Genomic DNA, 95,943 nt, shown 5'->3' on the forward strand with positions numbered 1-95,943 from the left:
AGCGGAGCCTTCCGCCGCGCGGCATGCGCATGCCCTTGGGCATGGGGCCCTTCGGCAGCGGCATGTTGCTCATCAGGTCGCCCATGGCCCGCAGCCGGTCGTTCGCCGCCGTGACCTGCGCCGCGGTCAGCACGCGCGGCAGCTTCAGCATCGTCGTGCGGACCTTCTTCAGCGGCACCTGGCCCTCGCCGTCGCCGACGATGATGTCGTGCACCGGCACGTCCACCACGATGCGGGCCATCCGCTTCTTCTCGGCCGCGAGCAGGCTCTTGAGCCGGTTCGGGTTGCCCTCGGCGACCAGGACGATGCCGGGACGACCGACCGCGCGGTGGATCACGTCCTGGCTGCGGTTCATCGCCACCGCCGGTGTGGTCGTCCAGCCGCGGCCCACGTTCTGCAGGACGGCCGCTGCCGCGCCCGGCTGGCCCTCCATCTGCCCGAAGGCCGCCCGCTCGGCCCGTCGCCCGAAGACGATCGCCATCGCGAGGAAGGCCAGCAGGAAGCCCAGGATGCCCAGGTAGACCGGGTGCCCGATCAGGAAGCCGATCGCGAGGAGGGCGCCGAAGACGACGATCCCCACGCCCGCGATGACAAGCCCGACCTTCGGGTCGGTCCGCCGGGTCATCTTGTACGTCAGAGCGATCTGCTTCAGTCGCCCGGGGTTCGCAGCGGCGTCACCGCTGTCTGCATTCGACTTCCTCGCCATGCTCTGAAGTTTACGTGTCCGACGGCGCCCGGCTCGCCGCGGCCTCCAGTACGTGCTGCGCCTCCGCCCGGGCGAGGGCCCTGCGGCGGTCCTCCAGCACGGACGACCAGGCGTTGCGGCGGGCGGTCCGCTGGCCGCCGCGCAGCAACAGCGCTTCGACGGCGCGCAGGGCGCCGGTGACGGACGGGAGGGCGTGGACGCGTACCTGCTGACTCGGGGCCTGCATGTCGGTGTCCCCCTGGAGCGGGTGAGCGGGTGTGGGTGACGCGGGGAGCCGGCGCGCCGGCGGGGGCGCCGCGGGCGGCCCGGCCCGCGTGCCCGCCGGGCGGGCGCCCGCACGGTGCGTACGACCAGTGTTACCCAACGGTGTTACCAGCGCGTGTCCGACCGGTCAAACCACGGCGACGGCCCGGCGCCGTCCGTACACCGCCGCGCAGGCGTCCACCTGCGCGGGAGCGTACGGGCCGTGCGCCGGGCCGTGCCGGACGTCACACCGCGGGCGCGGTCTCCACCGCCGCGCCGCGGGCCTCCATCGCCTGCTGGAACAGCCGTCCCGCACGGTACGAGGAGCGGACCAGCGGGCCCGACATGACACCGGAGAAGCCGATCTCGTCGGCCTCCTCCTTCAGCTCCACGAACTCCTGCGGCTTCACCCAGCGCTCCACCGGGTGGTGGCGCACGGAGGGCCGCAGGTACTGCGTGATGGTGATCAGCTCGCAGCCGGCCTCGTGCAGGTCGTGCAGCGCCTCGCTGACCTCCTCGCGGGTCTCGCCCATGCCGAGGATCAGGTTCGACTTGGTCACCAGGCCGGCCTCGCGGGCCCGCGTGATGACCTCCAGCGACCGCTCGTACCGGAAGGCGGGGCGGATCCGCTTGAAGATCCGGGGCACCGTCTCGACGTTGTGCGCCAGCACCTCGGGGCGGGACGAGAAGACCTCGGCCAGCTGCTCGGGGACCGCGTTGAAGTCGGGGATCAGCAGCTCGACCTTGGTGTGGCCGCCCTCGCGGCCGGCGGTCATCGCGTGGATCTGCCGGACCGTTTCCGCGTACAGCCAGGCGCCGCCGTCCTCCAGGTCGTCGCGGGCGACGCCGGTGATCGTGGCGTAGTTCAGGTCCATCGCCACGACGGACTCGCCGACGCGGCGCGGCTCGTCGAGGTCGAGGGCCTGCGGCTTGCCCGTGTCGATCTGGCAGAAGTCGCAGCGCCGCGTGCACTGGTCGCCGCCGATGAGGAACGTCGCCTCGCGGTCCTCCCAGCACTCGAAGATGTTCGGACAGCCCGCCTCCTGGCAGACCGTGTGCAGCCCTTCGCTCTTGACGAGCTTCTGCAACTGGTTGTACTCGGGGCCCATCTTCGCCCGGGTCTTGATCCACTCGGGCTTGCGCTCGATGGGGGTCTGGCTGTTCCGGACCTCCAGGCGCAGCATCTTGCGTCCGTCGGGTGCGACTGCGGACACGGCTGGCTCCTACGGCTTCGATTCTTCGGCGAACACCAGGGTACGCCCGTCAAAAGTGCGGCCTTACGTCTGGCCAACCTCGGGCCAGAGGGTCGCATTCCCCCAGGTCTGAGGAGGGTCAGGCGGTCGCCGCCCCCTCCGGGGCCCCCACGGGCTCCGGCGTCCTGTCGATCACGCGCGGCCGGGGCTCGGCGCTCTCCAGCACGTCCCGCAGGTGGCGCTCCACCACCGGCAGGACCTCGGCGATCGTCACCTCGCGGCCCAGCTCGTTCGCCAGCGACGTCACCCCCGCGTCGCGGATGCCGCACGGGACGATGCGGTCGAACCAGGTGTTGTCCGGGTTCACGTTCAGCGAGAAACCGTGCATCGTGACGCCCTTGGCGACGCGGATGCCGATCGCCGCGAGCTTGCGGTCCTCGCGGCGCTGGCCCGCGTTGGACGGGGCGTACTCGGGGCCGCTCAGGCGCGGGTCGAACTCCTCGTCGTTCAGCCGCGGGTCGAAGTCCAGTGACAGCCCGCCGAACGCGGGCCGCTCCTCGACCGGGTCGCCCAGCACCCACACGCCGCTGCGGCCCTCGACGCGGGTCGTCTCCAGCCCGAGCTCCGCCGTCGCGCGGATCAGCGCCTCCTCCAGGCGCCGCACGTGCGCCACGACGTCCACCGGGCGGGGCAGCTTCAGGATCGGGTAGCCGACCAGCTGGCCGGGGCCGTGCCAGGTGATCTTGCCGCCGCGGTCCACGTCCACGACCGGGGTGCCGTCCAACGGGCGCTCGCTGTCCTCGGTGCGCCGCCCCGCCGTGTACACGGGCGGGTGCTCCAGCAGCAGACAGGTGTCCGGCACCTCGTCCGCGAAGCGGGCGGCATGGACCTCGCGCTGCTTCTCCCATGCCTCCAGGTAGTCCACGGCGTCCTCACCGAACCCCAGATGGACGAATCGCAGCTCGCTCACGGCACCGTCTCCCTAGAAATGCGCGTCACGCCCCTGCCACTGTACGGCGGCCGCCGCGGAGCGGACCGCGCGGGTTTCGATGCGGGCCGGCGGACGCGGTCCGGAGGGGCGCGGGGCGGGGTGGGGACGGGGCGCCGGGCCCCGCCTGACGCGCCGGGGGAACGGGGGGCCGGAGGGACGCCGGGGCGGCGTGGGGCACCGGAGGCGGCCCGCGGGCGTCAGTACCGAATCTGACCCTCACACGATCGGATGAATATGGGGCGAAGGTGGCGGTATCGGTGCCGGCGACAGTTAAATTCGCGCCGTTCCAAGGGGGCTGACCCCGGCCCGGAAGGCAGGAGACCGCACAGCTGATGACGGATCGACCCCCGCAGCGCAACCCCAACCGCCAGCTCGCCGCACTGATCGCGGAAGCCGGATTCTCCAACGCAGGCCTTGCCAGACGGGTGGATCAGCTCGGCCTCGAGCACGGACTCGACCTCCGCTACGACAAGACCTCCGTCACCCGCTGGCTGCGCGGCCAGCAGCCGCGCGGCACCACCCCCGCGCTGATCGCCGAGGTGTTCACCCGGCGCCTCGGCCGGCGGCTGTCCGCCCAGGACCTCGGCCTCGACGCCTGCGCGCCCGTGTACGCGGGCCTGGAGTTCGCCGCCACGCCCGAGGAGGCCGTCGACATCGTCAGCGGGCTGTGGCGCAAGGACTCCGGCAGCCACACCGAGCTGCGGAAGATCGCCTTCACCCCGGCGGGCCTGGTCGTCCCCAGCCGCGACTGGCTGATCGGCCGCGCCGACGAGCACGTCGGCCGCGGCGAGCCCCCGCGCGGCGCGGGCGGCCCGGCCGGGGCGCCCCCGGTGAACGGGCGCGTCCCGGCGCAGGGGCGCCCGCCCGGCCGCGGCGTCCCCGGTACGGCGCCGGGGCCGGACGCCGGCGGCACGGCACCGTTCGGCGCGGCCGGGAGCCGGACCGGGCCGGGCGGCCCGCTCCGCGGCACCCCGGCCCGCCCGGCCGGCAGGCCGGTCCTCACCGGCCGGACCGGCCCGGCGAACGCCGCCGGGGCGCCCGCCCCGGCCGACGCCGCCCTTCCCCTGCCCCGCCAGCGGGGCACCGAGAGCGGGGCGGGGCAGCGCGTGACCGCCGGGGACATCGCGGCGCTCCGTTCGATCGGCGAGCTGTTCCGCACGCTGGACCACGCCTACGGCGGCGGCCACGCCCGGCAGGCCCTCGTCCGGTACCTGGAGCACGAGGCCGAACCGATGCTGCGCGGCAGCTACGGCGAGGCCACCGGGCGGCGGCTGTTCGGCGCGGCCGCCGACCTGACCCGGCTGGCCGGCTGGACGTCGTACGACATCGCCGCGCACGGGCTGGCGCAGCGGTACTTCGTGCAGGCCCTGCGGCTGTCCCAGGCGGCGGGGGACCGGGCGTACGGCTCGTACGTCCTGATCACGATGAGCCGCCAGGCCGTGTACCTGGGCCACGGGCGGGAGGCCGTGCAGCTCGCGCGCGTCGCCCAGCAGGGCGTCGGCTCGTCGGCGCCGCCCGTCGTCCAGTCGATGCTGCACGCGGTGGAGGCGCGGGGGCACGCCGTGCTGGGGGAGGTGCGGGCCTGCACGTCGTCGCTGGTCCGCGCCGAGCGGGCGCTGGAGGGCGCCCGCCCCGGCGAGGAGGTGCCGCACTGGGCGCGCTCCTTCGACGAGGCGCAGCTGGCGGACGAGTCCGCCCACTGCCACCTGGACCTCCGGCACTACCGGGCCGCCGCGCAGCACGCGGAGCGCGCGCTCCAGCTGTACGCGCCCGGGTACGCGCGCAGCCGCACGTTCTGCCGTGTGGTCCTGGCCGCGGCCCGGCTCGCCCTCGGTGAACTGGAGCAGGCGTGCGCCCTGGGCGCGGAGGCGGCGCGGCAGGCCGCCGACATGCGTTCGGCCCGCGCGGTGGAGTACGTCCGCGACTTCGAGTGCCGCCTGGACCCCCACCGTGACGCCCTGCCGGTCCGCGCCTACCGGGAGCGGGCGGCGGCGCTGGACTGAACGCGGCGGCGAGGCCCGGGCCCGGCCCCGGGCCCCGCCGCCCCCTGGCGCCCGGGGCAGGCCCCGGGGAGCGCCTCCGGGCGGGGCGGCCCCGGCCTACGCCGCCGCCTCCGTGCGCGCGGACGGGTTCGCCGGGGGGAGGCCCAGGTCCCGGAGGATCGCCTGGGCCGCGCGGCGGCCGGAGCGGAGCGCGCCCTGCGGGGAGCTCACGTCCCGGTGGTCGCCGCACACGTACAGGCCCGCCAGGAGCCGTACCGGGCGCCGCAGGTCGTGCGGGGCCGGCATCGCCGGTACGGCCTCCGGGTCGTGCCGTACTCCCAGGAGCTCCCAGTCCGCCGTCCCCGTGCCGTACAGCGCCGCCAGGTGCTGCCGCACCCGGGTGTCCAGGTCGTCCGGGGGCGTGCCGAGGACCGTGGAGGTGATCAGCGCCCGGCCGTGCGGCGCCCGCGTCGGGTCCACCTCGCTCATCACCGCCGTGTGCGACACCGGACCCGTCCGGTCCGCGTCCAGCACCAGCGCGGGGGCCGCCAGCGGCGCCTCGGGCGCGGTGTGGTGGAGGACCGTCACCGGGTGGAACCCCGGCACCCGCAGCCCCGGCAGCAGCTCCGCGGCGGCTCGCGCCCCCGTCGCCACGACCAGCGACCGACACGTGAACTCCCCGTGCTCCGCCGTGACCACCCGGCTGATCGACGCGTCCTTGACCCGTACCCCGGTGCGGACCGTCCCGGCGGGCAGCGCCGCCGCCATCCGCTCCGGCAGCCGCGCCGCGCCGCCCTCCGGTACGCACAGCCGCCCCCGCGCGAACCCGCGCAGCGCCAGGTCGGCGCACCGGCTGGAGGTGGTCAGGTCCGGGTCGCTGAGCAGGGCGCTCAGCAGCGGCCGCAGGAACGTGGTGACCGTCCGCGGCGGCAGGCCGCGGGACGCCAGGGCCTCCGTCGCGGCGCGCTCCCGGCGGGCCAGCAGCCGTTCGGTGGGGGTGCCGGCGAGCCGGGCCAGTGACGCGCCGAGACGGGCCTGGTCCAGTGGGCGCGGGCCGCTCGCCAGCGCCCTCGCCCTGGTCAGCGCGGACCGCGGGCCGCCGCGCACCTCGCCGGTGCGGTGCAGCCGGCCCCCGCTGTGCACCAGCACTCCGGGCTGGAACCGCCGCAGGGTCCCGACGTCCACGCCGGCGACGCGGTGCAGCTCCGGGTACGACGTGTTGAGCAGTTGCCCGGTCCGGTCGAGGCGGAACCCGTCGACGTGGTCGGTGGCCATCCGCCCGCCGACCCGCGGGGCGGCCTCCAGGACCCGTACGGCCAGCCCGGCACTGGACAGGTGGTGGGCCGCGGCCAGCCCCGCGAGCCCGGCTCCGACGACGACGACGTCCGCGTGATCTGCGGTACTGAGCACGTGATCCTCCCCGGGTGACGGTTCGGTGCGTGGGTGGCTCATGCCCTGGACGGGCCCCCGGAATGCCCGAATTCGGGGCTGGGACGCCCCGAGCGGGACCAGAGCGTAGGCCGACCCGCCGGTACGGGGGAGTCGCGCGCGTGGGGGGTCACCGAAGCACGGAGGTAGCACGCGCGTGCTGCCACGGCCCTCGGCACCGCATGTTCCGGTACGGCGCGCGGCGCCCGTGCTTCCTCCCCCCGGCCCCGGCTCCGCCCGGCGGGGAGACCCCGCACCGGGCGCCCCCGGCGGACACCGGGAGGGGAGGAGCGCCCCCGACGGGCTCCAGGGGGCTGGGGGCGCTCCCCGGGCCGGCCCGCGGGGTGGAGGCGGGTGCCGGGAAGGGGGAGGGCACGTCCGTGGGCCACGCAGGGGCGAGGGAGGAGGGCGTCCCCGTGGGCTGTGCGGGGAGTGGGAGGGGCGTACGACTCGTAGGGCCGAGTGGCCCTGTGGGCCGGGGAGGGGACGGGTGCGCCTATGGGCCGCTCGTGGAGCCGGAGGGGCGCATGACTTGTGGGCCGGGTGAGGGAGGAGGGTGTCCCCGTGGGCTGTGCGGGGAGTGGGTGGGGCGTACGACTCGTAGGGCCGAGTGGCCCTGTGGGCCGGGAGGGGGCGGGTGTCCCCGTGGGCCGCTCGTGGAGCCGAAGGGGCGCGCGGGTGTCGAGGCGGTGATCGCGCGGAGGCGCGAAGCGCTGAGCACGTTCGCCGTCTCGACACCCGCTGAAAGCGCCCCGGAGGCGGAACGAGCCTAAAAAGGGGCAGCCCGGATCGCCGATTCCACCGTCGGGAACGCGAAGCGGAACCCCGAGTCGAGGAGGCGGCGTGGCAGGACCCGCTGGCTGCCCAGGACGTCGTGGGCGAAGTCGCCCAGGGCCAGGCGGAGGGCCGGGGCCGGGACGTGGAGGACCGCCGGGCGGTGCAGGACGCGGCTCATCGCGGCCGTCACCTCCCGGTTGGTGACCGGTTCCGGGGCCGTCAGGTTCACCGGCCCCGACAGGTCCGGGGTGTCGATCAGGTGTCGTAGCGCCGCCACTTCGTCGTGCAGGGCGATGAAGCTCCAGTACTGCCGCCCGTCGCCCAGCCGCCCGCCCAGTCCCGCGCGGAACAGGGGGAACAGCCGTCCCCACGCTCCGCCCCGCGCGGCCACGACCAGGCCCGTGCGGGCGTACGCGACGCGGATGCCGGCCTCCTCGGCCGCCGCGGCCGCCTCCTCCCACGCCACACACACCGACGGCAGGAACCCGTCGCCCGCCGGGGCCGACTCGTCCACCGCGCGCGTGCCGGTGTCGCCGTAGTACCCGAGGGCCGTTCCGCACACCAGCACCCTCGGCGGCACGTCCAGGGCCGCCACTGCCTCCGCGATCGCGGCCGTGCCCAGCACGCGGCTGTCGCGGATCTCCCTCTTGTACGCCTCCGTCCAGCGCCGGTCACCGACTCCGGCGCCCGCCAGGTGCACCACCGCGTCGCAGCCGGCGAGCCCCGCCACGTCCACGTACTGCCGTTTCGGGTCCCACTGCACCTCGTCCGCGCCGCGCGCCGGCCGCCGCACCAGCCGTACCACGTCGTGCCCGTCCGCCCGCAGCGAGCGCACCAGGGCGGAGCCGATCAGCCCGCCGGCACCGGTCACGGCGACCCGTCCGCGGGGGGACGGGGAGGGGGACGCGGGGGACGAGGAGGAGCCCGGGGAAAGAGACATGACCCCATCCTGCCCCGTGGCACAGTGACGGTCATGACCCCCTCTCCCATACGCGCCGCGCGCTCCGGTGACGCCGAGGCCCTCAGCCTGCTCGACCACGCCACCTGGTCGACGCTCCACGCCGTGATGCCGCGCCCGCAGCCGCCGTTCGTCCCGTTCTTCGACGTCGACCACCGTCCGGAGGACTACCTCGTCGCGGACCTCGGCGACGGCCCCGTGGGCTACGTCCGTCTCGGTCTCGCCACCCGCCTCGCCTGCAACCGCCACGTGCGCCAGATCCAGGGGCTCGTCGTCGCCGAGTCCGCCCGCGGCCGGGGCCTCGCCCGGGCCTTGCTGCGCGCCGCCTGCGAGGAGGCCCGCCGCCGGGGCGCCACCCGGATCACCCTCCGCGTCCTCGGCCACAACGTGCCCGCGCGCGCCCTGTACGCGTCGGAGGGCTTCGCCGTCGAGGGCGTCCTGCCAGGGGAGTTCCTGCTGGACGGGGTGTACGTCGACGACGTGTTCATGGGCCGGTCCCTCACCGGCTGACCGGCCCCGGGTGCGGGCCCGCTAGCCGCCGAAGCGGTCCCACAGCCGCGGCAGCCGCTCCGCCAGCGCCGTGTCGTCGTCCACGTCGAGCGGGGTGCCCGCCGGCTCGGGCGGCTGCGGGGCGATCCCCGGGTCCGGCGCCTCCACGCCGGTGAGCTGCTCGTACGCCTCGTCCGCCGCGTACCCCAGCTCCTCGCCGTCCCCGTCGACCGCCGGGTCGAAGTCCTCCAGCAGTTCCGCGAGCGTCTCCGGGTCGTGCACCGCGCCCTCGAACACCTCCCGCCCCTGGCCGATCAGCCAGCACCGGAAGGAGTCGAACGCGTCGTCCCCGGCCCCGCCCAGCAGCACCGCGGCGGCGGCCCGCAGGTCCCACGTGTACGCGCGGGCGTACCGCGCCTCGAAGTGGCGGGCGAAGTCGAGGACGGAGTCGGGGTCCAGCCGCACCAGCCGCTCCACGAGCAGGTCGGCGTGGTCCTCGGGGTCGCCCTCGGCGGCCTCGCGGGTCGAGTCGACGATCTCCCAGAACTCCGTCTCGTCCATCACGGGACCAGCATCCGGCGCGGGGGGCGGCACCGCACGGGGAACGGCGCACGCGGGGTGTCACGCCGGGTGTCCGGAGCGGTTCTGCCGGAAAACCCGACAGGAGGTGTCGTCTTTGCGTGGGACGGTCGTACCATGACGATCCACAGCACCGAGCACCAGCAGCCCCTCGCCGGCAGGGTCGCCCTCGTCGCCGGCGCCACCCGGGGCGCGGGCCGCGCCGTCGCCGTCCAGCTCGGCGCCGCCGGCGCCACCGTCTACGCCACCGGGCGCACCACCCGCGACGAGGTCAGCGAGGTGGGCCGGGCCACCGAGACGATCGAGGAGACCGCCGAGCTCGTCACCGCGGCCGGCGGCCGGGGCGTCGCCGTCCCCACCGACCACCTCGTGCCCGACCAGGTCCGCGCCCTCGTCGCCCGGATCGACGCGGAGCAGGGCCGCCTCGACGTCCTCGTCAACAGTTGCTGGGGCGGCGACCACCTGCTCCTGCCGACCTGGGACGCCAAGATGTGGGACATCGACCTCGACCAGGGCCTGCGCATGCTCGACCTCGGTGTCCGCACCCACGCCATCACCAGCAGCATCGCCCTGCCGCTGCTGGTGCGCCGCCCCGGCGGCCTGGTCGTCGAGATGACCGACGGCAACGCCGAGTACAACAAGCGCTTCCGCGAGCAGTTCTACTTCGACCTCGCCAAGACCGCCCCGCTCCGCATGGCCTTCGCCCTCGCCCACGACCTGAAGGACGCGGGCGGCACCGCCGTCGCCCTCACTCCGGGGTTCCTGCGCTCCGAGGCGATGCTCGACCACTTCGGCGTGCGGGAGGAGAACTGGCGCGACGCCTGCGCCCGCGAACCGCACTTCGCGATCGCCGAGTCGCCCGTGTACGTCGGCCGGGCCGTCGCCGCCCTCGCCGCCGACCCGGACCGCGGCCGCTGGAACGGCCGGTCCCTCGACAGCGGGCAGCTCGCCAAGGAGTACGGCTTCACCGACGCCGACGGATCGCAGCCGGACGCCTGGGGGTACTTCCGGGACGTCGTCGACGGCGGCAAGGACGCGTCCGCGGACGACTACCGCTGATCCCGCCCGTACAGTTCCGCCATCCGCGCCGCCGCCTCCGCCAGCCGTTCCCGGAGCGCGGGCGGCTCCAGCACCTCGGCCTCCGGGCCCAGCGCCAGCAACTGCCCGAACGCCACCTCCTCGGACTCCGCCGGCAGGGTGACCGTCACCCGGCCGGCGGGGTCCGGGGGCCCGGCCGCTTCCAGTGCCTCCCGCGCCGCGGCCCGGTCCGTCACGTACGGCAGGCCGCGCGCCCCGGCCTCCGACAGGCGCACCACGACCGCCGTGCGCAGCAGGGACCGTGCGAACTGGGCGGCCCGCTCCTCCCAGAACCCCGGCAGGTCGAACGACTCGTCCCGGTCGAACCGCTCCTCGCGCGGGGCGACCCGGCTGAACCGGTCCACGCGGTACACCCGCACCGCGTCGCCGGCCCGCGCGCACAGGTACCAGACCCCCGCCTTCAGCACGAGCCCGTACGGCGCGAGCTCCCGCTCCACCTCGCCGTCGCCCCGCCGGTAGCGGGCGTCGACGAACCGGTCGTCCCACACCGCCTCCGCGATCACCGGCAGCAGCTCGGGCGTCTCCGGCTCCTGGTACCAGCCCGGCGCGTCCAGGTGGAACCGCTGGGCCGCCGTCCGGGAGGCGTCCCGCAGCGACGGCAGCAGCGCCGCCGACACCTTCAGCCGGGCCGCCGACGCCGCGTCGTCCAGCCCCATCTCGCGCAGCGCGCCCGGCACGCCCGACAGGAACAGCGCCTCCGCCTCGCTGCGGGCGAGGCCGGTCAGCCGGGTCCGGTAGCCGCCCACGAGCCGGTAGCCGCCGCCGCGCCCCCGGTCCGCGTAGACCGGGACGCCCGCCTCGGAGAGGGACAGGGCGTCACGGGCCACCGTCCGTTCGGACACCTCCAGTTCCCGGGCCAGCTCGGCGGCGGTCATGGACGGCCGGGACTGGAGCAACAACACCATCTTGATCAGGCGGGCGGCACGCATCCGGCCATCCTGCCCCGGCGGGGCCCCGGCACGCCCGTGCCCCCGGCCGCCGTCACGGCGGCCGGGGGCACGGGCGGGGGAGGGCCGGGCCTTACAGGCCGTACCGCTCCCGGGCGTCCTTCACCGCGGCGGCCGGGACCTCGCCGCGGCGGGCGAGCTGGGCCAGCGCGGCGACGACGATCGACGGGGCGTCCACGCCGAAGTGGCGGCGGGCCGCCTCGCGGGTGTCCGACAGGCCGAAGCCGTCGGCGCCCAGCGACGTGTAGTCCTGCTCGACCCACTGCGCGATCTGGTCCGGGACCTGGCGCATGTAGTCGCTGACGGCCAGGACGGGGCCCGGCGCGTCGGCCAGCGCCTGGCGCACGTACGGTACGCGCTCCTCGCCGCGCAGCAGCGCCGCGTCGGCCTCCAGCGCGTCGCGCCGCAGCTCGGTCCAGGAGGTCGCGGACCACACGTCGGCGGTCACGCCCCACTCCTCGGCCAGCGTCCGCTGGGCCTCCAGCGCCCAGTGGATCGCCGTGCCCGAGGCGAGCAGCTGGATGCGCGGCGCGCCCGCGGCGCCCGAGCCCTCCTTGAACCGGTACAGGCCCTTGACGATGCCCTCGTCGATGTTGTCGACGGCCGGCTTGGCGGGCTGCGGCATCGGCTCGTTGTAGACGGTCAGGTAGTAGAAGACGTTCGGGTCCTCGCCCGGGGCGCCCTCGCCGTACATCCGGCGCAGACCGTCCTTGACGATCACCGCGACCTCGTACGCGAACGCCGGGTCGTACGTCAGCGCCGCCGGGTTGGTCGCCGCGATGACGGGGGAGTGGCCGTCGGCGTGCTGGAGGCCCTCACCGGTCAGCGTCGTGCGGCCGGCGGTGGCGCCGACGAGGAAGCCGCGGCCGAGCTGGTCGCCGAGCTGCCACATCTGGTCGGCGGTCCGCTGCCAGCCGAACATCGAGTAGAAGATGTAGAACGGGATCATCGGCTCGCCGTGCGTGGCGTACGCGGTGGACGCGGCGATGAAGTCGGCCATCGAGCCGGCCTCGGTGATGCCCTCGTTCAGGATCTGGCCGTCGACGGCCTCCTTGTAGTACATGAGCTGGTCGCGGTCGACCGGCTCGTACGTCTGGCCCTTCGGCGAGTAGATGCCGAGCGACGGGAACAGCGACTCCATGCCGAACGTACGGGCCTCGTCCGGGACGATCGGCACCCAGCGCTTGCCGGTCTCCTTGTCGCGGACCAGGTCCTTGATGAGGCGGACGAACGCCATGGTCGTCGCGACGGCCTGCGAGCCGGAGCCCTTGTCGAACGCGGCGAACGCCTTCTCCGCCGGGGCCGGCAGGGGCGCGACCGGGTGGACGCGGCGGGCCGGGGCGGGGCCGCCGAGCGCCGCGCGGCGCTCCTGGAGGTAGCGGACCTCGGGGGAGTCGGCGCCCGGGTGGCCGTACGGCACCAGGCCGTCGGCGAAGGCGCTGTCCGGGATGGGCAGGCCGAGGCGGTCGCGCATGTCCTTGAACTCGTCCACCGACAGCTTCTTCATCTGGTGGTTGGCGTTCTTGGACGCGAAGCCCTTGCCGAGGGTGTGGCCCTTCACGGTCTGGGCGAGGATCACCGTCGGCGCGCCCTTGTGGCTCAGCGCGGCCTTGTACGCGGTGAAGACCTTGCGGGCCTCGTGGCCGCCGCGCGAGTAGTGGAAACACTCGATGATCTTGTCGTCGGACAGCAGCTTCGCCATCTCGGCGAGGACCGGGTCCTTGCCGAAGAAGTCCTCGCGGATGTAGGCGGCGTCGCGCGTCTGGTACGTCTGGACCTGCGCGTCCGGGACCTCGCGGAGGCGGCGGACGAGGGCCCCGGTGGTGTCGAGCTGGAACAGCTCGTCCCAGGCCGTGCCCCACAGGGTCTTCACCACGTTCCAGCCGGCGCCGCGGAACTGGGCCTCCAGCTCCTGCACGATCTTGAAGTTGGCGCGGACCGGGCCGTCGAGGCGCTGCAGGTTGCAGTTGATGACGAAGGTCAGGTTGTCGAGGCCCTCGCGCGCGGCGAGCGCGAGCGCGGCGGTCGACTCGGGCTCGTCCATCTCACCGTCGCCGAGGAACGCCCACACGTGCGAGGCGGAGACGTCCTTGATGCCGCGGTTGGTGAGGTAGCGGTTGAACCGCGCCTGGTAGATGGCGGAGAGCGGGCCCAGACCCATGGAGACGGTCGGGAACTCCCACAGCCACGGCAGCCGGCGCGGGTGCGGGTAGGAGGGCAGGCCGTGGCCGCCGGCCTCCTGGCGGAAGTTGTCGAGGTGCGCCTCGGTGAGGCGGCCGTCGAGGAAGGCGCGGGCGTAGATGCCGGGGGAGGCGTGGCCCTGGATGAAGAGCTGGTCGCCCGAGCCGTCCCGCTCCTTGCCGTGGAAGAAGTGGTTGAAGCCGGTCTCGTAGAGCCAGGCGGCGGAGGCGAAGGTGGCGATGTGGCCGCCGACGCCGTACTTGGAGCCGCGGGTCACCATGGCGGCGGCGTTCCACCGGTTCCAGGCGGTGATGCGGGCTTCCAGCTCCTCGTCGCCGTCGAAGCCGTAGCCGGCCTCGGCGGCGGTCGGGATCGTGTTGACGTAGTCCGTCTCCAGCAGCTTCGGCAGCGCCAGACCGGCGTCCTGGGCCCGCTCCAGGGTGCGGCGCATCAGGTACGCGGCACGGTGCGGCCCCGCCGCGGCGGCCACGGCGTCCAGGGACGCCTGCCACTCGGCGGTCTCCTCGGGGTCGCGGTCCGGGAGCTGGTCGAGCTCGCTCGGCTGGATGCGGGTGGGGTCGGTCATAATCGCCGCCTTCCGGAGTCGAAGGGGTGGGGAGCCCTTGGTCTTGGCAGGACAGGGCGAGGGGACCTCTGTTGAAGTCCGTCGATGACTGTACGACCGTGATCGATGATCGATCAAAGGGCGAGCGGCAAAATCTTATGTCAACGGGCAAAGTCGGCATTGGGTGCCATGATTTTGGGCACCCGGTGCCGTGTTTTCTTAGGGAAGGGTGATCGTTTGAGCGCACCCGCCGCAGAATGAGCGCATCGCGCGCGGGGGTGCCGGTCCGGCTCGGGCGGACGCGGGCGGCGAGGGAAGGCGGGTTCGAGGTTGGCGCGCGGCGCGGGAGGGCCACCGGGGCTGCGCGCGCGGCGCGGGAGGGCGGTCCGGGGGCACGCGGGTCGGGCGGGAGGGTCGCCGGGGGTGAGGAGGGTCGCCCGGGGCTACGCGCGCGGGGCGGGAGGGCGGTCCGGGGGCACGCGGGTCGGGCGGGAGGGCCGCCGGGGGTGAGGAGGGTCGCCCGGGGCTGCGTGGGCGGGAAGCGCGGGCGCTTGCATCCCTTGTTTACGACGCAGGGTTGCCCGGGGCGGAGGGCGGTCCGAGGCCGCGCGCGTCGGTCGGGAGGGCGGGTCCGGGCTCCGCGCGCGGCGCGGGGACCGGCGGGGCTACGCGCGGGGGGCGCAGCCCAGGACGTGGGCCTTGACGAGCGTGCCGATCTCCGGGTCCCGGCGGCGGAACGCCGCCACCAGGTCCTGGTGCTCCTGGGCGTACTCCTTCTGGACCGTGCCGAGCCAGCGGATCGACAGGGCCGTGAAGACCTCGATGCCCAGGCCCTCCCAGGTGTGCAGGAGCACCGCGTTGCGCGCGGCGCGGACCAGCTCGCGGTGGAAGGCGACCGTGTGCCGCACCTGCGCCGTCCCGTCGCCGTGCGCGTCCGCCTCGTACAGCGCCGCCACGTGCGGCTCCAGCGCCGAGCAGTCCTCCGCCAGGCGCTCCGCCGCCAGCTCCGCGGCGATCTGCTCCAGGCCCGCCCGGACCGGGTACGACTCCTCCAGGTCCGCCGCGGACAGGTTCCGCACCCGGACGCCCTTGTTCGGCGCCGACTCGATCAGCCGCAGGCTCTCCAGCTCCCGCAGCGCCTCCCGCACGGGGGTCTGGCTGACCTGGAGCTCCGTCGCGATGCGGCGCTCCACGATCCGCTCGCCCGGCTTCCAGCGGCCGCTGACGATCCCCTCCACGATGTGCTCGCGGATCTGTTCCCGCAGCGAGTGCACGACGGGGGGCGGGGTGGTCATGGAGGGGGCTCCTTCGCTGCCGCGGCGGTCGACGCCATCGCCGCCATTATTCCGCCCGGAACGGGCCGGACGACGACGGCGCCCCCGCGCCGGGCAACTGCCGGGCGGGGGCGCCGCGTTGGACGTACTGGCCGCCGATGGGGCCTACAGGCCGAGGTCGACCTCGAACTCGCCGGCCTCCAGGATCGCCTTGACGGCGCCCAGGTAGCGGGCGGCGTCCGCGCCGTCGACCAGGCGGTGGTCGTACGACAGCGTCAGGTACGTCATGTGGCGCACGGCGATCGTCTCGCCGAGCTCCGGGTGGTCGACGACGACCGGGCGCTTCACCGTGGCGCCGATGCCCAGGATGGCGACCTGGTTCGGCGGGACGATGATCGTGTCGAACAGCGCGCCGCGCGAGCCGGTGTTGCTGATGGTGAACGTCGCGCCGGCCAGCTCGTCCGGAGTGATCTTGCTGGCCCGGACCTTGGCGGCCAGGTCGGCCGTCGCCTTGGCGATGCCGGCGAGGTTCAGGTCGCCCGCGCCCTTGATGACCGGCGTCATCAGACCCTTCTCGGAGTCCACGGCGATGCCGATGTTCTCCGAGTCGAAGTACGTGATGGTGCCCTCGTCGTCGTTGATCCGGGCGTTGATGACCGGGTGGGCCTTCAGCGCCTGGGCCGCCGCCTTGACGAAGAACGGCATCGGGGAGAGCTTGACGCCCTCGCGGGCGGCGAAGGCGTCCTTCGCCCGGGCGCGCAGCCGCATCAGCTTGGTGATGTCGACCTCGACGACCGAGGAGAGCTGGGCCTGGCCGTGCAGCGCCTTCATCATGTTGTCGCCGATGACCTTGCGCATGCGGGTCATCTTGACCGTCTGGCCGCGCAGCGGGGACGCCTCCGGCGCCGGCGCCTTGGCGGCCGGAGCCGCGGCGGGGGCCGGAGCGGCCGGGGCCTTGGCGGCCTCGGCGGCGGCGAGGACGTCCTGCTTGCGGATGCGGCCGCCGACGCCGGTGCCCTTGACGGACGCCAGGTCGACGCCGTGCTCGGCGGCGAGCTTGCGCACCAGCGGGGTCACGTACGCGCCCTCGTCCGTCGCCTGGGCGGCGGCGGGAGCGGCCGGGGCGGGCTGCGCCGGAGCGGGGGCCGGAGCCGGGGCCTCAGCGGGAGCCGGAGCCGGGGCCTCGGCGGGGGCCGGGGCGGGAGCCGCCTCAGCGGGAGCCGGAGCCGGGGCCTGGGCGGGAGCCGCCGGAGCGGGGGCCGGAGCCGGGGCCTCAGCGGGAGCCGGAGCCGGGGCCTCGGCGGGGGCCGGGGCGGCCTGGGCCGGGGCGGGAGCCGGAGCGGCACCGGCGGCGCCGATGACTCCCAGCTTGGCGCCGACCTCGGCGGTCTCGTCCTCACCGACGGTGATCTCCAGCAGCGTGCCGGAGGCCGGGGCGGGGATCTCGGTGTCGACCTTGTCGGTGGAGACCTCGAGCAGCGGCTCGTCGGCCTCGACCGACTCGCCGACCTGCTTCAGCCAGCGCGTGACGGTGCCCTCGGTCACCGACTCGCCCAGCGCGGGCAGGACGACCTCGGTGCCCTCGGCCGAACCACCGCCGGCGGCGGCCTCGGCGGTCGGGGCGGGAGCCGGGGCCTCCGCCTCGGGCGACGGGACGGCCTGCGGGGCCTGCGGGGCTTCCTGGGCCGGGGCCTGCGGAGCCTGCGGGGCCTCCTGGGCAGGAGCCTCGGCGGCGGCCGGGGCCGGGGCGGCGGCGGGGGCGCCCGTACCGTCGTCGATGACGGCCAGCTCGGCGCCGACCTCGACGGTCTCGTCCTCGGCGACCTTGATGGAGGACAGGACGCCGGAGGCGGGAGCGGGGATCTCGGTGTCGACCTTGTCGGTGGAGACCTCGAGCAGCGGCTCGTCGGCCTCGACGCGCTCGCCCTCGGCCTTCAGCCAGCGGGTGACGGTGCCCTCGGTGACGCTCTCGCCGAGCGCCGGCAGGGTTACGGAAACCGGCATGGTTTCACTTGCTCCTAACGAACTTGTGCGGTAAGTGGTCGCGCCCGGTGACTGGTACGTCAGTCGTGGGAGTGGAGGGGCTTGCCCGCGAGGGCCAGGTGAGCCTCGCCGAGCGCCTCGTTCTGCGTCGGGTGGGCGTGGATGAGCTGGGCCACCTCGGCCGGCAGGGCCTCCCAGTTGTAGATCAGCTGGGCTTCGCCGACCTGCTCGCCCATGCGGTCACCGACCATGTGGACGCCGACCACGGCACCGTCCTTGACCTGGACGAGCTTGATCTCGCCCGCGGTCTTGAGGATCTTGCTCTTGCCGTTGCCCGCGAGGTTGTACTTCAGCGCGACGACCTTGTCCGCGCCGTAGACCTCCTTGGCCTTGGCCTCGGTGATGCCCACGGAGGCGACCTCGGGGTGGCAGTACGTCACCCGCGGCACGCCGTCGTAGTCGATCGGGACCGGCTTCAGGCCGGCCAGCCGCTCCGCGACCAGGATGCCCTCGGCGAAGCCGACGTGCGCGAGCTGGAGGGTGGGGACGAGGTCGCCCACGGCCGAGATCGTCGGCACGTTGGTCCGCATGTACTCGTCGACCAGGACGTAGCCGCGGTCCATGGCGACGCCCTGCTCCTCGTAGCCCAGGCCCTGGGAGACCGGGCCGCGGCCGATCGCGACCAGCAGCACCTCGGCCTCGAAGGTCTTGCCGTCCGCCAGGGTGACCTTGACGCCGTTCTCGGTGTACTCGGCGCTCTGGAAGAACGTGCCGAGGTTGAACTTGATGCCGCGCTTGCGGAAGGCGCGCTCCAGGAGCTTCGAGCTGTTCTCGTCCTCGACCGGGACCAGGTGCTTCAGGCCCTCGATGATCGTGACGTCCGTGCCGAAGGACTTCCACGCGGAGGCGAACTCGACGCCGATGACACCGCCGCCGAGGATGATCGCGGACTCCGGGACGCGGTCCAGGGTCAGCGCGTGGTCCGAGGACAGGATGCGGTTGCCGTCGATCTCCAGGCCGGGCAGCGACTTCGGCACGGAACCCGTGGCGAGCAGGACGTGGCGGCCCTCGACGCGCTGGCCGTTCACGTCGACGGAGGTCGGGGAGGAGAGGCGGCCCTCGCCCTCGATGTACGTCACCTTGCGGGAGGCGACCAGACCCTGCAGGCCCTTGTACAGGCCCGCGATCACGTCGTCCTTGTACTTGTGGACACCCTTGATGTCGATGCCCTCGAAGGAGGTCTTGACACCGAACTGGTCCGCCTCGCGGGCCTGGTCGGCGATCTCACCGGCGTGGAGCAGGGCCTTGGTGGGGATGCAGCCGTTGTGCAGGCAGGTGCCGCCGAGCTTGTTCTTCTCGATGAGTGCGACGTCCAGGCCCAGCTGCGCACCTCGCAGGGCCGCGGCGTAACCGCCACTACCACCGCCGAGGATCACTAGGTCGAAAACGGTGCTGGCGTCGTTCGCCACGTCACGTCCTCCATGCATGTGCGCCGGTCGCCGGTCCTCGGGGACTGGCGGCGGCTGGTGTTCGGCCGCTGTCTCTTCGGCCCTGTGGTGGGGGCCCTGTCCTGCCGGGAACCCATCTTCGCACTTGTCGCGGGAGTGCGGGACGCGGGGCCGGTTCCTGAGACGCGCCGACGGGACGCGAACGGCCCCGGACGGGTGACGTCCGGGGCCGTTCGCCGGAGGCCGCCCGGGGCGGCCGCGACGCGGGGTCCCTTCGCTGCCGGCCCACCCCTGGGCCGGCAGCCCTCCCCGGGACCGGCCGGCGTCAGCCCAGGTCGCCCTCCGCGGCGCGCTCCGCCAGCCGCACCAGGGTGCGCACCGCCGAACCGGTGCCGCCCTTCGGGGTGTAGCCGTACGGGGCGGCCTCGTTGAAGGCCGGACCGGCGATGTCCAGGTGCGCCCAGATGATGCCCTCGCCGACGAACTCCTTCAGGAACAGGCCGGCCACCAGGCCGCCGCCCATGCGCTCGCCCATGTTGGCGATGTCGGCGGTGGGGGAGTCCATGCCCTTGCGCAGCTCCGCCGGGAGCGGCATCGGCCAGGACTGCTCGCCGACCTCCTCGGCGATCTCGTGGATCGCGGTGCGGAACGCGTCGTCGTTCGCCATGATGCCGAACGTGCGGTTGCCGAGCGCGAGGACCATCGCGCCGGTCAGGGTCGCCACGTCGACGATCGCGTCCGGGTTCTCCTCCGAGGCGCGGGTGAGCGCGTCGGCCAGCACCAGGCGGCCCTCGGCGTCGGTGTTCAGCACCTCGACGGTCTTGCCGCTGTACATGCGCAGCACGTCACCCGGGCGGACGGCCGAGCCGGACGGCATGTTCTCGGCGAGCGCCAGCCAGCCGGTGACGTTGACCGGCAGGCCGAGCCGGGCCACGGCCACGACCGCGGCGAACACGGCGGCGGCGCCGCTCATGTCGCACTTCATGGTCTCGTTGTGGCCGGCCGGCTTCAGGGAGATGCCGCCCGAGTCGTACGTGATGCCCTTGCCGACCAGGGCGAGGGTCTTCTCCGCGTCCGGGTGGGTGTAGGCGAGCCGCACCAGGCGCGGCGGGTTCTGCGAACCGGCGCCGACGCCGAGGATGCCGCCGTAACCGCCCTTGGCGAGCGCCTTCTCGTCGAGCACCTGGACCTTGACGCGGTTCTCCTTGCCCGCCGCGGCGACGACGGCGGCGAACGCCTCGGGGGTCAGGTCGTTCGGCGGGGTGTTGATCAGGTCGCGGGCGCGGTTGACCTCCTCGGCCACCGCGAGCGCGCGCTCCGCGGCGGCCTTGGCCGCCTTGTCGCGCGGCTTGGCACCGAGCAGGACGACCTCGGCGAGCGGGCCCTTGGCGTCCTTGCCCCGCTCCTGGTAGGCGGTGAAGGCGTACGCGCCGAGCAGCGCGCCCTCCGCGACGGCCGACACGTCCTCCGTCGCCTCGACGGGCAGGGCGAAGCCGGCCTTCTTGACACCGGTCAGGGCGCGGGCGGCCGAACCGGCGGCGCGGCGCAGCGCCTCGGCGTCGTACGCCTCGTCCTTCTCGGGCGCCCGGCCGAGGCCGACGGCGAGGACGAGCGGCGCCTTCAGGCCGCCGGCGGACGGCACCTTGGTCACCTCGCCCTCGGCACCCGACGCGCCGAGGGTCTCCAGGACGGCGGCGAGCTTCCCGTCGAACGCCGAGTCCACGGCCTCGGCGCCCGGGGCGACGACGAGCCCCTTGCCGCCGTCCGCCGCCTTGGCGACACCGACCACGAGGGCGTCGGCGCGCAGCGTCGCGGCACCGGCGGTGCTGAGAGTGAGAGCAGTCACGGTGGTGAAATCTCGCTTCCGTTGAGTTCTTTGGCGGTCGAGGGGTGGGCCGACCGTGCCCGCCGCATGGTAGATCGGCCCGCGGGCGCGGCGGGCACGAGCCTACGCGCGCGTAGGGGCTTCGCTCACGAGGGCGGCCGTTCACCCGTGCGGGGGCCTCCCTGCCATGGTGCGCGGAGCGGCCCGCGGGAGCCGCGTCGGGCTCCCGCGTTCGGGCGAGCCGCCCGCGCACCCGCGCGCGCCGTCCCCGAGGGCCCTTGCGGCGCGGGCCCGCCGCGCGGGAGCACCCGCGGGGGGAGGGGCGGGGGAGCAACGCCCGCGCGCCGCCGCGCAGTCGGGGCGCGGCGCACCCGTGACCCCCGCGCACGGGAGCACCCCGCGGCAGCCGTTCACCGCGCTCGACAAGGTCTGCCGTGACCCCCGCGCGCGGGAGCATCCCGCGATGCCGGCCAGGACGTGCCGGACACGGCCCTGCCCCTCGCCCGGGGCACCCCGCCGGGGTGAACCGGTCCGGGTGCGCGAGCGGCCCGGCCCCCGCGCCGACCCCGCCCACCCGACGGCCCGACCCCGCCCACCCGACGGCCCGATCCCGTCCGACCGACGGCCCGATCCCGTCTGACCGACGGCCCGGCCCCCGGGCGCACGGGAACGCGCGAACCTCCGGCCTCACCCTCCAGCAACTACGGGGCCGACCCCCGCGCGCACGGGAACGCGCGACAGAGGGCCTTCGCCCTGTTGAGCGTCCGTCAGCCCAGGGTCAGGGCCACCAGGGCGGCGGTCGCCGCCGCCTCCGCGACCGCACCGAACACGTCCCCCGTCACCCCGCCGAACCTGCGCACGCACCGGCGCAGCAGCAACTCCGCCACGCCCAGCGCGACCAGCGCGCCCAGCGCGTGGCGCAGCGCTCCGTACGCCCCGGCGGGCGCCCCGGACAGCGCCCCGGCGCCCGCGCACGCGCCCACCACCAGCACGCCCGCCACCAGCGCGGCGCGCGCCGGCACGGTGCCCGCGACCACCGCGCCCAGCCCCTCGGGGCGGGCCGCCGGTACGCCGGTGCGGGAGGCGAGGGTGAGCGCGAGCCGGGCGACGGTACCGGCGAGGACCGCCGCGACGGCACCGCGCGCCCATCCCCCGTCGTACAGCCGGTGGAGCGCCGCCACCTGGGCGAGCAGCACGAGGAGCAGCGTGACGACGCCGAACGGCCCGATGTCCGACCGCTTCATGATCCGCAGTGCGTCCTCGGCCGGCTTGCCGCTGCCGAGTCCGTCGGCCGTGTCGGCGAGCCCGTCCAGGTGGAGCCCCCGGGTGAGCACGGCGGGCACGGCCGCCGAGGCGACGGCGGCGAGCAGCGGGCCCGCGCCGAGCAGCAGGAGCACCACGCCGGCCGTTGCCGCGCAGAGGCCGACGACCAGCCCGGCGACGGGCGCGCACAGCATGCCGGAGCGGGCGGCGTCCCGGTCCCAGCGCGCGACCCGGGCGGGCAGGACGGTGAGCGTGCCGAAGGCGAAGCGCAGGCCGTGGAGGCGCGGGAGGGCGTCGGTGGTCGTCACCGCGCGCACACTAGTCGCCGCCGGACGCGCCCCCGCCCGGTAGATTACGCATAACGCCTGATTACGGACGAGGTGGCATGGGTCACTGGTTCACCCGCGACATCGTCGAGCCGGGCAAGCTGCCGTTGCTCCTGGCGCTGTCCTCCTTCGTGCTGACGTTCCTGGTCACCCGGACCGTCACCCGGCTCATCCGCGCCGGCCGGGGCCCCTTCCGGAACGTCACCACCGGCGGCGTCCACGTCCACCACGTGGTCCCCGGCGTCGTCCTCACCCTGATCGGCGGCTTCGGCTCGGTCGGCGCGCGGGGGGACGTGGCCGCCGCCGTCTGCGCGCTGGTCTTCGGGGTGGGCGCCGGGCTGGTCCTCGACGAGTTCGCCCTGATCCTCCACCTCGCCGACGTGTACTGGACCGAGCAGGGCCGCAAGAGCGTGGAGGCGGTCGTCCTCACCGCCGCGCTCGTCGCCCTCGTCCTGGGCGGCTCCTCGCCGTTCGGCGTGGACTCCCTGACGCCGGAGGAGCGGCGGGACCGGGCGCAGGTCTTCGTCACGGCCGGGACGAACCTGCTCTTCGTGGTCGTCGCCCTGCTGAAGGGCAAGTTCCGCATGGCCGTCATCGGGGCGCTCGTGCCGTTCGTCGCCGTCGTCGGCGCCCTGCGGCTGGCCCGCCCCGACTCGCCCTGGGCGCGGCGCGCCTACCGCAACCGGCCGCGCGCCCGGGCCAGGGCCGGACTGCGGGCCCACCGCTACGACCGGCGCTGGGCGCGGTTCACCCGCTGCTTCCACGAACTGGTCGGCGGCTTCCCCGCCCGCGTGCCGCCCCCGCCCGGCGGGGACGGCGACCCGCCCGCGGGCCCCGGCCCCTGACGCGAGCGCCGACGCCACGCCGACACCCCGTACGCGGCCACGGCCGCCGCGAGGGCCGCCAGGTGCTCCTTGCCGGCCAGGTTCGGCTTGACGACCACCTCGACGACCATGGCGACGATCACCAGCCACCCCGTCAGCCACGCCCGGTACCGCCAGCACACGAACACCGCCAGCCCCACCACGGCCGCCGACGGGCCCGTGTCCACCACCCCCGCGTCCGAGGCGGGCAGCCCCAGCAGCGGCGTCCCCGGGCCCAGCGCGACGCCGAGCCGCGCGTACGCCGTCCCGGCCAGCGTCGCCGCGTACGCGACGGTCAGCGTCCGCGCCCGGCCCAGGCAGGTCTCCGCGATCCCGAACACGACCAGGACCTGCGCCAGCGCCCCCCACACCGGCAGGTCGAGCGCCGGTACGAACAGCGACAGCGGCGTCCGCAGCAGCGCCGCCCACACCGGGTCCTCGGCCCGCACCGCCCCGATCGCCCGCACCGGCCCATACCCCCACGGCTGGTTCTGCACCAGGTGGAACAGCGCCGTCAGGCACACCGCGCCCAGCGTCAGCGGGACGGCCCGCCACCCGCGTCCGGCCGGTGCCGCCCGGACGGCCCCGGCCAGCGGCCCCCACTCGCGGCGCGCGAACCGCCGTACGGCCGGACCCGCCCGGCGGCCCCCGGCCGCGGCGTCGGCGCGGGGCGCGCGGCGGCGCCGCGGCAGGGCTGTTCGTTCGGCGGTCAACCGGATCTCCCCAGGAAACGTGGTCGAAGGGGGCGCCGCGTGCCACGCCGGACGCCGGTGCGGCCCCGCCCGCGGGGGAGGGGCCGCACCGGAGGCGTCAGTCCGAGCCGCCCTCCCCGCGCGCGTCCTCCGGTCCCGGCTGGTCGGGCCGTTCCGGCAGCTCCGCCGCGAGCGCCGCGGCGGCCTGGACGAGGGGCAGGGCGAGCAGCGCCCCGGTTCCTTCACCCACGGTGACGCCGTGGTCGAGCAGCGGGTTGAGCGCCATCCGGTCCAGTGCCTTCGCCTGCGCCGGCTCCCCGCTCGCCTGCCCCGCCAGCCACCAGTCGGGCGCCCGGAACGCGGCCCGCTGCCCGACCAGCGCGCACGCCGCCGACACGACGCCGTCCAGGATCACCGGCATCCGCCGCACGGCCGCCTGGAGCAGGAACCCGGTCGTCGCCGCGACGTCCGCGCCGCCCACCGTCGCCAGCAGCTCCAACTGGTCGCCCAGCACCGGCCGCGCCCGGCGCAGCGCGTCGCGGACCGCCGCGCACTTGCGCATCCACGCCAGGTCGTCGATGCCCGCGCCGCCGCGCCCGGTCACGACGGACGCGTCCGTCCCGCAGAGCGCGGCGATCAACGTGGCCGCCACCGTGGTCCCGCCGACGCTCAGGTCGCCCAGCACCACCAGGTCGGTGCCCGAGTCGGCCTCCTCGTCGGCGATCGCCATGCCGAGCCGCACCGCCCGCTCGGCCTCCTCCGCCGTGAGGGCGTCCTCGACGTCGATGCGCCCGCTGCCGCGCCGCACCCGGTGCCGTACGACCTCCTCCGGCAGCAGCCCCGGGTCGCAGTCCAGACCCGCGTCGACGATCCGCACCGGGACCCCGGCGCGCCGCGCCAGCACGGCCACCGGGCCGGACCCGTCCAGCACCGCCCGTACCAGCGCGTACGCCGTCCCCGCGGCGCGCCCCGACACGTCGAGCGCGGCCACGCCGTGGTCCCCGGCGAACAGCACGGCCTTCGGCCGCTCCACCGGCCGCACGGGCACGGCGCCCTGCGCGGCGGCCAGCCACTCGCCGAGCTCGTCCAGACGGCCGAGCGCGCCGGGCGGGACGGCCAGCCGCTCCCGGCGTTCCTCGGCGTCCCTGCGGATTCCGCTGTCCGGGCGCTCGATCAGTTCGGAGAAGTCGTCGAGATTCAGCCTGCTCATTCGCGGAACAGTACCGGGCCCGGGAGACGGTCAGCCGCGCAGTACGAGAACCTGCCCCGACACCGCGAGCAACACCTGCTCGCACTCGTCCGCGACGGCCGCGTTCAGCCGCCCCAGCTCGTCCCGGAAGCGCCGCCCGGCCGCCGTCGCCGGCACGACGCCGGAGCCCACCTCGTTGGTGACGGCGACGACCGTGCGGGACGTGGCGCGGACGGCGGCGACCAGTTCGTCGACCCGCTCCCGCAGCGCCTTCTCGCCCGTACGGGCCCACGTCTCGTCGTCCCAGGCGCCGACCCGGTCCATGGCGTCGGTCAGCCACAGCGACAGGCAGTCGACCAGCAGGGGAGGCCCGTCCGCCGCCAGCAGTCCGGCCACCTCGCAGGTCTCCTCGGTGCGCCAGGAACCGGGCCGCCGCTCCCGGTGCGCGCCCACCCTGGCCGCCCACTCCGCGTCGCCGTCCCGGCCGCCGCCCGTCGCCACGTACACCACGTCCGGGTACGCCTCCAGGCGCCGCTCCGCCTCCAGGGACTTCCCCGACCGGGCGCCCCCGGTGACCAGCGTGCGGCGGGGCGGCGACGGGACCTCCCGGTACGCGCCGACCGTGAGCGTCGTCCCGTCCGGTACGGCCCGGGCGCCGGCCGCGGCGAGCCGCCGGTCCAGCTCCGGGCCGGGCGGCACGTCGTGGTCCAGGTGCACGGCCAGCACGTCGGTGTCCCGGCCCACCGCGCCGGCCGCCCGCAGCCGGGCCAGCGCGTCCGGCCGCCCGGTCACGTCGGCGGCGAGCAGGTCGTACGGGCGCCGCGGCGCGGCCGGCCCGGCGGGGGCGCAGCCCGGCGGCAGGTACAGCAGCCGCGCCCCCTCCGGGGACGTCACCTCGTACCCGGTGCCGGGCGCGTCCATCGGCACGGCCCGGACGCGGTGCCCGCTGATCAGCGCCAGCTCCCGCCCGTCCGGGACGCGGCCCGCGGACGGCAGCCCGGCGGGGAGCTCCACGGGCGGGCCGTCGTGCGGGTGCGTCAGCAGCACCTGCCGCACGCCCGTGAGCGTGTGCCCCGCGCGGGCGGCGGCCAGGGCGGCGCCCGGGGTGAGGTCGAGCAGCAGCACGCCGTCCACGAGCAGCGAGGTCGCGGAGCGCGCGTACGGGCCGCGGGCGGTGGCGCACGCGGCGCAGGGGCAGCCGGGGCGGGGGAGGCCGGTCGGGGCCCCGGTGCCGAGCAGAGTCAGTTCCACGTACCCGATCCTCCCGCGGGCCCCGCGCGGCTGCGCGCCCGGCTACGCTGCGGGCAGGAACCAGCACAGGTGCAGGACGCGGGAGGCGCGCATGGCGTGGACGTGGCGGTTCGAGAAGTCCGACGGCACGGAGGTGGAGCCGGCGGTGACGCCGGAGGAGTTCACCACGCAGGGGGACGCGGAGTCCTGGATCGGCGAGACGTGGCGCGACCTGCTGGAGGGCGGCGCGGACCAGGTGACGCTCTTCGAGGACGGCACCAGGATCTACGGCCCCATGCCGTTGAACGCCGAGTCCTGACCCTGCCGGCGGGCCCGCGGCGTCCCGCGGCGGGCCCGCCGCGTCACATCTCGCCCAGGGTCACCCGCGCCGTCCGCGCGCGCCCCTCGCGCACGTACCGCACGGCCACCTTCTGCCCCGGCTTCAGCGAGGCCAGCGCCTCCAGCAGCGACGTGATCGTCGTGATCTCCGTATCCTCCACCCGGGTGATGGTGTCCCCCACCCGCAGCCCCGCCCCCTGCGCCGCCCCGCCCTCCAGGACGCGCTCCACCGCGACCCCCGCCGGGCGGTACTCGTCGTCGAGGACCGTGCGCCCGGAGATCCCCAGCGCCGCCCGCCCGGAGTCCCGCACGCTCCCGAACTTCACGATCTGGTCCGCGACCGTCCGCACCATCGACACGGGGATGGCGAAGCCGATCCCGGGCGCCGAGCCCCCGCCGCCCTCGGGGTCGACCGCCGCGAGGGTCGGGATGCCGACGACCTCGCTGTTCAGGTTGACCAGCGCGCCCCCGCTGTTGCCGGGGTTGATCGGCGCGGAGGTCTGCACCATGTTGCCGATCGTCGCGCCCGTCCCCCCGCCGGACTGGCCCTCGCTGACCGTGCGGCCGATCGCGGAGACGATGCCCTGGGTGACGCTGCCGGACAGCCCCAGCGGCGACCCCATGGCGAGGACGATCTGCCCGACCTCCACCTTCGCCGAGTCGCCGAACCGGGCCGGGCGCACCCCCGCGGGCGGGGGGCCGTCCAGTTTGACGACGGCGAGGTCCTGGTCCGGGTAGCTGGAGATGAGCCGCGCCGCCAGGGGCTGCTCCTGCGTGGCGACCGTGACGCGGAAGCTGCGGGCGGACCCGACGACGTGGGCGTTGGTCACGATGTGGCCCTCGTCGTCGTAGACGACCCCCGAGCCCAGGCTCTCGCCCGCCTCGATGGTGACGACCGACGGCAGCACGTTCTTGATCACGGCCTGGTACTCGCTCTGCAGGTCGCCCGCCTGCCGCTGCGCCGGCGCCTGCGTCCGCGCCTGCGCCGTGCCCGTCACGCGCGGGCCGGCCGCCGCGGGCCCGGCGGGCGGCAGGCCGGTGGTGCAGCCGCCCAGCAGGGCGACCGCGCTCACTCCGGCGACGAGGGGCAACGACAGCGCGCGCACACGCGGCAGCAGGAGGTCCATGTCCGGAGTATCCCTTTCATCCCTCCGTCCCTGCCCGTGCAGCGCACCCGATCAGGGGGCGGAACGGTGCCCCCGCTGCCCCCGGCCCCGTTTCGTTCCCCGCTACCCCCGCGTGGCCAGGAACTGCGTCGCCGCCAGCTCCGCGTACAGCGGATCGCCGGCCACCAGCTCCGCGTGCGTGCCCACCGCCCGGACCCGTCCCGCGTCCATCACCACGATCCGGTCCGCCAGCGTCACCGTCGACAGCCGGTGCGCCACCACCAGGACGGTCACCTCCCGCGCCACCTCCGCGACGACGTCCCGCAGCGCCATCTCGTTGACCGCGTCCAGCTGCGACGTCGCCTCGTCGAGCAGCAGCAGCCGGGGCCTGCGCAGCAGCGCCCGGGCGACGGCGACGCGCTGGCGCTCCCCGCCGGACAGCTTCGAGCCGCGGTGCCCGACGACGGTGTCCAGCCCGTCCGGCAGCCGCTCCACGAGCGCGTCCAGCCGCGTCCGCACGAGCACCTCCCGGACCTCCTCCTCCGTCGCGCCGGGCGCGGCGAACACGAGGTTCTCGCGGAGCGTCCCCGCCAGGACCGGCGCGTCCTGCTCGACGTACCCGATGGCGCCCCGCAGCGCGGCGACCGGCCAGTCCCGCACGTCCCGGCCGTCGACGAGGACCCGTCCGCCAGTCGCCTCGTAGAACCGCTCGACGAGCCCAAACACGGTCGTCTTGCCCGCGCCGGACGGCCCGACGAACGCGGTCATGCCGGGCCCGGGCACCTCGAACGACACCCCGTGGTGCACGTACGGCAGGTCGTCCCGGTACCGGAAGGCGACGTCCTCGAAGACGACCGACGCCGGCCCGCCCCCGCCCGCCGCGACGGTCCCGGCCCCCTGCTCCGGGTCCTCGGCGGCCAGCCGCTCCGCCTCCTCGATCCGGGCGATCGCCGCCGACCCCACCTGGTACTGCGTCACCGCCTCGACCAACTGCGACACCGGCTCGATCAGGTAGAAGAGGTACAGCAGGAACGCGATCAGCTCGGCGACGGTGATCGCCCCCGACGCGACCCGCGCCCCGCCGATGCCCAGCACGGCCAGGAACGACACCTGCACCGCGAGCCCCACCGACGACCCGGCGAGCGCCTGCCACCCCGCGGCCCTCACCCCGTGCCGCCACGCGTCGTGCGCCGCCTCCTCCACGACCGCCGTCTCCCGCGCCTCGGCGCCCGACGCCTTCACCGTGCGGAACGCCCCGAACGCCCGCTCCAGGCGGCTGGATATCTCCCCGACCGCCGCCTGCGACCGCCGCGTCGCCTCCGCGATCCTCGGCATGGCCAGCGCGAACGCCCCGCCGATCAGCACGATCACGCCGAGCGTCACGCCGAGCAGCACGGCGTCCATCATCAGCATCATCACGAGCGTGGCGAGGAACCCGAGCCCGCCGGTCGCCGCCGAGACGACCGACCGCGTCGTCACCGCCCGCAGCAGCGTCGTGTCCGAGGTGATCCGCGCCATCAGGTCACCGGGCTGGGTCCGCTCCACCTCCACCAGCCGCAGCCGCAGCAGCCGCCCGATGAGGGAGTGGCGGGCGGCCAGCACCACCGACTCGGCGGTGCGCTCCAGGACGTACGAGCCGACCGCCGAGACCGCCGTCCCGGCGACCACCAGCGCGGTCAGGCCGAGCAGGACGCCCGTGATCGGCTCGTCCCGGCCGAGCCGGTCCACCAGGGTCTTCGCGGCGAGCGGCTGCGCCAGCCCGGTCACGGTGCCGACCAGCGCCAGCAGCGCGCCGAGGGCGACGGCCGCGCGGTGCGGCCGGAAGTGCCGGTACAGCGCCCGCCACGTCTCGCGGGCGGGCAGGCGGGGCGTCACGGCCCCGGGGTCGATTGCGCCTTCACCAGTACTCACACCGACGAGGACGCGGAAGTCCCGCGCGCACCTGCCTGCCGGGCGCGACGGATTCCGCCCGGCCGGGCGCGGAGCCGGCCACGGGTCCGGGCGGGGTCAGCCGCGGACGCCGCACAGGTGCAGCAGCGCCGCCACCGCGCGGTACGGGTCGGTGCGGCCCGCCCGGTCCTCGGCGGCCAACAGCCGCTCCAGCTCCTGCGCCGCGGGCAGGCCCTCGTCCGTGGGCACCGCGTCGGTGAAGACCCGCACGCCGTACCACGCCTGCAGCGGCGCCGCGATCCCGGCGAGCGTGGCCGTCAGCGTCTCCAGCCGGTCGGCGCGCGTCGGCACCCCGAAGTCGCTCACGCAGGTGTCCGAGTCGAACGCGGCCAGGGCGGCCGACCAGTCCCCGGCCAGCCCCGGCCGCATGGCCAGCGCGTCCGCGTTCCGTACGACCAGGGACAGCAGACCGCCGGGCGCCAGCATCCGGGCCAGCCCGGCCAGCATGGCGTCGGGCTCGTCCACGTACATCAGGACGCCGTGGCACAGCACGACATCGAAGCTGCCCGGCAGGAAGTGCACGCCGGTCTCCCGGCCGTCGCCCTGGATCAGCCGGAACCGCTCGCGGATGCCGGCCGGCTCGGTCGCCAGCGCCTCACGGGCGACCCTCAACATCTCGGGGTCGGACTCCAGGCCGGTCACCGTGTGCCCGGCCCGGGCCAGCCGCAGCGCCTGCGTGCCCTGGCCCATGCCGACGTCGAGTATGCGCAGCCGCTGACCCACCGGGTAGCGGGCGCCTATCTGCTCGTCCAGTTGGCGCGCGACGAGCTCCTGGCGGACGGTGTCGCGCAGTCCGCCGAGCCCGTCCAGCCATTCCGCCGCCGCGCCCCCGCTTCCGGAGACCGTGGTGCTCAGGGCCGCTCTCCCCGTTTGACCTGCGGCTTCGGCAGCCGCAGCCGGCGCATCTGGAGCGAGCGCATCAGGGCGTACGCGACGGCGCCGCGCTTCGGCTCGTTCGGGAAGCGCTGCTTGAGCTGCTTCTTCAGGCGGAACGCCAACCCGATCGAGTCGAGGATGATCAGCACGATCACGCCCAGCCACAGCAGCGTGGCGATCGTCTGCATCTGGCCGATCTGGATCACCGACAGGACCAGGATCACCAGCGCCAGCGGCAGGAACATCTCGGCGACGAAGAACCGCGAGTCGACGAAGTCCCGCACGAAGCGGCGGACCGGCCCGCGGTCGCGGGCGGGCAGGAAGCGCTCGTCGCCCGAGGCCAGCGCCTCGCGCTGGCGGGCCAGGTCTGCGCGGCGGGCCTCGCGCTGGCGGCGCATCGCCTCCTTGCGGTCGAGCGTCGGCGTCACCGCGCGGCGGCGCTGGGTCTGGGCCTCGCTCCGCTTCGGGGTGGGGCGGCCCTTGGGGGCCTGCGGGTCGCGGGGCTGCTTGGAGAGGTCCGCCGTCACCTTGCCGGTGGGGGCCTTCTCATCCTTCGAACGGCTACGGAACACAAATCCCAAGGGTACGGGGTGCCGCGCATGGACCCCACCCCGGTGGGGAACGATCCGGCAACGGCCCGCGTCCCGCGGCCGGCTCCCCGGGGCGGACGCCCCGGCGGCCATCTACTCCCTGGGCCGGAGACGGGCCGTCAGCAGTCGTCCTTGGGGAGGAGCGCATCGGCGCCCGAACAGTGCGGTAATGGAGACAGGGCCCGTACTGTGGGTTCTGTCGGAGTGCTGCAGCCGAAGTCGGTCAGAAGGGGGCGCGCGAAGCCCATGAGCGGTGTGATGAAGCGTATGGGGATGATCTTCCGCGCGAAGGCGAACAAGGCCCTGGACCGGGCCGAGGACCCGCGCGAGACCCTCGATTACTCGTACCAGAAGCAGCTGGAGCTGCTCCAGAAGGTCCGCCGCGGCGTGGCGGACGTGGCCACCTCCCGCAAGCGCCTCGAACTCCAGCTGAACCAGCTGCAGAACCAGTCCGCCAAGCTGGAGGACCAGGGCCGCAAGGCGCTGGCGCTCGGCCGCGAGGACCTCGCCCGCGAGGCGCTGTCCCGGCGCGCGGCGCTGCAGCAGCAGGTGACCGACCTGGAGACGCAGCACCAGACCCTCCAGGGCGAGGAGGAGAAGCTGACGCTCGCCGCGCAGCGGCTCCAGGCCAAGGTCGACGCCTTCCGCACGAAGAAGGAGACCATCAAGGCCACGTACACGGCGGCGCAGGCCCAGACCCGCATCGCCGAGTCCTTCTCCGGCATTTCGGAGGAGATGAGCGACGTGGGCGTCGCCATCCAGCGCGCCGAGGACAAGACCGCGCAGCTCCAGGCCCGCGCCGGCGCCATCGACGAGCTCCTCGCCTCCGGCGCCCTCGACGACCAGTCCGGCCTCGCGAAGGACGACATCCAGGCCGAGCTGGACCGCCTGTCGGGCGGAACGGACGTGGAGCTGGAGCTCCAGCGCATGAAGGCCGAGCTGGCGGGCGGCACGGCCGCGCAGCAGGCGATCGAGGGCGGCGACGCCACGCCGCAGGCCCAGGAACAGGACCGGCAGGCGTCGCGGCCGAGGTTCGACAAGCAGTAAGGACGGCGCGTCATGATCGTGAGGATCATGGGGGAGGGCCAGGTGAGGCTGGCCGAGGGCCACTTCGCCGAACTGGACGGGCTCGACGACGAGCTGCTCGCCGAGATGGAGACCGGTGACGGCGCCGGTTTCCGCCGGACCCTGCACGCCCTCCTGGAGCGCGTCCGCGAGCTGGGCGACCCGCTCCCGGACGACTCCCTGGAGCCCTCCGACCTCATCCTCCCGTCCCCGGACGCCACCCTGGAGGACGTGCGCTCCCTCCTCTCCGACTCCGACGAGGGCCTGATCCCCCCGCTGTAGCGCTGCTGTAGCGCTCGCCCCCGGCCGCAGCCCCGGTGGCCGGCGGCCCCGGGCCGGCACCCGACCCGGCGCCTGACCTGGCACCCGCCCGGCGCCCGGCCCGGTGCCGGGCGCCGGGCGGGCCGTCCGGGCGCCGCTCCGCCGGGCCGGCCGGGCAGCCGGGCGGGGCTACCCTCTCGGTGTGCCGGCACAAGGAAACGCCTTCACCCGCTGCCGCGACCGGCTGCGCGCGCACCCCCTCGCCTTCGACGCCCTCCTGGCCGCGGCCGTCCTCGGGGCCATGGTCCTGGGGTCCTTCGTCGACCCGCACGGCGACGGCACGGGCCCCACCTTCGGCACCCGCGCCCCCCGCCCCACCGGCGTCCTGCTGATGGCCGTCGGCGCCGCCGCCCTCGTGGCGAGGCGCCGCGCGCCCCTGCGGGCCCTCGCGGCCACCGGCGCGGCCACGGTCGTGGAGTTCGTCGCCGGCGACCCGCCCGCACCGGTCTCGATGAGCGCCGTCGTCGCCCTGTACACCGTCGCCTCCCGCACCGACCGCCCCACCACCTGGCGCGTGGGCCTGGCGACGATGACGGTCCTGACGGCCGCCGCCATGTTCTTCGGCTCCTCCCCCTGGTACGCCCAGCAGAACCTGGGCGTCTTCGCCTGGACGGGCATGGCCGCCGCCGCGGGCGACGCGGTCCGCAGCCGCCGCGCGTTCGTCGACGCCATCCGGGAGCGCGCCGAGCGCGCCGAGCGCACCCGGGAGGAGGAGGCCCGCCGCCGCGTCGCCGAGGAGCGCCTGCGCATCGCCCGCGACCTCCACGACGTGGTCGCCCACCACATCGCCCTCGTCAACGTCCAGGCCGGTGTCGCCGCGCACGTCATGGACCGCCGCCCCGACCAGGCCAAGGAGGCCCTGGCGCACGTGCGGGAGGCCAGCCGTTCCGCGCTGGACGAGCTGCGCGCCACGGTCGGCCTGCTCCGCCAGTCCGGCGACCCGGAGGCCCCCACCGAACCCGCGCCGGGCCTGGCCGTCCTCGACGACCTGCTGGACACGTTCCGCCACGCCGGTCTCCCCGTGCGGCTGGCCCGCACCGACCACGGCACGCACCTGCCCGCGGCCGTCGACCTCGCCGCGTACCGGATCATCCAGGAGGCGCTCACCAACGTCCGCAAGCACGCCGGCGCGTCCGCCACCGCGGAGGTGAGCGTCCTGCGCGTCGGCCGGACCATCGAGGTCACCGTCCTCGACGACGGCGACGGGCCCGCCCCCGCGCCGGCGGGCACGGCCGGCGGGCACGGCCTGGTCGGCATGCGCGAGCGGGCCGCCGCCCTCGGCGGCGCCCTCACCACGGGCCCCCGCTACGGGGGCGGCTTCCGCGTGCAGGCGATACTGCCCCTCACCACTCGCTCTGGGGAGGACCGGGCCACATGACGACGACCGAACCGATCAAGGTGTTGCTCGCCGACGACCAGGCCCTGCTCCGCAGCGCGTTCCGGGTGCTGGTCGAGTCGGAGCCGGACATGCGGGTCGTCGGGGAGGCGTCGGACGGCGCCGAGGCGGTCGCCCTGACCCGCTCGGCCTCGCCGGACGTGGTCCTGATGGACATCCGCATGCCCGGTACGGACGGCCTCGCCGCCACCCGCGAGATCACCGCCGATCCGGCCCTCGGCCACGTCCACGTGGTGATGCTGACGACGTTCGAGGTCGACGAGTACGTCGTGCAGTCGCTGCGCGCCGGCGCCTGCGGCTTCCTCGGCAAGGGCGCCGAACCGGACGAGCTGCTGAGCGCCATCCGGGTCGCCGCCGCCGGGGACGCCCTGCTGTCGCCCGCCGCCACCAAGGGCCTGATCGCCACGTTCCTCGCCCAGAGCGGGAACGGCGGCTCCGGGCCGCGCCCCGGCGGCCCCGGCGCGCACGCCGAGCGGCTCGCCGGGCTGACGGGCCGTGAGCGGGAGGTCCTCGTCCACGTCGCCGCCGGGCTCTCCAACGACGAGATCGCCGAGCGCCTGCGGGTCAGCCCGCTCACCGTCAAGACCCATGTGAACCGGGCCATGGCGAAGCTCGGCGCCCGCGACCGCGCCCAGCTCGTCGTCATCGCGTACGAGTCGGGGCTGGTACGCCCGAGGGTGGACTGAGGCACCGCCCCGCGTACTCCGTACGCGGTACGCGCCGCGCCAGGAATGGACCTGGGGGCGAGAAAACGCCCGCCTCCGATGGCGGAAGGTGTGGGGGACCGGACCACCACGCCGAGCCACACCGCGGAAGAGAGACCCAAGACGCCATGTCCTGGCTGTCCAGATTCAGCCTCGCCCAACGGGCCCTGACAGGCCTGATGTCGATCATCGCGATCGTCTTCGGCACGATCGCGATACCCCAGCTCAAGCAGCAGCTCCTGCCGTCCATCGAACTCCCCATGGTCTCGGTCATCGCGCCGTACCAGGGGGCCTCGCCCGACGTGGTCGAGAAGCAGGTCGTCGAGCCCGTCGAGAACGCCCTCGACGCCGTCGACGGCATCAAGGGCGTCACCTCCACGGCCAGCGAGGGCAACGCCCTGATCATGGCCACCTTCGACTACGGCGACGAGTCCACCAAGCAGCTCGTCGCCGACGTCCAGCAGGCCGTCAACCGCGCCCGCGCCCTGCTGCCGGAGGGGGTCGACCCGCAGGTGGTCGCCGGTTCGACGGACGACATCCCGACCGTCGTCCTCGCCGCCTCGTCCACCGGCAAGGACCAGCAGGCCCTCGCCGACCTGCTGGAGCGGACCGTCGTCCCCGCCCTGGAAGACATCGACGGGGTCGGCCAGGTCTCCGTCAGCGGCGTCCAGGACGTCCAGGTCTCCGTCACGCCCGACGACCGGAAGCTCGCCGCGGCCGGCCTGGCGGTCCCGCAGCTCGCGGACGCGCTCAGGGCGGGCGGCGCGACCGTCCCCGCGGGCTCGTTCGCGGAAGGGGGCAAGAGCCGCACCGTGCAGGTCGGCGGCGGCTTCACCTCGCTGGAGCAGATCGAGGAGCTCCGCATCCCGCCGGCCGCCCCGGGCAAGGGCAAGGCGGTCCGCCTCGGCGACGTCGCCACCGTCGAGCAGGAGGAGTCCGCCCGGACCTCCCTGACCCGGACCAACGGCAGGCCGAGCCTCGCCGTGATGGCGACCATGGACCAGGACGGCAGCGCCGTCGCCATCTCCGAGGCCGTCGAGGAGAAGCTGCCGGAGCTGCGGCGCGACCTGGGCGCGGGCGCCGAGCTGACCGTCGTCTCCGACCAGGGCCCGGCCGTCGCCAAGTCGATCTCGGGCCTCACCACGGAGGGCGCGCTCGGCCTGGTCTTCGCGGTCCTCGTCATCCTGGTGTTCCTGGCGTCGATCCGGTCGACGCTGGTGACGGCGGTGTCCATCCCGCTGTCCGTCGTCCTCGCGCTGCTCGTGCTGTGGAGCCGCGACCTGTCGCTGAACATGCTGACGCTGGGCGCGCTGACCATCGCCATCGGCCGGGTCGTCGACGACTCGATCGTCGTCCTGGAGAACATCAAGCGGCACCTGGGGTACGGCGAGGAGCGGCAGGCGGCGATCCTCACGGCCGTGCGCGAGGTGGCGGGCGCCGTCACGTCGTCGACGCTCACCACCGTCGCCGTGTTCCTGCCGATCGGCCTGGTCGGCGGCATGGTGGGCGAGCTGTTCGGATCGTTCTCGCTGACCGTCACGGCGGCCCTGCTGGCGTCGCTGCTCGTGTCGCTGACCGTGGTGCCGGTCCTGTCGTACTGGTTCCTGCGCGCCCCCAAGGGCACGTCGGAGGACCCGGAGGAGGCGCGCCGCGCCGCCGAGGAGAAGGAGGCCCGCAGCCGCCTCCAGCGGATGTACGTGCCGGTGCTGCGGTTCGCGACGCGCCGCCGCCTCACCAGCCTGGCCATCGCGGTCGTCGTCCTGCTCGGCACGTTCGGCATGGCGCCGCTGCTGAAGACGAACTTCTTCGACCAGGGCGAGCAGGCCGTGCTGTCGGTGAAGCAGAAGCTGCCGCCGGGCACCAGCCTGGACGCGATGGACGCGGCGGCGAAGAAGGTCGAGAAGGTCCTGGCGTCGGCCGACGGGGTCGAGGACTACCAGGTGACGGTCGGCTCGTCCGGCTTCATGGCCGCGTTCGGCGGCGGCACGGGCGCCAACCAGGCGTCGTACCAGGTGAAGCTGGCGGAGTCGGCGTCGTCCGAGGAGGTCCGCGACCGGATCGACGAGGAGTTGGGCCGGCTCGACGGCATCGGCGACACGACCATCGCCGCCGGCGACGGCTTCGCCAACCAGGACCTGAGCGTCGTCGTCAAGGCGTCCGACGCGAAGACCCTGCGCGAGGCGTCCGAGGCGGTACGGGCGGAGGTGGCGGAGCTGGACGACGTCACCGACGTCCAGAGCGACCTGGCGCAGTCGGTGCCGCGGATCTCGGTCCGGGCCACCGCGAAGGCGGCGGACGCCGGGTTCGGCGACGCGGCGCTCGGCATGGCCGTCGCCCAGGCGGTCCGCGGCACCCCGGCCGGCAAGGCGGTCCTGAACGACACCGAGCGGGACGTGGTGATCACGTCGGCCGACCCGGCCCGTACGCTCGCCGAGCTGCGGCGGCTTCCGCTCGGCCCGGTCAAGCTGGGCGACATCGCCGACGTACGGCTGGTTCCCGGGCCGGTCTCGATGACCCGGATCGACGGCTCGCGGGCCGCGACGATCACGGCGAAGCCGACCGGCGACAACACGGGCGCGGTGAGCGCCGAACTCCAGACGAAGATCAACGCCCTGGATCTGCCGGACGGCGCGACCGCGTCCATCGGCGGCGTCTCGGAGGACCAGGAGGAGGCGTTCGCCAACCTGGGCCTGGCCATGCTCGCGGCCATCGCGATCGTCTTCCTGCTGCTGGTGGCGACGTTCCGCAGCCTGGTCCAGCCGCTGATCCTGCTGGTCTCCGTCCCGTTCGCGGCGACGGGCGCGATCGGCCTGCTGATCGTCACGGGCACGGCGATGGGCGTCCCGGCGATGATCGGCCTGCTGATGCTGATCGGCATCGTGGTGACGAACGCGATCGTGCTGATCGACCTGATCAACCAGTACCGGGCGCAGGGCCTCGGCGTGGTCGAGGCGGTCGTCGAGGGCGGTCGCCACCGCCTCCGCCCGATCCTGATGACGGCACTGGCCACGATCTGCGCCCTGGTCCCGATGGCCCTCGGCATCACGGGCGAGGGCGGCTTCATCGCCCAGCCCCTGGCGGTCGTGGTGATCGGCGGCCTGATCACCTCGACGCTCCTGACGCTGCTCCTGGTGCCCACGCTGTACGCGATGGTGGAGCTCCGCAAGGAGCGCCGGGCCGCCCGGCGCGCGGCGAAGAAGGCGGACGGGGCCGGGGCCCCGCCCGGGGCCGCCGAACCGGAGACGGCCGGCACCAGGTAGGCCCCCGCACGAGTGGCACGTACGAGAGGGGCGCCCCCCGCACCGGGGGGCGCCCCTCAGACGTGTGCGCGCCGCGCGGTCACGGGAGCGCCAGCATCCGCTCCAGCGCCAGCTTGGCGAAGCTCTCCGTCTCGCGGTCGACCTGGATCCGGTTGACCAGGTTGCCCTCGGCGAGCGACTCCAGCGCCCACACCAGGTGCGGCAGGTCGATCCGGTTCATGGTGGAGCAGAAGCAGACGGTCCGGTCGAGGAAGACGATCTCCTTGCCCTCGTCCGCGAACCGGTTCGCGAGCCGCCGCACCAGGTTCAGCTCCGTGCCGATGGCCCACTTCGACCCGGCGGGCGCCGCCTCCAGGGTCTTGATGATGTACTCGGTCGACCCCACGTGGTCGGCGGCGGCGACGACCTCGTGCCGGCACTCCGGGTGCACCAGCACGTTGACACCGGGGATGCGCTCGCGGACCTCGTTGACCGAGTCCAGCGAGAACCGGCCGTGCACGGAGCAGTGGCCGCGCCACAGGATCATCTTCGCGTCGCGCAGCTCCTCGGCGGTCAGCCCGCCGTTCGGCTTGTGCGGGTTGTAGACGACGCAGTCGTCGAGGGACATGCCCAGGTCGCGGACGGCGGTGTTGCGGCCCAGGTGCTGGTCGGGCAGGAAGAGGACCTTCTCGCCCTGCTCGAAGGCCCAGTTCAGGGCGCGCTCGGCGTTGGACGAGGTGCAGATCGTGCCGCCGTGCTTGCCGGTGAACGCCTTGATGTCGGCGGAGGAGTTCATGTACGAGACCGGCACGGTCACGTCCGCGACGCCCGCCTCCGTCAGCACGTCCCAGCACTCGGCGACCTGCTCGGCGGTGGCCATGTCGGCCATGGAGCAGCCCGCGGCCAGGTCCGGCAGGACGACCTTCTGGTCGTCGCCGGTCAGGATGTCCGCCGACTCGGCCATGAAGTGCACGCCGCAGAAGACGATGTACTCCGCCTCGGGCCGGGCGGCCGCGTCACGGGCGAGCTTGAAGGAGTCGCCCGTGACGTCCGCGAACTGGATGACCTCGTCACGCTGGTAGTGGTGGCCGAGGACGAAGACCTTGTCCCCGAGCTTCGCCTTGGCGGCGCGGGCGCGTTCCACCAGGTCCGGGTCGGACGGCGAGGGGAGGTCGCCGGGGCACTCGACGCCCCGCTCGCTCTTGGGGTCGGCCTCGCGGCCGAGCAGCAGCAGGGCGAGCGGCGTCGGCTGGACATCCAGGGGCTGGGCGGTGGTCACGTCACGCACCCTTTCTACTGAGCCTTTTCGTCTAATTGACGCTATCTATCATAACCGGTTCACGTCACGTTGACGATGTCCATAGTGTCGATGTGACGAATTCGCTCTCCACGGCTCGGCGCTTGCGCGCGCGGCGGTGTGCGAGCATGAAGGAGAAGGACCGGGCGCGGCCCGGAATGAATCGGCGACCCCGCCGGTTGGAACCGTCGGCAAGCAGTCTCCGAACAACCCGGGAGAGAAGCAGATGTCCGTATCGGACGAGAAGACCACTGTCAGTGACGGCATCATCCTCACGGACGCCGCCGCGGCCAAGGTCAAGGCCCTGCTCGACCAGGAAGGCCGCGACGACCTGGCGCTCCGCGTCGCCGTTCAGCCGGGTGGCTGCTCCGGCCTGCGCTACCAGCTCTTCTTCGACGAGCGCTCGCTCGACGGTGACGTCGTCAAGGACTTCGGCGGCGTCAAGGTCGTCACCGACCGCATGAGCGCCCCGTACCTCGGTGGCGCCTCCATCGACTTCGTCGACACGATCGAGAAGCAGGGCTTCACGATCGACAACCCGAACGCCACGGGCTCCTGCGCCTGCGGCGACTCCTTCAGCTGACCCGTCGGCGAGTTCCTCGCCCGTGACGCGGGCGGCGGCCCCCGGACCTCCCGGTCCGGGGGCCGCCGCGTCACCGCGTCACCGCGTCACCGCGTCACCGCGTCACCGCGTCACCGCGTCGCGCCCTTCTGTCGGGGTAGCGGCTTGCCGGTCACGGCGCTCACCACGGCACGGTCACCGACCGGTTCCTCCAGGACGACCGTCGCGCTCACCGACAGCGCGATCGAAGGGCACGCCCCCGCCCCGTCCGGGATCTCGAACAGCCGCAGCCGCACCTGCGTGGCGGTCTCCTCCACCCGCACCAGGTACGAACTGCACGCCCCGCCGCCGAAGGACAGCCGCAGCCGCCGGTCCTGCGGCGCGTACGGCTCGACGTACGGCTCCGACCACATCGCCTCAGGCTTCTCCGGCTTCGGGAACAACCGCTCCAGCGGCACCGCCGGATAGTCGAACCGGTGGGGCTTTCCGTCCCGCTCCCCCTCGAACAGCCAGGACGGGGCCAGCGTCTCCCCGGTCTTCCCCGTCACCCCCGACAGCCCGAGCGTGACCGTGCGGATGGTGGTCACGGACTCCTTCGGTGACTTGGGGAGGTCCGTCCTCGGCTCGCACGGCCCGCTCGGGTCCGCCCCGGCCCGCTCCTTCGCCGCCCCGGTCCCGTCCAGCGGGGCGGGCGTCGCGCAGTCGCCCGTGCCGCCCCTCGGCCACATCGCCCGGACGGTCTCGTTCAGCTCCCCAAGCGCCTGCTCGGCGCTGATCACCGGGTACGTCCCCCCTCGTACGAACGCGGCCAGCCGCCCCTCCGCGTAGGTCACGCCCTCGCCGTCGTCCACGGTGAAGACCGTCTCCCAGTCCCGGGTCGGCAGCCCGCCGACCCGGGGAGCGGCGGTCACCAGGCGGTCCGCCCCGCTGGTGGCCAAGGTCACGTCGGCGTCCGCGAGGCCGAGCGCCTTCATCAGGGGTGCGGCGGCCCGCCGCGCCTCCTCGTCGCTCACCGGCCTGTCGGTCGGGTCGGCCTTGCACCGCTTGCCGCGGGGGCAGTTGTCGGTGAGCGGTCCCTGCGCCTCGTACCGCCACTCGCCCCCCTCGTACACGTCGAGCGAGTGCCCCAGCCCCTCGCTGTGCCGGGGGCCGACACGCCATCCGACGGGGCCCTTCACCGGCGTGCCGGGGACGTTCAGCGCCTTCGCCAGCCGGGCCACGTCCGCCTCCGTGACCTTCACCCGCATCCGGTAGGCGTGCGCCGTCTCCGGCGCCTTCGGCAGCGTGCCCACCAGGCGGTACGGGTCGTCGCCGCCCGGGTCCGGCTCGCCCGGCGCGACGCCCGGGGACGTGCCGCCGGGGGAGGGCGACAGGGCGGGCCCTGCGCCGCGTCCCTCCGCCGGGGCCGCGGCCGTGCCGCCGCCCGACCGGTCCACCGCCAGGTACGTTCCGCCCCCCGCCGCCAGCACCGCCGCCGCCACCAGGGCGACGGCGAACGGCCGCCGCCTGCGGCCGGGGCCCGTGTCCGTGCTGTTCTCCGTCTCGCTCACCGCAACGCTCCTTCGTCGGTCCACGTCATCACTCGCACCCCCGCCTGACGGGAGACACGGGTGGGACGGAGCGGACGGGCGAGCGGTTCCGTACGCCGTGCGGGCGTCAGGCGCCGTACTCGGCGGTGGCGGCGACCAGCCGGACGGACGCGGGCTCCACCACCACCCCGTGGATCAGCGACGGCGGTACGGGCGCGGGCGCGGCGTCCGCCGGGGCCGGCCAGTGCGGCGCCATCCGCGCGCAGTCCCCGCGCAACTCCGCCAGGGTGAACTCGGGCTCCGGCCGCTCACGCGACGTGATGTGGTTCGCCATACCGGCACCGTACGCACGCCGGCCCCGACCGAGAAGACCTACTATCGGGTAGTTTCTCCTCTTCGCGGTCGCCCCGTGACCCGGTAGCGTGAACTGTCCATGCTGTCTCCCCGCAGGAGCATCCCGCCGTGCGCATCGCAGTCACCGGCTCCATCGCCACCGACCACCTCATGACCTTCCCCGGCCGATTCGCCGACCAGTTCGTCGCCGATCAGCTGCACACGGTCTCCCTCTCCTTCCTCGTCGACAACCTCGACGTCCGCAGGGGAGGCGTCGGCGCGAACATCTGCTTCGGCATGGGGCAGCTGGGCACCCGCCCGATCCTCGTCGGCGCCGCCGGCTCCGACTTCGACGAGTACCGCGCCTGGCTCGACCGGCACGGCGTGGACACCGAATCCGTGCGGATCTCCGAGGTCCTCCACACGGCCCGCTTCGTCTGCACCACCGACGCCGACCACAACCAGATCGGCTCGTTCTACACGGGCGCCATGAGCGAGGCCCGGCTCATCGAGCTCAAGGCCGTCGCCGACCGCGTCGGCGGCCTCGACCTGGTCCTCGTCGGCGCCGACGACCCCGAGGCGATGCTCCGCCACACCGAGGAGTGCCGGACGCGCGGCATCCCCTTCGCCGCCGACTTCTCCCAGCAGATCGCCCGCATGGACGGCGAGGAGATCCGCACCCTCCTCGACGGCGCCACCTACCTCTTCTCCAACGAGTACGAGAAGGGCCTGATCGAGGCCAAGACCGGCTGGAGCGACGAGGAGATCCTCGGCCGCGTCGGCCACCGCGTCACCACCCTCGGCGCCCGCGGCGTGCGCGTCGAGCGCGCCGGCGAGCCCGCCTTCGAGGTCGGCTGCCCCGAGGAGGAGGCCAAGGTCGACCCGACCGGCGTCGGCGACGCCTTCCGTGCCGGTTTCCTCTCCGGCCTGTCCTGGGGCGTCGGCCTGGAGCGCGCCGCCCAGGTCGGCTGCATGCTGGCCACCCTGGTCATCGAGACCCTCGGCACGCAGGAGTACACCCTGCGCCGCGCCCACTTCATGGAGCGCTTCACCAAGGCGTACGGCGACGAGGCCGCCGCCGAGGTCCAGGCCCACCTCGGGTAGCCGGGCGCCTCACGCGAGCCGGCGGACCACGTGGGCCGAACCCCCGTCCGCCGGCTCCTCGCCCACGTACTCCTGGCCCCGCATCCCGCACCACGCCGGGATGTCCAGCCGCGCCGCCGCGTCGTCCGCGAGCACCCGCACCGTCCCGCCGACCGGCACGCGGCCGATCGCCTTCGCCAGCTCGATGACCGGCAGCGGACACCGCTTCCCCAGCGCGTCCACGACCAGTTCGCCGCCCCCGCCGGCCGTCCCCGCGGCCCCGGCCGCCGGCGCCCCGAGCCGCTCCCGCACCCCCGCCACCACCCCCGGCAGCACCTCCAGGAACCGCTCCACGTCCGCCTCCGCCACCCCCGTCGGCAGCGAGACGCGGACGTTCCCCTCCGACAGCACCCCCATCGCGCGCAGGACGTGGCTGGGCGTCAGCGTCGAACTCGTACACGACGAACCGGACGAAACCGAGAAACCGGACCGGTCCAGCTCGTGCAGCAGCGCCTCCCCGTCCACGTACAGGCAGGAGAACGTCACCAGGTGGGGCAGTCGCCGCACCGGGTCGCCCACCACCTCCACCTCCGGCACCGACTCCGCCACCCGCGCCCGGATCCGCTCCACCAGCTCCCTCAGCCGCTCCGCCTCCGCCGCCGCCTCGGCCCGCACGGCCCGCAGCGACGCCGCCGCCGCCACGATCGCCGGGAGGTTCGGGAACCCGGCCGACCGCCCCGACTCCCGCTCGTCCGCCGGCCCCTGCGGCGCGAACCGCACCCCCTTGCGCACCGCCAGCAGCCCGACCCCCGCCGGACCGCCCCACTTGTGGGCGCTCGCCGCCAGCAGCGACCAGTCCCCCTCCACCGGACCCCACGCCAGTGACTGCGCCGCGTCCACCAGCAGCGGCACCCCCGCCGCCCGGCACGCCTCCGCCGCCCGCGTCACCGGCTGCACCGTCCCCACCTCGTGGTTGGCGGACTGCAGGCACGCCAGCGCCGTGTCGTCGCGCAGCGCCCCCGCGTACGCCTCCGGGGCCACCGCCCCGGACCGCTCCACCGGCACCCGCGTCACCGCCCCGCCCGCCGCCTCGTGCGCGTCCGCCGCGTGCAGCACCGACGAGTGCTCCACCGTCGACACCACCAGGTGCCGGCCCGCCCGGCGCCGTCCCGCGAGGGCGCCGGCGATGCCCGAGTGGACCGCGTGCGTCCCCGAAGGAGTGAACGTCAGCTCGTCCGGCCGGCACCCCACCGCCTCCGCCGCCGCCTCCCGCGCGGCGTCCAGCAGCAGGCGGGCGCGCCTCCCCTCCCGGTACAGGCGCGCGGGATCGGCCCACCCCTCGTCGAGGGACGCCTGGAGCGCCTGACGGGCGACGGGGTGGAGGGGAGCGGAGGAAGCGACGTCGAAGTAGGCCACGTGGCAACGCTAACTCCGCACCCCCACCGGACCGGGTGACGGGCCCGCGACCTGCGCCCCCAACCCGAAAGAGGGGCCCGGCGGCGCGTTGGGCACCCTCCCCGCGCGACCCCGGATAGCGTCCAGTAGGGTTTGGTCCGCATAAACATCCAAACCCCTGCCCGCGTCAGGGCGGCGACCGACCAGCGAGACGGCCGCAGCCGAGCCGCGGGCGAGACTCTCGGGAAGGCGCTACGTGAGTCCCAACGGCTCCGACCGCTCGTCGCGGCGCCCGATGCGGCGGAAGCTGCCGCAGGTGCTGACTGCGGGCCTGATCCTGGCTACCGCCTCCGGTTGCTCGTACAACTGGGAGGACTTCCCTCGCCTCGGTATGCCCACCCCGGTGACGGAGGAGGCCCCGCGGATCCTCTCCCTCTGGCAGGGCTCGTGGGCGGCAGCGCTCGCCACGGGCGTGCTCGTGTGGGGCCTGATCCTGTGGAGCGTCATCTTCCACCGGCGCAGCCGCACCAAGGTCGAGGTTCCTCCGCAGACCCGGTACAACATGCCCATCGAGGCGCTGTACACGGTGACCCCGCTCATCATCGTCTCGGTGCTCTTCTACTTCACCGCGCGTGACGAGTCCAAGCTCCTCGCCCTCTCCGACAAGCCGGCCCACACGATCAACGTGGTCGGCTATCAGTGGAGCTGGGGCTTCAACTACATCGAGAACGTGGACGGCGACGCCACCACGGGCGCCGAGCCCTCCCCGGAGCTCGGTGCCATTCCGGACAAGTGGCAGAAGCAGTTCCCCGCCGGTGCCGAGGGCGTCCACGACGTCGGCGTCCCGGGGACGCGGAACCCGCAGACCGGCAACCCGGGCCCGACGCTGTGGCTGCCGAAGGGGGAGAAGGTCCGGTTCGTCCTGACCTCCCGCGACGTCATCCACTCCTTCTGGGTGGTCCCCTTCCTGATGAAGCAGGACGTCATCCCGGGCCACACCAACGCCTTCGAGGTGACCCCCACCCGGGAGGGCACCTTCCTGGGCAAGTGCGCCGAACTGTGCGGCGTCGACCACTCCCGGATGCTCTTCAACGTCAAGGTCGTCTCCCCGGAGCGCTACCAGCAGCACCTCAAGGAGCTGGCCGAGAAGGGGCAGACCGGCTACATCCCGTCGGGCATTGAGCAGACGGACCCGGCCAGGAATGCGGAGAAGAACCAACTGTGAGCATCCTCAACGAACCTCAGGGTGCCGCCACGGCAGCTGACGGCTCGAAGGAGCCGTACCAGAACGAGCTGCCCGTCCGGCGCAAGCAGCCCGGCAACCGCGTCGTGAAGTGGCTGACCACCACCGACCACAAGACGATCGGCACGCTCTACCTGGTCACCTCGTTCGTCTTCTTCTGCATCGGCGGTCTGCTGGCGCTGTTCATGCGCGCCGAACTGGCCCGCCCCGGCACGCAGATCATGTCGAACGAGCAGTTCAACCAGGCGTTCACGATGCACGGCACGATCATGCTGCTGATGTTCGCGACGCCGCTGTTCGCCGGATTCGCGAACTGGATCATGCCGCTGCAGATCGGCGCGCCCGACGTGGCGTTCCCGCGGCTGAACATGTTCGCCTACTGGCTCTACCTGTTCGGCTCGATCATCGCCGTGGCCGGCTTCCTCACCCCGCAGGGTGCCGCCGACTTCGGCTGGTTCGCCTACACCCCGCTGTCGGACGCCGTCCGCTCGCCGGGGGTCGGCGCCGACATGTGGATCATGGGCCTGGCCTTCTCCGGCTTCGGCACGATCCTCGGCTCGGTCAACTTCATCACCACCATCATCTGCATGCGCGCCCCCGGCATGACGATGTTCCGCATGCCGATCTTCACCTGGAACGTGCTGCTGACCGGTGTCCTGGTCCTGCTCGCCTTCCCGGTCCTGGCCGCGGCGCTCTTCGCGCTGGAGGCCGACCGCAAGTTCGGCGCGCACATCTTCGACTCGGCCAACGGCGGTGCCCTGCTCTGGCAGCACCTCTTCTGGTTCTTCGGCCATCCAGAGGTGTACATCATCGCGCTGCCGTTCTTCGGCATCGTCTCCGAGATCGTCCCGGTCTTCAGCCGCAAGCCGATGTTCGGTTACATCGGCCTCGTGGCCGCGACCATCGCGATCGCCGGCCTGTCCGTGACGGTGTGGGCGCACCACATGTACGTCACCGGCGGTGTGCTGCTGCCGTTCTTCTCCTTCATGACCTTCCTGATCGCGGTCCCGACCGGTGTGAAGTTCTTCAACTGGATCGGCACCATGTGGAAGGGCTCGCTGTCCTTCGAGACCCCGATGCTCTGGACGATCGGCTTCCTGGTCACCTTCACCTTCGGTGGCCTGACCGGTGTGATCCTGGCGTCGCCGCCGATGGACTTCCACGTCTCCGACTCGTACTTCGTCGTCGCGCACTTCCACTACGTCGTCTTCGGCACCGTGGTGTTCGCGATGTTCGCCGGATTCCACTTCTGGTGGCCGAAGTTCACCGGGAAGATGCTGGACGAGCGCCTCGGCAAGATCACCTTCTGGACGCTGTTCATCGGCTTCCACGGCACGTTCCTCGTCCAGCACTGGCTGGGCGCCGAGGGCATGCCCCGCCGCTACGCGGACTACCTGGCCGCGGACGGCTTCACCGCGCTGAACACGATCTCCACGATCAGCTCGTTCCTGCTCGGCATGTCGATCCTGCCGTTCTTCTACAACGTCTGGAAGACCGCCAAGTACGGCAAGAAGATCGAGGTCGACGACCCGTGGGGCTACGGCCGGTCGCTGGAGTGGGCCACGTCCTGCCCGCCGCCGCGCCACAACTTCCTCACGCTGCCGCGCATTCGCTCCGAATCCCCGGCGTTCGACCTGCACCACCCTGAGATCGCCGCGATCGACCAGCTCGAGAACCAGGGCCGCGAGCACACCGCGCTGGTCGGCGGCAAGGAGGCCGGCAAGTGAAGATCCAGGGCAAGATGTTCATCTGGCTGAGCTTCTTCATCCTGGCCATGGCCGTCCTGTACGGCCTGTGGTCGAAGGAGCCGGTCGGCACCACCGCGCTGTTCATGGCCTTCGGCCTGGCGATCATGGTCGGCTACTACCTGGCCTTCACTGCCCGGCGCGTGGACGCCATGGCGCAGGACGACAAGGAGGCCGACGTCGCGGACGAGGCCGGTGAGCTCGGCTTCTTCTCGCCGCACAGCTGGCAGCCGCTCTCCCTGGCCATCGGTGGCGCGTTCGCCTTCCTCGGCGTCGCCCTCGACTGGTGGCTGATGTTCTTCTCCCTGCCGATCATCCTGATCGGCATCTGGGGCTGGGTCTTCGAGTACTACCGGGGCGAGAACCAGAACCAGTAGTCACCCGTAGGGGTGAAGGGACCCGGCGGCCTCCGGGAAGAGGCCGCCGGGTCCCTCTTTTGCACCCATCCGGAGTGCCGCCCCCGACCGCCGTTCCTACGGTGTGGCTATGAGCCACACGCCGAGCCTCCGCATCGCCCTCAGCTGCTCCCTGCTGGCCGTCACCGCGGTCGCCGGCGTGGCCGGCTGCGGAGGACCGGACGGCCACCCGCTCTCCGCGCGGCCCTACGACGCCACCCGGCAGGTGGCCCTCGCCGGCTTCGCCGAGGACCGCGAGGTCCCCCTCGGCAAGCCCCTCACCGTCACCGCCACGGACGACGACGCCCGGATCACGGACGTCACCGCCGTCGACGGGGTCGGGCGCCGCCTGGCGGGCGAGCTCTCCGCCGACGGCACCAGTTGGCGCTCCACCCGCCCGCTCGCCGCAGACGCCCACTACACCGTCAGGGTCGCCACGGAGGACGACGACGGGGCCCCGGGCGTCCGTACGCTGACGTTCCGGACGGCGCGGGCCAAGAAGCTCCTGAAGGTGGATTTCGGGCCGGAGGCGGGCAAGTACGGCGTCGGACAGCCCCTCACGGCGACCCTGAGCGCCCCCGTCACCTCCCAGGAGGGCCGCGCGGCCGTCGAGCGCGCCCTGGTGGTCCGCTCCACCCCCGCCGTCGTCGGCGCCTGGCACTGGGTCGACGCCAAGAAGCTCCACTTCCGGCCCAAGGAGTACTGGCCCGCCGGCGCCTCCGTCACCCTGACGAGCCGCCTCGCCGGCGCCCCCGTCGCCCACGGCCTCTACGGCACGGCGACCGCCCCGCTCCGCATCGACATCGGCGACCGCGTCGAGGCCGTCGCCGACGCGTCCACCCACCACATGGTCGTCAAGCGCAACGGCGAAGTGATCAACACCATTCCGGTGACGACCGGCAAGCCCGGCTTCGCCACGCGCAACGGCGTCAAGGTGGTGCTGGAGAAGCAGCCGTTCGTCCGGATGCGCAGCACCACGGTCGGCATCGCGGCGGACAGCAGCGAGGCGTACGACCTGCCCGTCCACTACGCGACCCGCGTCACCTGGAGCGGCGAGTACGTCCACGCCGCGCCCTGGTCGGTCGGTTCGCAGGGGTACGCCAACGTCAGCCACGGCTGCGTCGGGATGTCCACCGGCAACGCCGCCTGGTTCTTCGAGAACATCCGGCGCGGCGACATCGTCGAGGTCGTCAACAGCCAGGGCGAGGAGATGACCCCGTTCGGCAACGGCTTCGGCGACTGGAACCTGCCCTGGGACCAGTGGCGCCGGGGCAGCGCCGTCCACGCCGAGGCCCGCGAGGGCACCGCCCCCGCCCGGCTGCGGCCCCAGCCGCTGTAGCCGGGGCCCCGGCACCGGTGCGGGAGGGGGCGGAGGTCAGGCCTCCACGGACAGGCGGCTGCGCAGCAGCGCCGCCAGGGCCTCCGCCAGCTCCGCGGGGTCCACCGGCAGCGTCACCGCCGCGTCGGCCCGGCTCCACGTCGCCAGCCACGCGTCCTGCGGCCGTCCGATCAGCAGCAGCACCGGCGGGCAGTCGAAGACCTCGTCCTTGATCTGCCGGCACACGCCCATCCCGCCCGCCGGAACGGCCTCGCCGTCCAGCACGCACACGTCGACACCGCCCCCGCCCAGCTCCTCCAGGACCGCCGGCAGCGTCGCGCACTCGACGTACTCGACCGGGGGAACGTCGGCCGCGGGGCGCCGCCCGGCCGCCAGCCGCACCTGCGCGCGGGTGTTCGCGTCATCGCTGTAGACCAGTACGGTGGCGTGGGGCTGCATGGTTCCTCCGAGTTCGTACGTGGCAGTGCTCGGTAACCGATGCGGCGGATGCTACTCCGTCCCACAGCCCGTCAACACCGTCCCGTCACCGCTTCGGACGCGTCCACGATGGGCCGTTCGGGTGCGGTCGCGGCGCCCGGGGAGGGCCGGGACACTCCGAACGGCACCCCCCGGAGTGAGGGCGGGATAAGCGACCGACATAATGTCGGTCGTGGCGACAGCAACGACAGTAGATACCGGGCACGCGCACCCGTCGGTCAATCGACCGAACCTCACCAGCGTCGGAACCATCATCTGGCTGAGTTCCGAGCTGATGTTCTTCGCGGCCCTCTTCGCGATGTACTTCACCCTGCGATCGGTAACGGGTGCCGAATACTGGTCCGAGCAGGCGGGCCACCTGAACTTCCCGTTCTCGGCGACCAACACCACGATCCTGGTGCTCTCCTCCCTCACCTGCCAGCTCGGCGTCTTCGCCGCCGAGCGCGGCGACGTGAAGAAGCTGCGCGCCTGGTTCATCGTGACGTTCATCATGGGCGCGATCTTCATCGGCGGCCAGGTCCTCGAGTACACCGAGCTGGTCAAGGAGGCGGGCATGTCCCTCTCCTCCGGCCCGTACGGCTCGGTGTTCTACCTGACCACCGGCTTCCACGGCCTCCACGTGACGGGTGGCCTCATCGCGTTCCTGCTGGTCCTCGGCCGGACGTACGCCGCGAGGCGGTTCACTCACGAGCAGGCAACCGCCGCCATCGTCGTGTCCTACTACTGGCACTTCGTCGATGTCGTCTGGATCGGCCTCTTCGCCACGATCTACATGATCAAGTAATCGGGCCAGGCCCGACTTCCAGCAAGCATCGACGCAGAAGATCCTGACACCGGGGTAATCCGTGAAAAAGCTCTCCGCACGACGACGCCATCCGCTGGCGGCGGTCGTCGTCCTACTTCTCGCGCTGGCGGCCACCGGGGGGCTGTACGCCGCGTTCGCGCCCGCGAGCACGGCACAGGCCGACGAGACCGCCCAGTCCCTCGCCATCGAGGAGGGCAAGAAGCTCTACACCGTCGGCTGCGCCAGCTGCCACGGCACCGGCGGTCAGGGCACCTCCGACGGCCCGTCCCTGGTCGGCGTGGGCGCCGCCGCCGTCGACTTCCAGGTCGGCACCGGCCGCATGCCCGCGCAGCAGCCGGGCGCCCAGGTCCCGCGGAAGAAGAACATCTACACGCAGGCCCAGATCGACCAGCTCGCGGCGTACATCGCGTCGCTCGGTGCCGGTCCGATCACCCCCACCGAGAAGCAGTACAGCGTGGAAGGCGCGGACGTCGCCAGGGGTGGCGAACTCTTCCGCAACAACTGCGCCCAGTGCCACAACTTCACCGGCGAGGGTGGCGCGCTCACCAAGGGCAAGTACGCACCGAGCCTCGACGACGTCAGCGAGAAGCACATCTACGAGGCCATGCAGACCGGCCCGCAGAACATGCCCTCCTTCCCCGACACGACGATGCCGGAGAAGGAGAAGAAGGACATCATCGCGTACATCAAGGCCGTGAACGGTGAGGAGACGCCGACCCCCGGCGGCTTCGCGCTGGGCGGCCTCGGACCGGTCAGCGAGGGCCTGTTCGGCTGGATCTTCGGGCTGGGTTCGCTGATCGCTGTCGCCGTCTGGGTCGCGGCCCACACCGCTAAGGCCAAGAAGTCATGAGTAGCCAAGAGATTTCCGAAGAGAGCCTGCACGAGCAGGACACCGCGCACGGCAAGGCGCTAGCCGAGAACCCGTTCGCCAACCCGGGGCTGCCGCCCCACAAGCCCCGCATCCAGGACATCGACGAGCGGGCCGCCAAGCGCTCGGAGCGCACGGTCGCCCTGCTCTTCACGATCTCGATGCTGGCCACGGTCGGCTTCATCGCCTCGTTCGTGATCTTCCCGGTCGACAAGATCGTGTACGTGTGGCCGCTCGGCCACGTGAGCGCGACCAACCTGTCGCTCGGCCTGACGCTGGGCCTCGCCCTCTTCTGCATCGGCGCCGGCGCGGTCCACTGGGCCCGCACGCTGATGTCGGACGTGGAGATCGCCGACGACCGCCACCCGATCGAGGCGGCGCCGGAGGTCAAGGCCAAGATCATGGCCGACTTCGCCCAGGGCGCCAAGGAGTCCGCGCTCGGCCGGCGCAAGCTGATCCGCAACACCATGTTCGGCGCGCTGGCCATGGTGCCGCTCTCCGGTGTCGTGCTGCTGCGCGAGCTGGGCCCGCTGCCCGAGAAGAAGCTCTTCCACACGTCCTGGGGCAAGGGCAAGCAGCTCATCAACATGAACACGCACGAGCCGCTGCGTCCCGAGGACGTCGCGGTGGGCTCGCTCACCTTCGCCATGCCGGAGGGCCTGAGCGAGGAGGACCACGACTTCAACAACAAGATCGCCAAGGATGCCCTGATGATCGTCCGGATCCAGCCGGAGGACATCAAGGACAAGCGCGAGCTGGAGTGGTCCCACGACGGCATCGTCGCGTTCTCCAAGATCTGCACCCACGTGGGCTGCCCGATCTCCCTGTACGAGCAGCAGACCCACCACGTCCTCTGCCCGTGCCACCAGTCCACCTTCGACCTCTCCGACGGCGCCCGCGTCATCTTCGGCCCTGCCGGTCACGCCCTCCCGCAGCTGCGGATCGGCGTCAATGACAAGGGCTTCCTCGAGGCGCTCGGCGACTTCGAGGAGCCGGTCGGTCCTGCATTCTGGGAGCGCGGATGAGTACCGCACACGACAAGCGGAAGGCGCCCGCCGGTGAGCGGGTGGCCGACTGGGCGGACGGCCGGCTCGGGATCTACTCCCTGGCCAAGGCCAACATGCGCAAGATCTTCCCGGACCACTGGTCCTTCATGCTGGGCGAGATCTGCCTCTACAGCTTCCTGATCATCATCCTCACGGGTGTGTACCTGACGCTGTTCTTCCACCCGAGCATGAACGAGGTCGTGTACCACGGCTCGTACGTGCCGATGCACGGCGTCCGGATGACGGAGGCGTACGCCTCGACCCTGGACATCAGCTTCGACGTCCGCGGTGGCCTGCTGATCCGTCAGATCCACCACTGGGCGGCGCTGATCTTCATCGCCGGCATGTTCGTGCACATGATGCGCGTCTTCTTCACCGGCGCGTTCCGCAAGCCGCGCGAGATCAACTGGCTGTTCGGCTTCCTGCTGTTCGTCCTGGGCATGTTCACCGGCTTCACCGGCTACTCGCTCCCGGACGACCTGCTCTCCGGCACCGGTGTGCGCTTCACGCAGGGCGCGATCCTGTCCGTGCCGATCGTGGGCACGTACCTGTCGATGTTCCTCTTCGGCGGCGAGTTCCCCGGCCACGACATGGTCGCCCGGTTCTACTCGATCCACATCCTGCTGCTGCCGGGCATCATGCTCGGCCTCGTGGTGGCCCACCTGATCCTGGTCTTCTACCACAAGCACACGCAGTTCGCGGGCCCCGGCCGGACGAACAAGAACGTGGTCGGCATGCCGTTCATGCCGGTCTACATCGCCAAGGCCGGCGGCTTCTTCTTCCTGGTCTTCGGCGTCATCGCGGCCATCGCCGGCATGTTCACCATCAACCCGGTGTGGGCGCTCGGCCCGTACCGCCCGGACATGGTGTCCACCGGCGCCCAGCCCGACTGGTACATGGGCTTCGCCGAGGGCCTCATCCGCGCCATGCCCGGCTGGGAGATCAACCTGTGGGGCCACACGCTCGTCCTGGGCGTGTTCCTCCCGCTGGTCCTGTTCGGCGTGATGCTGGCGGCGATCGCGGCGTACCCGTTCATCGAGTCGTGGATCACCGGCGACAAGCGCGAGCACCACATCCTGGACCGCCCGCGCAACGCCCCGACGCGGACGGCGCTCGGCGTCGCCTGGGTCACCGGCTACATGATCATGCTGATCGGCGGTGGCAACGACATCGTCGCCACCTACTTCCACCTGTCGATCAACGCGGTCACCTGGTTCGTCCGGATCTTCTTCTTCCTCGGACCGGTCCTCGCGTTCATCGTCACCAAGCGGATCTGCCTGGGCCTCCAGCGCCGCGACCGCGACAAGGTGCTGCACGGCCGCGAGACCGGCATCATCAAGCGGCTGCCGCACGGTGAGTTCGTCGAGGTCCACGAGCCGCTCAGCCAGGCGCAGCTCCACGCGCTCACCGCGCACGAGCAGTACGCCCCGGCCGAGATCGGCCCGACGGTCGACGAGAACGGCGTCGAGCGCAAGCCGACGGCCAAGGAGAAGCTCCGCTCGAAGCTCAGCAAGGGCTACTACGGCGAGGGGAACCAGATCCCCAAGGCCACGGTGGAGGAGTACAAGGAGATCAGCGCGGGCCACGGCCACCACTGATCACCTGACCTGAAGGTCGCCACGGCGAGAGCCCCGTCCAATCGTCGGACGGGGCTCTTCGCCGTCCCCGGGGCTCGCTAGGCTGGTCCCGTCCCACCCGTCACGGACCCAGGAGCGACCATGAGCGCTGTGCCACCCGCTGGAGGACCTACCGCGGCGGGCCGCTCCTGGCCCGCCCTCCTCGACGCCCTGCTCTCGGGGCGGGACCTGGACGCGGACACGACCGCGTGGGCGATGGAGCGCATCCTCGGCGGGGAGGCCACGGACGCGCAGATCGCCGGCTTCGCGGTGGCCCTGCGCGCCAAGGGCGAGACCGTGGAGGAGATCTCCGGCCTCGTCCGCACCATGTACGCCCACGCCCGGACCATCGAGGTCCCGGGGCGGTCGGTCGACATCGTCGGCACGGGCGGCGACGGCGCGAAGACCGTCAACATCTCCACCATGTCGGCGGTCGTCGTCGCCGGTACGGGCGCGAAGGTCGTCAAGCACGGCAACCGCGCCGCCTCGTCCGCGTCGGGGGCCTCCGACGTCCTGGAGAAGCTCGGCGTCAACCTGGAGCTGTCCCCGGAGCGGGTCGCCGAGGTGGCGGAGGAGGCGGGCATCACGTTCTGCTTCGCCGTCAAGTTCCACCCGGCGCTCCGCCACGTCGCCGCCGCCCGCAAGGAGCTGGGCATCCGCACGACGTTCAACTTCCTGGGCCCGCTGACCAACCCGGCCCGGGTCCGCGCCCAGGCGACGGGGGTGGCCGATGCCCGGATGGCGCCGATCCTCGCCGGGGTGCTCGCCGAGCGCGGCTCGTCGGCGCTGGTGTTCCGCGGTGACGACGGGCTGGACGAGCTGACGACGACGGCCGGGTCCCGGGTGTGGGTCGTGCGGGACGGGACCGTCCGGGAGGAGGTCTTCCACCCGCGCGACGTGGGCCTCGACCTGGTCCCGGTGGAGGCCCTGCGCGGCGCCGACGCCTCGTACAACGCGGACGTGGCGCGCCGTCTGCTGGCCGGCGAGACCGGGCCGGTGCGGGACGCGGTGCTGCTGAACGCGGCGGCGGCGCTGGTCGCGCTGGACCCGTCGGACGCGCCGCTGGCCGAGCAGTTGCGGGCCGGCATGGCGAAGGCCGCCGAGTCCGTCGATTCGGGCGCCGCCCGCGATGCCCTGGACCGCTGGGTGCGGGTCAGCAACCGCTAGTGCCGCCCCCATGGACGCCGGCCCCGTCCGGGACGCGGTGAGGTCCGTGAGCGGTGACCGCCGACCGGACCCGGACGAGGTCGAGGCGTGCCTGGCCGCCGTGGTCGAGGGGCGCGTGAGCCGGGAGGCCGCCGACCGGTGGGCCGGGCGCCGGGTCGCCGACGACGCGCTCGCGTGGGACGAACCGTCCTGGTGGGCGCTGGGGCTCCTGCACGGAATCGACCTGCGGCCGGGGCCCGGGGAGCCGTACCTGCACGACGACGAACAGGTGCGGGGATGGCTGGAGGAACTGCGGCGGCGCCGGGCGGCCCACCGCGAAGGCCTCCCGTCCGGCGACCGGCGCCCGTGAACGCCGTCGGCGCGAACGTCCCCTGACGGGGCGTGGGTTCCACGGGTCCGCGGCACCGCCCCGCCCGGGGTGCGCGCCGCGGACCCGTCCACTGTGCGGACCCCGTCTTGCGCGGTGACCGGGTAGGTGTGGCAGGATGCTCGACAAGGTCATGAGTGACAGCGACTACGGCCCCGGCCCGCTGTCCGGCAACCCTCCGTCCGTGGCGGGGTGCCCCGGGTGAAGACCAGGCCGCAGGCAGAGAGGTCTGCGGCAAGCGCGGACCCCTGCACACCCTGGGGTCCTGGTCCCGAGGGAGCAGTCTCGTGAGCAAGCGAATGCGCTAGGGCCCTTCCGGCCCCTTCCCCCCTCCTCCGCGCGGCCGTCGTCGCCGCGCGTCGAGGCAACACCCGCGTGCGGCACGGCAGTCGAGCCGTCCCCGTGGGCCTCCACCTCCGTTCGCCTTGTCCTCGCCGGGAGAATCCGCCATGTCCGCGTACCCGAACACCGCCGTCGCCTCCGCCCCCGTCGCTGTCGCCTCCGTCGCCCCCGCCTCCGCCGAGTGCTCCGCCCCCGCCGCCCTGCCGCTGCCCGTGCTCGGGCGGGACGTGACCGTGCCGCTCGTCACCGGCGGGGAGGCCGTGTACGCCGCGCTGGACTACGCGGCCAGCGCCCCGGCGCTCCAGCGCGTGTGGGACGACGTCGCCGCGTACGCGCCGTACTACGGCAGCGTCCACCGGGGCGCCGGGTACCTGTCGCAGCTCTCCACGGACCTGTTCGAGAACAGCCGCAGGACGGTCGCGGAGTTCCTCGGCTGCCGCCCCGGCGACCAGGTCGTTTTCACCCGCTCCACGACCGACTCGCTGAACCTGCTCGCGCACGCCCTCCCGGCCGGCTGCGAGGTGTTCGTCTTCGAGACCGAGCACCACGCCTCGCTCCTGCCGTGGCGCGACGCCCGCGTGACGTACCTGGACGCGCCCCGCACCCCCGGCCGGGCCGTGGAGACGCTGGAGCGGGCCCTCGCCGGCCGGGACCCCCACGGCCCCGCCCTCGTGTGCGTGACCGGCGCCTCCAACGTGACCGGCGAGTTGTGGCCGGTACGGGAGCTGGCGGCCGCCGCGCACGCGCACGGCGCGCGGATCGTGCTGGACGCCGCCCAGCTGGCGCCGCACCACCCAGTGGACGTGGCGGACCTGGACGTGGACTGGGTGGCGTTCTCGGGGCACAAGCTGTACGCGCCCTTCGGGGCCGGTGTGCTGGCCGGGCGGGCCGACTGGCTGCGGGACGCCGAGCCGTACCTGGCGGGCGGCGGCGCGTCGCGGACGGTGGCCCGGCGGGCCGACGGCGGGGTGGAGGTCGCCTGGCACACCACGGCGGCCCGCCACGAGGCCGGCTCGCCGAACGTGATCGGCGCCTACGCCATCGCCTCGGCCTGCGAGGCGCTCACCGCGGCCGGGTTCGACGCGCTCGTGGCCCGTGAGCAGGAGCTGATCGCCCGCGTGCGGGAGGGGCTGGCCGAGGTGCCCGAGGTGCGGGTGCTGTCGCTGTTCGGCGACGACGCCCCGCGCGTCGGCGTCCTCTCCTTCGTCGTGGAGGGCTGGAACAGCTCGCACTTCGCCGCGGCGCTCTCCGCCGAGTACGGCATCGGCGTCCGCGACGGGCTGTTCTGCGCCCACCCGCTGGTCCGGACCCTGCTGGGCGGGACGCCGCAGGAGCCGGGGGAGTGCGGGGCGCCGGAGGGCGGGCCGGGGGAGCGGTCCCTCAACGCGATCCGGGTCAGCTTCGGCGCGGGCACCCCCGACGAGCACGTCGACCGCTTCGTCCGCGCCGTGCGGGAACTGGTCAGGGACGGCGCCCGCTGGAGCTACCGCACGGAGGACGGGCGCTGCGTGCCCGACCGCGGCTGAGACGGCGATCGCGCCGTGGCTGATTCCGCCTCACCCGTTCGGGTGAATCGGTGGGGCGGGGCGGTCAGGCGTCGAGACCGATCGCGAAGGCCGCTTCCAGGTCGTGCTGCGAGTACGTGCGGAACGCGACGTGCGTGTCCGTCGCGACGACGCCGGGAATCTTGCTGATGCGGCCGGGGATGATGTCGGCCAGGTTCTCGTGCCGGGGCACGCGGACCATGGCGACCAGGTCGTAGGTCCCGGTGACGGAGAAGACCTCGCTCACGTTGTCGAGCGCGGCGATCGCCTCCGCGATCTCCGGGATGCGGTCCACGCTGGTCTTGATGAGCACGATCGCGGTGATCACGGCTGTCCCTCTCCCTCGGTGGCCGCTGCTGGAGCCTTCACTCTAATGCCCCGGTAGCGCGCCCACGCGTACAGGAACCCCAGCGCGAACCCGACGAGGTGCGCGAGGTAGGCGACCCCGGGCCCGCTGCCCGCCCCGCGCGCCGCCAGCCACTGGAGGGCGAACCAGAAGACCAGGACGATCCAGGCGGGGAAGCGCAGCGGCAGGAAGAACAGGAACGGGAAGAGGCTGGTCACCCGCGCCCGGGGGAAGAGGTACAGGAAGGCGCCGAGGACCCCCGAGACCGCCCCCGACGCCCCCACCAGGGTCTGCCCGCTGTCCGCGTGGGCCAGGGCGTAACCGGCCAGCGCGAGGTAGCCGCACACCACGTAGAACACCCCGAACCGGATGTGCCCCATCCGCTCCTCGGCCATCGCGCCGAAGACGAAGAGGAACAGCATGTTCCCCAGCAGGTGCAGCCAGTTGCCGTGCACGAACAGGGCGCTGAGCGGGGTGAGCAGCGCCGGGAGGGAACCGCTCAGGAGGTCCGCCGGGATCACCCCCCAGCGCCGGAAGTACGTGCTCTGCGCGGTGATCAGGGCGTCCCCGCTCCCGTACGAGGCCCGCAGGCCCGAGGCCGGGCCGAGGACGAAGACCAGCGCGCACACCCCGATGACGCCGTACGTCACCGAGGGGCCGGTGACGGTGCGCCGCAACGCTCCACGCCAATCGATCACGCACAGATCATGACGTAGAGGGCGCGAGCGGGACAGAGCGCCTCGCCGGGGCGGGCACCCCTCTCCCCGCTCCCCACCGTCCGCGCAGGCGGGACCGCGGAGGCCGTAGGGTTACGGGCGTGCCCGGGCCGCTCCCGGGGCACCCGCAGTTCGAGGGCGCACCGCGGGTCGAAGCACTGGAACGACCGGACCATGACAAGGACGGCACCATGACGACGGTTCCCCAGCCGACCGCCGACACCCGTTGGCGCTGCACGCTCTGCGGCAATCTGACGCGCTTCGACGTGACGCGCTCCTCGAAGGTCGTGGAGTACGTCCATCTGGACCTGGCGGGGGAACCCACGGTGGAGGAGCGCGAGGTGGTCAGTGAGACCATCGAGTCGGTCCGCTGCCGCTGGTGCAACGCGGTGGACCAGATCGAGCTGGTGGACAGGCCGGGCGCCGGCTCCTGAGCGCGGGCCCGGGACGACGGGCGGCCCGGCAGAGTCAGAACGGACGGGTAGTGGGGTGACGGATCGTGGCGCAGCCCGCAAGCGGCGCTGAGTCGGCCGGCGCGGCCGGTGACGCCGCCGAGGCGCTCGACCGCCCGCTGCCCGAGGCGGTACGGCGCCGGGTGGTCGCGCTCGTCTCCGAGGCGTTCGGCGGTCTGACGGTCCCCGAGCTGCCGTCGCAGCTTCGCCAGTACGCCCGGTTCACCCCCTCCCGGCGGGCCCGGTTCGCGGGCAACGCGATGGCCGCCGCCCTGGAGGGCGACGCGCTGTTCCGGCAGCGCATCGGCGATCGGCTGCGGACCGCCCAGCCGGAGCTGGCCGCGGCCGTCGAGTCGGGCGTGCCGCCCGCCGCCGCCGACCCGGTCGACGTGGCGGCTGCGGCGTACGTGCTGCGCCCCACCGGCTGGGTCAAGCTGGTCGCCGCCGCGGGCGAGGAGGTGCAGCGCGCGGACGCCGAGCGCGCCGACGAGGCGGGCCGGCGCGAACTGGAGCGGCTGCGCGAAGAGCTGGCGGAGGCCCGCGCGCACACCCGCGTGGAGACGGAGCGGCTGCGCTCCGAGCTGGAGGCGGCCCGCAAGGAAGCCGAATCGCTTCAGCGCAAGCTCCGCAGCGCGCAGAGCGACGTCAAGCGCGGCGAGGCCGCCCTGCGCCGCGCCCAGGCGGAGATCGACGGCGTCCGGGCGGACGCCGCCGCCCGCGTCTCGGCCGCCGAGAGCGAGACCCGCCGCCTCAAGGCCCGGCTCGGCGAGACCGAGGCCGCGCTGGAGGCGAGCCGCCGGGCCGCCCGCGAGGGCCGCTCGGTGGAGGACGTGCGGCTCCGGCTGCTGCTGGACACGGTCCTGGAGGCCGCCCAGGGGCTGCGCCGCGAACTGGCCCTGCCGCCCGTCTCCGTACGGCCCGCGGACTCCGTGGAGGCGGTGGAGCCCGGCCGGATGTCGCCGAAGGACGTCGCCGCCCGCGCGCTGTCCGAGACCGACCCGGCCCTCCTCGACCAGCTCCTCGCCCTCCCGCAGGCTCACCTCGTCGTCGACGGCTACAACGTCACCAAGACCGGCTATCCGACGATGCCGCTGGAGAAGCAGCGGCTGCGGCTGCTCGGCGGGCTCTCCGCGCTCGCCGCCCGCTCGGGCGCCGAGGTCACCTGCGTCTTCGACGGCGCGGAGCTGGTCGCCCCGGTGCTGCTCGCCCCGCCGCGCGGGGTGCGCGTGCTGTTCTCCAAGCCGGGGGTGACCGCCGACGAGCTGATCCGCCAGCTCGTCCGCGCCGAGCCCGCGGGCCGGCCGGTGGTCGTGGTCTCCAGCGACCGGGAGGTGGCCGACGGCGTCGCCAAGTCCGGCGCCCGCCCGGTCGCGTCCGTGATGCTGCTGAAGCGGCTTTCGCGCATCTCGTAACTCCTGGGCGGGATGCCCGGTTTGAGGACGCGTGCGGGGGACCCAACGTCAACTTCCCGTGACGCGCTGTGGGGCGCGCGCCAAGAAAAGGCCGGGTGGGAGAGATTTTTCTCATGAGGATTTGAACTGATCACAACTTGGTCACTAGGGTCTGGGCTCGAACCTTCGCGCGGTTGACCGTCCATCCGGGACGGCAGCGAAGGCACCGCCTGAACCGTGCAGTTCGGACCTGGATCACGGGGGAGTGTCCGGACGCCTAGCGCGGAACCGGGGCATTGACCGTCGACCCGGCAGGCGGCTCGAACGAGGAAGAAGGAGCTCGCCTCCGTGGCGTCCCACCGTCGACCCAAGCAGCCGAGCCGCGCCCGTGTGACCGTGCTCACCGCGACCGCCGCCGCTGCCGTCGCCCTGACCGCCCAGACCGCTTCGGCCACGCCGCAGCCCAGCAAGGAACAGGTCAAGGAGAAGGTCGACAAGCTCCACCACGAGGCCGAGGAGGCCACGGAGCAGTTCAACCTCGCCGACGAGCGCCGCGAGAAGCTCCAGAAGGAGGTCACGGCCCTCCAGGACCAGGTCGCCCGCGGCCAGGAGGAGCTCAACGCCCTGCGCGACGGCATCGGTTCGGTCGCCAGCGCCCAGTACCGCAACGGCGGCATGGACCCCTCGCTCCAGCTCTTCCTCTCCTCGAACCCGGACGACTACCTCGACAAGGCGTCCGCCGTCGACCAGCTCTCCGCGAAGCAGGCCGAGACGCTGCGCACCATCCAGGCCAAGCAGCGCACCCTCGCCCAGCAGCGCGCCGAGGCCACGGCGAAGCTCGCCGACCTGGAGGACGTCCGCAAGTCCCTCGGCGAGAAGAAGAAGAAGTTCCAGACCAAGCTCGCCGAAGCGCAGAAGCTCCTCAACACGCTCACCGCCGAGGAGCGGCGGAAGATGCAGGCGGAGGAGGAGCGCGCCAGCCGCGACGCCGGCGAGCGCGTCGAGCTCGGCAACGAGGTCCCCGCCTCCCAGCGCGGCGCCGCCGCCCTCAGCGCCGCCGCCACCCAGGTCGGCAAGCCGTACGTGTCCGGTGCCGAGGGCCCCAACTCGTACGACTGCTCCGGCCTGACGCAGTGGGCCTACCGCCAGGCCGGCGTCAGCCTCACCCGCACCACGTACACGCAGCAGAACGACGGCGTGAAGATCGGCCGCAGCCAACTCAAGCCGGGCGACCTCGTCTTCTTCAACAACCTCTCCCACGTCGGCCTCTACGCCGGCAACAACACCGTCCTGCACGCCCCGTACCCGGGCGCCCACGTCCGCTACGAGGCGATGAAGTACCTGGGCACGTTCCAGTTCGGCGTCCGCATCTGAGCCGTCCCGCCCGCGCCCCGGGCAGTGAGGGCGCGTGATGCGCCGGGGCCTCCCCGAACCGCCGCGCGCACACGTCCGATCGGGGGATTTCCGCTCCCCGTACCGACGCTCCGCCCCGCCGGTGACCTGTGGTTCCCGGCGGGGCGCCGCCGTGCGCGCCTCCCGGGGGCTTTGATCACGCCGTGACCGCCCGGCTACTGTCTGCGCGCAACAGCCCCGAACAGTCGAAGGGAGCGCGGTCCGTGGCGTCCCACCGCCGTCCCCCCCACCCGGGCCTCCAACGGAGCGCCACCCGGGTCACCGTCCTGTCCGCCGCGGCGGCCACGGCGGCCGCCGCCTTCGGCGCCACCCCGGTGCAGGCCGAGCCGACCGACCCCGCCCACACCGTCCGCGCCCGCGTCGACCGGCTCTACGCCGAGGCGGAGCAGGCCACGGAGCGCTTCAACGCCGCCGGCGAGCGCACCGACCGGCTCCGCATCGCCGTCGACGCCGCCCGCGACGGCGTGGCGCGCGGCCAGGAGCGCGTCAACCGCATGCGCGGCGTGCTCGGCTCGGTCGCCGGCGCCCAGTACCGGTCCGGCGGGATCGACCCGTCGCTCGCGCTGATGCTCTCGGAGGAGCCCGACACGTACCTCGACAGGGCCGCCGCGCTGGACCGGCTCAGCGAGCGGCAGGCCGCCACGCTCGCCCGGCTCCGCCTCGTGCAGCGGGGGCTGGCCCAGGAGCGCGCCGAGGCCACCCGCGCCCTCGCCGAACTGGAGCGCAGCCGCGCGGCCCTGGCCCGGCACAAGCAGGAGATCGAGCGGAGGCTCACCGCGGCGCGGACGCTGCTGAACTCCCTGCCGTCGCGGGAGCGCGCCGCCTTCGACCGGGCCTCCCGCTCCGGCCGCGTCGGCGCCCTGCTGCCGCTGCCCGTCGGGGCCGCGTCACCGCGGGCCGCCGCCGCCGTGCGGGCCGCCCGGTCGGCGGTCGGCAAGCCGTACGTGTGGGGCGCGAACGGGCCCGACGCCTTCGACTGCTCGGGCCTCACGCAGTGGGCGTACGCGCAGGCCGGGGTGGGGCTGCCGCGCACCTCGCAGGGGCAGCGGAACGCGGGGCGGCACGTGGGGCTGTCGGAGGCGCGGCCGGGCGACCTGGTGACGTACCGCTCGGACGCGAGCCACGTGGCGATGTACATGGGCCACGGCCGGGTCGTCCACGCCCCGTATCCGGGCGCCCCGGTCCGTTACGACCCGGTGGGCATGATGCCGGTCTCGGCGGTGACCCGCGTCTGAGACCCCGGTCCCCGTGCCCGGCCGACCGCGCGGTCGGCGGCGGCCCGCCGGAGCGGGCGGGCACGGCGGGCCGACACGGTGCGCCTACGATCGGCGCGTGGGTGTTCTCAGGCGGTGGGCCGCCGTCGTGGCCGTGCTCGTCGCGGCCGTCACGGGGTGCGCCCCGTGGCCGGGCGGGGCCGCGGACGAGAGCGGCATCCGGCGGGCCGTCGCCGCGCGGGGCGACCTCGTGCGGGGCCTGCTCGGCGGCGTGCCGCTCGCCTCCCGGGCCTACCGCGTCCTCGACGTCCGGCACGAGGGCGCCCGGCGCGCGACCGTCGACGCCGAGCTGACGTACGTGCTCGACGGCTACGACCGCGCCCCCGCCACCGTCCGGCGCCGCCTCGACCTGGTGGAGCACGACGGCCGGTGGCGCGTCACCGCGGACCGCCCCGCCGAGGGTCAGCCCGCCCAGCTCTGGGACCAGGGGCAGGTCCGGGCGGTACGCGGCACCCACAGCCTCGTCCTCGGGGTCGGCCACCCCCCGGCGCTGCTCGGCGAGGTCGCCGCGGCGGCCGACCTCGCCGTCCCCGCCGTGGCGGCCGCCTGGCCGGGCGCGGCGTGGCGGGAGAAGGTCGTCGTCCTCGTACCGGGGTCGCTCGACGCCATGGCCGCCCTCCTCGGGGAGGGGACCGCCGCGTACCGGGGCGTCGCCGCGGTCACCACCGGGCGCACCGGCGGCGGGGCCGCCGACCGCGTGGTGGTCAACCCGGAGGCGTACCGGGACCTCGGCGCCTTCGGGCGGGCCTTCGTCCTCACCCACGAGACCGTCCACGTCGCCACCCGCGCCGACACGTCCGCCGCCACGCCCCTCTGGCTCTCGGAGGGACTGGCCGACAAGATCGCGTACCGGGGCACGGGCCGCACGGCGGCCGAGGCGGCGCCCGAGCTGGGCCGGGCGATGCGCGCCGGGAACGTGCCGGCGGCGCTCCCGCCCGACGCGGACTTCACCTCCGGCGGGGACCCCGCCGCCGTGGCGCGCGCCTACGAGGGCGCCTGGCTGGCCTGCGAGCTGATCGCGGACCGGTGGGGCGAGGAACGGCTCGCCGACTTCTACCGGGCGGTCGGGGTGTCCGGCGCGCGCCGCGCCTTCCGGGATGTCCTGGCCACCACGCCGGAGGAGTTCACCCGCGCCTGGCAGGGCCGCCTCCGTCAGGAGTTCAGCAGCGCCCCGTCGCGGTGACCGCCCTGCGCCGGCACCCGCGCCGGCCCGGCCCCGTCCCCGGCCGCGCGCAGCCGCGGCTCGGTGACGGTCTGCCGCCACAGTTGCCGCGCCGCGACCAGGGACGCCGCGACGAGCAGCCCGTTGCGGACGAACAGCAGCGCCAGGCCCGGCCCGTCGCTGGCCACCACGTGCGAGAACCAGATCGGGAACTCCAGGAGCGTCACCCCGGTCGCCACCAGCACCATCAGTGCCGCCCGGCGCATCCGGCTCCGCCGCCACACCAGGCACACCGCGGCCAGCCCGACCAGCCACAGCATGTACTGGGGGCTGATCACCCGGCTCGTCGTGGTGAACAGCAGCACCGCCACGAACGCCGCGTCGCACAGCGTCGTCGCGCCGAACTCCCGGACCCGCAGCCGCCACAGCACCAGCCAGCCGAACGCCAGCGCCGTCAGCACCATCGCCGCCCCGCTCACCAGCGGCACGTACGGGCCGAGGAACTCCACCGACCCGTAGTTCAGCCGCACCTCGCCGTCCCAGCCGCCGAAGAACCGCGCCACGTGGAACACCAGCGCCCCCAGCGACTCCACCTCGGTGCCCCGGTCGCGCTGGAACGTCAGGAACGCCAGCGCGCCCGGCGCCGCGAGGAGGCACGCCGCCAGCACCGCCGCGCCCGACACGACCGCCGCCGCCCACGAGCGGCGCGTGACGCGGCCCCGCACCGTGCCCACGAGCAGCAGCGCCGGCCACACCTTCAGCAGCGCGCCGATCCCGGTGAGGACGCCCATCGTGCGCGGGCTGCGGACCCCGGCGAGCAGCGCGGCGACGGCGACGGCGGTGACCATGATGTCGTACCGGGAGTACGCGGTCGGCCCGAGCAGCGGCACGCCCACGAGCCACACCCAGGCGCCCGCGGGGCTCTTGCCGGGGCGTCCGCCCGCGTACACGAGGAGCCCGAAGACCACCGCGTCGCAGACGAGCGCGAGCACGAAGAACGCGTGCGCGTACTCCAGGAACGGCAGCAGGCCGGGGGAGAGGATCGCGAACGCCGCGGCCGGCGGGTACTGCCACGTCACGTCGTCCAGCGGGTACGTCCCGCCGCGCAGCACCTCGTACCAGTCGTGGTAGATCACCGAGACGTCGGTGGTGACGTCCGGGCCGGGGACGAAGACGACCCTGAAGGTGTAGAGCAGCAGGACGGCCCTGCTGAGCAGCCAGAAGGCCGCCAGGGACAGCCGCGGTCCGCTCGGGTGCTTCATCGGTACCTCGTCCGGTCTCGTGGTGGTCTGCGGGTGGGGGCGGTACGGTGCGCGAGCGGTGGGGGCGGGCCGTTCGGTACTGTCGGCCACGATGCACAAGACGCTGATCGTAACGAACGACTTCCCTCCCCGGCCCGGCGGGATCCAGGCGTTCCTGCACAACATGGCCCTGCGGCTGGATCCGGACCGGGTCGTCGTCTACGCCTCCACGTGGAAGCACGGGCGGGAGGGCGCGGAGGCGACCGCCCGGTTCGACGCGGAGCAGCCGTTCCGGGTGGTGCGGGACCGCACGACGATGCTGCTGCCCACCCCGCGGGTGACCGCGCGGGCGGCCGGGCTGCTGCGGGAGCACGGCTGCACGTCGGTGTGGTTCGGCGCGGCCGCGCCGCTCGGGCTGATGGCGCCCGCGCTGCGCCGGGCCGGGGCCCGCCGCCTGGTCGCGACGACCCACGGCCACGAGGCCGGGTGGGCGCAGCTGCCGGCCGCGCGGCAACTGCTGCGGCGCATCGGCGAGGGCACGGACACGATCACGTACCTCGGGGAGTACACGCGCTCCCGGATCGCCGCCGCGCTCACCCCCGGGGCCGCGGCGCGCATGGTGCGGCTGCCGCCCGGCGTCGACGAGAAGACCTTCCACCCCGGCTCGGGCGGCGACGCCGTGCGCGCCCGGCTGGGGCTGGCCGACCGGCCCGTGGTCGTGTGCGTCTCGCGGCTGGTGCCGCGCAAGGGCCAGGACACGCTGATCCGGGCGATGCCCGCGGTCCTCGCCGCCGTGCCGGACGCCGTCCTGCTGGTCGTCGGCGGCGGCCCGTACGCGAAGGACCTGCGCCGCCTCGCCCGGGAGACGGGCGTGGCCGGCTCCGTGCGGTTCACGGGACCCGTGCCGTGGGAGGAACTGCCCGCGCACTACGGGGCCGGCGACGTGTTCGCGATGCCGTGCCGCACCCGGCGCGGCGGGCTGGACGTCGAGGGGCTCGGCATCGTCTACCTGGAGGCGTCCGCGACGGGCCTCCCGGTCGTCGCCGGCGACTCGGGCGGCGCCCCGGACGCGGTCCTGGACGGCGAGACCGGCTGGGTCGTACGGGGCGGCTCCCCGCAGGAGGCCGCCGAGCGGATCGTGCCCCTGCTCCAGGACCCGGAGCTGCGCCGCCGCATGGGCGAGCGGGGCCGCCGGTGGGTCGAGGAGACGTGGCGCTGGGACCTCCTCGCGGAACGCCTCAGGGACCTCCTGTAGCCCGGCCCTGAGCCCCGGCGGACGCGGCGGCGCCCGCCGGGGCGGTCCCGGCGGGCGCCGAAGGGCTCCGGAGAGTGCCGAAGGGCTCCGGAAGGGCTCCAGACGGGCTCCGGAAGGGCTTCGGAGGGCGGGCTCAGCCCTGGTAGATCGCCTCGATCTCGTCGGCGAAGTCCTTCGCCACCACGTTCCGCTTCAGCTTCAGCGACGGCGTGATGTGGCCGGCCTCCTCCGTGAACTGCGCGGGCAGGACGCGGAACTTGCGCACCGACTCCGCCTTGGACACGGCCGCGTTGCCGTCGTCCACGGCCCGCTGGACCTCCGCCAGCAGCTCCGGGTCCTCCCGCAGCTGCGCCGCCGTCGACCCGGCCGGCTTGCCGTGCTCGGCCGCCCAGCGCGCCAGGAACTCCTCGTCCAGGGTGATCAGCGCGCCCACGAACGGCCGCCCGTCGCCGACGACCATGCACTCCGCGACCAGGGCGTGCCCGCGGATGCGGTCCTCGATCACCGCCGGGGCGACGTTCTTGCCGCCCGCGGTGACCAGGATCTCCTTCTTCCGGCCCGTGATGGCCAGGTAGCCGTCCTCGTCGAGGGTGCCGATGTCGCCCGTGTGGAACCAGCCGTCCGCCAGCGCCTCGGCCGTCGCCGCCTCGTTGTTCCAGTAGCCGGTGAAGACGTGCTCGCCGTGCAGGAGCACCTCGCCGTCGTCGGCGATCCGCACCTTGGAACCGGGCAGCGGCTGGCCCACCGTGCCGATCTTCTGCCGGTCCCACGGGTTGAACGCGGTCGCCGCGCACGACTCCGTCAGGCCGTACCCCTCCAGCACGGTGAAGCCGATGCCGCTGTAGAAGTGGCCGAGCCGCTCGCCCAGCGGCGCGCCGCCCGAGATCGCGAACTCGCAGCGGCCGCCCAGCACCGCGCGCAGCTTGGCGTAGACGAGCACGTCGAACAGCTTGTGCCTCAGCCGCAGGCCGAGCGACGGGCCGCGCGGCGTGGACTTCGCCCGGCTGTACGCGATGGCGGTCTGCGCGGCCCGGTCGAAGATCTTGCCCTTGCCGTCCGCCTGGGCCTTCGCCCGCGCCGAGTTGTACACCTTCTCGAAGACGCGCGGCACGCCCAGGATCAGCGTCGGCCGGAACGAGGCCAGGTCGTCGGTGAGGTTCTTGATGTCCGGCACGCAGCCGAGCCGGATCGGCGCCAGCACCGACGCGACCTCGACCATGCGGCCGAAGACGTGCGCGGCGGGCAGGAACAGCAGCACCGACGAGCGGCCCGTCCGGAACAGCGGCTTGAGCCGCTCCACGACGTTGCCGCACTCGGCGAAGAAGTTCCGGTGGGTCAGTACGCAGCCCTTGGGGCGGCCCGTCGTGCCGGACGTGTAGACGATGGTCGCCACGTCGTCCGCCCTGGCGGTCCCGCCGCGCTCGTCGAGCGTCTCGTCGGACACGTCGCGGCCGGCCGCGACCAGCTCCTCGACGGCGCCGCCGTCGATCCGCCACACGTGCTCCAGCGCCGGCAGCGCGTCCCGCACGGACTCGACCGCGTCGGCGTGCGCCGCGCTCTCCACGATCACCGCGACCGCGCCCGAGTCGCCGAGGATCCACTGGATCTGCTCGGGCGAGCTCGTCTCGTACACCGGCACGGTCACCGCGCCCGCGCTCCAGATCGCGAAGTCCAGCTGCACCCACTCGTAGCGCGTACGGGACACCAGCGCGACCCGGTCCCCGGGCCGCACGCCCCGCGCGACCAGGCCCTTGGCCGCGGCCCGCACCTCGGCGAGGAACTCCTTCGCGGTGACGTCCGCCCAGCCGCCGGGGACCTTGCGGGCCATCACGGCCACGTCTGGGTGCTGCGCGGCGTTGCGGCGGACGAGGTCCGTCAGATTGCCGTCCGCAGGGACCTCGTACAGGGCCGGAAGGCTGAACTCGCGCAAGACTGCTGCTCCTCATCGGGCGCCGACGCCACGACTTTGTGTGATGCGCCGGTTCACGGTCCACGTGGGACACGTACTCAGCGGGGTGAGTACGACTGGACCGCCCGGACGTTACCCATCAGTACCGGGTTCCCGATAGGGGGTCCTGGCCAGATGTTCGCTGCGTCACACATCATGGGCACTACTGCGCGCACAGTAGTCCACTTCCGTCACGACTCGGAAGTAACCGCAGGTCCGGCCCCCCTGCGGGGTCGTAGGGTGGGGTCCCATGCGAGTTCATGTGGTGAGCGACGTGCACGGCAACGCCCGGGACCTGGCCAGGGCCGGCGAGGGCGCCGACGCGCTGGTCTGCCTCGGCGACCTGGTGCTCTTCCTCGACTACGCGAACCACGCCCGCGGCATCTTCCCCGACCTCTTCGGCGAGGAGAACGCCCGCCGCATCGTCGCCCTGCGCACCGCCCGCCGCTTCGACGAGGCCCGCGCCTTCGCCCGCGGCCTGTGGGAGGAGCTGGCACTGCGGGGCGTCGACAAGGCGGCGGCCGTCGAGTCGGCCGTCCGCGACCAGTACGCCGAGCTGTTCGCCGCGTTCCCCGCGCCGACGTACGCCACCTACGGCAACGTCGACGTGCCCCCGCTGTGGCCCGAGTACGTCCGCCCCGGCACGACCGTCCTGGACGGCGAGCGCGTCGAGATCGGCGGGCGCGTCTTCGGCTTCGTCGGCGGCGGCCTGCCCTCCCCGATGCGCACCCCGTACGAGGTGCCGGAGGAGGAGTACGCGGCGAAGGTCGAGGCGCTCGGCGAGGTCGACGTGCTGTGCTCGCACATCCCGCCGGACGTCCCCGAGCTGACGTACGACACGGTCGCCCGCCGCTTCGAGCGCGGCTCCGCCGCCCTGCTGGCCGCGATCCGCCGGGTACGGCCCCGGTACGCGCTGTTCGGGCACGTGCACCAGCCGCTGGCGCGGCGCATGCGCGTCGGCGCGACGGAGTGCGTCAACGTGGGCCATTTCGCCTCCTCGGGGCGGCCCTGGGCCCTGGAGTGGTGACCCGCGGGCACGCGATAGCCTTCCCCCACGTAACGAGCCCTCTGGAGGAGCCACAGCGATGGCGGAACACACCAGCTCGAGCATCACGATCGAGGCGGCGCCCGCCGACGTCATGGGGGTGATCGCCGACTTCGCGCGCTACCCGGAGTGGACGGGCGAGGTCAAGGAGGCGGAGGTCCTGTCGAAGGACGCGGCCGGCCGCGCCGAGCAGGTCCGCCTGCTGCTGGACGCCGGCGCGATCAAGGACGACCACACCCTCGCGTACACGTGGACCGGGGACGACGAGGTCAGTTGGACGCTGGTGAGGTCCCAGATGCTGCGGGAGCTCGACGGCTCGTACAAGCTCACCCCCCTCGCCGACGGCACGCGCACGGAGGTCACGTACCGGCTGACGGTGGACGTCAAGATCCCCATGCTCGGCATGATCAAGCGCAAGGCGGAGAAGGTCATCATCGACCGGGCCCTGGCGGGCCTGAAGAAGCGCGTCGAGTCGACCACCGGCGCCTGAGCACCGCCCGCCCGTCCCGGCGCGGGCCGCGGCGGGCGCCCCGGTCCGAGGCCGCGCGCCCCGGCCCCGGTGCCGCCCGCTACCGTGCACGCATGCGCACCCTCCTCGTCACGGGGCCCGGCGGGTCCGGCCGGTCCACCGTCGCCGCCGCGACGGCCCTGGGCGCGGCCCGCGAGGGCCACAAGGTCCTCCTCCTGACCGCCGACCCGGCCGACGCCCTCGCGTCCGGCGGCGCAGGCGGCCCGGCCGTCCGCCTCCTGGACCCCGCCGCCCGCTTCCGCGAGGAGGTCCTCGCCCTCCAGGCCCACGCGGCCCCCGCCCTCGACCTGCTGGGCGCCGCCCCCCTCGACGACGACGAGCTCACCCCCCTTCCCGGCAGCGCCCACCTCGCGTACCTGACGGCCCTGCGCGACGCCGCCCGCGGCGACTGGGACCTCCTCGTCGCCGACCTCCCGCCGCTGCGCGACGCGATCGCCCTGCTCGCCCTGCCCGAGCAGCTCCGCCGCTACCTGCGCCGCCTCCTCCCGCCCGAGCGGCGGGCCGCCCGCGCCCTGCGCCCGGTGCTGGCCCAGCTCGCCGGCGTCCCCGTGCCCGCCGACGGGCTGTACGAGGCGGCGGCCCGCCGGGACGCCGAGCTGGCCGCCGTGCAGGACCTGGTCGGCGCCCCGGGCACCAGCGTCCGCCTCGTCGTCGAACCCGGCCCCGCCGCCGCCGACGCGCTGCGCGCCGCCCGCGCCGGGCTCGCCCTGCACCGCCTCGCCCTCGACCCGGTCGTCGCCAACCGCGTCCTGCCCGCCGCCTCCCCCGACCCGTGGCTCGCCGCCCTCGCCGCGCAGCAGCAGGCCCACCTCAAGGAGCTGGGCGAGGACGGCGCCCCCGCCGCGCACGAGGTCCCCCACCTGGGCCGCGACCCGCGCACCGCCGACGACCTGGCCCTCCTCGGCCCGCTCGCCCCCGCCGACGCGCCCGCCCCGGCCCCCCGGTGGCCCGTCGAGGACCGCCGCGGCACCGACGGCGTACTGGTCTGGCGCATCCCCCTGCCCGGCGCGGCCAAGCCCGACCTGGGGCTCGTCCGGCGCGGCGACGAACTCGTCCTCACCGTCGGACCGTTCCGCCGCGCCGTGCCGCTCCCGTCCGCGCTGCGCCGCTGCACCGTCGCCGGCGCCGCCCTCCACGACGGCGAACTGCGCGTCCGGTTCGCCCCCGACCCCGGCCTGTGGCCCCGTACCCCCTGAACACCCGCCCGCCGGTCGGGTACCGTCGATGGCATGAGCGATGCCACCCACCGGCCCGGCCCCTTCGAGGACGACGCCTGGGCGCGGGCCTGCGCCGAGGACCTGGCGGCCGAGCGCGCCCGCCGCGGCGGTGGCCCGCCGCCCGGATCGGCCGCCGAGGAGCTGCGCAAGCTCGTCGACGCCGTCGCCGACAAGGTCTCCGCGCTCGGCACCCCGCTGCTCGGGGTCGGGGCGCAGAGCGCCGTCCGGCAGGCCGTCGCGCAGGCGAAGTCCGCGATCGAGCCGGTCATCGAGCGCAACCCGGAGGTCTTCGACCACCTCGCCGCCGCGGGCGGCGAACTCCTCGCCGCCTACCGCTCCGCCGTCCAGGGCCACGAGCACCGCTGGACGCGGGGAACGCAGGAGCCGCGCGGCGCCGGTGAATCCGAACGCGGGGAGAACGGCGAGGGACCGGAAAGCAGCCACCGCATCGACCTCGACTGACGCGGGAGCCGACAGCCCGGCGCCCGCCCTCCGGTACGGTTGGGCATAGCGGGGCTCGACCGAAAACTGAGGGACACATGGGACTCACCATCGGCGTCGACATCGGCGGCACGAAGATCGCGGCCGGCGTGGTCGACGAAGAGGGCACCATTCTCGACACCCACAAGGTGCCCACTCCGTCGACGCCCGAGGGCATCGTCGACGCGATCTGCGCGGCCGTCTCCGCGGCGGGCAAGGGCCATGACATCGAGGCCGTCGGCATCGGCGCCGCCGGCTACGTCGACGACAAGCGCGCGACCGTCCTCTTCGCGCCCAACATCGACTGGCGGCACGAGCCGCTGAAGGACAAGGTCGAGCAGCGCGTCGGGCTGCCCGTCGTCGTGGAGAACGACGCGAACGCCGCCGCCTGGGGCGAGTACCGCTTCGGCGCCGGCCAGGGCCACGACGACGTCATCTGCATCACGCTCGGCACGGGCCTCGGCGGCGGCATCATCATCGGCAACAAGCTGCGCCGCGGACGGTTCGGCGTCGCCGCCGAGTTCGGCCACATCCGGGTCGTCCCGGACGGCCTGCTGTGCGGCTGCGGCAGCCAGGGCTGCTGGGAGCAGTACGCCTCCGGCCGGGCCCTCGTCCGGTACGCGAGGCAGCGCGCCAACGCCACCCCGGAGAACGCCCGGATCCTCCTCGCCCTCGGCGACGGCACGCCCGACGGCATCCAGGGCAAGCACGTCAGCGACGCCGCCCGCCAGGGCGACAAGGTCGCCGTCGACTCGTTCCGCGAACTGGCCCGCTGGGCCGGCGCGGGCCTCGCCGACCTGGCCTCCCTGTTCGACCCGTCCGCGTTCATCGTCGGCGGCGGCGTCTCCGACGAGGGCGACCTGGTCCTCGACCCGATCCGCAAGTCGTTCCGCCGCTGGCTCGTCGGCGGGCGGTACCGGCCGCACGCCCAGGTCCTCGCCGCCCAGCTCGGCGGAAAGGCGGGCCTGGTCGGCGCCGCGGACCTCGCCCGCCAGGGCTGAGCGCCGCCCGGGCCGAGCGCCAGGACCGAGCACCCGGGCCGGCGCCCGGAGTCGGAGTTCGACGGTTGCCCGCCGCGTCCCCCCGGGGGCGCGGCGGGCGCCGTCGTATCGTGCCCGCATGGCGCTCACCGCACTGCCCGCCTCCCGCACCGAACCGGACGGTTCGGCCGTGGTCCGGGTGCTCGGCTACAACATCCGGTCGATGCGCGACGACGAGGACGCCCTGGCCCGGGTCATCCGCGCCTGCGCCCCCGACGCCGTCCTCGTCCAGGAGGCGCCCCGCTTCTTCCGCTGGCGCAAGCACGCCGCCCGGCTCGCCGCCAAGAGCGGGCTGTTCGTCCTCGGCGGCGGCGCCCCCGCAGCCGGGCCGCTGCTGCTGTGCTCCCCGCGTGTCACCGTCGAACGGACGCGGGACGTCCTGCTGCCGCTCACCCCCGGCCTGCACCGGCGCGGCTTCGCCACCGCCGTCGTCCGGGTCGCCGGCGCCCGGTTCGGACTGCTCAGCTGTCACCTCGGCCTGCGCGGCGACGAGCGGTACGCGCAGGCGGGCAGGGTGCTGGACGAACTCGCCGCGCTCGGCGTGGACCACGCGATCGCCGGGGGCGACGTCAACGAGCGCCCCGACGGCCGCTCGTTCCGCCGCCTCGCCGCCGAACTGCAGGACTGCCGGGCCGTACGCCCCTGGGGCGGCGAGTACACCTTCACGCCGGACGGCCCGCACCAGCGGATCGACGCGCTCTTCGCCACGCGGGGCGTGGAGGTGCTGGGCTGCGGCGTGCCGGCCGGGCTGCCCGGCGTCACCGACGCGGACCTGAGGGCGGCGACGGACCACCTGCCCGTGCTCGCCGCCCTCCGCGTACCGGCCGCCCCCTGACGGCGGGGGCGTCAGACGACCGCGCCGCGCCCCGGGTCGTCGTCCTCCTCGTCGTCGCCGGCCTTCATCCGCGCCACCAGCGTCGCGAAACCGCCCAGGAACCCGCCGACGCACAGCGTGGTCAGCCACCACGTCATGTCCCACTGGAGCAGGACGGCGACCAGCATCAGCACCGGTCCGCCGACCACGCCCAGCCAGCCGAACTTCACCGCCGGGTCCGCCTCGGGCAGCGGCGGCGGCTCCGGCGGGACGAAGTGCCCCTCGCCGTCGTCGTCGCCACCCGCGCCCGCGCCTGCGCCCGCGTCCGCACCCGAGCCGGTGGCGTCGCCCTTCGGCTCCACCAGTTCGTAGTCGCGCGGGCCGCGCGGGCGGACCCCCGGCGCGAACACGACGGAACCGCCCAGCACCGGCTTGTCCGCCGGGCCGACGTCGCCGTCGCCGTCGTCGCCTCCCGCGTCCCGACCGTCGCGGTCGCCGTCCTCCGGGTCCTCCTCCAGCAGTGCCAGGTCCTCCACCGACCGGAACGGCTTCGCGCCCGGCGGGTCCGCCGGCTCCTCCCCGTACGCGGCGACGATCGCCGCCCAGGCCGCCTCCTCGTCGATGGGCGCCCCGCCGCCGTCCACCGGCTCCGGGGCGGGCCGGTCCTCGGGGCCGTCCCGCCGGTCCCGGCCCTCCTCGCGGTCCGCGTCCGCGTCGTGCTGCTCAGCCACCGCTCGTGCTCCCCTCCCTGTCCCTGTCCTGGGCGGCGGTCCCGCCGGCCCCCGGAGCGAGCCGGCCGATGAACGCGTGGCTCTCCTGGAAGATCCGCTCCGCGTCGTGGTCCAACGTCGCCACGTGGTAGCTCTGTTCCAGCAGGACCTCCGTGACGTCCGTGGAGGAGACACGGCTCAGGACGCGCGCCGGGTCGGCGGGCGGCACGACGTGGTCCTGCGGCGAGCGCAGCAGCAGGAGCGGCTGCGTCACCTGCGGCAGCTCCCCGTCCACCAGGCGCAGGAACCGCCGCAGCGAGTACGCCGCGTGCAGCGGCACCCGGTCGTAGCCCAGCTCGTCCACGCCCTCCTTCGCGATGTCGTTCGCGAGGCCGCCCGTCGACGGCACCAGGTGGCGGACGAGCGGCAGCGCGTGCGCCGTCACGCCGTGCACCTTGTTCGCCGGGTTCACCAGGACGACGCCCGTGACCGCGTCGCCGTGGCGGGCCGCCAGCCGCAGCGCCAGCGCGCCGCCCATGGACAGCCCGCACACGAAGACCCGGGCGCACCTCCCGCGCAGCGCGCGCAGCTCCCGGTCGACCTCCGCGTACCAGTCCTGCCACCCGGTGACCTGCATGTCCTGCCAGCGCGTGCCGTGTCCGGGGAGCAGCGGCACCGACACGGTCAGGCCGCGCTCCGCGAGGTACTCGCCCCAGGGGCGCATCGACCGGGGCGAACCGGTGAAGCCGTGACAGAGGAGTACGCCGACGTCACCGCCTTCGCGGCGGTACGGCTCGGCTCCGGGAAGGACCGGCACGGAGGACTCCCGTTCGGGTTCGGTGGGGCTCGGAAACGTGTACTTCACCGTACGCGACCGGGGTGACACCGACCAGGGCCGTCACACCCGCAACCCGGTCCCCGCACGGACGGAAGGGTGGCCCGGGCCGCGCACGGGTTAAGGTCTGTGCGACGGAACACGGGAGGAACACGAGTTGATCTACGGCGCTATGAAGTTCTCCATCGGAGGGACGCTGAAGCTCGCCTTCAGGCCCTGGGTGGAGGGCCTCGAGAACGTTCCCGCCGAGGGGCCGGCGATCCTCGCGAGCAACCACCTGTCGTTCTCCGACTCCTTCTTCCTCCCGGCGGTCCTCGACCGGAAGGTCACCTTCATCGCCAAGGCCGAGTACTTCACCTCGCCCGGGGTGAAGGGCAGGCTCACCGCCGCGTTCTTCAAGGGCGTCGGCCAGCTGCCCGTGGACCGCTCCGGCGCGCGGGGCGCCGGCGACGCCGCCGTGCGCAGCGGCATCGAGGTCATCAGGCGCGGTGAGCTGTTCGGCATCTACCCGGAGGGCACCCGCTCCCCGGACGGGCGGCTCTACCGCGGCAAGACCGGCGGCCTCGCGCGCGTGGCACTGGCCACGGGCGCGCCCGTCATCCCGATCGCCATGATCGACACGGAGAAGATCCAGCCGCCCGGCAAGGTCGTCCCCAAGCTGATGCGCCCCGGCATCCGCATCGGCAAGCCGCTGGACTTCAGCCGCTACCAGGGCATGGACAACGACCGCTTCATCCTCCGCTCGGTCACCGACGAGGTGATGTACGAGATCATGAAGTTGTCGGGCCAGGAGTACGTCGACGTCTACGCCACGGTCGCCAAGCGGCGCATCGCCGAGGCGGAGAAGGCCGCCAAGGCGGCGGGCAGGACCGAGAACAAGGCCGACTGAGGCCGAGCGACGACGTACGGCTCCCGGCGCCCGAACGGCGCGCCGGGCGTGCGCGGGGGTGGGGGAGATGGCCGGGCGCGAGCGGGTGGTCCGCATGTCCGTGGAGCAGCCGCTGTGGCGCGCGCTCACCGCGTACCGCGTCCTCACCACGGTCTACGCGGACCTCCTCTTCGCGGTCAACCGCGGCGACTTCGAACGGCCGTGGATCGCCGCCGGCTTCCTCGCCGCGATGACCGGGTGGACGCTGGCGACCCTGCCGAAGGTGTCCGCAGCCGCCCGCTGCACCAAGCGGTTCCTCGCCGTCGACCTGGCCCTCGCGCTGACGGGCATCCTGCTCACCCCGTTCGCCGACAGCCACGCCCAGCTCCAGGACGGCCCCACGCTGCCCGGCATCTGGACGGCGGGCGCGGTCCTCGCCTACGCGATCAAGGGCGGCTGGCGCTGGGCCGGCTTCGCGTCCTCGCTGGTCGCCGTCGCCAACATCGTCGAGCGCGGCGAGCCCAGCCGCGACACGCTCCACAACGTGCTGCTCGTCTGGGTGGCGTCCATCGCGATCGGCTACGTCGTCGAGGTCGCCCGCGCCTCCGAGCGGACGCTCGCCCGGGCGCTGGAGATCGAGGCCGCCACCCGCGAGCGGGAGCGGCTGGCCCGCGACATCCACGACTCGGTCCTCCAGGTGCTGGCCATGGTGCAGCGCCGCGGCACCGCCCTGGGCGGCGAGGCGGCCGAGCTGGGCCGGATGGCGGGGGAGCAGGAGGTCGCCCTGCGCACCCTGGTCGCCGGGGGCCTCGGGCGGCCCTCCCGCCTCTGGGAGGACGCCTCGCGGGGGGCGGTCGTCCGCCCGGCCGACGAGCCCGGCGGGTCCGGTGGGTCCGGCGAGGGCGACGGTGGCGGGCAGGACCTGCGGACCCTCCTGGCCCCGCACGCCGGCTCCCGCGTCACGTTCGCCGAACCGGGCGCCCCGGTCGTGCTGCCGCGCCCGGTGGCCGCCGAGCTGGCGGCCGCCGTCGGCGCCGCCCTGGACAACGTGCGCAGGCACGCGGGGCCCGGCGCCCGGGCGTGGATACTCGTCGAGGACTGGCCCGACGAGGTCGTCGTGACCGTGCGCGACGACGGCCCGGGCATCCCCGACGGGCGCCTCGCCGAGGCGGAGGGCGAGGGACGGCTCGGCGTCGCCCAGTCCATCCGCGGCAGGCTGCGGGACCTGGGCGGGACGGCGGAGCTGGTCTCGGTGCCCGGCCAGGGCACGGAAGTCGAGTTGAAGGTCCCCCGGGGAAAGGCGAGGCGATGACGGAACGGCCGATCAAGGTGATGGTGGTCGACGACCACCCGATGTGGCGGGACGCCGTCGCCCGCGACCTGGCCGAGGCCGGGTTCGACGTGGTCGCCACGGCCGGCGACGGCGACCAGGCCGTACGCCGCGCCCGCGCCACCTCCCCCGACGTGCTGGTCCTCGACCTGAACCTGCCGGGCAGGCCCGGCGTCGAGGTCTGCAAGGAGCTCGTCGCCGGCGGCGACCTGCCCGTACGGGTCCTGGTGCTCTCCGCGAGCGGCGAGCACGCCGACGTCCTGGAGGCCGTGAAGTCCGGCGCCACGGGGTACCTGCTGAAGTCCGCCAGCACCGCCGACCTCCTGGACGCGGTGCGGCGCACGGCCGCCGGCGACGCGGTGTTCACGCCCGGCCTCGCCGGCCTGGTGCTCGGCGAGTACCGCCGCCTGGCCGCCGAGCCCGCGCCGGCCCGGGGCGCCGCCGAGCCCGGCGCCCCCCGCCTGACCGACCGCGAGACGGAGGTGCTCCGCCTGGTGGCGAAGGGCCTCAGCTACAAGCAGATCGCCGAACGGCTCGTCATCTCCCACCGCACGGTCCAGAACCACGTCCAGAACACCCTGGGCAAGCTCCAGCTCCACAACCGCGTCGAGCTGGTCCGCTACGCCATAGAGCGCGGCCTGGACGACGCCTGATCCCGAAGTCCCTCCCGGCGCGCCCGCCCCGGCCCGGGCGGGCGCGCCGGGAGGGCGGGGGCGGGCGCGGAGCCGTATATTCACGGTGACCGCACCGACCAGCGGGAGGCACCGTGGACGTCCTGGCCTTCGGCGTGCAGGCCGACGAGAAGCCCCTCCTGGAGCGCGCCTTCGCGGGCCGCCACGACCTCCGCTGCCTGGACGTCTTCCTGACGGAGGACACCGCCCCCCTCGCCGCAGGCCACGAGGCCGTCTCCACCAGCGTCAACGCCGACCTCGGCGCCCGCGTGCTGCGCGTCCTCGCCGAAGGCGGCACCCGGATGGTCGCCCAGCGCTCCACCGGCTTCAACAACATCGACCTGGACGTCGCCCGCGACCTCGGGCTGACCGTGGCCCGCGTGTCGTACTACTCGCCGTACGCGGTCGCCGAGTTCGCGTGGACGCTCGCCATGGCGGTGAACCGCCGCATCGTCCGCGCCGCCCACCGCACCCGCGACTTCGACTTCCGCCTCGACGGCCTCCTCGGCCGCGACATGCGGGGCCGCACCGCCGGCGTGCTCGGCACCGGCAAGATCGGTGAGGCGTTCGCCCGGATCGCGCACGGCTTCGGCATGCGCCTCCTCGGCTGGGACCTGGCGGAGAACCCGGCCTGCCTGGACCTCGGCATGGAGTACGTCGGGAAGGACGAGCTCCTCGCCTCCTGCGACCTCGTCAGCCTGCACGTCCCGCTGACGTCCGGAACCCGGCACCTCCTCGACGCGTCCGCCCTCGCCTCGATGAAGGACGACGCCATCCTGGTGAACTCCAGCCGGGGCGGCCTCGTCGACACCGACGCCCTCGTCGCCGAGCTGCGCGCCGGGCGGTTCGCGGGCGTCGGTCTCGACGTCTACGAGTCGGAGGCCGGGCTGTTCTACCTCGACAAGTCGATCGAGGGCGTCGACGACGACACCCTGGCCCGGCTGATGACCTTCCCGAACGTGCTGGTCACCAGCCACCAGGCGTACTACACCGCCGAGGCGGTGGGGCAGATCGTCGAGGCGACGCTGCGGAACGTCACCGACTACGCCGAGGGCCGCCGCAACGAGAACGTGCTGGTCCCCGCCGGCTGACCCAGCAGGCCCCGCACGATCGCGGGGCCGTTCAGCGTGAGCACCGACTCGGGGTGGAACTGCACCCCGGCGAAGCCGTCGCCGCGCAGCGCGTGCACCTCCCCGGTCAGCGGGTCGCGGCTCACCTCCACCCCGCGCGCCGCCAGCCGCCCGGCCGCCGCGTCGTCGCAGCGGGCGGTGAAGCTGTTGTAGAAGCCGACCGTCTCCCGCGCCCCGAACAGGTCGACCTCCACCTGCGCGCCCTGGAACGGGGTCCGCTTCCGCACGATCTCCAGGCCCAGCTCCGCCGCGATCAGCTCGTGGCCCAGGCAGACGCCGAGCAGCGGGCGGTGCGGGCCGCCCAGCAGCTCCGCGGCGAGGCCCCGCAGCAGCAGCATCCTCGGGTCGCCGTCGCGCGGGTCGCCCGGCCCGGGGCCCAGGACCACCGGCCCGGCGTGCGCCAGCGCGGCCTCCCGCAGCCCCGGCTCGTCGAACCGCCGCACCGTCACCTCCAGCCCGCAGGAGCCGAGCAGGTGCGCCAGCATCGACGTGAACGTGTCCTCCCCGTCGATCACGAGGACGTGCCCGGCCCGCTCCGCGGCCCGTTCCTGCATCCGCAGCCAGAACGGCGCCAGGTCCGCGCGGCGGGCGTCCAGCGCCGCCCGCACCCGCGGGTCGTCGGCGAGCCGCGGGACCGGGGCCGCCCCGTCGTACGGCCGCCCCGGGCGCACCCCGAGCGCCGCCAGCACGCCCGCCGCCTTGGCGTGGGTCTCCGCGACCTCGCCCTCCGGGTCGGAGTGCCGCACCAGCGTCGCCCCGACCGGCACCCGCAGCCGGCCCCCGGCGTCGATGTCGGCGGTGCGGATCAGGATGGGCGAGTCCAGCGTCTGCGCGCCGCCGGCGTCCGTGCCGAGCAGCGCGAGCGCGCCCGCGTAGTAGCCGCGTCCGCCCTGCTCGTGGCGCTCGATGACCCGGCAGGCGTTCTGCACCGGCGACCCGGTGACCGTCGCCGCGAACATCGTCTCCCGCAGCACCTCGCGCACGTCCAGCGTCGACCGCCCGCGCAGCTCGTACTCGGTGTGGGCGAGGTGCGCCATCTCCTTCAGCCGGGGCCCGACCACGACACCGCCCATGTCGCCGACGGCGCACATCATCTTCAGCTCCTCGTCGACGACCATCGACAGCTCGTCGGTCTCCTTGCGGCTGGCGAGGAACGTCAGCAGGTCCTCCGGGGTCGGCCCGTCGGCCGGATAGCGGTACGTGCCGCTGATCGGGTTCATCACGACCGTGCCGCCGGACATCCGCACGTGGACCTCGGGGCTCGCCCCGACCAGGGTGCGGTCGCCGGTGTGGACGACGAACGTCCAGTACGCGCCCCGCTCACCGGCCAGCAGCCGCCGGAACAGCGCCAGCGCGTCCGCCCGGCCGAAGCCCGGCACGCGCCCGCGGTAGGTGCGGCGGATGACGAAGTTGGCGCCCTCGCCGCGGCCGATCTCGTCGTCGATCACGCGCCGCACGATCCGCGCGTAGGCGTCGTCCGGCACGTCGAACCCGCCGTCCTCCACCCGCACGTCGTGGGCGGGCAACTGGTCCAGGGCGTCGGCGAGCGGCAGCTCGTACGTCTCGTCGGCGACCAGGACGGACAGCGGCGTCCCGTCGTCGCGGACGTCGAAGCCGCGCTCCCGGAGCTGCCGGAACGGCACGAGGGCCAGCGCGGGCCGCTCCCCGACGGGCAGGTCGGCCAGCCGCTCCACCTCGTGGACCTCGCCGACGAGCACCTCGACGGTGTCGTGGTCGCGGCCGGGCGTGCGGCGGCGGAGCAGGGCGAACGCCGGGCGGTTCGGGTCGAGCAGGTATCCGAGGTCCATCCGTGGTGTTCCTTCCGTGTGGGAGGAACGGCCCGGAGAACGAGAGAAGGCCGCCCCTCGGGCGGCCTTCGCGTGTCGTGTACGCGCGTCGATCAGCGGGCCGCCGGATGAGCGGTCCACCACCAGTGCTTGGTCGTCGGCGCGAACATGGCGCCGACCCTAGCGCATCCGCCCGGGCCGCCGCAGGCCGTTGCGGGAAGCGGGACGGACCGCCGCCCGGCGCCGCGCCGCGGCCGGAGGAAGGGGCCGTCTCACTTTCTGATCCCGTATGTGGACGCCTGTCCGGAGCGCGTAATGTTGTCGAGGTGACCGTGAACGCTGACACCCACGCCGTCGCCGCCAAGGCGACCTGGCGAGACCTGCCCGCGGCGCAGCAGCCCGAGTACCCGGATGCCGAGGCTCTGCGCGATGTGATCGCCGACCTCGAGTCGTATCCGCCGCTCGTCTTCGCCGGAGAGTGCGACCAGCTGCGCGCCCGGATGGGGGCCGTCGCCCGGGGCGAGGCGTTCCTCCTCCAGGGCGGCGACTGCGCGGAGTCCTTCGACGCCGTGGGCGCCGAGGACATCCGGGCCAAGCTGAAGACCCTCCTCCAGATGGGCGCCGTGCTGACGTACGCCGCCTCCGTGCCCGTCGTGAAGGTGGGCCGGATCGCCGGCCAGTACTCGAAGCCGCGCTCCAAGCCCACCGAGACCCGCGACGGGGTGACCCTGCCGACGTACCGCGGCGACTCCGTCAACGGCTTCGACTTCACCGAAGAGGCCCGCGTCCCCGACCCGCAGCGGCTGAAGCGCATGTACCAGGCGTCCGCCTCGACGCTGAACCTGGTCCGCGCCTTCACCACCGGCGGCTACGCCGACCTGCGCCAGGTGCACGCCTGGAACCAGGACTTCGTGAAGTCGTCCCCGTCCGGCCAGCGGTACGAGCAGTTGGCCCGCGAGATCGACAACGCCCTCAACTTCATGAAGGCGTGCGGCACGGACCCGGCCGAGTTCCGCACGGTCGAGTTCTTCGCCTCCCACGAGGCGCTGCTCCTCGACTACGAGTCGGCGCTGACCCGGATCGACTCGCGGACCGGCGACCTGTACGACACGTCGGGCCACATGCTGTGGATCGGCGAGCGCACGCGGCAGCTGGACCACGCGCACATCGAGTTCGCGTCCAAGATCCGCAACCCGATCGGCATCAAGCTCGGCCCGACCACGACGGTCGACGAGGCGCTCACCTACATCGACCGCCTGGACCCGGAGCGCGAGCCGGGCCGGCTGACCTTCATCGTCCGCATGGGCGCCGACAAGGTCCGCGACCGGCTCCCGGGGCTGGTCGAGAAGGTCACGGCCTCGGGCGCGGTCGTCGCCTGGGTCACCGACCCGATGCACGGCAACACCTTCGAGGCGGCCTCCGGCCACAAGACGCGCCGCTTCGACGACGTCCTGGACGAGGTCAAGGGCTTCTTCGAGGTCCACAAGGCGCTCGGTACGCACCCGGGCGGCATCCACGTCGAGCTGACCGGCGACGACGTCACCGAGTGCGTGGGCGGCGGCGACGAGATCTTCGTCGACGACCTGCACCAGCGGTACGAGACGGCCTGCGACCCGCGGCTCAACCGCAGCCAGTCGCTCGACCTCGCGTTCCTGGTGGCGGAGATGTACCGGGACCAGTGAGCGAGGACCGCTGATCCCGGCTGGAAACAGCCGTGGCACGTGCGTGGGGCGTGGATCCGTGTGATCCGCGCCCCACCGCCTTTTCCGGGGACGCCCCGGGCTTTCGCGCGCCGCACCCTATGAGTAAGGTTAGGTAAGCCTCACCGAACAAACGGGGGGCGTCGGCTCGTGACCTGCAGGGAGGTGACCCGCGTGTACGTGTGCTCGTGCTTCGGCATCACCGAGAAGCAGGTCAAGGAACACGCGGACGCCGGGGCCTGCACCCCGCGCCAGATCGCCTCGGCCTGCAAGGCGGGCACCGACTGCGGCTCCTGCGTACGGCGCATCCAGGCCCTTCTCGGCCGGGGCGCCTGCCCGCGGCGCCGGCTGCTGGACCAGGGCGAGCCGGCCCTCTCCGAGCTGTCCGCGCCGCCGGCCCCCGCGGCGCCGTCCAGCGCGCTCCAGGACCTCTCCAAGGTCGCCTGAGCCCCGCCCGGGGTCCCGGCTCCTCGCGGCCTAGCCCTCCGGCTGCTCGACGACGGTCGCCAGGTACAGCGACTCGCCGAGCTTCTGCACCAGCTCCAGCTGCGTGTCCAGGTAGTCGATGTGGTGCTCCTCGTCGGCGAGGATCGACTCGAAGATGTTGGCCGAGGTGATGTCGCCCTTGTTGCGCATCACCTCGATGCCGCGCCGCAGCCGATCGATCGCCTCGACCTCGACCTCGCGGTCCGCGTGGAACATCTCCGTCACCGTCTGGCCCACGCGGACGTGGAACAGCCGCTGGTAGTTGGGCAGGCCCTCCAGGAAGAGGATCCGGTCCGTGAGCACCTCGGCGTGCTTCATCTCGTCGAAGGACTCCGCGCGGGTGTACTTCGCGAGCTTCGTCCACCCGAAGTTCTCCTGCATCTTCGCGTGCAGGAAGTACTGGTTGATGGCGGTCAGTTCGGCGGTGAGCTGCTCGTTGAGGAACTCGATGACCTCGGGGTCGCCCTGCATCGCAGAGGCTCCTTCCGCGTGTGTGAAGGGGCGGGATGCGCGCATCCTCGCACCACGAGAGGGGGCCGTCCAGTAAGTGGAGGCTTAGTAGGACTTGCCCGATTCGATCCCGGACCCGGTCGTCACCACCCCTCCCGGTCTGTCACCATTGAGGCATGGGTCAGCCGGAGAGCGGAGAACACCGGGCGGCAAGGGAGTCCGCGCTTCCGCCGGGACAGCGCCTGCAACGCGGTTGGCCGGTCACCCACTACGGGCCCGTCCCCAAGTTCCGGCCCGAGCGCTGGGAGTTCCGCGTCTTCGGAGCCACGGCGGACGGCGGGAAGCACTGCTGGAACCACGAGGAGTTCACCGCGCTCCCGTTCTCCACCGTCGTCGCCGATCTGCACTGCGTCACGAAATTCAGCATGGTCGGGGCCGAATGGGGGGGCGTGCCCGCGCGCACGGTGCTGGAGCTGGCGCCGCCGGCCCCCGACGTCAGCCACGTGATGGTGTGGGCCGAATACGGCTTCAGCGCCAACATGCGGCTGTCGGACTTCGCCTCCGAGCACGCCATCTTCGCCACCCACAAGGACGGCGAGCTGCTCACCGCGGAGCACGGCTTCCCGCTCCGGCTGATCGTGCCCCACCTGTACGCCTGGAAGGGCCCCAAATGGGTCCGCGGCGTCGAGTACATGACCGCCGACCGCCGCGGTTTCTGGGAGGAGCGCGGCTACCACAACATCGGCGACCCGTGGGCCGAGCAGCGCTACTCGTACCAGGAGGAGCCGGGCGACGGCCCGGAGCTCTGACCCCGGGACCCGGCCCGGCCGGCCGCCCCGGAGCCGCGTACCCCGGGGGGTAGGGATCGAGGTCAGGGCCGGGGCGTCGCCCGCAGGGACTTCAGCCGTGCCACGTCCTCGGCGTGCCGCTCCTTGCCGCCCGGCGTCTCGATGACCAGCGGCACGCCCTCCGTGGCGGGGTGGCGCATCAGCTCCCGGAAGGGCTCCTCGCCGATGTGACCGGCGCCGATGTTGGCGTGCCGGTCCCGGTGGGCCCCGACCGCCTCCTGGGAGTCGTTGGCGTGGATCAGCTTCAGCCGCCCCTCGCCGACCGTCTCCACCAGCAGGTCCAGCGTCTTGCGCATCCCGTTGGCCCCGGTCAGGTCGTGACCGGCGGCGAAGACGTGGCAGGTGTCCAGGCAGACGCCGAGCTTGGGGTGGGCGTCGAGCGCCTCGAAGTACGGCCCGAAGTCCCAGGTCCGCGAGCAGAGCGACGAGCCCTGCCCGGCCGTCGACTCCAGCAGCAGGAACGGGTCGTCGTCATGGGTGAGCTCGTCCAGCAGCGGCAGCATCCGCTCCCGTACCTGCGCGAGCGCCTCCGCGCGGGGCCGCCCGCCCGTCGCCGAGCCGGTGTGGACGACGACGCCCAGGGCGCCGATGGCGCGGGCCCGGCGCAGCGAGTGGCGCAGGGACTCCACCGACCGCTCGACGGTGGCCTCGGTGTGCGAGCCGAAGTTGATCAGGTACGGGGCGTGGACGTACACGGGTATGTCCTCGGCGGCGCACCGGTCGCGGAACATCTCGTCCTGCGCCGGGTTGCCGGCCGGGGTGGCCCAGCCGCGCGGGTTGGCGACGAAGACCTGGACGGCCTCGGCGCCGATCGCGCGGGCGGCGGCGAGACCGGTGGTGGCCAGGCCGCCGGCCACGGGGACGTGGCCGCCGACGGGGCGGAGCGACCGCCCCGGGCGGGCGGGGTCGAGGACTCGGGGGAGCATGGGGGGTCAGATTCCCTTGGTCTTGATGGTGATCGTGCTGCCCTCGGGGGCGGTGCGGCCGCCGGGCACGGACTGGGCGTCGACGGTGTCGCCGAGGTACGGGAACGACCTCTCGACCTTCACCTCGAAGCCCGCCGCCTCCAGCTTCCGCGTGGCGTCCTCGACGTTCTCGCCCGTCACGTCCGGTACGGGGACCTTGCGCGGGCCCTTGGAGAGCGTGAGCGTCACGGTCTCGCCCTCGGCTGCGCGGGCGCCCGCCGGGAGGGACTGGGCGGCGACCGCGCCGGCGGGGTGCGGGGCGTGGACGCGCTCCTCGGCGACCTCCACCCTGAACCCGGCGTCCGTCAGCGCGTCGCGGGCCTCCTCCAGCGGCCGTCCGACGGCGGCCGGGACGTCGATGGGGACGCCCTTGCTGACGACCAGCGCCACGGCGGCGTCCGGCGACCGCTCGGTGCCGGCCGGCGGGTCGCTGTCGATGACCGAGCCCTTCGCCACCTCGCCGTCGAACTCCTCGGTGACGACGCCCGCCGCGAGCCCCGCCCGGCGCAACTGCTCCTTCGCGGCGGCCAGCGGCCGGCCCTTCAGTTCCGGCACCTTCACGATCTCCGGGCCGCGCGAGATGACGAGGTCCACCGAGTCGTTGCCGCGGATGCGCTCGCCGGGCGCCGGGTCCGTGGCCATGACCGTGCCCCGCTCGTACGCGCTGCTGAACTCCTCGCGCGTCGAGCCGACGTCGAGGCCCTCGTCCGCGAGCCGCCGCTCGGCGTCCGCCCGGGTCTTGCCGAGCACCCCGGTGGTCGGGACGTGGGTGAACTGGCCCGAGTTGATGTACCAGACGCCGGCGCCGAGCCCGAGGACCAGCAGCACGGCCGCCAGGACCGCGGCGGCGCCCCGCCGCGGACCGGCGGCCGGGACCGGGGCGCCGCGGCGGCGCCCGGCAGGTTCGGCGGGCGCCGCGGGGCGCGGCTGCGGCCGCGTACCGGACTGCGGCGGCACCTCCAGCCGGCTCGTGCGCTCCGCGCCCCCGGCCGGGGGCAGCGGGCGGGGGATGACGCTCGTCACGTCCTCGGGCCCGGCCTCCGCCCCCCGCCGCACCGCGTCCGCGCGGTCCTCGCCGCGCGCGCCCGGCGGCACCAGGTCCAGTTGCGCGTCGCCGAGCGCGGCCCGGGCGGCGCGGGTCAGGGAGAGCAGCGCCACGGCGTCGCGCGGGCGCGCGGCGGCGTCCCGCGCCGTGGCGGCGGCCACGAGCGCGTCCAGCTCGGGCGCGAGGCCGGGGGCGGCGGCCGAGGGGGCCGGGACGTCGTGGTTCAGGTGCCGGTAGAGGACCTGGGCGGGGGTGTCCCCGCCGTGCGGCTTGCCGCCGGTCAGCATCTCGTACAGGACGACCCCGCAGGCGTACACGTCGGTGCGGGTGTCGGCGGTGCCGTGCTCGATCTGCTCGGGCGCCAGGTACGACACGGTGCCCAGGACGGAGCCGGTCGTGTGGGTGGCCGTGCCGACCGCCCGGACGAGGCCGAAGTCGGCGACCTTGACCCGGCCGTCGTCGCCGACCAGGACGTTCTCCGGCTTCATGTCCCGGTGGACGAACCCGGCCCGGTGCGCCGCCCCGAGCGCGGCGAGCACCGGCTCCAGGACGTCCAGCGCCGCCCGCGGGGACAGCGCCCCGCGCTCGCGGAGCACGTCGCGCAGCGTGCAGCCGGCGACGTACTCCATCGCCAGGTACACGTACGGTCCGTCCGCGCCCTGGTCGAAGACGCCGACCACGTTCGGGTGGGAGAGCCGCGCCACGGACTTGGCCTCGCGGATGAACCGCTCCACGAACGACGCGTCGGCCGCCAGCGACGGGTGCATCACCTTCAGGGCGAGGTCACGGTCGAGGCGGGTGTCGACCGCCCGGTACACCGTGGCCATGCCACCGACGGCGACGCGCGCGTCGACCCGGTAGCGGCCGTCGAGCAGCCGGCCGACGAGCGGGTCGTGAAGGGTTGTGTCCACCCGCCCGAGTCTACGAGCCCCGGCGGACCCGCCCGTCGCCCCGTACACGACCGGCCCGCGGTGCGGCGCACCCGTCACGGGCGCGCCGCACCGCTCAGAAGGCGGGCCGCTCCGGGTCGAGGACGGCGCGGCCCTCGACGGGGGAGGAGGCGTGCGCGAAGTGGCGGCGCGGGATGCGGCCGGCCCGGTGGGCGAGCCGCCCCGCCTCCACGGCGTGCCGCATCGCCTCCGCCATCAGCACCGGCTCCTGGGCCCGGGTCACCGCCGACGCCAGCATCACCGCGGCGCAGCCCAGCTCCATCGCCAGCGCCGCGTCCGACGCCGTCCCCGCGCCCGCGTCCAGGATCACCGGCACGCGCGCGTGCTCCACGATCAACTGGAAGTTGTGCGGGTTGCGGATGCCGAGCCCCGACCCGATGGGCGACCCCAGCGGCATGATCGCCGCACAGCCCGCCTCCTCCAGCCTCCGCGCCAGGATCGGGTCGTCGTTGGTGTACGGCAGCACCGTGAAACCGTCGTCGACCAGCGTCTCCGCGGCGTCCAGCAGCTCGACCGGGTCGGGCAGCAGCGTCCGCTCGTCCGCCACGACCTCCAGCTTCACCCAGTCCGTACCGAGCGCTTCGCGCGCGAGGCGGGCCGTCAGCACGGCCTCGCCCGCCGTGAAGCACCCGGCCGTGTTCGGCAGGACGCGGATGCCCAGCCTGTCCAGCACGGACAGCACCGAGCCGTGGACGGTCGGGTCGATGCGCCGCATCGCGACGGTCGTCAGCTGCGTGCCGCTCGCCACGAGGGCCCGCTCCAGCACGTCGAGGCTCGGGGCCCCGCCCGTGCCCATGATCAGCCGGGAGTCGAAGGAGGTCCCGGCGATGGTGAGGCGGTCGTCGGCCACGGCTCAGCCCCCCTGCACCGCGGTGAGGACCTCGACCCGGTCGCCGTCGGCGAGGACGGTGGACGCCCACCCGCCGCGCGGGACGACCGTCTCGTTGACCGCCGCGGCCACCCCGGAGGGGGCCGTGGTCAACGTGGCCACCAGCGCGTCGAGGGTGACCGGGGCGGTGAGCTCGCGGGGCTCGCCGTTCACCGAGACGGTGACGGCGGCGCGTACCTGGTTCGTCATGACACTCCTACGGGGGCGAATCGGGCGGGCGTGAACGCGCGGGCGACCTCGGGCAGCTCCCCGGTCGTCAGCACGGCGGCCATCACGTCCCCGGTGACCGGGGTCAGCAGCACGCCGTTGCGGTGGTGGCCGGTCGCCAGGTGCAGGCCCGGCAGCGCGGACGGGCCCAGCAGCGGCGCGTTGTCGGGCGAGCCGGGCCGCAGCCCGGCGCGGGTCTCGGTGAGCGGCAGCTCGGTGATGCCCGGCACCAGCTCGTGGGCGTCGCGCAGCAGCTCGTACACCCCGCCCGCGGTGACCGTGGTGTCCCAGCCCATCTCCTCGCTCGTCGCGCCGACGACCAGCTCGCCGTTCTCGCGCGGCACCAGGTACACGTGGCCGCCCCGGACGACCGCCCGCACCGTCCGGCTCAGGAACGGCGCGTACGCCTCCGGCACCGACAGCCGCAGCACCTGCCCCTTCACCGGGCGCACCGGCGGCAGCACCTCCTCCGGTACGCCGCCCAGCCGGCCGCTCAGGCTCCCCGCCGCCAGCACCACCTGGTCCGCCACCGGCTCCGCGCCGTCCGAGAGGACCGCGCCCGCCGCCCGGCCCCGCACCACCGACAGCCGGTCGGCCCACGCGCGGTGGAAGACCACCCCGGCCCGCTCGCAGGCCAGCACCAGCGCCGCCGACAGCCGCCGCGGGTCGACCTGGTGGTCGCCGTCCACGCGCAGCCCGCCGCGCACGCAGGGCGCCAGCATCGGCTCCAGGCGCCGGCACTCCCGTCCCGACAGCCACTCCGAGGCGAGCCCGCACCGCCGCTGCAGCGCGTGCAGCTCCCGCAGGTGGGCCCGGTCGTCGGCGTCCAGCGCCACGGCGAGCGTGCCGCTCGTGCGGAAGCCGACGTCCAGGCCGGTCGCCTCCTCCAGCTCGGCGACGAAGTCCGGGTAGCGCTCCGCGGAGGCCACGTTGAGGCCGAGGAGCGTCTCCTCGCCGTAGTGCAGCTCCGTGACCGCGGCGAGCATCCCCGCCGCCACCCGGGCGGCGCCGCCGCCCGGCTCCGGGTCCGCCACGGCGGTGCGCAGCCCGCGCTGCGCCGCCCGCCAGGCCGTGACCAGGCCGATGATCCCGCCCCCGATGACGAGGACGTCCGACGTACTCCGTGGCATGGGCGTCCAGCCCCTCCCTTCGCCGGCATGACCCGGATCAGGTTCGTACGGTCGGAGGCCGCCCAGCCTCCCTCTCAGCCCGGTGCGCCGGGCTCCCGCGATGTTCTGGCGTGGCCAGACTAACCCCACGCCCCGAACCCCGGTAAGGGAGCCCGGGCCCGGCCGCCGCGCTCCGGCGGATCAGCGGCGGATCCCCGGCGGAAGCGGCTTCCTGACGGCACGGCCGCTGCGTAAGGTGATCGCGTGAGCGAGCAGCAGCACGAGCAGCCGGGGCAGCGGCTCCCGGGACAGCAGCAGGGGCACGCGGCCGAAACCGGTTCCGCGGACGGGCGGCGCGTGGTCGTCGTCGGGGCCGGGATGGCCGGGGTGCAGACCGCCGTCGCCCTGCGCGAGCAGGGGTTCACCGGGTCGGTGCTGCTCCTGGGCGCCGAACCCCACCAGCCGTACGACAGGCCGCCGCTGTCCAAGGCGTACCTGCTCGGCACGGCCGAGGGCTCCGCCTTCGAAGTGGACTTCGAGTCGCTCGGTGTCGAGCTGCGCCTCGGCGTCGAGGTGACCGGGCTGCGCCCCGGCGACCACGAGGTCGACACGGAGGCCGGCCCCGTCCCGTACGACGTGCTGGTCGTCGCGACCGGCGCCGCCCCCGTGGCGCTGCCCGGCTCCGAGGGCGTCCCCGGCGTCCACCTCCTGCGCACCCTGGACGACGCCGAGCGGCTGCGCCCGGTCCTCGCCGGGCAGCACGACGTGGTGGTCGTCGGCGCCGGCTGGATCGGCGCCGAGGTCGCCACCACCGCCCGGGAGGCGGGGTGCGCGGTCACCGTCGTCGAGGCCGCCGGGCGGCCCCTCGCCGGCGCGCTGCCGGCCGAGGCCGCCGAGCCGATGGCCGCCTGGTACGGGGAGAACGGCGTCGAACTGCTGACCCACGCGCGCGTGGAGCGGATCGAGCCCGGCCGGGTCGTCCTCGCGGACGGCCGCGTCCTGCCCGCCGGAGCCGTCGTCGTGGGCATCGGCGCGCGGCCCGCGACCGGCTGGCTCCGCGGCTCCGGCGTGGCGCTGGGCCCGGACGGCTCGATCGTCGCCGACGACCACCTGCGCACCTCCGTGCCGGACGTGTACGCGGTCGGCGACTGCGCCTCCTTCCCCTCGGCCCGCTACGGGGCGCGGCTCCTCGTCCACCACTGGGACAACGCCCTGCAGGGGCCGCGCACGGTCGCCGCCGCCGTCGTGGGCGGGGAACCCCGGCCGTACGACCCGGTGCCGTACTTCTGGTCCGAGCAGTTCGGCCGCTTCGTGCAGTACGCCGGACACCACGCGTCCGCCGACACGACCGTCCGGCGCGGCGACCCCGCCGACCCGGCGTGGTCCCTGGCGTGGCTGCGGGACGGCGTCCTGGTGGCGCTGCTCGCGGTGGGCCGGCCGCGCGACCTGGCGCAGGGCCGGCGGCTCATCGAGGCCGGCACACCGGTCGACCCGGAGCTGGTCGCGGATCCGGCGGTGCCGCTGAAGTCCGCGGTCCGCGCCTGACGGAGGCGGCCGGGGCCCGTGGGCGACACGGGCCGTGGCCCGGACGGCGGGCCCGGCTACCGGCTGTCAGCGCGGGATGGCAGGCTTGTCGTGTGACCGAGATTGACACGAAGATCGACGCGCTCGTCCCTGCCTGGCTGTACCTCCCCGACATCGCCGAGCTGCTCGGCGTCGAAGTGACGCGGGTGCGCCAGCTCGTCAAGGAGGGCCAGCTGATCGCCGTGCGCCGCGGTGAGAACCGGGCGCTGCAGGTGCCCGCCGCCTTCATCAAGGACGGCAAGGTCGTCAAGGGCCTCTCCGGCACCCTGACGCTGCTGAGGGACGACGGCTTCACCGACGAGGAAATGCTGGAGTGGCTCTTCACGCCGGACCCGTCCCTGCCGGGCACGCCCGCGCAGGCCCTGGCGGAGAACCGCGGCACGGAGGTGAAGCGCCGCGCCCAGGCGCTCGCCGTCTGAGACCGAAAGCCACCGCACCGACACCGGGCGGCGCGCGGACCCGGGCCCCGAAGGCCCCGGCCGCGCGCCGCCGCACCGACCCGGGGGGAACACCTCATGTCCACCAGCACCCGCGCGGCCCTGTCCGACGCGAGGCTGTACCTGTGCACGGACGCCCGCAAGCGCCAGGGCGACCTCCCGGAGTTCCTCGACGCGGTCCTCGCCGCCGGGGTCGACATCGTGCAGTTGCGCGACAAGGGCATGGAGGCCGGCGAGGAGCTGGAGCACCTCGCCGTGTTCGCCGACGCCTGCCGCCGGCACGGCAGGCTGCTGGCCGTGAACGACCGGGCCGACGTGGCGCACGCCGCCGCCTCCGACGTCCTGCACCTCGGCCAGGGCGACCTGCCGGTCCCGGCCGCCCGCGCGATCCTCGGCGACGGGGTGCTGATAGGCCGGTCCACCCACGCGGAGGCGGAGGTCGACGCGGCCGTCGCCGAGCCCGGCGTGGACTACTTCTGCACGGGCCCCTGCTGGCCCACGCCCACCAAGCCGGGACGGCACGCGCCGGGCCTCGGCCTCGTGCGGTACGCGGCCTCCCTCGGCCAGGACCGCCCCTGGTTCGCGATCGGCGGCATCGACGCGGGCAACCTCGACGAGGTCCTGGACGCCGGCGCCCGCCGCGTCGTCGTCGTCCGCGCCGTCACCGAGGCGGACGACCCGGCCGCCGCCGCGGCCGACCTGGCCCGCCGGATACGCGAGCGCGCCGCCGACGCGCCCCCCGTGGCGGCCGGGTGACCCGGTCCCGCCGGGGGCCGGGTCCGCGGGCCGGGACGGCGGTGCCCGCGCCCGGGGTCCTGAGCCCGGTTCCGTCCGCCCCGTGGACAAGATTCCGGCAAAAGACATGAAACCCGCTGCTCTGGTTGGGTGACCCCTCTTCGGGTGGCTAACCTGCCCGTATGGCCCTTGGCACCCCCTCCACCAGGTCGGATCGCGCGCGTACGGTGCGCGATCTGCTCGCGAACGGCACCACGTACTCCTTCGAGTTCTGGGCGCCCAAGACCGAGAAGGGCGAGCGGAACCTCTGGAACGCGCTGCGCCGGGTGGAGGCGGTGGCCCCGAGCTTCGTCTCCGTGACGTACGGGGCCGGCGGGTCCACCCGTGCCGGGACCGTCAAGGCCACCGAGCAGATCGCCTCCGACACGACGCTCACGCCGGTCGCCCACCTGACGGCCGTGGACCACTCGGTCGCCGAACTGCGCAACATGGTGGGCCAGTTCGCCGACGCCGGCATCCGCAACATCCTCGCCCTGCGCGGCGACCCGCCCGGTGACCCGATGGGCGAGTGGGTCCCGCACCCGCAGGGGCTGCACTACGCGGCCGACCTCGTCCGGCTGATCAAGGAGGCCGGCGACTTCTGCGTGGGCGTCGCCGCCTTCCCCGAGATGCACCCCCGGTCCCCCGACTGGGACACGGACGTCCGCCACTTCGTCGACAAGTGCCGGGCCGGCGCCGACTACGCGATCACGCAGATGTTCTTCGACCCCGAGAGCTACCTGCGCCTGCGCGACCGGCTCGCCGCCGCGGGCTGCGACACGCCGATCATCCCCGAGGTCATGCCGGTCACGGCCGTCCGGCAACTGGACCGGCTGCCGCAGTTGAGCAACGCGCGTTTCCCCGCGGCCGTCGAAGAGCGGATCCTCGCGGTCAAGGACGACGCCGCCGCTGTACGCTCCTTGGGCATCGAGTTCGCGACGGAGTTCTGTGCGCGGCTGCTGTCCGAAGGCGTGCCCGGACTGCACTTCATCACGCTGAACAACTCCACGGCGACACTCGAGATCTACGAGAATCTCGGACTGCACCCGCAGTCCTGACCGGCCGTACCCGTCACGTCCCGAGGCGGCGGCCGAAGGAGAGGGGCGGGCATGGACTGGAGCTGGTGGACGGTCCTCTACATCGCGTTCGGCGTCGTCGCGCTCTGGCTTCTCGGCGAGGTGCTCCTGCAGTACAAGGCGCGGCTGCGCTGGCGCCTGCTGGCCTTCTTCGGCTTCCTCGGCGTCGTCGCCGGCGTCGTCGTGTCGTCGATCGTCCTGATCATCGCCGGTGCCGCGGCCTTCGGCGTCGGCCAGACCTGCGTCACGCTGTCGTTCCTGCGCGGCTTCTCCACCGGGTGGGCGCTCGGCGGCAGGCCCGGCGCCAGCCGCCGCCGCAGGACCGCCGGGCAGCCGCAGGACCGCGGCCCCGCCCTGGAGGTCACCGAGCTCGCGTACGACGAGCCGCAGGCCCCGCCGGTGCCGGGCGCCCCGCCCGTCCACGAGCCGCTGCCGCTGCCCGACGACACCGGCGGCTACGGGATCTACGGCACGGACGGCGCGTACGGCACGGACGACACGCACGGCACGGAGGGGACGGACGGCCTGCGGCAGCCCGCCGCCCCCGGCCCGTCCGCCGCGGGCCACCCGGACGCGTACGGCGACCACCCGGTGTACGACCCGGGCGCGTACGCCCCCGTCCACGACCACGGTGCGGGCGGCCAGGAGCAGTACGCCGTCTACGCGGACCCGTACGCCGGAACGGCCACCGCCGCCCAGCCGCACGACGCCCACGACGCGTACGGGCAGCCGTACGCCGCCGACCCCTACGCGCAGCAGTACGCCACGGACACCCCGCCCGGCGGCGTGTGGGTGCCGCCCCAGCGGGACGGGTCGCAGCAGTTCCCGCCGCCCCCGCAGGAGCCCCCCTCCCCGTACGGCTACGACCAGGACGGCCGGCGGCACCACTACTGAGCCGCCGGGGCCCGGCCCCGCCCCCTCCCGACGGCCGACGGCCGACGGTCAACGACCGGCGGGCGGGGCGGGCGGGGCCGCCGCGGCCGGCTACCGCGAGCCGCGGAAGTCCGCGCCCTCCACGATCAGCCCCGCGACCAGCGCCCCCGACATCCCGGCGTGCGCCAGCCCGCCGCCCGGGTGGGACCAGCCGCCGGCGAAGTACAGGCCCGGCAGCGGCGCGGGGTTGGCCGCCGGCAGGTGGGCGCCGCCCCCGCCCGCCAGTGCGGGGCCGGGCACGCGCCGGCTGCCGGTCTCCTCCCCGGTGTGGACCGGCGTGCGGACCTCGCGCCACAGCAGCCGCTCCCGAAGCCCCGGCACCGCCGCCCCGGCCGCCTCCACCATCCGGTCCGCGAACGCCTCCACGGCCTCCGCCGCGCCCCACGGGTCGCCCGGTGCCCGCGGGTTGTCGCCCGCCGGGACCGTCGCCGTCACCGTGACCGCCTCGTGGTCGCCGTCCGGCCGCAGCTCCGCGTCACCGGGCCGCAGCACCACCACGGTCGGCCGCTCGCACGGCGGCCCGCCGCCCGCGAGGGCCGCCCGCTCCCCGGCCGGATCCGCGGAGTGCACCACCGTGCGGTGCGCCGCGCCCTCCTCCCGCGCGCCGCGCAGCGCCAGGCACACGGTCACCCGCCCCGTCGCCACCCCGGTCTGGAAGCGCGGCCACGCGTCCTGCCGCTCCCAGGCCACCACGTGGTCCCGGTACAGCGCCGGCACGGGCGCCCCCGCGACCACGTGGTCGGCGTCCACGACCCTCCCGTCCGCCAGCTCCACCCCGGCGGCGCGCCCGTCCTCCTCCACCACGCCGGTCACCCCGGCGCCGAAGACGAACTCGACCCGCCGCGCGAGGCACCGCTCGTACACCGCGTCCGCCAGCGCCCGCAGGCCGCCGCGCACGTACCAGGTGCCGAAGGTCTGCTCCATGTACGGCAGGACCGCCGCCGACGGGGGAGCGGTCGCCGGGTCCAGGCCGTACGCCAGCGCGTACCCCTCCAGCAGCGCGGCCAGCCGCGCGTCCCCCAGCTCCCGGCGGCCCACCTCGGCGAGGTTCGCCGCGGTCCGGCGCAGCAGTCCCGTCCTCGGCGCCGGGTACGGGTCGCGGGAGAACGGCGCCACGTCGGCCGGGAGCGGCTCCTCCAGCAGCGGTCGCCGCGAGCGGTCCCACGCGTCGCGCGCCCGGTTCAGGAACGCCGCCCACCGTTCGCCCGCGCCCCGCCCGAGGGCGTCGTCCAGGGCCGCGACGACCCCGGCCCGCGACGCGTTCGGCAGCGACACGGCCGTGCCGTCCGCGAAGACGTGCCGGCTCGCCGGGTCGACCTGCGTCAGCTCGACGCACCGCTCCAGCGGCTCCTTGCCGGTCTTGACGAACAGGTCCCGGTAGACGGCGGGCAGGTGCAGCAGCCCGGGACCGGTGTCGAAGCCGAAGCCGTCCCGCGCGAACCGGCGCACCGCGCCGCCGTACGTCCCCGTCCGCTCGTACACCGTCACCCGGTGGCCCGCCACAGCCAACCGGGCGGCCGCCGCCATGGCGCCCATCCCGGCGCCGATCACCGCAATCCGTGCCATGCCGGGGACTCTATAGGCCCCGCCGCAGGCCCCTGCCGAGAGCCCCGGCCGCGCCGGTCGGCGCCGGTCGCGCCCCTCGCGCCGGGGAGCGGGGCCGCCGCGCGCGGGCCCTGAGTACGGGTACTCAGGGCTCCGGATGAGTAGGCGCGCGGATGGGCCGGGGACCGCCGGGGCGGAAGAGTGGGGGCCACGGAAGGGGCGCGGCGCGGGCACCGCCGACACGGGGCTGCGGAACCGGCGTCGCGCACCCGTCCGGACGGGGGGATCGGGGGCCGGCGCGCCGGGGGGGGGGGGGGGGGGG

The 95,943-nt window shown here is 74.2% G+C and carries 87 protein-coding genes, 1 pseudogene and 2 riboswitches; of the genes and pseudogenes, 47 read left to right on the forward strand and 41 right to left on the reverse strand.

Annotation, left to right across the window (positions count from 1 at the left end):
• From RND61_RS20975 to lipB, 4 genes are all read right to left on the reverse strand, one after another.
• On the reverse strand, window positions 1-706 hold a 706-nt coding region (locus RND61_RS20975; RefSeq protein WP_315879566.1), incomplete at its 3' end, for a DUF4191 domain-containing protein.
• A 10-nt stretch (window positions 707-716) separates the two neighbouring features.
• Entirely contained in the window at window positions 717-932 is a 216-nt protein-coding gene (locus RND61_RS20980) for an SCO2195 family GlnR-regulated protein (protein WP_315879567.1), read from the reverse strand.
• A gap of 262 nt (window positions 933-1,194) precedes the next feature.
• On the reverse strand, window positions 1,195-2,163 hold the full coding sequence (lipA, locus tag RND61_RS20985) for a lipoyl synthase (protein WP_315879568.1): 969 nt from the start codon (window positions 2,161-2,163) through the stop codon (window positions 1,195-1,197).
• Window positions 2,164-2,281: 118 nt separating this feature from the next.
• Window positions 2,282-3,112 carry a lipoyl(octanoyl) transferase LipB gene (lipB, locus tag RND61_RS20990; RefSeq protein WP_315879569.1) on the reverse strand — a complete coding sequence of 277 codons (831 nt, stop codon included), beginning with the start codon at window positions 3,110-3,112 and terminating at the stop codon, window positions 2,282-2,284.
• A gap of 353 nt (window positions 3,113-3,465) precedes the next feature.
• Between lipB and RND61_RS20995 the strand changes: the two genes are divergently transcribed.
• Window positions 3,466-5,136 (forward strand): regulator, encoded by a 1,671-nt coding sequence (locus tag RND61_RS20995; protein ID WP_315879570.1) that lies wholly within the window; start codon window positions 3,466-3,468, stop codon window positions 5,134-5,136.
• A gap of 96 nt (window positions 5,137-5,232) precedes the next feature.
• Here the strand turns inward: RND61_RS20995 and RND61_RS21000 are convergent, their stop codons facing one another.
• Both RND61_RS21000 and RND61_RS21005 read right to left on the reverse strand, forming a co-directional pair.
• A complete protein-coding gene (locus RND61_RS21000) occupies window positions 5,233-6,525 on the reverse strand; it encodes an NAD(P)/FAD-dependent oxidoreductase (RefSeq protein WP_315879571.1) in 1,293 nt (430 codons plus the stop codon).
• A 787-nt stretch (window positions 6,526-7,312) separates the two neighbouring features.
• Complete coding sequence (locus RND61_RS21005; protein WP_315879572.1) at window positions 7,313-8,260, reverse strand: TIGR01777 family oxidoreductase; 948 nt, start codon at window positions 8,258-8,260, stop codon at window positions 7,313-7,315.
• A 33-nt stretch (window positions 8,261-8,293) separates the two neighbouring features.
• On the opposite strand from RND61_RS21005, the gene RND61_RS21010 reads away from it, so the two are divergent.
• Window positions 8,294-8,788 carry a GNAT family N-acetyltransferase gene (locus RND61_RS21010; protein ID WP_315879573.1) on the forward strand — a complete coding sequence of 165 codons (495 nt, stop codon included), beginning with the start codon at window positions 8,294-8,296 and terminating at the stop codon, window positions 8,786-8,788.
• A gap of 21 nt (window positions 8,789-8,809) precedes the next feature.
• Here RND61_RS21010 and RND61_RS21015 read toward each other — a convergent pair whose 3' ends face one another.
• Complete coding sequence (locus tag RND61_RS21015; protein WP_315879644.1) at window positions 8,810-9,328, reverse strand: DUF4240 domain-containing protein; 519 nt, start codon at window positions 9,326-9,328, stop codon at window positions 8,810-8,812.
• Window positions 9,329-9,463: 135 nt separating this feature from the next.
• Here RND61_RS21015 and RND61_RS21020 point away from each other — a divergent pair, with 135 nt between their 5' ends.
• On the forward strand, window positions 9,464-10,405 hold the full coding sequence (locus RND61_RS21020; RefSeq protein WP_315879574.1) for an SDR family oxidoreductase: 942 nt from the start codon (window positions 9,464-9,466) through the stop codon (window positions 10,403-10,405).
• Here RND61_RS21020 and RND61_RS21025 read toward each other — a convergent pair.
• From RND61_RS21025 to RND61_RS21055, 7 genes are all read right to left on the reverse strand, one after another.
• The gene (locus tag RND61_RS21025; RefSeq protein ID WP_315879575.1) at window positions 10,396-11,373 is read right to left on the reverse strand and encodes a helix-turn-helix transcriptional regulator; all 978 of its coding nucleotides are present in this window, start codon (window positions 11,371-11,373) and stop codon (window positions 10,396-10,398) included. The genes RND61_RS21020 and RND61_RS21025 overlap by 10 nt on opposite strands.
• Before the next feature lie 91 nt (window positions 11,374-11,464).
• Window positions 11,465-14,158, reverse strand: a complete 2,694-nt coding sequence (gene aceE / locus RND61_RS21030; RefSeq protein WP_315879576.1) for a pyruvate dehydrogenase (acetyl-transferring), homodimeric type — start codon at window positions 14,156-14,158, stop codon at window positions 11,465-11,467.
• A 644-nt stretch (window positions 14,159-14,802) separates the two neighbouring features.
• Window positions 14,803-15,432, reverse strand: a complete 630-nt coding sequence (locus RND61_RS21035; RefSeq protein ID WP_315879577.1) for a GntR family transcriptional regulator — start codon at window positions 15,430-15,432, stop codon at window positions 14,803-14,805.
• A gap of 144 nt (window positions 15,433-15,576) precedes the next feature.
• On the reverse strand, window positions 15,577-17,415 hold the full coding sequence (gene sucB, locus RND61_RS21040) for a 2-oxoglutarate dehydrogenase, E2 component, dihydrolipoamide succinyltransferase (RefSeq protein ID WP_315879578.1): 1,839 nt from the start codon (window positions 17,413-17,415) through the stop codon (window positions 15,577-15,579).
• Window positions 17,416-17,474: 59 nt separating this feature from the next.
• Entirely contained in the window at window positions 17,475-18,863 is a 1,389-nt protein-coding gene (gene lpdA / locus RND61_RS21045) for a dihydrolipoyl dehydrogenase (RefSeq protein ID WP_315879579.1), read from the reverse strand.
• 304 nt (window positions 18,864-19,167) lie between these two features.
• A complete protein-coding gene (locus tag RND61_RS21050) occupies window positions 19,168-20,688 on the reverse strand; it encodes a leucyl aminopeptidase (protein WP_315879580.1) in 1,521 nt (506 codons plus the stop codon).
• 746 nt (window positions 20,689-21,434) lie between these two features.
• Window positions 21,435-22,247, reverse strand: a complete 813-nt coding sequence (locus RND61_RS21055) for an adenosylcobinamide-GDP ribazoletransferase (protein WP_391653832.1) — start codon at window positions 22,245-22,247, stop codon at window positions 21,435-21,437.
• 68 nt (window positions 22,248-22,315) lie between these two features.
• Between RND61_RS21055 and RND61_RS21060 the strand changes: the two are divergent.
• Window positions 22,316-23,062 (forward strand): annotated as a pseudogene (locus tag RND61_RS21060) (hypothetical protein); the annotation flags it as partial.
• Here RND61_RS21060 and RND61_RS21065 read toward each other — a convergent pair.
• The 3 genes from RND61_RS21065 to RND61_RS21075 all read right to left on the reverse strand — a co-directional run bounded on the left by RND61_RS21065 (window position 22,981) and on the right by RND61_RS21075 (window position 26,251).
• Window positions 22,981-23,712 carry a hypothetical protein gene (locus tag RND61_RS21065; RefSeq protein WP_315879645.1) on the reverse strand — a complete coding sequence of 244 codons (732 nt, stop codon included), beginning with the start codon at window positions 23,710-23,712 and terminating at the stop codon, window positions 22,981-22,983. The pseudogene RND61_RS21060 and the gene RND61_RS21065 overlap by 82 nt on opposite strands.
• A 217-nt stretch (window positions 23,713-23,929) precedes the next feature.
• Window positions 23,930-25,021, reverse strand: a complete 1,092-nt coding sequence (cobT, locus tag RND61_RS21070; RefSeq protein ID WP_315879582.1) for a nicotinate-nucleotide--dimethylbenzimidazole phosphoribosyltransferase — start codon at window positions 25,019-25,021, stop codon at window positions 23,930-23,932.
• Between the two features lie 30 nt (window positions 25,022-25,051).
• Window positions 25,052-26,251 (reverse strand): bifunctional adenosylcobinamide kinase/adenosylcobinamide-phosphate guanylyltransferase, encoded by a 1,200-nt coding sequence (locus RND61_RS21075; RefSeq protein WP_315879583.1) that lies wholly within the window; start codon window positions 26,249-26,251, stop codon window positions 25,052-25,054.
• A 91-nt stretch (window positions 26,252-26,342) separates the two neighbouring features.
• Here RND61_RS21075 and RND61_RS21080 point away from each other — a divergent pair, with 91 nt between their 5' ends.
• Window positions 26,343-26,549 carry a hypothetical protein gene (locus RND61_RS21080; protein ID WP_315879584.1) on the forward strand — a complete coding sequence of 69 codons (207 nt, stop codon included), beginning with the start codon at window positions 26,343-26,345 and terminating at the stop codon, window positions 26,547-26,549.
• Between the two features lie 43 nt (window positions 26,550-26,592).
• Here RND61_RS21080 and RND61_RS21085 read toward each other — a convergent pair whose 3' ends face one another.
• From RND61_RS21085 to RND61_RS21100, 4 genes are all read right to left on the reverse strand, one after another.
• Window positions 26,593-27,696 carry a S1C family serine protease gene (locus RND61_RS21085; protein ID WP_315879585.1) on the reverse strand — a complete coding sequence of 368 codons (1,104 nt, stop codon included), beginning with the start codon at window positions 27,694-27,696 and terminating at the stop codon, window positions 26,593-26,595.
• A gap of 102 nt (window positions 27,697-27,798) precedes the next feature.
• The gene (locus RND61_RS21090; protein WP_391653835.1) at window positions 27,799-29,586 is read right to left on the reverse strand and encodes an ABC transporter ATP-binding protein; all 1,788 of its coding nucleotides are present in this window, start codon (window positions 29,584-29,586) and stop codon (window positions 27,799-27,801) included.
• 96 nt (window positions 29,587-29,682) lie between these two features.
• Complete coding sequence (locus tag RND61_RS21095; protein ID WP_315879646.1) at window positions 29,683-30,417, reverse strand: class I SAM-dependent methyltransferase; 735 nt, start codon at window positions 30,415-30,417, stop codon at window positions 29,683-29,685.
• 59 nt (window positions 30,418-30,476) lie between these two features.
• Entirely contained in the window at window positions 30,477-31,073 is a 597-nt protein-coding gene (locus tag RND61_RS21100) for a DUF3043 domain-containing protein (RefSeq protein WP_315879587.1), read from the reverse strand.
• A gap of 264 nt (window positions 31,074-31,337) precedes the next feature.
• Here RND61_RS21100 and RND61_RS21105 point away from each other — a divergent pair, with 264 nt between their 5' ends.
• From RND61_RS21105 to RND61_RS21125, 5 genes are all read left to right on the forward strand, one after another.
• Complete coding sequence (locus RND61_RS21105) at window positions 31,338-32,138, forward strand: PspA/IM30 family protein (RefSeq protein ID WP_315879588.1); 801 nt, start codon at window positions 31,338-31,340, stop codon at window positions 32,136-32,138.
• Window positions 32,139-32,150: 12 nt separating this feature from the next.
• Window positions 32,151-32,438: a PspA-associated protein PspAA gene (pspAA, locus tag RND61_RS21110; RefSeq protein ID WP_315879589.1), complete on the forward strand. Its 288-nt coding sequence runs from the start codon at window positions 32,151-32,153 to the stop codon at window positions 32,436-32,438.
• A gap of 181 nt (window positions 32,439-32,619) precedes the next feature.
• On the forward strand, window positions 32,620-33,855 hold the full coding sequence (locus RND61_RS21115) for a sensor histidine kinase (RefSeq protein ID WP_315879590.1): 1,236 nt from the start codon (window positions 32,620-32,622) through the stop codon (window positions 33,853-33,855).
• Window positions 33,852-34,559 carry a response regulator transcription factor gene (locus RND61_RS21120; protein ID WP_315879591.1) on the forward strand — a complete coding sequence of 236 codons (708 nt, stop codon included), beginning with the start codon at window positions 33,852-33,854 and terminating at the stop codon, window positions 34,557-34,559. The genes RND61_RS21115 and RND61_RS21120 overlap by 4 nt, the downstream gene beginning before the upstream one ends.
• Window positions 34,560-34,705: 146 nt before the next feature.
• Entirely contained in the window at window positions 34,706-37,837 is a 3,132-nt protein-coding gene (locus RND61_RS21125; RefSeq protein ID WP_315879592.1) for an efflux RND transporter permease subunit, read from the forward strand.
• 79 nt (window positions 37,838-37,916) lie between these two features.
• Here RND61_RS21125 and nadA read toward each other — a convergent pair whose 3' ends face one another.
• Window positions 37,917-39,095, reverse strand: a complete 1,179-nt coding sequence (nadA, locus tag RND61_RS21130; protein ID WP_315879593.1) for a quinolinate synthase NadA — start codon at window positions 39,093-39,095, stop codon at window positions 37,917-37,919.
• A 244-nt stretch (window positions 39,096-39,339) separates the two neighbouring features.
• On the opposite strand from nadA, the gene RND61_RS21135 reads away from it, so the two are divergent.
• Window positions 39,340-39,696 carry an iron-sulfur cluster assembly accessory protein gene (locus tag RND61_RS21135; protein ID WP_315879594.1) on the forward strand — a complete coding sequence of 119 codons (357 nt, stop codon included), beginning with the start codon at window positions 39,340-39,342 and terminating at the stop codon, window positions 39,694-39,696.
• Between the two features lie 110 nt (window positions 39,697-39,806).
• Here RND61_RS21135 and RND61_RS21140 read toward each other — a convergent pair whose 3' ends face one another.
• Both RND61_RS21140 and RND61_RS21145 read right to left on the reverse strand, forming a co-directional pair.
• Window positions 39,807-41,225: a hypothetical protein gene (locus tag RND61_RS21140; RefSeq protein ID WP_315879595.1), complete on the reverse strand. Its 1,419-nt coding sequence runs from the start codon at window positions 41,223-41,225 to the stop codon at window positions 39,807-39,809.
• 106 nt (window positions 41,226-41,331) lie between these two features.
• Window positions 41,332-41,538 carry a hypothetical protein gene (locus RND61_RS21145; protein WP_315879596.1) on the reverse strand — a complete coding sequence of 69 codons (207 nt, stop codon included), beginning with the start codon at window positions 41,536-41,538 and terminating at the stop codon, window positions 41,332-41,334.
• A gap of 128 nt (window positions 41,539-41,666) precedes the next feature.
• On the opposite strand from RND61_RS21145, the gene RND61_RS21150 reads away from it, so the two are divergent.
• Entirely contained in the window at window positions 41,667-42,641 is a 975-nt protein-coding gene (locus RND61_RS21150; RefSeq protein WP_315879597.1) for a carbohydrate kinase family protein, read from the forward strand.
• 9 nt (window positions 42,642-42,650) lie between these two features.
• On the opposite strand, the gene RND61_RS21155 is transcribed toward RND61_RS21150, so the two are convergent.
• Window positions 42,651-44,036, reverse strand: a complete 1,386-nt coding sequence (locus RND61_RS21155) for a cysteine desulfurase/sulfurtransferase TusA family protein (RefSeq protein WP_315879598.1) — start codon at window positions 44,034-44,036, stop codon at window positions 42,651-42,653.
• A gap of 235 nt (window positions 44,037-44,271) precedes the next feature.
• Here RND61_RS21155 and ctaC point away from each other — a divergent pair, with 235 nt between their 5' ends.
• The 4 genes from ctaC to RND61_RS21175 all read left to right on the forward strand — a co-directional run bounded on the left by ctaC (window position 44,272) and on the right by RND61_RS21175 (window position 48,737).
• Entirely contained in the window at window positions 44,272-45,240 is a 969-nt protein-coding gene (gene ctaC / locus RND61_RS21160; protein ID WP_315879599.1) for an aa3-type cytochrome oxidase subunit II, read from the forward strand.
• On the forward strand, window positions 45,237-46,985 hold the full coding sequence (gene ctaD / locus RND61_RS21165; protein WP_315879600.1) for an aa3-type cytochrome oxidase subunit I: 1,749 nt from the start codon (window positions 45,237-45,239) through the stop codon (window positions 46,983-46,985). The genes ctaC and ctaD overlap by 4 nt, the downstream gene beginning before the upstream one ends.
• The gene (locus RND61_RS21170) at window positions 46,982-47,380 is read left to right on the forward strand and encodes a cytochrome c oxidase subunit 4 (protein ID WP_315879601.1); all 399 of its coding nucleotides are present in this window, start codon (window positions 46,982-46,984) and stop codon (window positions 47,378-47,380) included. Before ctaD ends, RND61_RS21170 begins: the two co-directional genes overlap by 4 nt.
• A 109-nt stretch (window positions 47,381-47,489) precedes the next feature.
• Entirely contained in the window at window positions 47,490-48,737 is a 1,248-nt protein-coding gene (locus RND61_RS21175; protein WP_315879602.1) for a L,D-transpeptidase, read from the forward strand.
• A 36-nt stretch (window positions 48,738-48,773) separates the two neighbouring features.
• On the opposite strand, the gene RND61_RS21180 is transcribed toward RND61_RS21175, so the two are convergent.
• Window positions 48,774-49,175: a hypothetical protein gene (locus RND61_RS21180; RefSeq protein ID WP_315879603.1), complete on the reverse strand. Its 402-nt coding sequence runs from the start codon at window positions 49,173-49,175 to the stop codon at window positions 48,774-48,776.
• Between the two features lie 202 nt (window positions 49,176-49,377).
• On the opposite strand from RND61_RS21180, the gene ctaE reads away from it, so the two are divergent.
• The 7 genes from ctaE (at window position 49,378) to RND61_RS21215 (ending at window position 56,951) form a co-directional block, all read left to right on the forward strand.
• The gene (ctaE, locus tag RND61_RS21185; protein WP_023589066.1) at window positions 49,378-49,998 is read left to right on the forward strand and encodes an aa3-type cytochrome oxidase subunit III; all 621 of its coding nucleotides are present in this window, start codon (window positions 49,378-49,380) and stop codon (window positions 49,996-49,998) included.
• A gap of 61 nt (window positions 49,999-50,059) precedes the next feature.
• The gene (gene qcrC / locus RND61_RS21190) at window positions 50,060-50,869 is read left to right on the forward strand and encodes a cytochrome bc1 complex diheme cytochrome c subunit (RefSeq protein ID WP_315879604.1); all 810 of its coding nucleotides are present in this window, start codon (window positions 50,060-50,062) and stop codon (window positions 50,867-50,869) included.
• Window positions 50,866-51,912: a cytochrome bc1 complex Rieske iron-sulfur subunit gene (qcrA, locus tag RND61_RS21195; RefSeq protein ID WP_315879605.1), complete on the forward strand. Its 1,047-nt coding sequence runs from the start codon at window positions 50,866-50,868 to the stop codon at window positions 51,910-51,912. The genes qcrC and qcrA overlap by 4 nt, the downstream gene beginning before the upstream one ends.
• On the forward strand, window positions 51,909-53,531 hold the full coding sequence (qcrB, locus tag RND61_RS21200) for a cytochrome bc1 complex cytochrome b subunit (RefSeq protein ID WP_315879606.1): 1,623 nt from the start codon (window positions 51,909-51,911) through the stop codon (window positions 53,529-53,531). The genes qcrA and qcrB overlap by 4 nt, the downstream gene beginning before the upstream one ends.
• Before the next feature lie 120 nt (window positions 53,532-53,651).
• Window positions 53,652-54,716 carry an anthranilate phosphoribosyltransferase gene (gene trpD, locus RND61_RS21205; RefSeq protein ID WP_315879607.1) on the forward strand — a complete coding sequence of 355 codons (1,065 nt, stop codon included), beginning with the start codon at window positions 53,652-53,654 and terminating at the stop codon, window positions 54,714-54,716.
• A gap of 46 nt (window positions 54,717-54,762) precedes the next feature.
• Window positions 54,763-55,065: a hypothetical protein gene (locus RND61_RS21210; protein WP_315879608.1), complete on the forward strand. Its 303-nt coding sequence runs from the start codon at window positions 54,763-54,765 to the stop codon at window positions 55,063-55,065.
• Window positions 55,066-55,212: 147 nt separating this feature from the next.
• Window positions 55,213-55,330, forward strand: a riboswitch (SAM riboswitch).
• A 202-nt stretch (window positions 55,331-55,532) separates the two neighbouring features.
• Window positions 55,533-56,951, forward strand: a complete 1,419-nt coding sequence (locus RND61_RS21215) for an aminotransferase class V-fold PLP-dependent enzyme (RefSeq protein ID WP_315879609.1) — start codon at window positions 55,533-55,535, stop codon at window positions 56,949-56,951.
• Window positions 56,952-57,015: 64 nt separating this feature from the next.
• Here the strand turns inward: RND61_RS21215 and RND61_RS21220 are convergent, their stop codons facing one another.
• Complete coding sequence (locus RND61_RS21220; RefSeq protein WP_315879610.1) at window positions 57,016-57,297, reverse strand: Lrp/AsnC family transcriptional regulator; 282 nt, start codon at window positions 57,295-57,297, stop codon at window positions 57,016-57,018.
• A complete protein-coding gene (locus tag RND61_RS21225) occupies window positions 57,294-58,013 on the reverse strand; it encodes a rhomboid family intramembrane serine protease (RefSeq protein ID WP_315879611.1) in 720 nt (239 codons plus the stop codon). The genes RND61_RS21220 and RND61_RS21225 overlap by 4 nt, the downstream gene beginning before the upstream one ends.
• Window positions 58,014-58,222: 209 nt before the next feature.
• On the opposite strand from RND61_RS21225, the gene RND61_RS21230 reads away from it, so the two are divergent.
• The 5 genes from RND61_RS21230 to RND61_RS21250 all read left to right on the forward strand — a co-directional run bounded on the left by RND61_RS21230 (window position 58,223) and on the right by RND61_RS21250 (window position 63,744).
• A complete protein-coding gene (locus tag RND61_RS21230; RefSeq protein WP_149179381.1) occupies window positions 58,223-58,465 on the forward strand; it encodes a hypothetical protein in 243 nt (80 codons plus the stop codon).
• 65 nt (window positions 58,466-58,530) lie between these two features.
• Window positions 58,531-59,895 carry an NYN domain-containing protein gene (locus RND61_RS21235; protein ID WP_315879612.1) on the forward strand — a complete coding sequence of 455 codons (1,365 nt, stop codon included), beginning with the start codon at window positions 58,531-58,533 and terminating at the stop codon, window positions 59,893-59,895.
• Between the two features lie 327 nt (window positions 59,896-60,222).
• Window positions 60,223-61,248, forward strand: coding sequence for a C40 family peptidase (locus RND61_RS21240; RefSeq protein WP_315879613.1), 1,026 nt, complete (start codon window positions 60,223-60,225; stop codon window positions 61,246-61,248).
• A gap of 242 nt (window positions 61,249-61,490) precedes the next feature.
• Complete coding sequence (locus RND61_RS21245; protein ID WP_315879614.1) at window positions 61,491-62,522, forward strand: C40 family peptidase; 1,032 nt, start codon at window positions 61,491-61,493, stop codon at window positions 62,520-62,522.
• Between the two features lie 97 nt (window positions 62,523-62,619).
• On the forward strand, window positions 62,620-63,744 hold the full coding sequence (locus tag RND61_RS21250) for a hypothetical protein (RefSeq protein WP_315879615.1): 1,125 nt from the start codon (window positions 62,620-62,622) through the stop codon (window positions 63,742-63,744).
• On the opposite strand, the gene RND61_RS21255 is transcribed toward RND61_RS21250, so the two are convergent.
• The gene (locus RND61_RS21255) at window positions 63,714-64,985 is read right to left on the reverse strand and encodes a glycosyltransferase family 87 protein (RefSeq protein WP_315879616.1); all 1,272 of its coding nucleotides are present in this window, start codon (window positions 64,983-64,985) and stop codon (window positions 63,714-63,716) included. The two genes, RND61_RS21250 and RND61_RS21255, sit on opposite strands and share 31 nt — an antisense overlap.
• Before the next feature lie 91 nt (window positions 64,986-65,076).
• On the opposite strand from RND61_RS21255, the gene RND61_RS21260 reads away from it, so the two are divergent.
• Window positions 65,077-66,219: a glycosyltransferase family 4 protein gene (locus tag RND61_RS21260; protein WP_315879617.1), complete on the forward strand. Its 1,143-nt coding sequence runs from the start codon at window positions 65,077-65,079 to the stop codon at window positions 66,217-66,219.
• 133 nt (window positions 66,220-66,352) lie between these two features.
• On the opposite strand, the gene RND61_RS21265 is transcribed toward RND61_RS21260, so the two are convergent.
• Window positions 66,353-68,149, reverse strand: coding sequence for an AMP-dependent synthetase/ligase (locus RND61_RS21265; RefSeq protein WP_315879618.1), 1,797 nt, complete (start codon window positions 68,147-68,149; stop codon window positions 66,353-66,355).
• 268 nt (window positions 68,150-68,417) lie between these two features.
• Between RND61_RS21265 and RND61_RS21270 the strand changes: the two genes are divergently transcribed.
• From RND61_RS21270 to RND61_RS21295, 6 genes are all read left to right on the forward strand, one after another.
• Window positions 68,418-69,194 carry a metallophosphoesterase family protein gene (locus RND61_RS21270; RefSeq protein ID WP_315879619.1) on the forward strand — a complete coding sequence of 259 codons (777 nt, stop codon included), beginning with the start codon at window positions 68,418-68,420 and terminating at the stop codon, window positions 69,192-69,194.
• Window positions 69,195-69,252: 58 nt separating this feature from the next.
• Complete coding sequence (locus tag RND61_RS21275; protein WP_315879620.1) at window positions 69,253-69,702, forward strand: SRPBCC family protein; 450 nt, start codon at window positions 69,253-69,255, stop codon at window positions 69,700-69,702.
• Between the two features lie 92 nt (window positions 69,703-69,794).
• Entirely contained in the window at window positions 69,795-70,937 is a 1,143-nt protein-coding gene (locus RND61_RS21280; RefSeq protein WP_315879621.1) for an ArsA family ATPase, read from the forward strand.
• A 33-nt stretch (window positions 70,938-70,970) separates the two neighbouring features.
• Window positions 70,971-71,420, forward strand: coding sequence for a DUF5304 domain-containing protein (locus RND61_RS21285; RefSeq protein WP_315879622.1), 450 nt, complete (start codon window positions 70,971-70,973; stop codon window positions 71,418-71,420).
• Window positions 71,421-71,497: 77 nt separating this feature from the next.
• Window positions 71,498-72,439 (forward strand): ROK family glucokinase, encoded by a 942-nt coding sequence (locus RND61_RS21290; protein ID WP_315879623.1) that lies wholly within the window; start codon window positions 71,498-71,500, stop codon window positions 72,437-72,439.
• A gap of 118 nt (window positions 72,440-72,557) precedes the next feature.
• Window positions 72,558-73,313, forward strand: coding sequence for an endonuclease/exonuclease/phosphatase family protein (locus tag RND61_RS21295; RefSeq protein WP_315879624.1), 756 nt, complete (start codon window positions 72,558-72,560; stop codon window positions 73,311-73,313).
• Window positions 73,314-73,324: 11 nt separating this feature from the next.
• Here the strand turns inward: RND61_RS21295 and RND61_RS21300 are convergent, their stop codons facing one another.
• Both RND61_RS21300 and RND61_RS21305 read right to left on the reverse strand, forming a co-directional pair.
• Window positions 73,325-74,023 carry a hypothetical protein gene (locus RND61_RS21300; protein ID WP_315879625.1) on the reverse strand — a complete coding sequence of 233 codons (699 nt, stop codon included), beginning with the start codon at window positions 74,021-74,023 and terminating at the stop codon, window positions 73,325-73,327.
• Entirely contained in the window at window positions 74,016-74,819 is an 804-nt protein-coding gene (locus tag RND61_RS21305) for an alpha/beta hydrolase (protein WP_315879626.1), read from the reverse strand. Before RND61_RS21305 ends, RND61_RS21300 begins: the two co-directional genes overlap by 8 nt.
• A 190-nt stretch (window positions 74,820-75,009) precedes the next feature.
• On the opposite strand from RND61_RS21305, the gene RND61_RS21310 reads away from it, so the two are divergent.
• The 4 genes from RND61_RS21310 (at window position 75,010) to RND61_RS21325 (ending at window position 78,797) form a co-directional block, all read left to right on the forward strand.
• Window positions 75,010-75,726 (forward strand): lysophospholipid acyltransferase family protein, encoded by a 717-nt coding sequence (locus RND61_RS21310; protein WP_315879647.1) that lies wholly within the window; start codon window positions 75,010-75,012, stop codon window positions 75,724-75,726.
• A 67-nt stretch (window positions 75,727-75,793) separates the two neighbouring features.
• Window positions 75,794-77,017 (forward strand): MacS family sensor histidine kinase, encoded by a 1,224-nt coding sequence (gene macS / locus RND61_RS21315; RefSeq protein WP_315879627.1) that lies wholly within the window; start codon window positions 75,794-75,796, stop codon window positions 77,015-77,017.
• On the forward strand, window positions 77,014-77,688 hold the full coding sequence (locus RND61_RS21320) for a response regulator transcription factor (protein WP_315879628.1): 675 nt from the start codon (window positions 77,014-77,016) through the stop codon (window positions 77,686-77,688). The genes macS and RND61_RS21320 overlap by 4 nt, the downstream gene beginning before the upstream one ends.
• 113 nt (window positions 77,689-77,801) lie before the next feature.
• Window positions 77,802-78,797 (forward strand): 2-hydroxyacid dehydrogenase, encoded by a 996-nt coding sequence (locus tag RND61_RS21325; protein WP_315879629.1) that lies wholly within the window; start codon window positions 77,802-77,804, stop codon window positions 78,795-78,797.
• Here RND61_RS21325 and RND61_RS21330 read toward each other — a convergent pair.
• Both RND61_RS21330 and RND61_RS32730 read right to left on the reverse strand, forming a co-directional pair.
• Window positions 78,749-80,644 (reverse strand): anthranilate synthase family protein, encoded by a 1,896-nt coding sequence (locus tag RND61_RS21330; RefSeq protein WP_315879630.1) that lies wholly within the window; start codon window positions 80,642-80,644, stop codon window positions 78,749-78,751. The two genes, RND61_RS21325 and RND61_RS21330, sit on opposite strands and share 49 nt — an antisense overlap.
• A gap of 92 nt (window positions 80,645-80,736) precedes the next feature.
• A complete protein-coding gene (locus RND61_RS32730) occupies window positions 80,737-80,793 on the reverse strand; it encodes a trp operon leader peptide (protein ID WP_391653854.1) in 57 nt (18 codons plus the stop codon).
• A 156-nt stretch (window positions 80,794-80,949) separates the two neighbouring features.
• Between RND61_RS32730 and RND61_RS21335 the strand changes: the two genes are divergently transcribed.
• On the forward strand, window positions 80,950-82,305 hold the full coding sequence (locus tag RND61_RS21335; protein ID WP_315879631.1) for a class II 3-deoxy-7-phosphoheptulonate synthase: 1,356 nt from the start codon (window positions 80,950-80,952) through the stop codon (window positions 82,303-82,305).
• Window positions 82,306-82,488: 183 nt separating this feature from the next.
• Entirely contained in the window at window positions 82,489-82,770 is a 282-nt protein-coding gene (locus tag RND61_RS21340; protein ID WP_315879648.1) for a (2Fe-2S)-binding protein, read from the forward strand.
• 30 nt (window positions 82,771-82,800) lie between these two features.
• Here the strand turns inward: RND61_RS21340 and bfr are convergent, their stop codons facing one another.
• Window positions 82,801-83,280: a bacterioferritin gene (gene bfr / locus RND61_RS21345; RefSeq protein WP_315879632.1), complete on the reverse strand. Its 480-nt coding sequence runs from the start codon at window positions 83,278-83,280 to the stop codon at window positions 82,801-82,803.
• A gap of 155 nt (window positions 83,281-83,435) precedes the next feature.
• Here bfr and RND61_RS21350 point away from each other — a divergent pair, with 155 nt between their 5' ends.
• Window positions 83,436-84,068 (forward strand): sulfite oxidase-like oxidoreductase, encoded by a 633-nt coding sequence (locus RND61_RS21350; protein WP_315879633.1) that lies wholly within the window; start codon window positions 83,436-83,438, stop codon window positions 84,066-84,068.
• Window positions 84,069-84,130: 62 nt separating this feature from the next.
• Here the strand turns inward: RND61_RS21350 and RND61_RS21355 are convergent, their stop codons facing one another.
• From RND61_RS21355 to thiO, 5 genes are all read right to left on the reverse strand, one after another.
• Complete coding sequence (locus tag RND61_RS21355) at window positions 84,131-85,033, reverse strand: deoxyribonuclease IV (RefSeq protein WP_315879634.1); 903 nt, start codon at window positions 85,031-85,033, stop codon at window positions 84,131-84,133.
• 6 nt (window positions 85,034-85,039) lie between these two features.
• The gene (gene pknB / locus RND61_RS21360; protein WP_315879635.1) at window positions 85,040-87,028 is read right to left on the reverse strand and encodes a Stk1 family PASTA domain-containing Ser/Thr kinase; all 1,989 of its coding nucleotides are present in this window, start codon (window positions 87,026-87,028) and stop codon (window positions 85,040-85,042) included.
• A gap of 94 nt (window positions 87,029-87,122) precedes the next feature.
• Window positions 87,123-87,917, reverse strand: a complete 795-nt coding sequence (locus RND61_RS21365; RefSeq protein ID WP_315879636.1) for a thiazole synthase — start codon at window positions 87,915-87,917, stop codon at window positions 87,123-87,125.
• Between the two features lie 3 nt (window positions 87,918-87,920).
• Window positions 87,921-88,145, reverse strand: coding sequence for a sulfur carrier protein ThiS (gene thiS / locus RND61_RS21370; protein WP_315879637.1), 225 nt, complete (start codon window positions 88,143-88,145; stop codon window positions 87,921-87,923).
• Window positions 88,142-89,293 carry a glycine oxidase ThiO gene (gene thiO, locus RND61_RS21375; RefSeq protein ID WP_315879638.1) on the reverse strand — a complete coding sequence of 384 codons (1,152 nt, stop codon included), beginning with the start codon at window positions 89,291-89,293 and terminating at the stop codon, window positions 88,142-88,144. Before thiO ends, thiS begins: the two co-directional genes overlap by 4 nt.
• Window positions 89,291-89,402: riboswitch (TPP riboswitch) on the reverse strand. It overlaps the preceding gene by 3 nt.
• A gap of 227 nt (window positions 89,403-89,629) precedes the next feature.
• Between thiO and RND61_RS21380 the strand changes: the two genes are divergently transcribed.
• The 5 genes from RND61_RS21380 to RND61_RS21400 all read left to right on the forward strand — a co-directional run bounded on the left by RND61_RS21380 (window position 89,630) and on the right by RND61_RS21400 (window position 94,037).
• Window positions 89,630-90,817 (forward strand): NAD(P)/FAD-dependent oxidoreductase, encoded by a 1,188-nt coding sequence (locus RND61_RS21380; RefSeq protein WP_315879649.1) that lies wholly within the window; start codon window positions 89,630-89,632, stop codon window positions 90,815-90,817.
• A gap of 92 nt (window positions 90,818-90,909) precedes the next feature.
• Window positions 90,910-91,275, forward strand: coding sequence for an Rv2175c family DNA-binding protein (locus tag RND61_RS21385; RefSeq protein ID WP_315879639.1), 366 nt, complete (start codon window positions 90,910-90,912; stop codon window positions 91,273-91,275).
• Window positions 91,276-91,371: 96 nt separating this feature from the next.
• Window positions 91,372-92,049, forward strand: coding sequence for a thiamine phosphate synthase (thiE, locus tag RND61_RS21390; RefSeq protein ID WP_315879640.1), 678 nt, complete (start codon window positions 91,372-91,374; stop codon window positions 92,047-92,049).
• A 161-nt stretch (window positions 92,050-92,210) separates the two neighbouring features.
• Window positions 92,211-93,125 (forward strand): methylenetetrahydrofolate reductase [NAD(P)H], encoded by a 915-nt coding sequence (gene metF, locus RND61_RS21395; protein ID WP_315879641.1) that lies wholly within the window; start codon window positions 92,211-92,213, stop codon window positions 93,123-93,125.
• A gap of 51 nt (window positions 93,126-93,176) precedes the next feature.
• Complete coding sequence (locus tag RND61_RS21400) at window positions 93,177-94,037, forward strand: hypothetical protein (RefSeq protein WP_315879642.1); 861 nt, start codon at window positions 93,177-93,179, stop codon at window positions 94,035-94,037.
• A 90-nt stretch (window positions 94,038-94,127) separates the two neighbouring features.
• On the opposite strand, the gene RND61_RS21405 is transcribed toward RND61_RS21400, so the two are convergent.
• Window positions 94,128-95,642: a phytoene desaturase family protein gene (locus tag RND61_RS21405; RefSeq protein ID WP_315879643.1), complete on the reverse strand. Its 1,515-nt coding sequence runs from the start codon at window positions 95,640-95,642 to the stop codon at window positions 94,128-94,130.
• Between the last annotated feature and the right edge of the window lie 301 nt (window positions 95,643-95,943).

Origin of the sequence: Streptomyces tamarix, assembly GCF_032423885.1 — a bacterium.
Classification (GTDB): domain Bacteria; phylum Actinomycetota; class Actinomycetes; order Streptomycetales; family Streptomycetaceae; genus Streptomyces; species Streptomyces tamarix.

Excerpts from the sequence above, each read along its gene's own strand:
- RND61_RS20980 (WP_315879567.1), bottom strand. The coding sequence starts at position 932 with ATGCAGGCCCCGAGTCAGCAGGTACGCGTCCACGCCCTCCCGTCCGTC.
- RND61_RS20995 (WP_315879570.1), top strand. The coding sequence starts at position 3,466 with ATGACGGATCGACCCCCGCAGCGCAACCCCAACCGCCAGCTCGCCGCA.
- RND61_RS21005 (WP_315879572.1), bottom strand. The coding sequence starts at position 8,260 with ATGTCTCTTTCCCCGGGCTCCTCCTCGTCCCCCGCGTCCCCCTCCCCG.
- RND61_RS21010 (WP_315879573.1), top strand. The coding sequence starts at position 8,294 with ATGACCCCCTCTCCCATACGCGCCGCGCGCTCCGGTGACGCCGAGGCC.
- RND61_RS21015 (WP_315879644.1), bottom strand. The coding sequence starts at position 9,328 with ATGGACGAGACGGAGTTCTGGGAGATCGTCGACTCGACCCGCGAGGCC.
- RND61_RS21020 (WP_315879574.1), top strand. The coding sequence starts at position 9,464 with ATGACGATCCACAGCACCGAGCACCAGCAGCCCCTCGCCGGCAGGGTC.
- RND61_RS21025 (WP_315879575.1), bottom strand. The coding sequence starts at position 11,373 with ATGCGTGCCGCCCGCCTGATCAAGATGGTGTTGTTGCTCCAGTCCCGG.
- aceE (WP_315879576.1), bottom strand. The coding sequence starts at position 14,158 with ATGACCGACCCCACCCGCATCCAGCCGAGCGAGCTCGACCAGCTCCCG.
- RND61_RS21035 (WP_315879577.1), bottom strand. The coding sequence starts at position 15,432 with ATGACCACCCCGCCCCCCGTCGTGCACTCGCTGCGGGAACAGATCCGC.
- sucB (WP_315879578.1), bottom strand. The coding sequence starts at position 17,415 with ATGCCGGTTTCCGTAACCCTGCCGGCGCTCGGCGAGAGCGTCACCGAG.
- cobT (WP_315879582.1), bottom strand. The coding sequence starts at position 25,021 with ATGAGCAGGCTGAATCTCGACGACTTCTCCGAACTGATCGAGCGCCCG.
- RND61_RS21080 (WP_315879584.1), top strand. The coding sequence starts at position 26,343 with ATGGCGTGGACGTGGCGGTTCGAGAAGTCCGACGGCACGGAGGTGGAG.
- RND61_RS21085 (WP_315879585.1), bottom strand. The coding sequence starts at position 27,696 with ATGGACCTCCTGCTGCCGCGTGTGCGCGCGCTGTCGTTGCCCCTCGTC.
- RND61_RS21105 (WP_315879588.1), top strand. The coding sequence starts at position 31,338 with ATGAGCGGTGTGATGAAGCGTATGGGGATGATCTTCCGCGCGAAGGCG.
- pspAA (WP_315879589.1), top strand. The coding sequence starts at position 32,151 with ATGATCGTGAGGATCATGGGGGAGGGCCAGGTGAGGCTGGCCGAGGGC.
- RND61_RS21120 (WP_315879591.1), top strand. The coding sequence starts at position 33,852 with ATGACGACGACCGAACCGATCAAGGTGTTGCTCGCCGACGACCAGGCC.
- RND61_RS21125 (WP_315879592.1), top strand. The coding sequence starts at position 34,706 with ATGTCCTGGCTGTCCAGATTCAGCCTCGCCCAACGGGCCCTGACAGGC.
- RND61_RS21135 (WP_315879594.1), top strand. The coding sequence starts at position 39,340 with ATGTCCGTATCGGACGAGAAGACCACTGTCAGTGACGGCATCATCCTC.
- RND61_RS21145 (WP_315879596.1), bottom strand. The coding sequence starts at position 41,538 with ATGGCGAACCACATCACGTCGCGTGAGCGGCCGGAGCCCGAGTTCACC.
- RND61_RS21175 (WP_315879602.1), top strand. The coding sequence starts at position 47,490 with ATGAGCCACACGCCGAGCCTCCGCATCGCCCTCAGCTGCTCCCTGCTG.
- RND61_RS21180 (WP_315879603.1), bottom strand. The coding sequence starts at position 49,175 with ATGCAGCCCCACGCCACCGTACTGGTCTACAGCGATGACGCGAACACC.
- ctaE (WP_023589066.1), top strand. The coding sequence starts at position 49,378 with ATGTCGGTCGTGGCGACAGCAACGACAGTAGATACCGGGCACGCGCAC.
- qcrA (WP_315879605.1), top strand. The coding sequence starts at position 50,866 with ATGAGTAGCCAAGAGATTTCCGAAGAGAGCCTGCACGAGCAGGACACC.
- qcrB (WP_315879606.1), top strand. The coding sequence starts at position 51,909 with ATGAGTACCGCACACGACAAGCGGAAGGCGCCCGCCGGTGAGCGGGTG.
- trpD (WP_315879607.1), top strand. The coding sequence starts at position 53,652 with ATGAGCGCTGTGCCACCCGCTGGAGGACCTACCGCGGCGGGCCGCTCC.
- RND61_RS21215 (WP_315879609.1), top strand. The coding sequence starts at position 55,533 with ATGTCCGCGTACCCGAACACCGCCGTCGCCTCCGCCCCCGTCGCTGTC.
- RND61_RS21230 (WP_149179381.1), top strand. The coding sequence starts at position 58,223 with ATGACGACGGTTCCCCAGCCGACCGCCGACACCCGTTGGCGCTGCACG.
- RND61_RS21255 (WP_315879616.1), bottom strand. The coding sequence starts at position 64,985 with ATGAAGCACCCGAGCGGACCGCGGCTGTCCCTGGCGGCCTTCTGGCTG.
- RND61_RS21260 (WP_315879617.1), top strand. The coding sequence starts at position 65,077 with ATGCACAAGACGCTGATCGTAACGAACGACTTCCCTCCCCGGCCCGGC.
- RND61_RS21270 (WP_315879619.1), top strand. The coding sequence starts at position 68,418 with ATGCGAGTTCATGTGGTGAGCGACGTGCACGGCAACGCCCGGGACCTG.
- RND61_RS21275 (WP_315879620.1), top strand. The coding sequence starts at position 69,253 with ATGGCGGAACACACCAGCTCGAGCATCACGATCGAGGCGGCGCCCGCC.
- RND61_RS21280 (WP_315879621.1), top strand. The coding sequence starts at position 69,795 with ATGCGCACCCTCCTCGTCACGGGGCCCGGCGGGTCCGGCCGGTCCACC.
- RND61_RS21285 (WP_315879622.1), top strand. The coding sequence starts at position 70,971 with ATGAGCGATGCCACCCACCGGCCCGGCCCCTTCGAGGACGACGCCTGG.
- RND61_RS21290 (WP_315879623.1), top strand. The coding sequence starts at position 71,498 with ATGGGACTCACCATCGGCGTCGACATCGGCGGCACGAAGATCGCGGCC.
- RND61_RS21295 (WP_315879624.1), top strand. The coding sequence starts at position 72,558 with ATGGCGCTCACCGCACTGCCCGCCTCCCGCACCGAACCGGACGGTTCG.
- RND61_RS21310 (WP_315879647.1), top strand. The coding sequence starts at position 75,010 with ATGAAGTTCTCCATCGGAGGGACGCTGAAGCTCGCCTTCAGGCCCTGG.
- macS (WP_315879627.1), top strand. The coding sequence starts at position 75,794 with ATGGCCGGGCGCGAGCGGGTGGTCCGCATGTCCGTGGAGCAGCCGCTG.
- RND61_RS21320 (WP_315879628.1), top strand. The coding sequence starts at position 77,014 with ATGACGGAACGGCCGATCAAGGTGATGGTGGTCGACGACCACCCGATG.
- RND61_RS21330 (WP_315879630.1), bottom strand. The coding sequence starts at position 80,644 with ATGGACCTCGGATACCTGCTCGACCCGAACCGCCCGGCGTTCGCCCTG.
- bfr (WP_315879632.1), bottom strand. The coding sequence starts at position 83,280 with ATGCAGGGCGACCCCGAGGTCATCGAGTTCCTCAACGAGCAGCTCACC.
- RND61_RS21350 (WP_315879633.1), top strand. The coding sequence starts at position 83,436 with ATGGGTCAGCCGGAGAGCGGAGAACACCGGGCGGCAAGGGAGTCCGCG.
- RND61_RS21355 (WP_315879634.1), bottom strand. The coding sequence starts at position 85,033 with ATGCTCCCCCGAGTCCTCGACCCCGCCCGCCCGGGGCGGTCGCTCCGC.
- thiS (WP_315879637.1), bottom strand. The coding sequence starts at position 88,145 with ATGACGAACCAGGTACGCGCCGCCGTCACCGTCTCGGTGAACGGCGAG.
- thiO (WP_315879638.1), bottom strand. The coding sequence starts at position 89,293 with ATGCCACGGAGTACGTCGGACGTCCTCGTCATCGGGGGCGGGATCATC.
- thiE (WP_315879640.1), top strand. The coding sequence starts at position 91,372 with ATGTCCACCAGCACCCGCGCGGCCCTGTCCGACGCGAGGCTGTACCTG.
- metF (WP_315879641.1), top strand. The coding sequence starts at position 92,211 with ATGGCCCTTGGCACCCCCTCCACCAGGTCGGATCGCGCGCGTACGGTG.
- RND61_RS21400 (WP_315879642.1), top strand. The coding sequence starts at position 93,177 with ATGGACTGGAGCTGGTGGACGGTCCTCTACATCGCGTTCGGCGTCGTC.
- RND61_RS21405 (WP_315879643.1), bottom strand. The coding sequence starts at position 95,642 with ATGGCACGGATTGCGGTGATCGGCGCCGGGATGGGCGCCATGGCGGCG.